We start from the raw sequence: 115343 nt of genomic DNA, 5'->3' as shown, positions 1-115343 counted from the left end.
TGCTGCTGGAGTCTATGTCCAGAACGCCGGTGTCAGTCAGGCTGTCGCCGAGCACCAGCGTGCCGGCCAGATTCAGCTGCGAGCCATTGCTCACATTGACCGTTTCCCAGTTGGCATAGCGACCCGGCTGTGATGATACGGTGTCGTCGAAGGTCAACGTGTCGTTGCCAGGGCCGCCGTCGAGCAGCGGGTTGGCACTCAGGTAGTATTCGCTCAGGTTGTACAGGCGTGCCGTATCGTTGCCGTCGGCCATCAATACGTTGCTGCGTGCATAACCGCCGTTCAGCCAGTTGAAAGTGTCATTGCCAACACTGGTGCGAACTTCGCCGCGGATCTCGCCGCCACTGAGGGTGATCTGGTCGTCGCCGCCACTGACGCTGACGTTGCCGCCAACAATGCCGCCCGACAAGGTGATCGTGTCCCGGCCAAAGCCGGTGACCAGGTTGTTGATGATAGTGCCACCAGACATTTCGAATACATTGTTGTCCAGCTTCATGTCCACGCGACCGATGCTCCCACCAGTCATCACCGCGACGTCGCCATCCTCGAACGCGCGGGTGATGGTGCCGCCCGTCATGAGAAAGGTATCGCGCCCGTCACCTTGGGCCAGAGAGCCCAGCGTGCCGCCGCCCATGACAAAATCGTCGGGATCATCGCCCTGGTTCAGATCGCCGCTGACCTCGCCCGTGGAGAGCGTGAAGCGGTCGATACCGGCCCCTTGAGTAACGTTGCCCAGAATGCGCCCCGACTGCATATCCACGCTGTCCCTTCCCGGACCGAACAGGATATTGCCGTACACCGTGCCCGTTCCGCCGACCGGAAATATCAGCACGTGGTCGCCGCTGAGCGCGCTAAACGGCCCGCTGCTGCCGCTGTCGCAGACCTGAACGCCAGCCGATGCCAGGGAGGAAAGGGTACAGGCGCCCTCGGCCCAGGACGGGATGATTGCCAGTATTACCACGGGCAGCACATTGCAGGTCTGGTGCAGATGAACGCAACGGATTTTCATGACAGCACTCCCGTCCAGGCAGGCAGCAGGGAGGCAATCGAGAGGGATCGAAGCGCCAGACTGCTACGCAAAGCGGCGTCACACCAAGGTGGGTGACGATCGCTTTGCAAGCCTGTTTCGAGGCTCGCAGTATCAAGTCAAGAAGTCGTTGCCGGATGCGTCAAGAAGTTGACCGACCGATGGCAGGATTTAAGCGTTATCTGCTAACTATTGGAACTACGGGAGAAAAGCTTATGCAGCAAAGCCACTGTTGAGGACCATTCACCCGAGTTGAGCGGCGCGCCGCGACAGCCAGACTGTCAGGGCCAGCGCGCAAACCGATAGCAGGGCTGCGTAGAAAAATATCCAGTCATAGCCCTGGCCCAAGGCAATTGCGCCCATCACCGGACCTGCGATTGCCAGTGCCAGATCGAAGAACACCGCATAGGCGCTCAGGCCTGCGCCGCGGCTAGGGGTGGGCACGCACTTGATGGCCTCTACGCCGAGCGCCGGGTAGACCAGCGACAGCCCCACGCCGGTCAGTCCGGCGCCTGCGAGGGCAACGCCGCTGCTCGGGGAAAGCCAGAGCATCAACAGCCCGCAGATTTCTACCGCCATGCACACAATGGCCGCGTTGTAGCCGCCCAGTCGATTGATGGTGCCGATAAACAGCAGGCGGGCGAGGATAAAGCACACACCAAACATGCTCAGGCAATAGGCCGCACCTTCCCAGCCCCGATTCAGATAGAACAGGGTGATGAAGGTGGTCAGTGTGCCGTAGCCGATCGACGATAGCGTCAGACCCAGACCGTAGGGTGCAATCCGGCCAAACACTGACCAATAGGGCAGGCGCTCACCGGCTACGACCGGCACCGATGGCTTGTTGCGTATCAGCCACAGCGCCAGTCCTGCCATCACCATCAAGGCGACCCCCAGGCTGTTGAAGTCCACGGTATCTATGACTACCACGCCCAGCGGTGCACCAATGGCTATCGCACCATAGGACGCGATGCCGTTCCACGAAATTGATCGGGCCGTGTGTTCCGATCCGAGCTTGCCGATGCACCAACTGATGGTGCCAACCCCGATAAGCCCTTGGGAAACGCCGAGAAACAGTCGCGCAACGATCAGAATCGACAGGCTCAGCGTGGCAAACTCCTGAAGCAGCGTTGCCAGTAACGTCATGCTGCCACTGATGACGATGCCCCACAGTCCGAACACGATAGAGCGCTTGCTGCCCAACGTGTCGGTCGCCCGGCCGGCAAAAGGTCGACTCAGCAGCGTTGCCAGATATTGCGAGGCGATGGTCAGGCCGGCAATCAACGGACTGAAACCCAACTGGTCGTGAACATAGCCGGGTAGCACCGCAATAGGCAGACCGATGCACAGGAAGGCGATGAAGGTGTAGAAAACGATGGAAACGATTTGCAGGGTAATCGTCATGGAACCGGAGTGTGCGGCAGGCATTGGGCTCTTCGCTGGCAGGCGGTGGGAGTGCCTCATCATGGCGTGCACTGTGACTAAAAGAAAGCAGGCTAACGGTTTTATGCGGGCGGGTTATCAGGCAGTTGCTGTTATGCAGATATGGTCATAGGATGACTGATCACGCCACAATAATAAAAAGGTTTGCCATGAGAAATTTTCTGTTGCTGGCCGCTGCAGTCGGTTGTTCGTTTGGCCTGCCTGCCCAGGCAGCCACGTTTGCTTACATATCCAGTCCTACCGACGGCCTGATATCCCAATACCGTCTGGATGAGCAGAGCGGCGCGCTCAGCCTGGTCGAGCAGACCAAGGCCGGAGATCAGGTCAATCCGATGGCCATCTCACCGGACGGCAAAGCGTTATTTGCGGCGCTGCGTTCCAAGCCTTATCAAGTGCTGAGTTTCAGCATCGAGCCTGCAACAGGGCATCTCAAACCGCTGAGTCAGGCACCGCTGGCCGAGAGTCTGGCCTACCTGTCTACCGATCGCAGCGGACGCTTCCTGTTCGGCGCGTCCTATGGTGCCGATTTGCTCAGCGTCCAGCCCATTGATGCGCAACACCGCCCAAGCGACAGTATCCAGACCTACAAGACCGGCATGCATGCGCATTCGGTGCGCACCGACCCGAGCAACCGTTTTGCATACGCCGGTAATCTTGGCGTTGATCGTGTTCTGCAATACCGGCTGGAGCCAAAGGACGGCAAGCTCGTCCCCATCGGCGAGGGCCATGTCGCCGTTCCCGACAATACCGGCCCACGCCACTTGGCATTTTCGTCCGATGGCAAATTTCTGTACGTGGTCGGCGAAATGAGCGGCACCGTCACTGCGTTCGCGATCAACCAGAAAACCGGTGCGTTGAAGCAGACAAGCAAGGCGGACGGTATCCCGAAGCGCTTGAACCTGGAGCCGGGGCAGGCCCGCGATGCGCGCAACAATGATCTCAAGGATGACCCCACCCCGCGTATCTGGGCAGCAGATATTCGCCTCGCATCGAATGGCAAGTGGCTGTTTATCAGCGAGCGCACCACCAGCAGCGTGTCGGTATTCAAGGTCGAGCCTGCCAGTGGCAAGGTGACATTTGTTGAAAACTATCCGGTGCAGGAAAAACAGCCACGCAATATCGCGGTGTCACCCAATGGTCGCTGGTTGCTGGTGAGCGGTGAGAAAAGCGACAAGGTCGGCAGTTACGCCATTGCAGCGAACGGTGCCTTGCAGCGGGTCAGCGAAGCACCCTCGGGCAAGGGGGCGCTGTGGATTGAAATGCTCAGCCAGCCTGGCCAGTAGCGGGTTTGAAAATAAAAAGCCCTGTCACAAGACAGGGCTTTTTGCTGTAGCAGCCTGACAGGCTTAGAACGAAACGCCCTGGCTGCGCAGGTAGTCGTCATAGGTGCCGCTGAAATCGATCACGCCGCTTGGGCTGAGTTCGATGATGCGGGTCGCCAGCGAGGACACGAACTCGCGGTCGTGACTGACGAAAATCAGTGTGCCTGGATAGTTTTCCAGCGCCAGGTTCAGCGACTCGATGGATTCCATGTCCAGGTGGTTGGTCGGTTCGTCCATCACCAGCACGTTGGGTTTTTGCAGGATCAGCTTGCCGAACAGCATGCGGCCCTGTTCACCACCGGAAATCACTTTGACCGACTTGAGGATCTCGTCATTGGAGAACAGCATGCGGCCCAGGGTGCCACGCACCATTTGCTCGCCGCCCTGGGTCCATTGACCCATCCAGTCGAACAGGGTGGAGTCATCCTCGAAATCGTGAGCATGATCCTGAGCGTAGTAGCCGATTTCCGCCGCATCGGTCCACTTGACCGTGCCTGCATCCGGTTGCAACTCGTTGACCAGGGTGCGCAGCAGGGTGGTCTTGCCGATGCCGTTCGGACCGATGATGGCAACACGTTCGCCGGCTTCGACCTGGAAGCTGAAGTCCTTGAACAGTGTCTTGCCGTCGAAGCCTTTGGCCATGCGATCGACAATAACTGCCTGACGGTGCAGCTTTTTGGTCTGTTCGAAACGAATGAACGGGCTGACACGGCTGGACGGCTTGACCTCGGCCAGCTGGATCTTGTCGATCGCCTTGGCTCGGGACGTGGCCTGCTTGGCTTTCGAGGCGTTGGCCGAGAAGCGGCTGACGAACGATTGCAGTTCGGAAATCTGTGCTTTCTTCTTGGCGTTGTCGGACAGCAACTGCTCGCGGGACTGAGTCGCCACGGTCATGTACTCGTCATAGTTGCCCGGGAACAGGCGCAACTCGCCGTAATCCAGGTCGGCCATGTGCGTGCACACGCTGTTCAGGAAGTGACGGTCGTGGGAGATGATGATCATCAGGCTGTTACGCTGGGTCAGTATGTTTTCCAGCCAGCGAATGGTGTTGATGTCCAGGTGGTTGGTTGGTTCGTCGAGCAGCAGCACTTCCGGATCGGAGAACAGGGCCTGCGCCAGCAGAACGCGCAGCTTCCAGCCGGGCGACACTTCGCTCATCGGGCCGTTGTGCTGCTCGATGCCGATACCCAGGCCCAGCAGCAGTTCGCCGGCACGGGACTCGGCAGTGTAGCCGTCCATTTCCGCAAACTCGGTTTCCAGCTCGGCCACGGCCATGCCGTCGTCTTCGCTCATTTCCGGCAGCGAGTAGATGCGGTCGCGCTCGGCCTTGACCTTCCACAGCTCTTCATGACCCATGATCACGGTGTCTAGCACCGTGAATTCTTCGTAGGCGAACTGATCCTGGCGCAGCTTACCCAGTCGTACGTTTGGCTCCAGCATCACCTGACCGCCCGAAGGCTCGAGGTCGCCACCGAGGATTTTCATGAAGGTGGACTTGCCGCAGCCGTTCGCGCCAATCAGGCCGTAACGGTTACCGGCGCCAAACTTGACCGAGACGTTCTCGAACAAGGGTTTGGGGCCGAACTGCATTGTGATGTTAGCTGTGGAGATCAATTACTTTACCTATCAATAACTTGGGCAATAACTGGGGAGCGCTGGTGTCAGCGGGTGTCGGGTTCGAGACCCGACCTGAGCTGTTCAGCCTGCTCCGCCTGAGCATGAGCTGATCCAACGGGCATACGTCTACAGCAACGGCAGCCTGCCATGGCCGCGTTGCCGGGATATGAATGTGGGGGTTCATGCCAGACATTGACGCGCATTGTCGCATAGGTCGGGCGGCAGGGACATGGTGGACAGTGCCGGATTGCCGAGTTGTCTGCGTTGCGGTTCGCTCAGGTGCCTGCCGGGTAGCATTGCTCAAAGCGCGTGCGCAGGGCAGAGGCAGGTGCGATTTCAAAGGAAGTCGCAGAAAAAAGAGACTGAGTCGTCAAGTTGCCTGATCGGGAGGTAGTTTACGTTCGGCTAGCGTTGTATCGGGCGACGCTTACTTTAAGCCGGGCTTCATCAATGCTCAACTTGGGAATGACTTCATCTGGAACTCGCGAGCTGTCGGACAAATTGAACACCTGAAAATCATTCCCGACCACCTGTTTCGACATAAGTTCCAGTGACGGGAGAATTCTTGATTCGTAGTGCTGATCCAGTCCACAAGGCGAGCACACATCTGTCGACGATTCATAAAACCGGCCTGCAGACTGATTCATATCAAAGCCTACGAGAAAGACGCTATCAAAACCAAGGTGATAGGACAATTGCAAGGCGAGATACATGACCGTGCGCGCGTCGAAAAAACCCAGTTCCAGGTTTTTGCTGAAGCCGATATCCCTGCTTCTATGACTCCATAAAGAAAGTTTTCTGACCAGCGCATCTTCTCGTGAACAGAGCGCTGCAACCGTCGACAGCCTCGGTGATTTCTTCAGCGCATAGGCGCGCCCGGAAGGCCTGGGAATGCCGGAGCTGAACTGGTCTTCCCACAGTCCGACATTCTCGCTCTCGCGCATTGCCGCGGCGAACAGCTCGGGCTGCTGGTTGGGAAAGTCCCTGTCAGTACACACGTAGAACAATGGCTTGATGTTCGTTCCTGCAAACATCGAGAACGCCCCGTTCATGGTAATCATGGGGGTGTCCGAAAAGTCTCGGATCGGAAAGTTTCTGGCAGATTGACCCGAGCCAATCAGAAGAACCGGGCCTTTTCTGGTGCTCCTGCATTTGCCGAAATCAAGTACGCGGGTCGGCTTCGGAATGTGATCTTCAGCTGACTTTCGAAGATAAACCGTCGCATTGATGGATTGACTAGTCATGACTACCCCATGAGCACTAGTGACAAATTAGTTAGGACATTTGGCGCGCAATGCTATCGGCTGGTGGCCATTAGTTCAATATCAAAGAGTCTCGACAGCGTATCAAACTGGAAGCATTAAGCCACAGGTTGGTAATTAATTTTTGAGAATTTTTTCTTGCGTTAGAGGATTTTTCGGATGTAATGCACGACCTGCGGTATTATTTAATACTGATTAGCCAGTATGGAGCTCGTGGTTAATGCACCTGCAGCTAGATGCGCTTAGTGCAATAAGACTGGGCATGCATACAGGCTTGTCGCTGTACGAGGGAAGGGAGGCGGGAGAGGGTGAGGCTGCAAGGCCCGGCTATCACCGGGCCTCCTTGTTGTGGCGAATTTATTGATAGCTAATCGGATTTCCGTTCCTGCCGCTTCCTCCTGAACCAGCTCCCCAGCGCGTGGAAAGGGTGAATGAACATCGCAATCGCTCCGAGCAGAAAGACGATGGAGACAAGGATCAGGCCCAGGCCCTCGTGTGCAAACATAGTGATTGACTCCTGTTGTTCACTTTGTCGGTCCGTTGAAGACTAGTAGCTGAAACGTTTCACCTCATGAAGAAATGTTAATGAACTTTCCTGAAGGGGGCTGCCAGGCGAGCTTTTTGCGGTGCCGGTGCTGTTGCGCCGACGCTATGAAGTACCTGCGTTTGCTGACTCAAATAGCCGAGGGGGAGCGGGTTTTCCATGCGTCTGTCTTGCGATGAGGCTTTTCAAAATTCAACCGTCGCGGAACTAGATGAGGTGATGGCGAGACTATAAGCACGCTCGCGTTCGTCAGGCCATGCCGATGACCGCGCATTCTCATCACCCGGAGGTTCCTGACATGAAGTCCCTTTTCCGTCCAGTTTTGCTGCTGGCTGTTGCTTTACCCCTGTTGCTGACTGGCTGCGGGGATAAGGAGCCCGAGCAACGCACTGCGTTCACTCAGTTCCTGCAAACCCGAATCATCGACAAGCCAGGTGTGCACGTTCCCAAGCTGACGGACGACGAAAAGAAAGCCTTTGGTGACTACAGCTCGCACTATGCCGTTATTTCCGACTTCGGCGCGGGCATGGACACTGCTGTGCAGCCTCTGGCCGGCTTGATGCAGAAAGGATCCTTTCGTTCGGTAAGCGATGTCATTCAACGTCGCGCAGACTTGGCTGCCGTGCAGACGGGCCTTGATGAAGTCGGCGAGAAGTTGACCATCGAGCAGGGCAAGGCAGATGCGGCACATGCCAAACTCAAGCAGCCCGATGACTTGAAAGTCGTTTACGACAAGGCGTATGACAGGACTGTGAGCGTACCCGCCAACACGTTCCGTGAAGTCCTGCCACAAATAAAGGGCACGTTTTCGAGTGGCCTAAAGGTTGCCGATTATGTGGACGCGCACAAATCGCAAATCGATATCTCGGGTCCGGCGATAACCGTCAAGGACCCGGTCGTACAGGCTGAACTCAACAAATTGCTGCAAGAGCTGAACGATCAGGGCAAAAACGCGCAGCAGGCTCAGGCTCGTCTGCAATCGCTCATGACCGGTCGCTGAGATTGAGCTGACGGCTTGCCCCGGCCTTGTTGCCGGGCCAGGCCGTGTGTCGGGTATTATTTGCGTGTCTTTTTGCCTTCCCCGGGGCCTGTCTGTTTGATAATCAAATCTCTCCCATCGACCATTGCCCTGCGTGAAGCAGTGCCCGCTGACGCTATCTGCCTGAGCGCGCTGGGCATGCAGGTGTTTCTCGACACCTACGCAACGCAGGGCATCCGTGAGTCCATCGCGCGCGAAGCCCTCGACGCATTTTCCCCGCAGGCGTTTGCGCATCTGCTTGGCGCATCGGAAACCTTCATTGTCGCGGCAGAATATCTCGGGCATCTGATCGGCTTCGCCCAGGTAACGCTGTGCGTCGATCACCCAATGCTCGGTGTATCGATGGCTGCCGAGTTGCAACGCCTCTATGTGCAGGAACGCTTCACTGGATGCGGAGCAGGGCGACTGTTACTCGAAGCCGCCGAGCAGCGCGCTACGGCCAGCAAGGCCGCGTTGATGTGGGCGACTGTCTGGGTTGGCAATCCGCGCGCGTTGGGGTTTTACCCGCGGCATGGTTATGAAGTAAAAGGTTCGCCACGCTATGAGTTTCAGGGCGAAACACATGAGAATCGGCTGTTCGCCAAACTGCTCGGCGGGTCAAATCTGACGCGGAATTCTGTTTGACTAACGATTTGTCTGCCTCCCTGTGAGCGCAGCGGAACTCCGTGACGCCTCACAAGACTCGCGTTTATCCTTGCGCATCCATTCTGAGCATTGTTGCCTTCAAGGAGTCGTTGCAGTGACCACCATCAAAATTACCGCGGGCGGATACGAGTTTCTGGCCGAAGCCAATCCGGATGCGCCGCAAACGGTGAAAGCGTTTCTCAAGCTGCTGCCTTATCGGCAGAAATTCATCCATGTACGCTGGAGTGGCGAGGGCTGCTGGGTGCCGCTGGATGATTATCAATTGAAGCTGGATGACACGTTGATAGGTTTCGAGAACGCGACCAGTCATCCTTCTGTGGGCGACATTCTGTTCTATCCGGGCGGTCACAGCGAAACCGAGATTATCCTGGCGTATGGTTCGTGCTGTTTCGCCAGCAAGATGGGCCAACTGGCTGGCAATCACTTTCTGACCATCACTCAAGGCAAGGAAAACCTGCGCAAACTGGGGGTCAAGACGCTTTGGGAAGGCGCTCAGGATGTGGTTTTCGAGCTGGCCTGAGCCTGTGGTTATCGCGCAGTAGTCATTTGCCAGCATTTCTCGGAACTGCTGATCTTCGCCAGGGGTCTAGTCCACAATGCTTCCAGCTCCCGGAAGCCGACCTGGAGACAAGACCTTGAATATCTTCGAAGCATTGCGCGAAAGCCATGATCGTCAGCGCGGTTACGCCGACGCACTGATCCAGACCAGCGGCGACAGTGTCGAACGAGAGAAAGCCTACAAACAGCTCAAGGACGAGCTTCAGGCACACGAGACAGCCGAAGAACGGTTTTTCTATATTCCCCTGATGGCCCACGACAATGGCGTGGACCTGAGCCGCCATGCCATTTCCGAGCATCATGAAATGGACGAGATGATGGAAGAACTCGATGAAACCGAGATGTCGAGCCCGGCCTGGCTGGCGACTGCGAAAAAGCTGTCGGAAAAAGTACATCACCACCTGAAGGAGGAAGAGCAGAAGTTCTTTCAGATGGCAGGCAAGTTACTTGATGAAAAGCAGAAAGAGAGCCTGGCTGGCGAATACGTGAAGGAATACGAAGAGCAATTGGCTGAGGGGTAACAGGCCCGTGCAGTGCTAGAATCGGCTTTTTTATCAGCGAAGGCACGACATGAAGTTTCTGTTTTTGACGAGCGCAACGGTGATTGCGGCAACGGTTCTGGCCGGGTGCGCAGCGCCTTCAAACTCAGCACGTGCGGCAGGGCCATTCAAGGTCCTGTCGAGTCCCAAGCAGGATGCCGCCGTTGCCCAGTGCATTCAGGTAACCTGGCAGAACGAAGCGATGTTTGGCACATCATCAGATGTGTTCCTGCATGATCTTTCCGGCGGCGGCTTCACCGTTTTCACTACTGAATCCAGGTATTTCGCAGACGTACACGCCAAAGGTCCTGCCACTGCTGTCGAGTTCTACGCTCCGCAGGGCGATACCCAGGCCGCCTTGCGATCTGCTGCGATTGCTACCTGCCTCTGAATGACGCTGTTCGTCATGCATCAACCGGACTGACTCTCCTGCCAATGCTTGCGCATTGGCAGGCTGTTCGTGCCGCTATTGCGCCTTGCACCAGTACTGCGTGCTCAATAGCGGCGCGCGCACAAGAGTGGGGCCTTACCACTCATATGTGACGAATGGTAGCGGTGCTCTCAAGCTGTAATATCACCCGGCCATCAACTCCTTCATCTCCAGTCTTTTGATTTGCCTCGGCATTTTTATGCGGTGTTTTCGCGGGCCTCGTATGGCACACTTTCTGCTGTCTATTCCGTTGTTACACACCATTGTCCGCTATAGCGGAATAAAAATACTTCGGCGGAGTCTATGTCATGCATCGCGGACCTTCTTTTGTGAAAGCTTGTGCATTTGTCCTTGCAGCCTCATTCACGCTGGCCAACGCAGCTCAGGCCGCCGAAGGCAGCAAGCTGGATGCAGTATTGAAACGTGGCAATCTGGTGGTGGGCACAGGCAGTACCAATGCCCCGTGGCATTTTCAGGGAGCGGACGGCAAGTTGCAGGGTTTCGATATCGACATCGGCAGAATCATCGCCAAGGGTCTGTTCAATGACCCGAGCAAAGTCGAGTTCGTGGTGCAGTCCTCGGATGCGCGAATTCCCAACCTGCTGACTGATAAGGTCGACATCAGTTGCCAGTTCATCACCGTTACTGCCAGTCGTGCACAGCAGGTGGCGTTCACCTTGCCGTACTACCGCGAAGGCGTAGCGTTGTTGCTGCCTGCCAATAGCAAATACAAGGAGATTGACGACCTTAAAGCCGCGGGCGACGAAGTGACGGTTGCCGTGCTGCAAAACGTATATGCCGAAGAGCTGGTGCATCAAGCGCTGCCTAAAGCCAAGGTCGATCAGTACGACAGCGTCGACCTGATGTACCAGGCGATCAACTCGGGTCGCGCCGACACGGCAGCCACTGATCAGTCTTCGGTGAAGTACCTGATGGTGCAGAACCCTGGGCGCTACCGTACGCCGGCTTTTGCCTGGAGCCCGCAAACCTACGCTTGTGCCGTCAAACGTGGCGACCAGGACTGGTTGAACTTCGTCAACACCGCTTTGCATGAAGCCATGACCGGTGTCGAGTTCCCGGCTTACGCCGCCTCGTTCAAGCAATGGTTTGGTGTCGATCTGCCTGTGCCTGCAATCGGTTTCCCGATGGAATACAAATAAGTCCATTCTGACCTTCAAGGGCAGGGCAGGCCATCGGGCTTTCCCTGCCAGGTACGGGCAAGCATGAATTATCAATTGAATTTTGATGCCGTATGGCGCGACTTCCCCAGCTTGCTGGCGGGGTTGGGCCTGGGGCTGGAACTGGCCCTGATCTCGATCGCCATCGGCTGTGTGATCGGGTTGGCAAATGCATTTGCGCTGCTGTCACGTTACAAGGCACTGCGAATTGTCGCGTCCATCTACGTCACTGTGGTGCGCAACACGCCCATTCTGGTGTTGATCCTGCTGATCTACTTCGCCTTGCCCGGGCTGGGCATTCGCCTGGACAAGCTGGCGTCGTTCATCGTCACGTTGTCGCTGTACGCCGGCGCCTATCTGACCGAAGTGTTCCGTGCCGGGCTGCTGAGCATCCACAAGGGGCAGCGCGAGGCGGGGCTGGCGATCGGTCTGGGCGAGTGGCAGGTGAGGGCATACATCATCGTGCCGGTCATGTTGCGCAACGTGTTGCCAGCGCTCTCCAACAACTTCATTTCGCTGTTCAAGGACACCTCGCTGGCAGCCGCCATTGCGGTGCCGGAGCTGACCTATTACGCGCGCAAGATCAACGTTGAAAGCTACCGGGTGATCGAAACCTGGCTGGTGACCACCGCTCTCTACGTGGTGGCCTGCTATGTGATCGCCATGCTGTTGCGCACCCTCGAACAACGTCTGGCGATTCGCCGCTAGGAGGCTGTCATGTATCAACCCCCTGGCTGGTTGCAGGAATTGTGGACCGCGCGTGAAGTGCTCTGGTCCGGCTTTTTGACCAGTATCCAGTGCTCGGCTCTGGCGATTGCTGCGGGCACGTTGATCGGCATGCTGGCCGGTCTGGTACTGACTTACGGCGGATTCTTCGCACGGTTGCCGATCCGGCTCTATGTGGATCTGATTCGCGGTACGCCGGTGTTCGTGCTGGTACTGGCAGTCTTTTACATGGTGCCGGCGCTGGGCTGGCAAATCAGCGCGTTTCAGGCTGGCGCAATAGGCCTGACGTTGTTCTGCGGCTCTCACGTATCGGAAATCGTGCGCGGTGCCCTGCAGGCCATTCCCGCTGGCCAGCTGGAGGCTGGCAAGGCGATCGGGCTGCGTTTCAATCAGTCACTGCGCTATGTGTTGTTGCCGCAGGCCATGCGCCAGATACTGCCGACGTGGGTCAATTCCTCGACCGAGATCGTCAAGGCTTCGACACTGCTTTCAGTCATCGGTGTGGCTGAACTGTTGTTGAGCACTCAGCAGGTGATCGCGCGCACGTTCATGACCCTGGAGTTCTACCTGTTTGCAGGTTTTCTGTTCTTTCTCATCAATTACGCCATTGAGCTTCTTGGGCGGCAAATCGAAAAACGGGTGGCATTGCCATGACACAGACTCATACCGCAACCCCCGGCCCGGCGCTGCTCAGCATCGAAGGCCTGCACAAGTCCTATGGCGCAGTGGAAGTGCTCAAGGGGGTCGATCTGCGTATGCAGAAAGGCAACGTTGTTACCCTGATCGGTTCCAGCGGCTCGGGCAAGACCACCTTGCTGCGCTGCGTCAATCTGCTTGAAGAGTTTCAGGGCGGTCATATCCGGCTCGAGGGGCAGGATATCGGTTACAGCGACGTAGACGGCAAGCGCACCCGTCATCCAGAGCGGGTTATTGCACAGCACCGGGCAATGACTGGAATGGCGTTTCAGCAATTCAACCTGTTTCCGCACCTCAGCGCCTTGCATAACGTGACCTTGGGCCTGCTCAAGGTCAAGAAGATGCCCAAGGATCAGGCCATTGCCCTGGCGGAAAAGTGGCTGGACCGGGTCGGGCTGCTGGAGCGCCGTAATCACTTTCCCGGCCAGTTGTCCGGTGGTCAGCAGCAGCGGGTCGCAATTGCCCGCGCCATTGCCATGAATCCCAGCCTGATGTTGTTCGATGAAGTCACATCTGCGCTCGATCCGGAGCTGGTCGGCGAAGTGCTGAGCGTTATCAAGGACCTGGCCGAGGACGGCATGACCATGCTGCTGGTGACTCACGAAATGCGTTTCGCCTATGAGGTTTCAGACCAGATCGTATTCATGAATCAAGGGCGCATCGCGGAGCAGGGGCCACCCAAGACACTGTTCGAGCAACCGGAATCGACGCGCTTGAGCGAATTCCTCAAGAACATCCGTTTTTAACGTTTCACGACGTCCAATGCTTCAAGACAAGGAAAAACTCATGACTATTACCCGTTATGGCGCAGGCAGCACTGCAGGGGGCGGCCAGCCACGTCCATTCGCACGAGCAGTCGAGGCCGACGGCTGGCTGCACGTTTCCGGACAGGTGCCTGCGCAGGATGGCGAGATTATCGTCGGCGGCATTGTCGAGCAAACGCACCAGACCATGCGCAACCTGATCGCGATCCTCGACGAAGCCGGTTATGCGCTCGAAGACGTAGTACGGGTCGGCGTGTGGCTGGAAGACCCACGAGACTTCTGGAGTTTCAACAAAGTGTTCGGTGAATACTTCAGCCCCGAGCATGCACCGGCGCGCGCTTGCGTGCAGGCCAGCATGATGGTCGACTGCAAGGTCGAAATCGACTGTATTGCTTACAGGCGCAAGTAGCAGCTTCAAGCCAGAAGCCTCGGGTTATCTGGCTTACAGCTCTACTTAAGGAATGAGCCATGACTGAAGACACAATCAAGCGCCGGGCACGTGGACTGGACCGGGCGTTCGATATTCTGGACTTCCTCAAGGAAAAGGCCAGGCCCATGCGTCCCAACGAAATTGCCAGCGGAATCGGCAGCCCCAAATCGACGGTTTACGAGCTGGTGGCGTCGCTGCTGGAGCGGCGTATTCTGGAGACGGTCGGCAAGGACGGGCATGTCTACCTTGGCCGTCAGTTGTACTTTCTCGGTCAGGCGCACTTGCGCCACTTCGATTTCACTCGCGAGGCGGAAGTCTGCCTGGGCGAGATCGTCAGCCAGACGCGGGAAACCGTGCAGATGTGCCTGCTCAATGGCCGAAAATACACCGTTGCGCTGATGAAAGAGGGTGAGCGGCATTTCAGGATTTCCTCGGACATCGGTGAAAACGCGCCCATCCCGTGGACCGCTTCCGGGCGTCTGCTGCTCAGCCACCTCAGCGATCAGCAGATCATCGACCTGATTGATCCCGACGATTTCATCCTCCCGGGTGGCGAGCGTCTGCCGCTGGAAACCTTTTTGCGGGAGATCCGCAAGGCGGGCGAAGAGGGTTTCTTCTCCTTCGATAGCGTGGCCGACACCTTCACGCACTGTTTCGCCGCGCCGGTGAAAAACGAGCATGGTCAGTGCATCGCAACCCTGTGCATTGTCGCGCCGCGTGCCGATGCCAAGACCCATTACGACGACTATCGACGGGTGCTGATCGACAGCGCCAACGGCCTGGCTCGTCGAATCAACGAATAACTGCAGGAGATTACTGATGAGCATCGCCGTCATGGACACCGCCGTAATGGACAAGGGTACTGCACAGCCGGGTGACAGCCTGGTCACTGATGTCAGCCTGCCTGCACTGGTCATCCACCGTCAGGCGCTGGATCACAATATTCGCTGGATGCAACGTTTTGTCAGCGACAGCGGCGCAGAACTGGCACCGCATGGCAAGACCAGCATGGTGCCGGCGCTGTTTCGGCGACAGCTGGACGCGGGCGCATGGGGTATGACCCTCGCCACGGCGGTCCAGACCCAGGCCGCTTATGCGCATGGCGTAGGACGGGTGTTGATGGCCAATCAGTTGGTCGGAGCGCCGAACATGGCGGTGATCGCCGATCTGTTGGCTGACCCGATGTTCGAGTTTCACTGCATGGTCGATCACCCGGACAATGTCGCTGCACTGGGCCGGTTTTTCGCGGCACGCGGCCTGCGCCTGAACGTGATGATCGAATATGGCGTACCCGGTGGACGCTGCGGCTGTCGTAGCGAAGCGCAGGTGCTGGCCCTGGCTGATGCTGTTCAGGCCCAGCCGGCACTGGCATTGACGGGTATCGAGGGTTACGAAGGCGTCATCCACGGCGACCATGCCATCGACGGCATCAAGGCTTTTGCTGCGTCGTTGGTGCGCCTGGCTGTCGACCTGCAGGACAAGGGTGCCTTCGCTTTGGATCGCCCGATTGTCACCGCATCCGGCTCGGCGTGGTACGACCTGATCGCTGAAGCGTTCGATGCCCGGGCCGTTCGCGAACGGTTCCTCAGCGTGCTGCGCCCTGGCAGTTATGTGGTGCATGACCACGGCATCTACAAGGACGCGCAATGCTGCGTGCTGGACCGACGTGCCGAGCTGAGCGAAGCGCTGCGCCCTGCGCTGGAGGTCTGGGCGCATGTGCAGTCCATGCCGGAGCCGGGTTTTGCAGTAGTCGCCATGGGCAAGCGCGACGTTGCCTACGATGCCGGCTTGCCCAACCCGCTGCTGCGTTACAAAGCGGGGGTGCAGCCTGCATCAGGCGACGACGTCAGTGCCTGCAAAGTGACCGCTGTGATGGATCAGCACGCTTTCATGACCGTCGCGCCCGGGTGCGAGTTGAAGGTTGGCGACATCATTTCCTTCGGTACCTCACACCCGTGTCTGACCTTCGACAAGTGGCGTTCAGGTTGTCTGGTTGATAATGATATGCGAGTGATCGAGCCTTTCAGCACGTATTTCTAGTTCCGGTATTGGCAGGAGTAATCGTCTCATGAGCCTTCCACGGGTCGCCCTTATCGGCGAATGCATGATCGAGTTACAGCAGCATGCCGACGGTAGCCTGCGTCAGAGCTTCGGCGGTGACACGCTCAATACGGCGGTTTACCTTGCCCGGCTGTTGGGTGAGCGGGCCAAGGTGGATTACGTCACCGCGCTGGGTGATGACAGCTTCAGCGATGCAATGTGTCGGATCTGGGCGGATGAGGGCATTGGTCTGGGCAAGGTGCAGCGCCTGCCGGGGCGTTTGCCCGGGCTCTACTGCATTCAGACCGATGCCAATGGCGAGCGCCGTTTTCTCTACTGGCGCAACGAAGCCGCCGTACGGGACTGTTTCATGACGCCCGCGGCCGAGCCGATTCTCGCGGCGCTGGCCAGCTACGACGTGCTGTATTTCAGCGGTATTACCCTGGCGGTACTTGGCGAGCAGGGCCGCGCCCGATTGCTGGAAGCGCTGGGTCGTGCTCGTCAACGTGGGGTCAGGGTTGCCTTCGACAATAACTATCGGCCTCGGTTGTGGGCCAGCGTGGAGCAGGCCCGCGAGGCCTATCAGGCATGTCTGCAGCATGTGGATCTGGCGTTGCTTACCGAAGACGATGAGCAGGCGCTCTATGGTTATGCCGACAGTGAGCAATTGCTGGCGGCCTACCGGGGTCGCGGCATCGGCGAGATCGTCGTCAAGCGCGGCGCGCAAAGTTGTCTTGTGGAAGCCGGCGGCGAGCGTTTCGACATTGCGTCGCAAAAGGTCGAGCGTGTCGTCGATACCACGGCAGCGGGGGACTCATTCAGCGCTGCCTATCTGGCCGCCCGGCTCATGGGGGAACACCCGCGACAGGCTGCCGAAGCCGGTCATCGTCTGGCCAGTGTGGTGATCCAACACCCGGGTGCGCTGGTGCCAAAATCGGTCATGCCAGTCTGATGGCACCTGCGACGGAACATGCAGTTGATCGGCTAACGCACTGACAGACAAGCATTTCGCTGGAACCTGCGCGCAAATCCGGCCACCATAGGCGACCTTTTTGCCTGCAAGCCATCCACCGGAGTCTGCGTGCCTGACGACCTTCCTTCTGCGCTTCCTCATGACCTGGATGTCGATCTCATGCCGCCTCGGCAACTGCCGTTTTTCAGGCGTCTGTTATCGCGCCTGATGGGCCGCGGCCTCACAGGGCTGGGTTCGCATCATCTGCCGTCGTGGTTCCAAGGCCATGCCGATGGCTATCTGAACGGGCACATAGAGGGCGTACGCGAGGGTTATGCCGACGGCTACCTGGATGGTGAAGAAGCGGGGCGTCAGGTGCTGGTCATCAACGATACCCGACCTGTCAGACATCGCGGCCCCAGGGTTGACGACCATCTGTTCGACGACTGGCGGCTGGCGCTCACGCCCGAACTGAAAAAGCGCATCAAGGCCGATGTCGCCGAAAAGCTCCCTGCGCATGCCCAGCCCAGCACGGCGCAGTGGAAGATGATTTTCAGCGATACGCCGTCTACCTACGTCATAGCCGGGGCGGGCGCAGGCAAATCCACATCGCTGGTGCTGCGTATTCTGCTGTTGCATCACTACCTGGGCTTTGAGCTGAGCGCGATGACAGTCGTGACCTTCACCCGCGAGTCGCGCAAGGACTTCATTGGCAAGCTGATCGATGTCATGGCCTTGTGGGGGCATGTAACGGGGCAGAAACAGGCGCGTGACCTGGTTCGCACCTTTCATTCGCGTATTCTGCCTCTGGTGCGCAGCCTGCCGGGTTTTGAGCAGCTCAGGGCGTTCGAGAACCTGAGCAGCCAGTCATCCGGACTGGAAGAGGCTGACAGCAATCCTTTCGACCTGCGGATCAACGACGCGCAGCGCCAGCAACTCAATATCTGCTACCGCGACCTGTACGCCGGCAATGAGCGTTTCCGCGAAGTCATAGCGCCGCTGTATCGCCATGCCTTGCAGCTCAAGGAACTGGATCGCGACCATCCTGACGTGCAGAAGCGTGTCGCGGTGACCGAACTGTCCTCGAAACGGGATGAAGAGTGGTGTGACACTGTCGAAGACTTGTGGATTCGCGCAGGGGCCTGGCCTATAAAGGGCATTGAGCCTATGCGCCAAGCTGTTGAAATAAATGGATTTCCCTTTTGTTTTCACGGCTATATCGCCGAGCTGGATGCGTGGGTTGTGCTGGGCCTGGACGCCGGTGAAGACCAGCAACTCAAGCGTCCGGGCGCCAAATTGCCAGTGTGGGCCGAGGGGGTCATAAAGCGCACTCTGTTTCAAGCTTTCTGCAGTAAGCCATTGATATGGCTGGATAACTACCAGTCTGCCAACAAACTACTGCAGTCATTGGCGGGTGACGCGGTTGCCGGGCCCGGGTTCGACTATCGGGTCAAGGGTGAGCTCGGTGCTGCGCCGCTACTGGACTGTTTTGTCACCGCCGCCAGCTTCATCGAGAACCTGGGGCTCGATGTACCCAATGCCGTCTCCGAGATGAGCTTTGCCAGCGACGACCCGGACCGTTTCTTCTTCGAAGCGCTGAGCCTGTTCTGGAAAGCTTTCGAAACGCACCTTCTGGCTCAGTCGCCTCCAATCATGACCTATAACCGGATGTTTGCGTTGTTCGGTGAAACATCGCCGGAAAACCTCAAACACGTCAGTGACCAGATGCTCAGACCGCTGTCGCATTTGATGATCGACGAGTTCCAGGATGTGTCGCCGCAGATCGTCTCATGGATACGCGCCAGTCTGCGCGAAATCCGGCGTCGTGGTCCCGCTCTGCATACAGGCCGGATCGCTCAGCATTCATCACTGCTGTGTGTCGGCGATGACTGGCAATCGATCTATGGCTGGCGCGGCAGCTCACCGAAGTATTTCATGGAATTCGCCAGGGAGTTTTCGTCTCCGGCGACTACCAGAGTCATGCTCAGTGACAACTTCCGCAGCCATCAGCACATTATCGATGCCGCCGAGCATGTCGTCCGGGCAGCTCCGGCGATTGCGGGCAAGAAGGCTCGTGCCAGCGGCATGCCGCAAGAGCTGCTGCCGGTCACGGTGCTGGATCGTGACGAAGACGAACTGGCCGGGCGTGTAGCCGAGCACTACAACGACGGTGACTCGATTCTGCTGCTGTACCGTAAAGGCAGCGAGAAAGCCCGGTTCCCGGAACGTTTGCAGGCATTGATCGATGCTGACGCGGCGACGGGCGCACAAGGTCGTCGCATCAGGACGCTGACTTACCACAGTTCCAAAGGCTTGCAGGCGGATGCTGTGTTTTTGTTGGGCGACTGCCAGCATCTGACCGTCTCGCCTTACAAGAATCAGGTTTACCGTTTGGCAGGGCTGGGTGATGCGAGCGATCTTCAGCCCTTTGATACCGCGCAGAAGGATGAAGTCTTGCGCCTGGCTTATGTCGCCATTACTCGTGCGGCGCGGCATTGCTATTGGTATATCGATCAAGGCACCGGCGGCGGGGAAAATGCCCAGATGCCTAAAGCTTCAGACAGAATTGCCCAGGACAAGCCTTTCTTCGAAGACTTGCGCAGTAAAGTCCGAACAGGCTGAGGCTGTCATCTCAGGAAAAACCGGCGACCTGTTGCGTATGAGTGCCGAATAATTCCAGCTCATCCTCGATGGCCTCAATGATGCGCTCTACATCAGCGGCATTCATCACCGTGGAACACGGCAGGCCGGCGATGGCGACGACTGTCTCACCGCTGGCGCGGTCGAAAAGTCGCGCAATCATGCTGCCTGGCGCATCCATCGAAGCTTCAAAGCCCACCGGATGAAAGTGCCAGCGCATCAGTTGGCATGCATTGGGGAATGTGACTTTGTTCATGACAATGGCCCACCTGAATCAATCGAGCATTTCCCTTGCTCCAATGGGTAGGCAGACAGCCAGAATTCATCCGGTAAAGCCATGATGACGAGGCGATAGATCCGTGCAAAAGACTATCGATCGATCGGGTTGCTTTCCAGCAGGATCGCTGAGCGGTCTGACGAATACTGAAAATAGCACTTGCCAGCACCGATCTGGAAAAATTTTTTATGACGCAGCACAAAAAAATCAATTATATGACCTGCGTCATCAGAAGGTATTGATGGGCAGGTTTCATGCATGGGCCAAGGCGCTGTCGCAAGCCCCTGCAATGAACTGAATCTGCTTTGACGAGGATGGTTTTCATGCCCGGTCTGGGGCAAGCTGTCGCTATTGACCCGAGGAACTGCACATGCTGAGAAAATCCCTTGCTGCACTCATGTTGCTGGCCTCGACCGGCCATGCGGCAGAGACGGTCAATATTTACAACTGGACGGACTACATTGCCCCGGACACCCTGAAAAATTTCGAATCCGCCACCGGTTTCAAGACCACTTACGACACCTATGAAACCAATGAGGCGCTGAATGCAAAACTGGTCGCTGGCCATTCCGGTTACGATCTGGTTTTTCCGTCCATTCATTTCATGGGACGACAGATCGAGAATGGTTTGCTGAAAACCCTCGACAAGCGCCAGTTGCCCAACTGGAAAAACCTCAATCCGGTCCTGCTCAAGGCGCTGGAGGGCAATGATCCCGGCAATCAGCATGGTTTCCCGTATCTGTGGGGCAGTACCGGAATCGGCTACGACGCTGCCAGGGTCAAGGCTGTGCTCGGCCAGGATGCGCCTCTTGACTCCTGGGATCTGATTCTCAAGCCGGAGAACATGAAAAAGCTTGCCCAGTGCGGTGTCGCCTTTCTGGACAGTGCACCGGCACTCATACCCATCGCCCTGAACTACCTCGGCTTGCCTGCGCACAGTGAGGCACCGGATGACTACAAGAAGGCCAAGGCATTGCTCGATGAGGTACGCCCATATGTGCGCAATTTCAGCTCTGCCGACTACATTGGCGATCTTGCTACAGGCAAAATCTGTGTGGCGGTGGGCTATTCCGGGGACATTTCCCAGGCGCAGGAGCAGGCCCAAAAAAGTGGCAACACCGTCACAGTCAGCTACGTCGTTCCAAAAGAGGGCGCGCCGATGTGGTTCGACATGATAGCCATTCCGGCTGATGCTCCGGACACCAAAGCTGCCTACGCGTTCATGAACTACCTGTTGCGCCCTGAAGTGATCGCCAACATCACCAATACCGTGCATTACGCCAACGGCAACGAAAAGGCAGACGCGCTGATCAGCCCTGGTCTGTGGACAGATACCACGGTGTACCCGGATGCCGACATGTTGAGCCGTTTGTTCGTGATGTCTCAGGTCCCGGTCAATATCGAAGCATTGCGTCAAGGACTCTGGAAGGAGTTCAAAGCTGGCCGGTAAATGAGCAGGGAGCCCGACTCGGGCGTCAGATGATATGAGCCTGATGCAGTTCGGTCAGTGCCTGAGCCTTCAGCCGGGCCAGTAGCGGATCACGGCGATCCCTGGGCGCTTGCAGTCCGACCGGCAGTTCGTGGGTAATCGTGCCAGGACGGCTGCCCATCACCAGTACACGATCGCTCAAGTACAGCGCCTCATCGACATCATGGGTCACCAGCAGCAGGGTGATAGCGTGACGCTCAGCCAAGTGCAGCAGCAGGTCCTGAAGCTTCATGCGGGTAAACGCGTCCACTGCGCTGAAAGGCTCATCCAGCAGCAATACGGTAGGATGCGAGTACAGACCGCGAGCGATGGCCACGCGTTGCGCCATGCCTCCGGACAAGGCTTTTGGCAGAGCATCGGCGAAACCGGACAGGCCCACTTCATCGATCAATTGACCGACCCATCGGCGGTCGTAGCCAGCATCGTCGCTGAAGCCGATATTCTGTTCTACGGTCAGCCAGGGCATCAGGCGCGGTTCTTGAAACACAAACGCGACTTCGCCCTCAATGTTTTCCACCGAGCCACTAAAGTCCTGTTCCAGCCCGGCGACAATTCTGAGCAGCGTGCTTTTACCGCAACCGCTTGGCCCCAGCAGGCTGACGATCTCACCTGACTGTAACGACAGATCGATGTCATGCAGCACGGTATTGCCAGCGAATGCCTTGCGGTCTACGCGTATGTTCATCAACGATTCCGGCATTTATCAACCCTCGCGGCTTTGACCGGTGAATGTGTCCCGCCAGGCCAGAAAGCGTTTTTCCAGGCCTGCCAACAGGCCGTCGCTCAACTTGCCCAGTGTTGCCAGAACGATGATGGCCGCCAGCACGATGTCCGGGCGTGAGGTTTCGCGTCCGTCACTGAGCAGATAGCCCAGGCCTTTGGTGGCAGCGATCAGCTCGGCGGCCACCAGAAACATCCATGACAGGCTCATGCCGCTACGCAAACCGGTAAACAGGCCGGGCAGGGCGGCGGGCAGAAGAATACGCCGGGTCAGGCGATAGCGGCTGAAGCCATACATCTGGCCGACTTCCACCAGCTTTCGGTCAATGCCCCGAATTGCGGCCACGCCGTTGAGGTAGACCGGAAAAAACGCACCGATGGCAATCAGCACAATCTTGGATGTCTCGCCAATGCCCAGCCACAGCAACAGAAGCGGCACCCATGCCAGGCTCGGGATGGAACGGAGCCCGGCGAACGTCGGCTCCAGATACGCCTCCGCCTCACGACTGAGCCCCACCCACGCGGCAAATACCAAGGCCAGGCTCGCGCCGATAACAAAGCCGCTGAGCACACGCAACAGACTGGCACTGATGTGTTTCCACAACGCACCATCGGCCAGATCGCGCAGTGTCAGCACGATCTCGCTGGGTGCTGGCATCTGGTAGGAAGGCAGCCAGCCGATGCGCACGATAATTTCCAGCAAAACAATGATTACAGCGGGGACTACCAGACCTTTGAGAGGCGTTTTGTAGCGCTGCCAAAACCTGCGCTGTGCCCTGTCGGGCAAGGTTGCTTGCGCACAGGAAGGCATGGACTTGTCTGGGCTGGTCATGGCGTTGCGATCACGGCTTTGGAAAACTCTGGTGTGATCAACTGATCGATCACCTGTTCGACGTTCACGCCTTTGCGCACCAGGTCCTCGGACACCAGAATCGGTGCTGCGGACTTGGATGCTTCTACATCTCTTTCGCTCAGTTGCGGGTTACTCAGGTCTGTGCGGGTCAATTGCAGCCTGGCGACTTCCAGCGGCAGGCCTGACTCGTCAGCCAGCAATCTGGCCAGTTCGTCGGGGTTCTTGAGCGCCCATTCGCGGGCTTTTTCATAAGCGCTCAATACCGTCCTGATCGCTTGTGGATGTTCATCGGCATAGGTTTGCGTCACACTCAGTACGCCATAGCTGTTGAAGTCCTTGTTGCGGTAAAGAAGACGCGAGCCCGACTGGATTTCACTGGCAGCCATGTGCGGGTCAAGTCCAGCCCAGGCGTCCACGTCACCTTTTTCAAGGGCTGTGCGACCATCGGGGTGTTGCAGATGCAATAGCTCGACATCATCCTTTTTCAGCCCGGCTTTCTGCAGGGCGCGCAAGGTGAACAGGTAAGGGTCGGTGCCCTTGGTGGCGGCGATTTTCTTGCCTTTGAGTTCGGCTACCGATTGCAGAGGCGAATCCTTGCGTACGACCAGTGCCGTCCATTCTGCCCGGCTATAGACATACACCGACTTGATCGGGCTGCCGTTGGCTCTGGCCAGCACGGCGGACAAACTGGCCGACGAGGCAAAATCGACGCTGCCGCTGTTCAGATATTCCAGCGAGCGATTACTGCCCTGACTCAACACCCAAGTGACTTTGGCCTCCGGCAGGGCTTTTTCCAGCCAGCCGAAATGCTTGAGCGCCAGGCTGACCGGCGAGTAATAGGCGTAATCCAGGCGGACTTCGGCAGGCGCGGTTTCAGCGGCCTGTGCTACCCCTTGCAGGCTCAGCGCCAATGCGCAGGTCGTTAGCATCCAGCGAATCATGGCTCGCGGCGTCTGCAACCGAAAAGAAATAGGGGGTTGTGGCATAGTGAGCGTCCAGATCAGGGAGACAAGGCTGCAAGACTGGTTTGCATATTTCAAAAACAGCAGTCCAGAGAGCATGAAATTCACAAATGGAATATTGCATGCTCTGTGCCAAGGGTCTGAGTGCTTGAACAGCAAGGTTTCAGGCAGTTTTCCGATGTGAGTAGTGTTGATCTGGCAGCAAGGTGTTGAACTGCTGTTGCTTGGGGGACAGTAAGGCTGGCGGCCTGTTTTTCGACGATTTTCTGACAGTTTTTCTGTTTGTCGGCTGATTTTTTTTCGCCAGGCTTGCAACAGAATCGTTTTTTGACACTCCTAATCGTCCACATTCTTAATTTCGAAACATGTGCGCACTAAGATTCGCGCGTGATCCATGAGTGTGCGCCATTGCGCCCTTGTTCGACTGATCCGCAGAAATTCTTGGGGCGAGCTGCATAAGCCTGCGTATTCGCACCAGCCAGATGGCTGATCCCTTTCAAATGCGCACCGGACTCAGAAAATAATGAATATGCCGAAAATGCCTTCGATCACCCGACTCCAGCGCCGCATCGCATGGTGCTTCTTCCCATCATTGCTGGTGGCTTCTGCCCTGGCCCTGTTCACCATGGGCAAGGGGGTTCATGCCGAGCCCAAGAACGGCACGCAGACACTGGTATTTCTTCGTCATGCCGAAAAACCGGCCATGGGGCTGGGGCAACTGAACTGCCAAGGGCTCAACCGGGCCATCGAACTGTCGGAGGTCCTGCCCAGGGAGTTCGGCAAGGCTGACTTCATCTTCGCCGCCAACCCCAGCCGGCACGTGGAAGAGGGTGAGGGCGACCTGTCCTACAGCTACGTTCGCCCTCTGATGACCGTCGGGCCCAGTGCAATCAAGCTGGGCCTGCCTGTCAATATCGACTTTGGCGCCAACGACACCAGTGACCTGGCTGACGAGTTGATGCGTGACAAGTATCACAACTCCGTCATCTACACTGCCTGGTCTCACGGCTACCTGCCGGAACTGATCAACAAGGTTGCTGAAGAGGCATCCGGCAAGGCTGTCAATCTGGTGGATGACTGGACAGGCGATGATTTCGACTCAGTGGTCGTCGTGACCCTGAAGTGGGTCGACGGCAAAGCCACGCTGGATTACAAGAATCACAAGCAAGGCCTCAACAACGGCACTGTGGCGTGCCCCAGGACAACCTGACCCTGGCACGCACAGTCTTCAGCCGTTGAGCGACTTCATCGACTCCGGGCTGTAACGCTCGCCCGATACGGCCCCTTGCGCCGGGAAGATCGCATCCAGTTGAGCCAGCTCATCGGTATTCAGCATCAATGAAGCCGCTGCCACATTGCTTTCCAGGTACTTGCGCTGTTTGGTGCCCGGGATCGGAATGATGTCGTTGCCTTGAGCAAGTACCCAGGCCAGCGCCAGTTGTGATGCGCTGATGCCTTTGGCCGCAGCCAGTGCCTTGACCTTTTCTACCAACGCCAGATTGCGGTTGAAGTTTTCGCCCTGAAAGCGCGGGCTGAAACGACGGTAGTCATCGGCAGCGAAATCGTCCGGGGTGCGCAATGCGCCGGTCAGAAAACCACGGCCCAGCGGGCTGTAAGCCACGAAAGCAATACCCAGGCGACGGCAAGTGGCGAGCACATTGTCGTGCTCCGGATCGCGTGACCATAACGAATATTCACTTTGCACAGCCGCCAGCGGATGCACGTTGTGGGCTCTTTCGATGGTCGCTGCACTGGCTTCGCAGATGCCTATATGGCGAACCTTGCCAGCCTTTACCAGCTCTGCCATAGCGCCAATGGTGTCCTCGATGGGCACATTGGGGTCGACACGGTGCTGATAGTAGAGATCAAGATAATCGGTATTCAGCCGTTTCAGGCTGGCATCAATGGATTGGTGAATGTACGCCGGGCTGCCATTCACGCCACGCGCATGCGGGTCATCGCCACGCACGATGCCGAACTTGCTGGCCAGATAAATACCTTCGCGCTTGCCTTCAAGGGCCCGGCCGAGCAACGTCTCGTTGGTGTGCGGGCCATACATGTCAGCGGTATCAAAAAAACTGACACCCAATTCCAGCGCGCGGTGCAAGGTAGCGATGGATTCCTTTTCGTCGATGCCGGTGGTGTAGAAGTCCGACATTCCCATGCAGCCCAGCCCGATGGCAGAAACCTGCGGACCGTGGTGACCCAGTTGGCGCGTGATCACAATGAGCTCTCCTGATCGTTGAAAGAGCCATCAAGTCTCTACGCTTTGGCTGGCACAATAAACCGGGTGTTTCTTATTTCACTGTTGTTAAAATCCGAATAATCAACGTTCACCAAGCGCAAGAGCGTGCGGCGTCAATCCGACAGACCGTACTAGCCACAAAATTACGGGTGGAGTACAAATGTACTCCATGAGCATATTATCTCCCCGTCGCAGCGCAATCCTTACCTTCATCCGCGATCGCATCGCGCAGCAGGGGCAATCACCGAGCCTGGCGGAAATTTCCGAGGCTTTCGGTTTTGCTTCGCGCAGCGTGGCGCGCAAACACATTGTGGCCCTCACCGAAGCCGGGCTGATCGAAGTCGTAGCGCATCAGGCCCGGGGCATTCGCCTGCTGAACAGTGAGCCACGCCCCGAATTGCTGGAAATTCCGGTACTGGGGCGCGTGGCGGCGGGCGCACCTATCGGGCCTGATCTCGATATACACAGCACGCTGCACCTGGACCGCAGCACTTTTACCCGTGTGCCGGACTACCTGCTGCGCGTGCAGGGCGACTCGATGATCGAGGACGGTATTCTCGATGGCGATCTGGTTGGCGTGCACCGTAACCTGCAGGCCAGTGACGGGCAGATCGTGGTTGCCCGGCTGGACGGCGAGGTGACCATCAAACGCCTGCAACGCCGCGCCGAGCAGGTGCGCCTGTTGCCGCGCAACCCGGCCTACGAGCCGATCATCGTCACGCCCGATCAGGACTTCGCCATCGAAGGTGTGTTCTGCGGGCTGGTGCGCCGCGAATGATGGGCGCGGTGGTCAGCCTGGATGCCTTGCTGGATGAGCGCAGGGTCTGGAAAGGGCGCCAGCAGAGCGCGCCACAGGTCAGCCCGCAGCCCAGTGGCCACGTGTTGCTGGATGCTTCATTACCCACCGGCGGCTGGCCTGCAGCGGCCCTGACTGAAATCCTCATTCCGGCCAATGGCAGCGGCGAACTGCGCCTGCTGTGGCCAAGCCTGGCACGGCTCTCCGCAATCGCTGAGCGCATTGTGCTGGTCGCACCGCCTTATATTCCGTACCCACAGGCCTGGCTGGCCGCCGGTGTCGATCTGCGCCAGTTGGTGGTGATCGAGGCGAGTCCCCGTGATGCCTTGTGGGCCGCCGAGCAATGCCTGCGTTCCGGCAGTTGTGGCGCGGTCGTGTGCTGGCCCGGCATGGTCGATGACCGTGCGCTGCGACGCTTGCAGGTGGCTGCCGAAACCGGGCAGACCCTGGCTTTTGCCTGTCGCCCGCAGCAGGCCGCCGCCAACCCTTCACCCGCAGCCCTGCGCATAGCTATAGATACCCGCCCGGCACAGTTGCGGGTGCTCAAATGCCGGGGCGGACTTGCGCCGCCTTTCCCCATTCCGTTCCCGACCGACGCTTGAGGTTCTTATGCTCTGGGCCTGTGTCTTGCTGCCGCAACTGGCGCTGGACGGCGTCATGCGTCGTCACGGCAACCCCGATGAACCGCTGGCGCTGATCAGCGGCAGCGCTCAACGTCGCGTGTTGCAGAGCGTCAATCCGGCTGCGCGTGCGTTGGGGCTGAAAGCCGGGCAGTCGCTGACCGCAGCACAGGCGCTGGTGCCGAACTTCACCACGATCGAGCATGACCCGGCCGATATCGAGCGTTTGCAGCAACTGCTCGCGGCCTGGGCCTACGGTTTCAGTTCCAATGTCAGCCTCAAGTACCCGCGGGTACTGCTGATGGAAATCGAATCCAGCCTCAAGCTGTTCGGCCCCTGGCCGGTGTTCGAAGCGCGTTTGCGTGAAGAGCTGACCACGCAGGGGTTCCGCCATCGCATCGTGGTCGCGCCCAACCCGATAGCCGCGCGAATGCTGGCCAACATGCATGACGGGCTGAGCATCGACTGTCCGCATGAACTGCGCCGCCGTCTGGAGCAGATGCCTTTGGAACGCATCGGCCTGAGCCGCGAAACCGCTACTGCCCTGACGCGCATGGGGCTGCGTAGCGTGCGGCAGGTGCTGGCGCTGCCCCGCGACACGCTGGCACGGCGGTTTCCGGCCAGCGTGCTGCAACACTTCGACACCTTGCTCGGCGAGCGCCCCGTGGCGCTGGAGTGCTACATGCCGCCTGACTTCTTCGATGTACGCATCGAGTTGAATTTCGATGTCGAATCCCATCAGGCCCTGTTGTTTCCTCTCAAGCGGCTGATCGCCGACCTGGCTTTGTTCCTGGCCGGACGCGACAGCGGTGTGCAGCGATTTTCCCTGCATCTGGAGCACGTTGAAGGTCCGGAGACTGTGGTGCCAGTCGGGCTGCTGAGTGCCGAGCGCGATGCTTCGATGCTGTTCGAACTGGCCCGCGGCAGGCTGGAACAAGTGCTGGTGGCGTCGCCGGTACGTGCCGTGCGCTTGCTGGCGCAGGATTTGCCGGATTTTGTTCCGGCGCACCGCCAGTTGTTCGATGAGCGCGTGCAACAGAGTCTGCCCTGGGAGCAACTGCGCGAACGCCTGCGTGCGCGACTGGGCGACGAGTCGGTTAATGGCTTGCGCGCCCAGGCCGATCACCGCCCTGAATGCGCCTGGCAACCGCACAGCACAAGCAAACCGGTCTTGCCGGCCAAAGGTTGTATGCGCCCGGGCTGGTTGCTGCGAGAACCCCAGCCGCTGCCGCTTCATGCCACGCGCATCGTGGCCGGGCCCGAGCGAATCGAATCAGGGTGGTGGGACGGCGGCGATGTACGTCGCGACTACTATCTGGTCGAAACTTCCAGCGGCCAACGCGCCTGGGCCTATCGCAGCGTGGGCGAGCAGGGTGAACTGCTGCTGCATGGCTGGTTCGCATGACAAGCGAGTACGCCGAGCTGCATTGCCTGTCCAACTTCAGTTTTCAGCGCGGCGCCTCAAGCGCCCGTGAGCTGTTCGAACGTGCCTCGCGCCACGGCTATCAGGCGCTGGCCATCACTGACGAGTGCACGCTGGCCGGTATCGTACGTGCCTGGCAGGCGTCCATCAGCACCGGCCTGCCGTTGATCATCGGCAGCGAAATGCACATCGAGAGCGGGCCGAAAGCCGTGCTGCTGGTAGAAAGCCAGACAGGCTATGAGGCGCTGTGCAAAATGATCACGGTGGCACGCCGCAGAGCCAGAAAAGGTGAATACCGGTTGTTGCGTGAAGATTTCGAGCCTGCGCCGGATGGGTTGCTGGCCCTCTGGCTGCCGGACCTCGAAAGCGATGCGCAAGCCTGTCTGGCGCATGGACGCTGGTTGCGTGAACGCTTTGCCGAGCGCCTCTGGCTCGGCGTGGAGTTACATCGCGGCGCGGATGACGAGCAGCGTCTGGCCGACTTGCTGGCGCTGGCGCAATCGTTGGGTATCCCGGCAGTTGCCAGCGGTGATGTGCACATGCACGCGCGTGGTCGGCGTGCCCTGCAGGACACCATGACTGCCATTCGCCATCACACGACCGTGGCCGAGGCAGGGCATCTGTTGTTTGCCAACGGCGAGCGCCATTTACGGCCACCGGATGCGCTTGCCGAGCATTACCCGGACTGGCTGATGGCCGAATCGGTGCGTATTGCCCGGCGCTGCACGTTCGATCTCAAACAATTGAAATATGAGTACCCGCACGAGTTGGTCCCCAAAGGCCAGACACCCACGTCGTGGCTGCGTGAACTGACCGAACGCGGTGCCCGCAAACGCTGGCCGAAGGGGCTGACGCCAGCCACCCGTGCGCAGGTCGAAAAGGAACTGGCCCTGATCACGGAAAAGAAGTTCGACAGCTACTTTCTGACCGTGCATGACATCGTCGAGTTTGCTCGCAGCCAGCATATCCTTTGCCAGGGGCGTGGCTCGGCGGCCAACTCGGCAGTGTGTTATGCGCTGGGGATCACCGAGCTGAACCCGGAAAAGAGCAACCTGCTGTTCGAGCGCTTCATCTCTAAAGAGCGCAACGAGCCACCGGACATCGACGTGGATTTCGAACATGACCGCCGCGAAGAAGTCATTCAGTACATATTCAGGCGTTATGGTCGGGGCAGGGCGGCGCTGACGGCGGTGGCCAGCACCTATCACGGCTCGGGCGCAGTGCGTGATGTGGCCAAGGTGCTGGGTCTGCCGCCTGACCAGATCAACGCCCTGGCCGATGCCTTCAGCCGTTGGAGCGATTCGCTGCCGTCGCCCGAACGCCTGCGCGAATACGGCTTCGATGCCGACATGCCAATCCTCAAGCGCGTGCTGGCACTGACCGGCGAGCTGATCGGCTTTCCTCGGCATTTGTCGCAACATCCGGGCGGCTTCGTGATTTCCGAACACCCGCTGGACACGCTGGTGCCGGTCGAGAACGCCGCGATGGCCGACCGCACCATCATCCAGTGGGACAAGGACGATCTGGACCTGGTCGGCCTGTTGAAAGTCGACATCCTTGCACTGGGCATGCTCAGCGCCTTGCGCCGCACGTTCGATCTGGTGCATCTGCACCGGGGCAAACGCTGGACCCTGGCAAGTCTGCCGGGCGACGACCGGAAAACCTACGAAATGATCAGCCGCGCCGACACCATCGGCGTGTTTCAGATCGAGTCCCGTGCGCAGATGGCCATGCTGCCGCGCCTGCGGCCGGAAAAATTCTATGACCTGGTCATCGAAGTCGCCATCGTCCGGCCGGGGCCGATCCAGGGCGACATGGTTCATCCGTATCTGCGGCGGCGCAATGGCGAAGAGGCGGTCACTTATCCGCCCATGCTTGAATCCGTGTTCAAGCGGACTCTGGGCGTGCCGCTGTTCCAGGAGCAGGTCATGGAAGTGGCGATCATTGCTGCCGACTACACCCCGGGCGAAGCGGACGAGTTGCGCCGCGCGATGGCCGCGTGGAAACGCCACGGCGGGCTGGAGCCGCATCGCGAACGGCTGCGTACGGGCATGCTGAGAAATGGTTACGAAGTGGATTTTGCCGACCGGATTTTCGAACAGATCAAGGGTTTTGGCAGTTATGGTTTCCCCGAGTCCCACGCCGCCAGTTTCGCCTTGCTGACCTATGCCAGTTGCTGGCTCAAATGCCACGAACCGGCAGCGTTCACCTGCGCGCTGATCAACAGCTGGCCGATGGGGTTTTACAGCCCGGATCAATTGTTACAGGACGCACGTCGCCACCACATTGAAATCCGCCCGGTGGATGTGCGTTACAGCGACTGGGATTGTTCGCTGGAGCCGCTCGATCATCCCGACAGCACGCACAATCTGGCGATTCGCCTCGGGCTGCGCATGGTGCGAGGCTTTCGCGAGGATGATGCCTGGCGCATCGAAACGGCGCGCTCGAAGCGGCCATTCGCCGATGCCACCGACCTGACTCAGCGCGCCGGTCTGGACTCACGCGCTGCCGAAGCGCTGGCGGATTCCGGTGCCTTGCGCGGCCTGATCGGCCACCGACACCGGGCGCGCTGGGAGGTCGCCGGGGTTGAGGCCCAGCGCCCGCTGTTCGACGACCTGCCCAGCGACGAAACCCAGGTGACGCTGCCGCTGCCGACGGTGGCCGAGGACCTGGCGGCCGACTACACAACGCTGGGCACTACCCTGGGCCCACACCCGCTGGCCTTGCTGCGCAGGCAACTGGCTGCCAAACGCTTTCGCAGCTCACAAGACTTGCTGAGCCTGGAAAACGACCGAACCCTCAGCGTGGCGGGGCTGGTCATCGGCCGTCAACGACCGGGCACCGCCAGTGGCGTGACCTTCGTGACGCTGGAAGACGAATTCGGCATGGTCAACGTCGTGGTCTGGCGCGACCTGGCCGAGCGTCAGCGCAAGGTGCTGGTGGGCTCGCAACTGCTGCAGGTGTTCGGGCGCCTGGAATCAAAAAGCGGCGTACGGCATCTGATCGCCCAGCGGCTGTATGACCTGACGCCGCTGTTGACTGGACTGGATGTGCGCAGTCGGGATTTTCAATAGACAGGCCCGCAATTTGCAGTGTTGGTTGAACACTTTCATCCTGCCAGCGAGAAGCCCTGTATGTACAAAGACTACCCAGCCGCTTACCAGGTCAGCAAAGGCGCGGCGCTGCAAGTGGATACGGCCTTTTACGAGCGTATCCGCACGAATGCGCAGCAGCGTACCCTCGTCGAGCAATTTGAAGTGCCGATCCGCACCGGACGGGCCTGGAAGGTCAAGGCCGGTCAGGTGTTTCGTGTTACCACACCGGTTGGCCCGCAGGTGGGCGATTTCAATGTGTGGAATGCCAACGACCCTCGCGAACGCCTGTGGGCGGCGCGTACGCGTCAGTTGCAGGGCGCGCATGTCAGCACCCATGACCGGCTGTGGTCGAACCTGCCGTTTTTACGGCCGCTGGTCACCATCACCGATGACAGCCTGGCCAGTTACGGGATCGACGAGCATGGTGGCCGCCTGCACGATTTGCTCGGCACGCGCTGTGATCCCTACGTCAACAAGATGCTGACCGGTGAAGACTTTCACCATCACTGCCACTCCAACTTGACCCGCGCAGTGCTGCCGCACGGGCTGACCGAGTTCGATGTGCATGATGTGCTGAACATCTTCCAGTGCACCGGCCTGAACCACGACGACCTGTATTTCATGAAAGCCTGCCCGGCGCAGAAGGGCGACTATCTGGAGTTTTTCGCGGAAATCGACCTGCTGTGTGCCTTGTCGACCTGTCCGGGTGGCGACCTGTCACTGCCGATGTGGGGGCCTGATGCGCAGGACCCGTTAAGCGTCTGCCGGCCGCTGGGTGTCGAGATCTATGAGCTCGACGCGTCGCTGCTGGACGGCTGGCAGTCCCCCGAGCGCGCGGCCTATAACGGCCTGCACGGTCTGCAGATCGCCAAGGCCGATTGGGAGCAATAACCGCTCAGGCTGCGCGCGCCATTCTGCGCAGCCCCCAGACCATCACCGCCCCCAGCCCGAGCATGGCCAGAAGCAGTGCCGGGTAAGCCACCCACCAGTGCAGCGGGGCGGTCATCATGCTGAATTCCGACATGCCGCCGATCCCGGCAATCAGGTTCAACGGCAAAAACACCACATTGATCAGCGTCAGTTTGCGCAGCAGGGTGTTGGTGCTGTTGTTGACCAGATTGCCGCGCGCATCCATCAACCCGGCGAACACCGTGGAATAGATCTCGGCCTGTTTGTAGCACTGGTCGTTCTCGATGATCATGTCATCGATCAGCGCCAGGCTGGCAGCCCCGTATCGCTTGCCTTGGGCGTGATTGCGCAGGCGCGTCAGGACCGCGCCGTTGCTGTGGATGGCGTTAATGTAATACACCAGACTTTCGCTGAGGTTGAACATCTGCAGCAAATGGCGGTTTTCCAGTGACGAGTTGAATTTCTGCTGCAATTCCCGGGCGACCATCTTGATGACTTTCAAGTGGCCCAGATAGTGGTGGATGTTGTTGAACAGCAATTCCAGAAGGATATCCAGCGGCTGGTTCAACGGCCGATGAAGCCCCAGCGCGCTCAAGGGTTGATCGTCATCACAGATCAGCACCAACTGGTCTTGACTCAGCAGCACGCCAAAGGATGAAACGTCGAACGAGAAGCTGTCTTTGCCCGAGTAATTCTCGGGACGTTTCCAGATCAGGAACAACGCATGAGGATGAAACTCGATGCGTGAAATTTCGTCGGGGTCCAGTGCCGAGGCGACGGCATGCTCATCAAGGTGGAAACGCTCCAGTAATAACCGGCGTTCACCTGCATCAGGTTTGCTGAACCACAGCACCTGAGCTTTTTGCGGATCACACACAAGCAACCGGCTGTCATCGAGTTTCAGGCCCTGGATCATCGTCTCACCATGCCTGGCCGAGGCGTTTGAGCTCCAGACGGCGGACGAACTCTTCCAGCACCAGGCTGTACAGGTCATCCTGCAGATAAGCGTCTTCGATGCCTGCATCCAGGTTCGGGTTGTCGTTGACCTCAATCACCACCACTTGATCGCCTGACTGTTTCAAGTCCACGCCATACAACCCGTCACCAATCAGATTGGCAGTCTTGAGTGCCAGTTCGACCACGGCACGCGGCGCTTCGTGCACCGCCAGCGTGCGGCATTCGCCAATGACCTCGGCACCGATTGCCTTGTGGTTGTAGATCTGCCAATGCCCCTTGGACATGAAGTACTGGCAGGCGAATATCGGTTTGCGGTTGAGAATGCCAATGCGCCAGTCGTACTCGGTGTAGAAAAACTCCTGAGCCAGCAACAAGACCGAATGCTCGAACAATTGGGCCGTCGCCGTATGCATTTCCTCGGGCGTAGTGACTTTGATCACGCCTCTGGAAAAACAGCCGTCGGGAATCTTCAATACCAGCGGAAAACCCAGGCGTGTGGCCACGTGTTGCAGTTCTTCCGGGCGGTCCTTGTAGAGGATTTCCGTTCGCGGCATGCCCAGATCATGGCTTTTGAGCAGGTCGGTCAGGTAAACCTTGTTGGTGCAGCGCAGGATCGAGGTGGAGTCATCCATGACCACCAGCCCCTCGCTTTCGGCTTTCTTGGCAAAGCGGTAGGTGTGGTTGTCGACGCTGGTGGTTTCGCGAATCAGCAGCGCGTCGTACTCGGCCAGCCGGGCGTAGTCTTTCTTTTCGATCAGCTCGACATCGATGCCCAGACGCTGGCCGACGCGGATGAAATTGGCCAGCGCCTGAGCGTTGGAAGGCGGCAGCTGTTCCTGCGGGTCATGCAGAATTGCCAGGTCGTAGCGGGCCATGCGTCGGGAACTGGGCTGGCGCCAGACGTTGCGGCTGAAGCCTTCCAGCGCCATGGCAAACTCATCCTGCTGATCATCGCGCAGACGCGGCAGAGCACCGGCCTTGATACCGGCAATGTGCCAATTGTCGCGCTTGCGAAACTCCACCATGAGGATCGGGCAGGGGAAGACTTCAAACAATTGACGGGCGAGATCCTTCAACGGCTCAAGTGTGGTCTGGCCGAAGTAAAGTGTCAGGGTAAACCCTTCGGTGTGGTCATAGGGATGATCCTGAAGTGCGGTGTCCAGCAACTTGTCCAGGTCATCGAGGGCCAGGCCGTAGAGTGACTTGCGGGTCAACTCGCTGATGGTCTTTACCGAGGGAATGACATTGTGCTGGCGCGCTTCGGCCAGCAGGGAACAGTAATAACCGTGGCCCAGGTATTTGTAGCTGCGGCACAGGTTGATGACTTGCACACGCCTGCCTGCCGTGGCTTTCAGCGGTTTTTCCAGATAGTCCTGGGCGCTGATCAGGTCTTCGCTGGGGAAGTACGATGCCCAGTCTTCGAGCCGTTCGACAATAATCACCAGTTGCCTCTGCGCTGCAAAGAGTGTTGTGGGGTCTGCACGTCGGGCTGTTGCTGAAAGCGCAAGTTGCGCAGATACTTCGTTCATCTTCACCTGTGCCGCTGACATGTGTAATCGATCCGATGGGAAACAAGTCCTTTCTATTAAGCATGTGCTTTTTGAAATGTCCCGTTTCGTTACACAACTTTTACGGCGGTGCAGATGGACTTTATATTTCGCGGTGCAGTTGAAACCGATGTCGACGACTTGCTGCTTCTGGAGAGCCAGTGTTTCGGCGGCGACCGTCTGACCGCGCGCAGCTTTTACTGGATGATTCGCCGCGCCAATGCCAGCCTGATCGTCGCCGAGCAGGCCGGACAGCTCACCGGCTATGCGCTGGTGCTGTTTCATCGGGGCACTTCGCTGGGGCGTTTGTATTCGCTGGCGATTGTCGATGCGGCGCGGGGCAAGGGGCTGGGCAAGCAGTTGTTGCAACGTGCCGAGCAGCAGGCCGTAGGCCGCGACTGCGCTTACCTGCGCCTTGAGGTGCGCCCTGCTAACCACGCGGCTATCGGGCTGTACGAACGCAATGGTTACCGGCGTTTCGCTCAGGTCGACGACTATTACCAGGACCATGCGCCGGCGCTGCGTTACGAGAAGCGCATCGTCGAGCATGCCCGGCTGGACAGTCGTTCAGTGCCTTACTACCAGCAGACCCTGGAATTCACCTGTGGCCCGGCCTGCCTGTTGATGGCGATGAAGGCTCTGCAACCTGCGCGTTTGATGGATCGCGCCGAAGAACTGCAGATCTGGCGCGAGGCGACCACGGTGTTCATGACCTCCGGCCACGGTGGATGCAGCCCTCAAGGGCTGGCGCTGGCTGCCCGGCGACGGGGCTTTGCCGTGAAGTTGCTGGTGTCGGTAGCAGGCCCGCTGTTTCTGGGCGGCGTGCGCAGCGACAACAAGAAACAGGTGATTCGCCTGGTTCATGAGCAGTTCTGTCATGAGCTGCGAACCTGCGGTGTAGAGACGCTGCCCAACTGCTCATTGAACCTGCCGCGCTTACTGGCCGAGGGTGGCAAGCCGCTGGTGCTGATCAGCAGCTATCGCCTTACACGCTCCAAGGCACCGCACTGGGTGATGGTCACCGGTTGCGACAGCGATTTCGTCTACCTGCACGATCCTGATATTGATCACAGCCTGCATCGCCAGGCCATCGACTGCCAGCATATGCCGGTAAGCCATGCCGACTTCAACCGCATGAGTTGTTTCGGCACCGATAAACTGCGCGCCGCAGTGATTGTGTTTGCCGCGTCTGTGGATGATCATGCGTGCGCTTCCCAAGCGGCTTCAGCAGCCCGGCCACAGGATCCCGTACATTGATGAAGTCAGCCCTCAAGGCCCTTTGCGCATTAGCTATCGCCGCGAGCCTGTCGGCCTGCATCAGCGCGCCAGTCCCTCTGACGCCAAAAACTGCCGAACAGTTGCGGCAACAGCCACCGGTGCGTTTTCTGCTGAGCTTTGATGACGGCCCCAGTGCGTCGACTTTTTACAACCCCAGTATCACCGTACTCGACAGCCTGGCCGACAATCCGTTGCAGCCGAACATCAAGGCCGTGTTCTTCGTGCAGACCGGCGCCACAGGCGCAGGCAACAGTGATCAGGGGCGGGCGATCATGCATCGTCAGCATGCAGAGGGGCATCTGCTCGGCTTTCATACCGCCACGCCGCACCACACCAATCATCGTTCGTTGACCGATGAGGAACTGGAGCAGTCCCTGACCCAGGGCTGCGCCATCATCGCCTCGATTACCGGCGTGCCGACCACGTTGTTGCGCCCGCCGTTCTGGAATTACGACAAGCGCACGTTCAGCGCCTACCAGCGTCATGACCTGCATGTATTGCTGACGGACCTGAGCGCCAATGACGGCAAGATCTGGGGCTATAACTTCAGCCTGCGACGCCGTTCCAACATGGTTAGCCAGCTCTCGCAGGTGCGCGAGCGCATTGCCGCAGGAGAGCTGCCTGCGGTGGACGGGGTGATTCCGGTGGTGGTGACCTTTCACGACCTGAACCGCTACACCGCGCGGCATGCGCGGGAGTACCTGCAGATTCTCGTTGACAGCGCCCATCAGACCGGCGTGCAACTTGCCGACAAGCCGTTCTATGACGACAGCGCGCAGTTACAGCGCGCTGCTCTGGCGCGCACGGTCAAGGACGCGAGTCAGCCTGTCAGGCTGCCCGGTGCATGGAACTGGATCTGGGACCATAACGCTCACTGACGCCCGGTCAGACCAGGGTGTTCTTGCGCACATGGCCACCTTGAACAATCATCGCCAGATGTTCGCCCTGACCGACCAGGCAACTGATATCGCTCAGCGGGTCGCCATTCACCACCAGCAGATCGGCTATCGCACCGGCGCTGATGCAACCCAGTTCACCCTCGCGTTGGAGTATCTGCGCCGCAACACTTGTTGCACTGCGTAACGCCGCCAGATTACCGAGCAGTTCGGCGCGAATCTTCAGTTCGTGGGTCTGGTACTCGTGCATTTCCCCCAGTAGATCCGAGCCATAGCCCATGGGTACGCCCGCTTCGGCGAACAGCAGCAGCGCGTTGCGCCCGGCTTGGCGCACATCCTCGATTTTGGCCACCGAGTCCGCTGGCAGGCCGAAGCGCTCGCCGTACTCGGCTAGCATTTCATAGGTGACCTGAGTCGGCACCGCAAATGCGCCTTTTTCGGCCATCAGTCGGGCGGTGTCGGCATCCACCAGATTGCCGTGCTCGATGGTTCTTACGCCGCATTCGATGGCGCGCCGAATCGCTCGTGCGGTATAGGCATGGGCCATCACGTAGGTGTTCGCAGCAGCGGCTTCGTCAACGATGGCGCGGATCTCTGCCTCGCTGTATTGGGTGTTGGCAATCGGATCGGTCGGCGAAGAGACGCCGCCCGAAGCCATGATCTTGATCTGGTTGGCGCCCTGTTGCAGCTCTTCGCGCACTGCCAGACGCACGTTATCGACGCCGTCTACTACGCGGGCAATGGCCCCGGCCCGAAAGCAGCACGAGCAAGGCTCGTTGAGCAGCAATTCGCCCCGTGCGCGCATGTCGCCATGGCCGCCGGTCTGCGATAGCGCCTTGCCCGAAGCGAAGATCCGCGGCCCGGGAATCAGCCCCATCTGGATCGAACGCGCCAGCGCCCAGTCGGCGCCCCCGGCATCGCGCACAGTGGTAAAACCGCGGTTGAGCATCGCAGCCAGAATCGGCAACGCGCGGTACATGATGATTGCGTTGGGTTGCAGGGCATTCATGCCCAGGTTGGCATTGGAAGCCAGCACATGCACATGGCAGTCGATCAGGCCGGGCATCAGTGTCCTGCCGCCCAGATCGACAATCCGCGCGCCAAGCGGGGCAGGCTCGCCTTCGACACGCACGTCGACAATGCGCTCACCCTCGATAACGACTTCCTGGCCGGAAATCAATTGCCCTTGTTGCAGGTCCAGCAGGCGGCCGTTGCGCAGGATCAGGCGTGTAGGATCAGCAATACTCATTGGAAAGCTCCAGACAAGGGACAATGGGCAGCAGGCGCACGGTCGCGATACAGCAGCGCACCAATGCCGCTGACGAGGGCCGCAAACATGATGTAGAAAGCGGGTGCCAGGTTGCTGCCGGTCGAGGCAATCAGCCAGGTGATGGTGAAGGTGGCAAAGCCGCCGAAAATGGTGACGGCAAAGTTGTAGGCCACCGAAAGCCCGGTGGACAGCACGTGGGTGGGCAGCAATTCACCGAAGGCTGCGAGGATCGAGCCGATGTAAGCGGAAATCAGCAGGCCGAGCACCAGCTCGAAGATCAACAGTGAAAACAGCCCTGGCATCTGGTTGATGAACAGAAACATCGGGTAGGCGCTGAGGAAGATGGCAATGGCCGAGCCCAGCAGCCAGGGGCGATGCCCGCTGCGGTCGGCCAGGGCGCCGACAATCGGTGTGGCGACGATCAGTACTGCACCACCCATCATTCCCGCACTGAAGCCCATCCATGACGGCAGGCCAAGCACGCGTTGGGCGTAGGACGGAATGTAGAACAGAATCGCGTAGGTGCAGACCGTCCACAGTACCACCAGCGAAAAGCTGATCAGGGTCTGTCGCGGGTAGGTCTTTATGACTTCGCGCAGCGGCGATTCGACCGGTTTGGCAGCCTTGTAGGCAGGTGTCTCGTCAACCCGGCTGCGAATATAAAAGCCGACCGGCCCGATCAGCGTGCCGATCAGAAACGGCACCCTCCAGCCCCAGCTTTCGAGCTGTGCCTGGGTCAGGTAACTGGACAGCACCGCGCCCAGCGCGGAACCCAGCAGCACCGCGACGCCGATGCTGGCCTGAATCCAGCTGGAGTAGAAGGCTTTCCTGCCCTCAGGCGCATGCTCGGTCAGAAACGCTGTGGCGCTGCCCATCTCGCCACCGGCAGAGAAGCCTTGCAGCAGGCGCGCCAGGACAATCAGCAGCGGTGCCAGATAGCCGATCTGCGCGAATCCGGGTGTAACCCCGATGATCAGCGTACCCAGCGCCATCAGCAGGATGGTCAGCGACAATGCCGCCTTGCGTCCGCGCTTGTCGCTATAGATGCCCAGCACAATGCCGCCCACCGGACGCATGAAAAAGCCGACCCCGAAGGTCGCCAGCGCCAGCAGGTAAGACGTCAGTTCGCTGCCGGTGGGGAAGAACACCTTGGCGATGATCACCGAGAAGAAGCTGTAGACCGTGAAGTCAAACCATTCAAGGCCATTGCCGATAACAGTGGCGACTACCGCGCGGCGTGCCTTTTGTTCATGGGTGCGTGAATCAGAGGATCGTAATGTGCTCACTGGATAGGCTCCTGCATGCGATACACGCAGGGAGGCCCCCTGCAGTGGCTGCATTGATTAAGGGGCAGGGTTGATGTAAGTGCGGCTGAGTCAGGTCTTTTTGCCCGTTTCAGTCGAGAGTAGGTGCTGGGCCGATTTTAAGAAAACGCTCATTGCGCAGGTTTGCATGCGCAAGATGCATGCAAGCGTCAGGGGCGAGGTGTCAGCGTGGCTATTTCATCTGTCAGCCATTTCTCGAACGCTCGCGCAGCGCGGCGGGGCGTCTTGCCGCTGGGGGTCAGCAGGTAATAGCCGCCTATTGCACCGACGCTTTTCTGGCACGCCGGCACCAGCGCACCGGACTGCACGTGACGGTCAATCATCGGTTGCCAGCCAAGTACGATGCCGTGCCCGGCGACAGCCAGGTCGACCAGCACGGGGTACAGGTTGACGGTCATGCGCTTGCGGATCAGCGACGCATCAACGCCCTGACGGCCGAACCAGTCTCCCCAGGACAGCCACTGACGTTGCCCGTCTTCCAGCATTAGCAGGCAGTGGTCCAGCAACTGTGCAGGTTCCAGCAACTGGCCGTTCAGGTAGTCTGGCGAGCAGTAGGCATTTACCGATTCGGCGAACAGCAAACGACTGTCGAGGCCCGTCGGTGATGTTTCGCGCAAAAAATACAGCGCCAAATCGAATTCTGCGCGAATCAGAGAATCCAGCCCGTCAACCACTCGCAGGCGGATATCCACGGTGGGGAAGGCATCGCGATAGCGCCCCAGCAACGGGCCCAGCCACAGTGCGGCCACGCCGCTGGAACAAGCCAGCGTCAGTTGTTGTTCGCCGCTGTGGGTAATGACTTGTGCCGTGGCCTCTGCACACAGGGTCAGCACGCGCTGGATCTGCTCGGCGTAAACCTGCCCGGCCACGGTCAGATGAATACGCTTGTGCTCGCGACGAAACAGCGCGCGGCCGAGAAATTCCTCCAGTTGCGCGACCTGACGGCTGATCGCGCTCTGGGTGAGGTTCAGTTCGCTGGCGGCACGGGTAAAACTAGCGTGCCGAACGGCGGCTTCGAAGGCGATCAGGTTCTGCAAGGGTGGAAGGGGCTCGATACGCACGGCGGCTCCTGTTGCGGGCAGGTTTTACAAAGGGTCGGGAAACGGTGTCGATAGCAGCCAGTCCCTGAACACGCACAGCGATGGCAGGTTCTGAAAGCGCGTCGCGTACGCCAGGTAGTAGTTGCGCCCGCTGTCCAGCGGCTCGAACAGGGTGACCAGTTCGCCGCTGTTGATTTCGTCCTGCACCAGAATGCGCGGTACCAGTGCGATACCGATGCCCGCCGCCACAGCCTGGATCAGGTGCGAGGTCAGTTCGAAACTCGGGCCGGGGCGCATGATGTGGTGGTCCAGCCGATTACTGTCGAACCAGTCCGACCAGGCATTGGGCCGCGATACCACGCTCAGCAACGAATGCTGGGCAACCTGCGCCGGGGTCATCGTCTGGTAGCCGACAAGCGCAGCAGGGCTGGCAATGACCACCAGTTTTTCGCTGACCAGCGGGTGGGCGATGTAACCGGGCCAGTTGCCGCTGCCCGCACAGATGATCGCGTTCATTTCGCTGGCAGCAGGCGTCAGGTCGGCATGCACGATGCGTGAGTGGATATGCACCACATAGCCCGGATGCCGGGTGTAAAAGTCATTCATCCGCGGCAGCAGCCATTTGGAGCCGAAGGTGGGCAGCACGGCCAGATGCAGCGTGCCGCCCTCGGCCTTGTGCGCGATGGTTTGCAGGGTTGCACTGCGAATACGGCCCAGCGCGGCGGCCAGCTCATGCTGGTACAACGCACCGGCAGTGGTCAGTTCAATACGCCTGCCATCACGCTTGAACAGCTCGACTTCCAGCTGGGCCTCCAGCGCCTGCACCTGGCGGCTGACGGCGCTCTGGGTCAAGGCCAGTTCGTCTGCGGCTTTGGTGAAGCTGCCGTGCCGCGCGGCCGCCTCGAAAGCGAGCAACAAGGACATGGAGGGCGTTAGTCTTCTGGTGTTCATTCATAAAACTCATGGAAAAACGGCATCTTTTACGTTTGCACTGAAGCATGACACGCCGGAGAATCACGATAACCGTTGATAACGCCATGCATACGAGCGTTTCGAAGCATACGTGCTTTGCATATAAAACGCCTAGCCAGCCAGGAAGACCACCATGATTGCGCTGTTGAAACCGACCTCCGAGCAGGTCGGTCACTATGACCGTTTCCTCAATGCCCTGGTGGAGGGCGGCTTTCGCGGCGAAATAGCCAGGGACCTCGGCTCGCGTACTGTGCTGGCCACTGATAACTCCATCTATCAGCGCCTGCCGCAGGCTGCGGTGTTCCCGATGGACAGCCACGATGTGGCAATTGTCGCCCGCCTGGCAGCGCGCCCCGAGTACAAGCAGGTGGTGCTGACCCCGCGTGGTGGTGGCACAGGGACCAATGGGCAGTCGTTGACCGACGGCGTGGTGGTCGACCTGTCGCGGCACATGAACAATATCCTTGAAATCAACGTCGAGGAACGTTGGGTGCGAGTCCAGACCGGCGTGGTCAAGGACCAGCTCAACGCAGCGCTGAAGCCGCACGGGCTGTTTTTCGCGCCGGAACTGTCGACCTCCAACCGCGCCACGGTTGGCGGCATGATCAACACCGACGCCAGCGGGCAGGGCAGTTGCACCTACGGCAAGACCCGTGACCATGTGCTGGAACTGACGACCGTGTTACTCGGTGGTTCGTACGTCAACAGTCAGGCATTTAGCGCTGAGCAGCTGGCCAGCGGGCAGGCGCGTGTTGACCGTGCTGGCGATGTGTATCGCTGTGCGCAGCAGATCGCCGATACGCAGGCGCAATTGATCAAGGACGTTTTTCCGCCGCTCAACCGTTGCCTGACCGGTTACGATCTGGCGCACTTGCGTGAGGAAGACGGCCGTTTTAACCTCAACAGCGTACTCTGCGGTTCCGAAGGATCGCTGGGGTTTATCGTCGAAGCCAGGCTTAACGTACTGCCAATCCCCAAACATTCGATTCTGGTCAACGTTCGTTATGCCGGTTTCATGGACGCTCTGCGGGATGCCAAGGCGTTGATGGCGCACAAGCCGCTGTCCATCGAGACCGTGGACTCCAAAGTGCTGATGCTGGCCATGCAGGATATCGTCTGGCACGGCGTGGCCGAGTATTTCCCGCAGGACCCGGCGACGCCGACTCTGGGCATCAACCTGATCGAGTTCAGTGGCGATGAACTGGACGAAGTCGAACAGCGTGTCCATGCATTCGTCGCTCACCTGCAAAAAGACACCTCGGTGGTGCGCCTCGGTCATACCCTGGCAACCGGCAGCGCTGCGGTAAACCGCGTCTACGCCATGCGCAAGCGCTCGGTGGGGCTGCTCGGCAACGTCAAGGGTGAAGCGCGGCCGCAGCCGTTTGTCGAAGACACGGCTGTGCCACCGGAAAACCTCGCCGATTACATTCAGGAGTTTCGTGCGCTGCTTGACAGCTACGGCCTGCAGTACGGCATGTTTGGCCACGTTGATGCAGGCGTGCTGCATGTTCGGCCGATACTGGACATGAAAGACCCTGCGCAGGCGGCATTGATTCGCCCGATTTCTGACGCCGTCGCCGCGCTGACCAAGCGCTACGGCGGGCTGCTGTGGGGCGAACATGGCAAGGGCCTGCGTTCGCAATACGTGCCTGAGTATTTCGGCGAGTTGTACCCTGCGTTGCAGGCGCTCAAGGCCGCGTGCGACCCGTTCAACCAGCTCAACCCCGGCAAGATCGCCACACCGGCGACGGCGCCCGATGCGCGCCTGACCCTGGTAGACGAGGTGAAGCTGCGTGGCGACCTGGACCGCACGATCGACGAACGGGTCTGGCAGAGCTATGACAGCGCGCTGCACTGTAATGGCAACGGTGCCTGTTACAACTACGACACCGACGATGCCATGTGTCCGTCATGGAAAGCCACGCGTGACCGCATTCACTCACCCAAGGGCCGCGCTTCGCTGGTCAGGGAATGGCTGCGTCTGCAAGGCGAGCAGGATGTCAACGTCCTGACCGCCAGCGCCAGGGCGCGGAACGCCAACGTGCTGAAAAGCCTTACCGAGCGAACCGTCAACAGTGTGGCCAGAGTAGCGGGGCAGAAGGATTTCTCTCATGAAGTCTACGATGCCATGGCCGGTTGTCTGGCCTGCAAGTCCTGCGCGGGGCAGTGCCCGGTCAAGGTCAACGTACCTGAATTCCGCTCGCGTTTTCTGGAGCTGTACCACAGCCGTTACCTGCGCCCGATCAAGGATTACCTGATTGGCTCGCTGGAGTTCAGCATTCCGCATCTGGCGCGGTTTCCCCGGTTGTACAACGCGATCATGGGCGCAAAACCGGTGCGTTACCTGCTTGAGCACGTCGCCGGTATGGTCGACAGCCCAGTGCTCAGCCTGATGGACTTTCGCGCGGCCTGCGCGCGCTGGAATGTCGGCATTGCCACGCCGCAGCGTCTGGCCGCGTTGAGCGAGCAGGAGCGCAAGCGTACAGTGGTGCTGGTTCAGGACGCGTTCACCCGATACTTTGAAACCCCGCTGGCGGCAGATTGGCTGGAACTGATCTCGCGCATGGGTTATCAGGTTTATCTCGCACCGTTCGCACCTAATGGCAAGCCACTGCACGTGCAGGGTTTTCTGGCCGCGTTCGAAAAGGCTGCCAGTTTCAACAGCCAGTCGCTTGGCAAGCTGGCCGGGTACGGCATTCCGCTCATCGGTCTGGACCCGGCCATGACCCTGGTGTATCGCCAGGAGTACAGCAAGACGCTGGGCAGCGAGAGCGTGCCGACCGTCATGCTGCCGCAGGAATGGCTCGCGTCTGCACTTGAGGAGCAGTGCGACGCTCCGTCAGGTGAGACGTATTACTTCCTGCCGCATTGCACTGAAAAGACCAACGAGCCTGCCAGTGTCGGCCTTTGGCAGAAAGCCTTCGCTCGCGCCGGGCTCAGGCTTGATGTACTGGCCAGCGGCTGCTGTGGCATGTCCGGCACTTATGGACATGAAGCCCGAAACGCAAAAACCAGCGACACGATCTATAGCCAGTCCTGGCAGCCACTGGTTGCGCGCCATGGTGGTGAAGGCCGACTGGTCGCCGATGGGTATTCATGTCGCAGCCAGGTCAAGCGCCAGGATGGCAAGACAATGCAGCATCCGTTGCAGATTCTGTTGGAGCGGGTGCGGGCGCTGTGATAGTGGCATTTTCCAGCGTGGGAATGCCGCTCTGGACGCTCTGCGTCACAGATCTACGCCGCGCCGTTCGATTGGAACTTAAACCAGATACTTGTTGAACCACCCCAGCGTCCGCTCCCAGGCTAGTTTGGCGGCTGCCTCGTCATAACGCGGTGTGGAGTCATTGTGGAAGCCGTGGTTGGCGCCCGGATAGATGTACGTTTCGTACGTCGTGCCAGCCGCTTTCAGGGCTTTCTGGTACGCGGGCCAGCCTTCGTTGATGCGGGTGTCCAGTTCGCCGTAGTGAATCATTACCGGCGCCTTGATCTTCACCACGTCTTCGGCGTTGGGCTGGCGGCCATAGAACGATACGGCAGCGCCCAGTTCCGGGTACGCCACGGCTGCAGCATTGGCCACGCCGCCGCCATAACAGAAACCGGTGATACCGACCTTGCCGGTGCTCGCTTCATGCTTCATCAGCCACTCGATGGCAGCGAAGAAATCGTTCATGAGCTTTTCCGGGTTAACGGTCTGCTGTAGCTCCCGACCCTTGTCGTCATTGCCCGGATAGCCTCCGACCGAGGACAGGCCGTCAGGTGCCAGCGCGATGAAACCGGCCTTGGCCACACGGCGGGCAACGTCTTCGATATAGGGGTTCAAGCCGCGGTTTTCATGCACCACGACCACTGCCGGTACTTTGCCGGTGGCTTTTGCCGGGCGTACCAGATAGCCGCGAACCTGACCGTGGCCCTTGGGGGAGGGGTAGGACACATACTCGGCAACGATATCCGGGTCAGTGAATTCCACCTGTTCGGCCAGCGCGTAATTAGGGCTCAGCGAGGCAAGCAACGCGCTGGCGGTCAGGCCGCCGAAGGTGAACAGCGCAGCACGATCGAGAAACTCGCGTCGATTGATCTTGCCGTGCGCGTAATAGTCATAAAGCTCAAGCAATTCAGGGGCAAAGTCTTTTGCAGTGAGATGTTCCATCAGTACGTTTCCTTCTGAATCATTCAGGGCTGCCTGGGTGTTGGCGGGCTGATGGGCAAAGCGCGATCAACACAATGTCCGGTCCCGATAGTATTTCCAGAACATCGGGATCGCTACTGCAAATTGAAGAAAAACCGTCATCCATTCCCGATCCGCGCCAGCGAGCCTGATGTGCAGGCCTGTGCCTGCTGCCAGCCGATCAGGAAAATCAGGTATCTGATTGCACTACTTGCCATCAGTGATGTCCATTTGACTCCTTCGACGCATGCCACGGCATTTGTGCTGCACAAACAAACATATTATCGAGTCGCCGTATCAAGCGGCTTCGGTTCAGGCCGACAACACATCATGATCTTCACACAGCGCTCATGGTCATATTCCACCTGCATTTCGAGATAACGTGATGATGACCCTCCCGATGGAAGACCGCACCCAGCTGTTCAAGGACACGGCTATCCAGTTCTGGAAACACATCACTCCGATCGTTTATGTCGCGCTGGGCATTCACTGTGTCTTGCTGGTGGTGTTTCTGGGGCTGGGCATCAAGGTCATGTGGGTGGCGAACATCGTCAGCACGCTGCTCTATATCAACTGCCTCTACCTGATCCGCAGGCAGCGCTATCGACAGGCCGGACAACTGATGTGCCTGGAGATCATCGGCCATACACTGCTCGCGACATGGGAGTTGGGCTGGGAAAGCAACTTCAGCTTTTACCTGTTCTGCGTGATCCCGATCATTGCCTTTACCTTTCAACTGGTCGCTATCAGACGCATTGCCTACAGCCTGGCGATACTCCTGTCGCTGGTTGGATGTTTCGCCTTTCGCCGCCACATGGGGCAGGGATCCGGCCTTAGCCAGAACGTGCTTGATGCGTTCGGTATCGTCAACGTGCTGACGGCTACCGTCCTGTCGATTTATGCCACCGCACTCTCGGTACGTTTCACGTCGTCGATGCAACTGAGCCTGTTTCATATTGCCAACCGCGACAGCTTGACCAACCTTTATACGCGCAGGAGAGTGCTGCATCGCATACGGGAGCTGGAGGCAAGGCGTCAGGGGTTCTCGGCTTCACTGATCCTGCTCGACATCGACCATTTCAAACAGATCAATGATCTCCACGGACATGAGACCGGTGACGCGGTGTTGCAGCGGGTGGCCGAAGTCATCAGTTCAAGCGTGCGCAACAGCGATATGGCTGCCCGTTGGGGCGGTGAGGAGTTTCTGGTGCTCATGCCGGACACCGCGCCCGATGATGCACTGCGGGTGGCGGAGCGCATCTGGCGGCGTATCGCTGAAGAGGCCGGTCAGATCGATGAGCGCAGCATTGCGGTCACCGCAACCCTTGCCATGGCAACCCTTGCCGCGGGCGAGACCTTTCAGATAACCCTCAATCGTGCCGACACGTCGCTTTATCTGGGCAAACAACAAGGCCGAAACCGGGTAATGATCGCCGGGTGAGAGGGGTCAAGTTGCGACCTTTGATTGCGGCTTGATACTTCAGCAGGTCTGGAGCTGGTTCTACCTGGATCGGGTTGTGGTGGGGTACGGCTACTGGCAAAATGCTTCTAATTTTGACTGAGTGAATGAAATGGATTTCGCTATCCTTGCCTTGTTACTAATGATTCCTGCCGTTTTTGTAGTTGCGTTGTTCTGGTCACAACATTATGAAATTGACGAGTCCGGAAACAAACGACTCAAGCCTTTCTTGACGCTTTTCGAACTGGATGCCACGACAGGTGCGTCGAATCAAAAGCTTTTATGGATGTCGATTATCATCCCGTTTTTTTACTTTCTTGAGTTTGGCTTTCTGGCATGGTGGGGCTCCACGCCGGACTATTCCGCTAAGGGGTTTGTAGAGTTTTTGAGAATAAGTAGCCTTCCCCTGGGTTTGTTATCGCTCTGCCTTCCCTTGTCATTGCTGGTGCTCAGGCTGCACTCGACAAAGCAGACAGCAGAGCAGATCAAAATCACACGGGTCAAAAATAATGCAGATGCATTTTACGCACACAGGAAGGCAATGATCGAATACTTTGCCTTGTTTCCTGAAAAGAAGTACACCAGCGAGTTGGTCGGTCGCTTCGATGCGCATCCCAGTCTGCATATGCATTTTTTCGGCACGTCCAATATTCAAAAGGGGGTTGAGTCCCTCGATAACAAAAAAAAGAAACAGTGCATTCAGCTTCTGAACGAAATCAAAGAAAATATAATGGCTTTTATGAGTATCGACAATGATATCTCTGCTCGTCAAGACGCGCTGACTAAAGCGTGCAGGTATGTTTATGTACTGGGTGATATGCTCTTTCTGAGCGCTGTTTCGGAACAAATCAAAGGCGGGAGCTCTTCATTTTTAGTGCTGGGGTTGCCAGACAATAGCACTAACAAAACGATTACCTTTGTCGGCAAGACCCGATTGACGTTGATTGCTGCTTTTCTTTATGAAATTGATTATGTTGAAATTCTCTTTAATTTTTCGGGGGTTTCTCATGATTTTTCCGGAGTAAGGAACGTGCCGTTTCATATAAAAAATGATTATGTACATGCGGTAAGTCCGTACCATGGAGATTATAAGGGCGTCATTGAACATATGAACAACGAGAACCATTTGACGATCAAGATTCGTGAAGAGGAAGAGCGGCGCGCTCCGAGTGCTGTCTGACTGCTTGGTGTCTCATGCACTGGGTTTCTGAATGAGCCGTATTGTCCGCTGCAAGTTTTGCGGGGTGCCTGCACTTTTGGGGCGGAAGAAAAATGATAGTATGAGGGTGTCATAATCAAGGTATGTGGGCCGCCACTGTGTACACTTTAGCGCCTTGAACTCGCCGGGGGGCTCGCGTCGTTCTGCTCGCCCAAAAAGACTATGTATCGATCAAGGCATGCTTATGGATTTGCGTCAGCTCGAAGCCTTCGCGGCGGTGATGTCGGCAGGCAGTGTCACTGCTGCCGGGAAAATGCTCGGCCGTTCTCAGCCATCGGTCACACGGGCCATTCAGGAGCTAGAGCAGGAGTTGGGTTTTGCCTTGTTCGAGCGCAGCGGGCCGAAGGTCACGCCTACCCACAAGGCGTTCATGATGTATGGCGAAGTGGAGAGCGCGCTGCTGGGCGTGCGGAATATCCGCCAACGTGCGCAGCATATTGCCCAGGAAGAAAATCACCAGATCAAGCTGGTAGCGATTTCGGCCCTGGCGGCTGGTTTGCTGCCCACGGCCTTGTCGCGCTTGCCTGAGCATCTGCGTCCGCAGCAGATCCAGTTGCAGAGCATGTCCCCGGAGAATGTGGTTCAGGCTGTGTTGTCGAAAACCATGGACCTGGGCGCGGTAAGCCTGCCGCTGGAGCATCGCGGCCTGGAAATCCACTGGATTGGCGAAGCGCCTTGCGTGGCGGTATTGCCTGCCGATTCTGCGCTGGCCACCCATGAAGTGCTGTCGATGGAGCTGCTGCGTCAGCAAACGCTGATCACCATGGCCAACCCGTATCGCTTTCGTCGACGCATCGACAAGGCGTTTCAGGACGCGGGCGGTCAGCCGCCGCGCATGCTTGACACCAATACGTCCCTGATCGCCATGCAAATGGCCAGAGTCGGGCTGGGCATTGCGCTGGTCGATCCTTTTACCGCTATCGGCGTGCCGTTGCAAGGTGTAGTGGTCCGGCCGATCGCCTGCAATATCCCGTTTTTCTTCGGTCTGATTTCAGCCTTCGCCAGCCCGTTGTCCGATGTGGCAAGCGCGCTGATCGATGAGATTGCCGAAAGCGCAAAAACCCTGTTGCCGGGAATGATCATGCACGAAGCCAGCGCGCACGATGCCCTGTTGCAGAGCATTTATGCCGAGTGAGCGGAAGGTGCAATGCGTGTCGTGACGCCCCACGGCGCAGCACGCGAAGTTCGTTGAAATTCCATTAAGGAATATCAATATGCTTTTTTGCGCATTGCGAGAATAAAAAGCGCCTTTTACTATTCGAATTAAGCATTCAAAGGCTTAAAGAATTCATTTAATGCGGCATTGGAATGATTCTTGAAGTGTTTGAGTCAAGGCTTGGGCTTGTGGCCCGAACATTTTTTCGAGTATCGATCAATGTCCGATGTAAATGCACCCGCCGGTCTGGCGGCCCTGGAAGCCCGTTTGCAGCAGGATCTGGCCTGGCTGGATCTGCCCGCCAGGCCCTGGGTCAAAGCCAGGATGAGCGCCGGGCAGGCAGTGCTTGATGTGGCGATCATCGGCGGCGGCATGGCCGGTCTTGCTCTGGCCGCAGAACTGCGCAACCTCGGCGTGGCGGCGGTGATTTTCGATCAGTCCCCGGCCGGTTTCGAAGGCCCTTGGGCAACCACCGCGCGGATGGAAACCCTGCGTTCGCCAAAGCAACTGACCGGACCGGCGCTGGGGCTACCGGCGCTGACGTTCCGCGCCTGGTACGAAGCGCAATTCGGTATCGAAGGCTGGGCTTTACTGGACAAGATTCCACGCCTGCAATGGGCCGAATACTTGCGCTGGTATCGCAAGGTGCTGGCGCTGGACGTACGCAACGAACACTGGGTGAGCCGGGTCGCACCCAGAGCAGACGGGCTGATCGAACTGGATATCGTGACGCCTGTACAAACGCAATTCCTGCTGGCCCGGCATGTGGTGCTCGCCACGGGTCGTGACGGTCTGGGCGGCCCCTGGGTGCCGGATTTCGCCCGGCAGTTGCCGGAGCATTTGTGGGCGCATTCGGCGGCGGGCCTGCAGGATGGCTGGTTCACCGGCAAACGTGTGGCGGTCATCGGCGGTGGCGCATCGGCCATGGACAGCGCTGCCACTGCGCTTGAGGCGGGCGCAACGCGGGTTGACCTGCTCATCCGGCGCGCCGAGCTGCCTCGCATCAACAAAGGCAAGGGGGTCGGTAACCCGGGCATGGTTCACGGTTATTGGCGCCTGCCGGATATCTGGAAATGGCGCATTCGCCATTACCTGAACACCCAGCAAGTGCCACCGCCACGCGGCAGTACGCTCAGAGTGTCTGGTTCGGGTAAAGCCCGCTTCATGCTCGACAGCCCGGTGCTTGCAGTTGAACAGAACCCGTCTGGCGGCGTGTGGCTGAAGACGCCCACAGCGCGTATCGAGGCCGATTTTGTGGTGTTTGCCACCGGGTTTCGTACCGACTTCCGGCAGCGCCCTGAATTTGCCCCGTTTTCTTCGCAGATTCGCGTCTGGCAGGATCGTTTCGAAGCGCCGCAAGGCGAAACCGACAGCGAACTGGCGTTGCTGCCGGACCTGGGCATTTGTTTCGAGTTTCAGGAAAAGACCCCTGGCGGCTGTCCAGGGCTGAACCATATCCACTGCTTCAGTTACCCGGCAGCGCTGAGCTATGGCGCGGTATCCGGGGATATTCCTGCCATCAGCGAAGGCTCCAAGCGTCTGGCTCATGCCTTGGTAGGGCAGCTGTTCAATGAGGACATCGCGCTGCATTTCGACACCATGCTCGATTACGCCGAGCCAGAGCTGCTGGGCGATGAGTGGGTGGCCAGCCAGCCGACCGCCGAAGAGCTGCGCCAATGATCGGCTGGGCGCTGCGCAGGCTCACTCAGTCGTTGCTGGTCATTATGTTGATGACCGTAGTGGTGTTCGTCGGCCTCAATGCCATTGGTAATCCGATGGATATTCTGGTCGGTGAAGACCTCAATCAGGCCGAACGTCTACAGGCCATCGCGCATCTGGGGCTGGACCAGCCGCTGTGGGAGCAGTACCTGATTTTTCTCAAGGGCGCGGTTCACGGCAATCTGGGGCAAAGCTTTGTGTACCACGAAGATGCCATGCGCCTGATTCTGCAGCGCTTGCCCGCGACCTTTGAGCTGGCGTTCAGCGCCCTGTTTCTGGCTGTGGTCATCGGTGTGCCGCTGGGCATGTTCGCCGGTATGTACCCCGAGCACCCGCTTTCCCGGCTGATGATGGCCGCCAGCATAGTCGGCTTTTCTCTTCCGGCGTTCTGGGTGGCATTGATGATGATCATGCTGTTCTCGATCACGCTGGGTTGGTTGCCAGCCAGTGGCCGGGGCGAAACCCGTGAATGGCTGGGCGTGCAATGGTCATGGCTGACGCTGGACGGTTTGCAACATCTGTTACTGCCTGCGCTGAACCTGGCGCTGTTCAAGATTTCGCTGGTGCTGCGCCTGACCCGTGCCGGCGTGCGCGAGGTGCTGCCTCAGGAGTTCGTCAAATTCGCCCGGGCCAAGGGCCTGTCGCCGATGCGTGTGATGTGCATGCACGTCATGCGCAACACCATGATCCCGGTGGTGACGGTGCTGGCCATGGAACTGGGCTCGACCATCGCCTACGCCGTGGTAACCGAGAGCATTTTTGCCTGGCCCGGTGCGGGCAAGTTGATCCTCGACAGCATCAACATGCTTGATCGCCCTGTGGTGGTCGCTTACCTGATGGTGGTCGTGGTGATTTTCGTAGTGCTCAACCTGATCGTTGACGGCCTGTATTACCTGCTGGACCCACGCGTACGCATCGAGGCATCCCGATGAATATCATTGAAAAAGCCCCGATCGGCAGCACGCTGTTGCAGGCCCAGTCGCCATGGCGGCGTGTGCTGACCGAGTTCTTCAGCTCACCGACTGCGGTGACAGGTTTGGTGGTCCTGCTGGTCATCGTGTTGGTGGCTGTCCTGGCACCCTGGATCGTGGTGCAAAACCCCTACGACCTGATGCAGCTTAACGTCATGGACGCGCGAATGCCGCCTGGCAGCCTGAATATGGACAGCGGCTACACCTATTGGCTCGGTACCGACGGACAAGGTCGCGATCTGGTCTCGGCGATAATCTATGGCCTGCGCATCAGCCTGTGGGTCGGCATTGGCTCGGCGCTGATTGCGGCAGTGATCGGCACGTTGTTGGGGCTTGTATCTGCGTATGTCGGCGGCTGGGTCGATGCCTTGCTGATGCGCCTGGTCGACTTGCTACTGTCATTCCCGGTCATTCTCATGGCGCTGATGATTCTCGCCTGGCTGGGCAAGGGCGTCGGCAACGTGATGCTCACCCTGATAGTGCTCGAATGGGCTTATTACGCCCGCACAGCGCGCGGTCAGGCGCTGACCGAGAGCCGCCGTGAATACGTTGATGCAGCGCGCGGGCAGGGCGTTGGTCCGCTGCGCATTGTGATCGGCCACATTCTGCCCAACTGCCTGCCACCGCTGATCGTGATCGGCGCGTTGCAGATCGCCCGCGCCATTACCCTGGAAGCGACTCTGTCGTTTCTCGGTCTGGGTGTGCCGGTGACCGAGCCCTCGCTGGGCCTGCTGATTGCCAACGGCTTTCAGTACATGCTCAGCAATGAATACTGGATCAGCCTGTTTCCGGGGCTGGCGCTGTTGATCACCATTGTGGCGATCAATCTGGTCGGTGACCGTCTGCGTGATGTTCTCAACCCGAGGTTGCAGCGATGAGCCTGCCTGAAGTGTCATTCGTGCCAACCCCGGTTACACAGCCAACCCTTGATGTGCGTGGCCTGTGCACCTCGTTCCATACTCGCGCAGGCGTGCTGCCGGCGGTGCGTGATGTGTCCTTGAGCGTGCAGCCGGGGCGTATTCTCGGCCTGGTCGGTGAGTCGGGTTCGGGTAAATCGGTCACCGGGTTTTCGATTCTCGGCTTGGTTGATGAGCCGGGGCGCATCAGTGGCGGGCAGGTGCTGTTCAAAGGGCGTGATCTGACCAAACTGTCTGCCTCGCAACTGCGCGGTATTCAGGGCAACCGGGTGGCGATGATTTTTCAGGACCCGATGATGACCCTCAACCCGGTGCTGCGGGTCGACACGCAAATGATCGAAGCGGTGCGCGCGCATAGCCCGCTTGGCAGGCGCGAGGCCCGCGAGCATGCCAGTCGTACCTTGGTGCTGATGGGCATCGCCAGTCCTGAAGAGCGCCTGCGCGCCTATCCGCATCAACTGTCTGGCGGCATGCGCCAGCGAGTGGCGATTGCCATCGCGCTGCTGCATGCCCCGGACCTGATCATTGCCGATGAGCCAACCACTGCGCTGGACGTCACCATTCAGGCGCAAATCCTCAGCGAGGTGCAGAAGCTGGTACGTGAACAGGGCACCTCACTGATCTGGATCACCCATGATCTTTCCGTGATCGCCGGGCTGGCTGATGACGTGGCAGTGATGTACGCCGGACGTATTGTCGAACAAGGCCCGGTCGCCGAGGTGCTGGATCGCCCGCAACATCCTTATACACAGGGGCTGATCGACAGCCTGCCAAGTCGCAACAAGCGTGGCCAGCGCCTGCGTCAGATACCCGGCATGGCGCCGGACCTGCTGTCGATGCCTGCCGGCTGCGCCTTTGCGGCGCGCTGCTCCAGAGCGTCGCTGATATGTGTACAGAGCGACCCCGAACCCCACGAGGCGGGACCGGGCCAGACGGTTCGCTGCTTTCATCCGGGAGCTGCCGATGCCCAGTGACCTGATTCCCCTTATCGAGCTGCACCAGGTCAGCAAGACCTTCGGCAAGCCAGTGGCTGAATACTCTCTTCAAGGGCTACTGCAGCGACTGCACCTGACCCGTCCGAAACCGGTGACCCATGCGGTGGACCGAGTCGACCTGCGGATCATGCGTGGCGAGGTGGTCGGGCTGGTGGGCGAGTCGGGCTGTGGCAAATCGACCCTTGGGCGCATGGTCGCCGGGCTGCTACCGGTCTCGTCAGGTATCGCATCGGTGGACGGCAAGCCGCTCGACAGCCTGACGACGCAGGAGCGCAAGGCACTGCGCCTGAAAGTGCAGATGATCTTTCAGGACCCGTCTTCAAGCCTCAACCCGCGCCTGCGGGTCGACCGTATCGTCGGGGAGGGCGCGCTGCTGCACGGCCTGACCAACCGCAAAGGCGCTGATGATTACGTCAGCAACCAGTTGCAACGTGCCGGGCTAAGCCCGCAGTTGCGCCAGCGCTACCCCCATCAATTCAGCGGCGGTCAGCGCCAGCGCATCGGCATTGCCCGTGCACTGGCGGTGCAGCCGGAACTGTTGGTATGCGACGAGTCGGTAGCAGCGCTGGACGTGTCGATTCAGGCGCAGATTCTCAACCTGTTCATGGACCTGCGTGACGAGCTGGGGCTGACCTATCTGTTTATCAGCCATGACCTGGGCGTGGTCGAGCACCTGTGCGACCGCGTGGTCGTGATGTACCTGGGCCGTGTGGTCGAGACCGCACCGGTCGATGACCTGTTTGCGCGTGCCAATCACCCGTATACCCAGGCCCTGCTGGCGCAGATCCCGCGCTTTGATATTCGCAGTACCCGTTATGACGCGATCCAAGGGGAAATCCCCAGCCCGCTGAACCCGCCAACCGGGTGTCATTTCCACCCTCGCTGTCCGCACGCCATGGCGCGCTGTCGCGAGGAAGTTCCAGCGCTGAGGGAGGTTTCGCCGAACCACCAGAGCGCGTGCCATCTGAATGATCAACGCTGAACGAGCACCTGAAGCTCGTCACCCTCTGCCATTGCGTACAAGGAATCACCCATGAAACCACTCGTTCGTTCGTTGTTAGCGTCGGCCCTCGTTCTGGCCGCTGGCAGTGTCTCGGCGCAGGACTTGCGTATCGGTTATGCCGACCCGGTATCGTCGCTCGATCCTCAGCTCAACAACTATGCCGGCGACCGCTCGGTGGCGCTGCATGCCTTTGAATCGCTGGTCAGCCGCCGCGATGACAAGACCCTGCCGGGCCTCGCCAAGAGCTGGAAGGTTGTCGACGACACCACCTGGGAATTTGCCCTGCGCGATGACGTGAAATGGCAGGACGGCACGCCGCTGACCGCCGACGATCTGGTGTTCTCCTTCGAGCGCGCCCGCAGCGTGCCCGGCAGCGTCGCGTCTTACGCAGGTGCCATGCGCACCGTTGAATCGGTCAAGGCCGAGGATGAGCACACGCTGATCATCAAGACCCGTCTTCCCAATGCCAACCTGCTGCCGGACGTCGATTCGATCTACATTGTCAGCCGCCATGCAGGTGCGACCGCCAGCAGCGCCGATTACAACTCGGGTAAGGCCATGATCGGCACCGGTCCTTACCGGTTTGTCTCATTCGTGCCCGGTGATCGCACGATCTTTGCCCGCAACGACAGTTACTGGGGCGCGAAACCAACCTGGGACAAGGTTGATTTTCGTTTCATTGCCAACGCTGCCAACCGTACTGCTGCATTGCTGGCGGGTGATGTAGACGTGATCGACAAGGTGTCGCCCACCGATGTAGAGCGCCTGCGCAAAACGCCGAGCGTCAATGTTTTCGCCTATCAGGGCTTGCGTGCGCTGATCATTCAACCGAGCTTCCGAGCCGGGCCGAACGAGTTCATTCGTGACAACGCAGGCAAACCGCTGGCCGAAAACCCGCTGCTGGATGTGCGGGTGCGCAAGGCGCTGTCCCTGGCGATCAACCGCCCCGCCATCAACGAACGCATCATGCAAGGCACCGTCACCGAGGCCAACCAATGGATGCCGGCTAACACCTTCGGTTACAACCCGCAGATCAAGAACATCCCTTACGACGTCAAGCAAGCCAAGGACCTGTTGGCGCAGGCAGGCTTTCCCGAGGGCTTTCAAATGACCGTTCACGTACCGGGCGACCGTTACCCGCAAGCGCCGGAAGTCATGCAGGCAGTGGCGCAGTTCTGGACGCGGATCGGCGTCAAGGTCCAGCTGGAGGTATTGCCGTGGGCGGTGTACGCGGGCAAGGCCAACAAGAATGAACTGGCGATCAGTGTAATTGCCTGGGGCAACGGGACCGGCGAAGCGGCATATGCCCTGACCAACATTCTGACCACGGTCGACAGCAGCAAGGGGCAGGGCGCGTCCAACTGGGGGCATTACAGTAATCCGCTGGTAGACAAGGCACTGGCTGATTCGACCGCCGAATTCGACGAGGCCAAACGGCGCAAGATTCTTCAGGACTCGGTCCAGGTGGTCAGCGACGACGTCGGCATCATCCCGCTGTTCCACTACCAGAACATCTGGGCGGCGCGCAAAGGCCTGAAGGTCGAGCCGCTGGTCAGTGACCGCACGGCGGCAACCATGGTTACCGAACAGCCTTGATCCTCTTTCATTCCCGCGCAGCTTCTTGAAGCGGCTGCGCGCATGCAACCACAGCATTGCAGGACCTGTCATGACATCGACCACTGAACATTCAACGCCTCCGGACACGCTCGATAGCCTGTTGGGCATCGCGCAAGGCAGCCCTTTGCATGCAATTCGGCATGCGCGGGACAAGGTCGCACTGGCCACCCAGGGTAGCCAGGATTTGTTTTTTGCTCCGACGCTGGAGCACAACCTGTCGTTGAGTGAGCGCCTCTGGGTTGCTTATTACGCGACCCTGCTGAGCCTGCAACCGACCCTCAGCGAGCATTATCTTTCGCAATTACAGGCGACTGGTGCGCAGGCAAGCGTACTGGCCGATGTGAGCGCCAGCCGAATCGACCTGCTGGAGGACCCGCGTCTGGCTGCGATCCTGCGTTTTACCCGCACCCTGATCGAGTCTCCGGTACACGGCGATCAAAGCGCCCTGCAGGCCCTGCAACATCAGGGCCTGAGCACCGCTGAAATTGTGGTGCTGGCGCAATTGATCGCATTCCTGTCCTACCAAGTGCGTCTGGCCGCAGGGCTGGGCGCGTTAAGTCTGCTGGAGCAGCCTGATGAGCGAACTCATTGAAATTGAAGGTTTCACCAATCAGGTACTGGGCTGGAAAGCCTGGCTGCCGACCGTGGACCTGAACAGCGCAACCGCCGGGCAGGTTGCGGTGCTTGAAGAAAGCCATCCGCAGGCCAAGACCTCGGATTACTACCTGACCCTGGCGCATCACCCAGACATCCTTCGCCAGCGTTCACAGGCGTTCAACGCGATCATGTACGCACCGGGTGGCTTGTCGCGCGCCGAACGGGAACTGGCGAGCACCGTCGTGTCACGAATCAACCGCTGCGTCTATTGCGCGTCAGTGCATGCGCAACGCTTCGAACAACTGGCCAAGCGCAATGATGTTATCGCCCAGGTATTTGCCGACCCCCATACGGCAGGTACGACCGCGCGTGAAAAAGCCATCGTGCAGTTCGCCATCGACCTGACGCTCGAACCGGCCTCGCTCAACGCCGGCGACATCAATGCACTGCGCGAGCAAGGGCTGGACGATGCGCAGGTGCTGGACCTGATTCACGCCATCTCGATATTCGCCTGGGCCAACCGGCTCATGCTCAATCTGGGGGAGCCGGTGTTTCCCAAGGTTTAAAGACTACGGTGTTGTCGACCGCTGTCGCGCTTCAATAATGGCCGGGCGAAGTCTGGCCCGGTCGTTGCAGGTTCGCTGCACAAGTGGATAAGCGACCTGGTCACGATTGAGGTAATGGAATGCTGATAGCGCACATTTCTGACACGCATGTACGACCCAGAGGGCTGCTCTATCAAGGCGTTGTCGATTCGAATGCAATGCTGGCGGCTGCCGTCGACACGATAAACGCACTCGATCCGCCGCCTGATCTGATTCTGTTCAGCGGTGATCTGGTGGACGGGGGGCACCCCGAGGAGTACGCAATGGCCCGAGAGCTACTGCAGCCGCTGCGCCAGAGGCTTTTGATGATACCGGGCAACCATGATCATCGGCAGAACCTGCGTAATGCTTTCCCGGAGCACGACTACTTCATCAATGATGAAAACTGTAGCTTCGTCGACTCGGGCTCCGCCCCGATGCGCATCATCGGGCTGGATATCAGCGTGCCCGATCAGCACCACGGTGACATGACCGATACTGCCACCCAATGGCTGGATCGCACACTGGCGCTGGAGGCTGACAAACCGACGCTGATCATGATGCATCAGCCGCCGTTTTCGAGTGGCATCCACTATATCGACGCCTATCGCTGTGAAAGGGGCGAGCGGCTGGCCGAGGTGGTCTTCAGATACCCGGCCGTCGAGCGAATCGTTTGCGGCCATATTCATCGCTTCATGCAGCTGCGCTTTGGCGGCACGCTACTGTGTACAGCACCGAGCACGACGACGGCCATTGCCTTGCAACTGCACCCGGATGCTGCCGACGCTTCCTATGTCGAGCCTCCGGGGCTGTTGCTGCACCACTGGAAGGCCGACACCGGTCTTATTACCCACTGGGTGCCGATAGGCCGTTTCGAAGGGCCTTTTGACTTCGCCTGAACCGACGTATCAGCCTGGCAGCCAGACGCTGTCAGGCCACTTGCTCCTTGGCCAGATTGACCAGAATGATGCCCGCAATGATCAGCCCGATACCGCTCACGGCCATTAATGTGGGCACCTGTTGATAGCGAAACGCGGCAATGACAGTGATCAGCGTAATGCCCAACCCTGACCACATGGAGGTGATCAGGGACATGGGCAAGTCCCGTTGTGCATACCCCAGGCAGACGATTCCGAGCCCGTAGCCCGCGATAGAGGCAATAACCGGGACCCAACGGGTGAAGCCGTTACTTTCTTTCAGTGCGATGGTCGCCACTGTTTCAGCGACAATTCCTGCAAGCAGGAACAAATAGGCTTTTATGAGCATGGCGGCAGATCGCTTTTCAGGCATTCAGGAAGGGAGAGAAATGATGCGGTCGGCGTAAAACCCGTTGAACGGGGTGCGCAAGGACACCGAGTAAGCGCCGGTCGATTGGAATTCCAGCCAGTCGCCTTCTCTGATGTCTCTGGCAAGTGTGTAGGGGAAGGCCAGGCGATCCATGCTGTCGCAGGTGGGGCCGAAGATATTGAACGTGTTTTCTGCTGCACCGGTGTAAGGCGCCGCGTCCCGCCAGGCGCGGGCGGGAAATTGCAACCATTGCTGGGCTGATAGCAAGCCGCCAAAAATGCCGGCACCACAAAAAACACTGTGTTCGCGTCTTGAAAGCACCCGTGCGAACAGCGACATGCCGCCGTAGACCAGGCTACGACCCGCTTCGCAGATCAGGTTCAGATCCTTCAGTGTCGGGCTGGTCTGGATATGCTCGCAGACTCTGCCAACCAGGTCTGACGTGTTGCCCATGGAGTTCAGGTAATTGCCCGGAAACCCACCCCCGATATCCAGGTGCCTGACGTGTTCGGCGGTGTCGCGCACAATGGAGTCGGCGTCATTGAGGGCAGCGAGCCACGGGCCGTCTTCAATGGCTTGCGAACCGACATGGAAGGACAGCCCGAGTGACCAGTCAGTGCTGGACGCCACTTGCTGTACCAGTTGCGTCGCTAACGCCGGACTTGCCCCGAACTTTCCTCGGAGATCATAAACCGCCGTCGACTCGGAGGGCGCATAGCGCACGAACAGGCTGATCGTGCTGTCGCGCTCGGGCAACACGTCCCGCAACTTCGAGAGTTCCTCCTCACTGTCGAGCACAAATGAACGTACGCCATATCGATAGTAGGCCTCGTGCAGGCAATGGCGCGATTTCACTGGATTCATCAGGTATTGAACTGCGTTGGGCAACGTGTTGTGTACCGTCTGCACCTCTGCAAGCGACGCCACGTCAAAATGATTGATACCGCCCAGGCTCAAGGCTTCAAGCACCTGCACAAGTGGATTGGCCTTCATTGCATACAGCACGGTACCTGGAAAACAGCCACTGAATTGCTGCGCATTCCGGGTGATCCAGTGCGGGTCAACGGTATAGAAGGTGTCGTTGGTGTCGTCGGCTAATTGTGCAAGAAGTGTGTCCACGTTGAACTTCCCTGGCTTCGAAGTGTGAGCAGAGTTTGAGCAAGCTTCGTGCCACTGCTTTATCAGGCGGCTGAACAAACTTAACGGCAGTGATCCAATAAACATGTATACAAGACGGTCAGCCAAAACAGTGCGATTTCGACGCTATCGAGTCGGCGTGGTGCAGTTGCCTACGCGGCCTAAATAATAAATATGGATAGCACTTTGCTACTTTTAAAAGTGGTTTATACATAATTCGATACATATATTAAAATTGTCGTATTTCGAAAGTTTACGTAAAAACATCAATGAATTTAAAGGTTTGCCGATCTTTCGGTCACGCTTCAGGCCGGCCTTGGCGATCTGGTACCTTGCCAATACACCATGATCAATAACGGTGGCACGCCACTTGCTGGGTACAACATCGTGAAGTAATGGGGCTTGTTCCATTGCGTCAGCGCTCGCGTTAACGACGACAAAGTAATTCATGGTCATGGATCAGGCAGGGGGGTGCTCGGCAAGCCGAATAGCAGCCCCAATGAAGTCACCGTTATCGAGTGGAAGGTGTACATGGATTTTCGTGCTTTTTATTCAGGCAACGCCCTGAAGTTTCTGGCCTCGCGCCAACTTGCTTTTTCTGAACTGGAAGAGGTTGTAAAACGCCAGTATGCCGATGCACAACTGGCGCTGATCAGCAGCTCTCCCGTACATGGCATCGCTAATGCGGCCAGTGATATAGACCTGATATGTGTGACCGATGATCGGCAGTCCGATCAATCGATGGCCTCGCAGATTTACCACAATGAACACCATATGGAAGTGGTGGCATTTGCCCGCGAAGAAGTTCACAGCGCGTTCTCCCAACTGGCGACGGACGCACACAAAACCACCGCACAGAAACTCGTTGCGTTCAAGCAGTGGGACAAGCAGCAGGCGGTATCGAGAAAGTACCTGGAGCGTCTGGTCTGCGCGGTGTCGACCGATCAGTCGCTTCCTTATCTGGACAGTCAGAAGGACTTGAGCTCGATCTGGTCGGTGGCAGCGTTCGACGACTTCCGGCAGAGCGCCTGCTTTTCAGTGCTGGCCTGGCGCAGCGGCGAATACCGCGCGGCTGCCGCCTATGCCTGCAACGCCGCGCTGTTTCTGATGAACGCGACGCTGGCCAGCCACGGTTGGGTCAACTCCAATCGCAAGTGGACGCTGTTGCGCTGGGACCGCGCGCTCAACAGGCACGACATGTTGACTGACGACGGCCTTGCCCGTGCCATCGGGCAGCTGTGGCAACGCGCCTATCCGGCCTGCCGCAATGGATTGCAGGGGGCAGGCCTCATGCAATTGTGTGAGTTGACCCAGCTCGCCGAGCAAACCTTCGACTGCGAAGCGGACTATGCCGCGTTAAAACCAGGTATCGAGCGTTCCGCCGCCAGTGCGTTTTTGCCGGGAGTCGATTTTGTGCTCACCGATGATCAACAGGCGACGCTATTGGCGCGTCTGGATGTGCCAGAGCTGCCCAGCACCCGCCCGATCGATCTTGCCGAGCAATCCCCCGAGACTGCTGCCTGTCTTCTGCGCGCTGCGCGTGCCGGACTCGTCAGTTTCTCACTCAAGGATCACAACCCGATGCAGGGAGCACACGCATGACTGCAATTTCAGCACAGGCCGCCGGTCGCCAGTGGTTTCCCCGGCTGAGTGGCGGCTATGTATACCCGGCAGGGCCTTACGCGCAAAAGCTGATATCGGTGGCCTGGTTGCTGATGACCGAGCTTGAAGCCTATCTGGAAGACCTCGAAGGCGCGGCGAACGAGCCTCAAGTGGTGGATGCGTTGAGAATCAAGCTGGCTGAATTGATGGTCGACATTGACTGTCGCCTGGCGGGTGCCGACACCCCGAACGAGTTACACCAGTTCGCCTTGTTCAGCGAGTACGGGCTCACGGACGTCATTGCTCACTCCGGGCCAGTCGCCGTCGAATGGCTGGGCGTCCCCACGAATACCGATGCCGACCGCAGTGATGAGGCAAGCCGGTTGATCGAGCTGTTCAAGGAGGTTCTGCAGGCTTTTCCCGGAAAACTGTTCAACCCGTTGCTGCCGGGCACCCAGGGCCAGGTCCTGCGGACTCTGCGTGACTGGGACCGCTCCTGCCGCCTGGCAGGACGCGATGCTGCCTTTCTGGCTCCTTTGATGAGGTCTCTATGAACAGTCATGTCATGACCGCGCCTGCAAGTGTGCCAGCGCGCAAATCATCGTTTGTCGAGCGTTACGGGGCGGTATTCGGCCGTGAGCAAGGCCTGATGTTGCGCATGGCGGGGCTTACCGCAGCCGAGCACTCAGCCCAGGGGTCGTGGATAACCGACGACACCGGCCGCCGCTGGCTGGACTTTGGTTCATTCGGCCTGCACCTGCTGGGCCATCGGCACCCCGAGGTGGTCGCCGCACTGACGCGGCAGGTGACGTCGCTGGGCCTTTCCAGCCGGATATTGGCCAACGAACCCAGCCTCCGCGCGGCCGAGCGCCTGGTGGCCTGTGTCGGTCGTCCGGGTAATGGCGTGCTGTACGGCAACAGCGGTTCGGAGGTCATCGAAGCGGCGCTCAAGCTGGTGCGCATGCAGACCGGCAAGCGGCGAATCATCGCCTTGACTCATGCTTATCACGGGCGTACCAGCGGCGCGCTGGCGATCAGCTATGGCTACAGGGGCCACGCCTCGCTGATGCATGCCGAAGATGTAGTGTTCATCGATGCCGGTGATCTTGACGCTGCACGCAAGACACTGGCAGAAGGCGATATTGCTGCGGTCATCGCCGAGCCTGTCCAGGGAGAGGGCGGAATCAGGCCGGTGGACCTGAGTTTCCTGGGAGAACTTGCCGGGCTATGTCGCGAGCATGACGCGTTCATGATTCATGACGAGATTCAATCAGGACTGGGGCGCAGTGGGTCGCTGGTCTGCGGCGCGCCAGCCGACATCATCGTGTTCGGCAAAACCCTGGGCGGCGGTGTGTTCCCGGTGGCCGCCGCCATTTACAACAGCAGCCGGTTCGGCGCGCCCGCGCGTGATCCGGTTGTGCATGCCTCGTCCTATGCGGGCAGCGCCCTGGCCGGGGCAGTGGTCAACGCGGTGCTCGACCTGGTCAGCGACCCCGCATTCTGCGAACGCGTCAATGAACTGGGGCAAGTGGCCATGGAAATTCTGCGCAAACGTCTGCAGGACTGCCCGGCGGTGGCTGAAGTACGCGGTAGCGGCCTGATGATCGGTGTGGAGTTCACCTCCAGCAACTATGTGGCGCAGACCCTGATCGAGGCCGCACACCGCAACGTGCTGCTGGCTTTCTGTCTGAGCGCAACACGGGTACTGCGGGTTTATCCCGACGCGACCATCACCCGGGACGACCTCGAACAGGGCATCAACAGTTTCTGTGATGCCGTCGACGCGGCCTATCGTTCCATCCAATGACGGAGAGTTCCTATGCCTGATGTATCAACCAGTGTGCTTCTTGGTGACTTCGAACCTGGCGAAGTGTGGCCGATCCTCTCGGACTTCGCCCGCTATCCCGACTTCATGAGTGATGTACTGGAGGTGATCGCTCACCCCCGGCAGAGTGAATATGTCTCCAGTACCTGGCGCGTGCTGATCAATGGCAGCGAGCTGACCTGGACCGAGCAGGACTGGCTGGTGACGAACGAGCGCATCGAGTTCAAACAGACCGATGGCGACCTTGAGGTCTGGTACGGCGAGTGGCTGCTGATACAACGCGCCGATGGCTTGCATGTGGACCTGAATGTCACCTTCGACCTTGGCATCCCGTCGCTGGCCGAGGTTTTGCACCCCATAGGCGAACGCGCGATTCGCGCCAATAACATCCAGATGCTGGACGGTATACGCAATCAATTGCTCGCCCGCCGTCATCAGCGGGTTGCGGCAGGGGGCTGTTGATATGCGTTCGACACTGATCATCACCGGTGCCAGCGGCGCACTGGGCTCCTGGTTCGTACGCGACTGGCTCAGTCAGCATCCGGAGTCGCATGTCATAGCTTTGTGTCGTTCCGGGCAAGCTGCCAGTCGCTGCCTGCAAGACCTGCCAGCGGACAGCCGCTCGCGGCTTGAGTGCCGGATCGCAGACCTTACAGATGCCGCTTCCCTGAATGCGCTGGCGGACGCCATGCCAGCCATCGAGCGCGCCACGGCGGTCCACCTCGCTGCCGATGTGGCCTGGGACAAGACGTTCGAAGAGATGCATGAGCTGAATGTCGAGGGTGCGCAGCTGTTCTGCGGTTTTGTCCAGAAACTGGTGCGCAAGCCTCACTTCATCTACGTGTCCACGGCTTTCACGCAGTGTGAGGGATGGACCTATCGCAACGGTTATGAGGAAAGCAAGGCCGCTGCAGAGCGGGGGTTACGCGAAACCTTCGGCAGGCAAATGCCGATTTCCGTGTTCAGTTGCAGCCTGGTCATCGGCGCTACGAGCGACGGCGCAATCAGCCGTTTTCATGGGCTGTATCCGTTGATCCGCTTCATCAATTCCTTTTCACCGCCGTTTCTGGTCGGCAATCGCCAGGGGCTGTTTGACCTGGTGCCTATCGACTGGGTGGTCGACGAGTTGATCCACCTGGTCAGTCATTGCGTTGCAGGTGGCGACGCGCGCGAGGTTGTGGCGTCGGCAGGGGATGCGCGGCTGCCTTATGAGCAGGTTATCCGCATCATCGAATCACGTGTCGACCATGCGCGACAGGAAGCGGGCGTTGCACCGTTGACGCCGGCACCGATCCTGCGCAGCCGTCAGTGGGCCTTCCTCAAACGATCGCTGGTTGCATGGCGGCCCGAGGGTATTTCAACGCGGGATTTCCGCTATTTCGAGCGCTTGTTACAGATCTATGGCGTGTACGCCGAAAGCGATCTGGTCAGGCCGCCGTTGAATGTCCGGCACCCGGCACCCAGCGCAGAAATATTTTTACCCAAAGCAGTGGATTACTGGCTGGCTCATGCGCCCGATGCGCGGCTCAGCCTCGACAGGCTTGTCGCGAAATCAGCGGCAATGCACGGTTAGCAGGCCCTTTCAACGATTGAACGGGAGATGGAAGATGGAAGACACAATCGAACTCGACACGATGGACAGTGGCGCTTACGACCGACGCTCCGAGCGCGCTACGCTGTCACGCGACAACCTGTCACTGACCTCGGATCTCAAGCAACTCAGCAACTGGCGGCAGGCATTGCAGATAGGCGTGCAGTGGGCGGTGATCGTCGCCGCAGTCACGCTGGCTGAAGTCAGCGATTCGACGCTGGTTTGTATTATCGCCGTAGTCGTCATTGCGACGCGACAGCACGCGTTGCTGGTACTTATGCACGACGCGGCGCATTTGCTGATCAGCTGTGACAAGCGGCGTAACGACCTGATCTCCAACGTCTTTCTGACGTTCCCTCTGACATTGAGCACGTCACGTTATCGGGCTCACCATATTGCCCATCACAAGCACCTTAATACACCTGCCGACCCGGACTACGCCGATGCGTTCGCACCACCGAATTCGATGTTGTTCTGGCAGGCCTTGGTGCGCGACATCAGCGGGTTGTCGACCCTGCAATCGTTACGCACGATGGACAGTTTCAGCGTGATGGGGCTTTTCACCAGCCCTTCGCCCGCGACGCGCACCGAGCGCTATCAGGCTTTGGCTTTTTATGCCTGCGCAGTGCTGCTCATCAGCGCTTTCAGTGCCTGGCCGGGCGTGCTGTTGTACTGGCTGGCACCGCTGGTTTTCTTTCTTCCGCCGATTCTGCGCATTCGCAGCCTGTCGGAGCATGCCGGGCTCTCGACCCGGAGCGTGAAGCGCGATGCACGCAGCGTCAGCCCGGGCTGGCTGGAACGAGGGTTGTTTGCACCGTGCAATATCAACAGGCACTGGGAGCACCACCTTTTTCAACAGGTGCCCAGCTATCACCTGGGCACCTTGTCGCGACGCCTTGCTCAGCGCCTGCCAGGCTCGGCCGCCGCCTGCAACACCGAAGGCTATCTTTGGGGCGCGCGCAGCATGCGGGCCGAATTGTACGGTGCGAACGGACAGGCACGCGCCGTGGCGTCTCTGGATCAGGAGGCTTGAACCCATGATGCTGACCGGTTCTGAAATAGTGAAAATGCGCGAGGTCGGCAGTGTCGTCATCGAGCCTTTCGACCCCATTCATGTCGAGGTCAATTCCTACGGTTGTCACTTGGCGGATCTGCTTCTGGAGTACCGCAGCGACCGCATCGATCCTCACGGGGAGCTGGATGTGGTCGAGCATCATATTCCGCCCGAAGGCTTTGTGTTGTACCCCAACCGCTTTTACCTCGGCGCCACCGCCGAGCAGATCGGCGGTATCGATTTTGCCAGTGAGCTTTACGCCAACGTTTCCACGGCGTCCTGTGGCGTTTTCATTCAGACCAGTGCGCCGCTGGGCCACACCGGCGCGGCCATCAGCTGGACCCTGGAGATCGTCGTTACCCAGCCGGTGCGGGTCTATGCCGGCACCAAAGTGGCCAAGGTCTGCTTCTGGGCAAACTTCGGCCTGACCACCTGTTATGCGGGACGCTACTTGGGCTCCAAGAGCACCGTGCCCTCGAAAATCATTCTGGATTGACCATGATACTGACCGGTAGTGAAATCGAAAATCGTGTGCGTTCGGGTGAAATCGTCATCAGTCCGTTTTCCCATGAGAACGTCAATCCCAACAGTTACAACTTCCGCCTGCACGACCAGATGAAGGTCTACGAAGACGACGTGATCGATGTGCGCACCGAGGCGTCCACCCGAACCATCGAAATCGGCCCTGAAGGCTATGAATTGCAGCCCATGAAGCTGTATCTGGCCTCGACCATAGAAACCATGGGCAGCACCCATTTCGTGCCCACTTATGCGGCGCGTTCCTCGATTGCAAGACTGGGAATGTTCATCAACCTGTCGGCGCCGCTGGGCGACATCGGTTTCGTCGGGCGCTGGACCTTGCAGCTGTATGCGTTGAACCGCATCCGCGTTTACCCCGGCATGAACATCGGTCAAATGATGTTCTGGAACGTCAAAGGCGATATCGAGCTGTATTCCGGGAAGTACCAGGGCGCGACCGAAGCCTTTGCGTCACGCATATTCATGGATTTCGAAAAGACGCCACGCCCACAGCCGCTGGTGCTGCCCAATCTTGCGCCGTTTCCGGTTCTGGCAGCCCAGGAGGAGGTTGATGCAGTCCCGGATGCACTGGCCAGTGGGCCTGTTAGAAGGGCCACTGACCTTCCACTGATAGCAGGAGGCCGTCGTGTCCAGTAAATACTCAACCCTGCAACAGCTTGCCGGTACATTGCCGGTGCCGCCCCTGAGCGCTCTGGACGATGCAGATTACCGCGTGCTCTGGCACGACTTCGCAGACCGCAAAAAGGCCATTGAAGACACGCTGAAAACCGTGCGGATCACCGCGGGTGCCTTCCTTGACGAACACATGGACAGAATCGCCCGGCTGGCCGAGTTTGAATGGAGTGAGGCTGCCGACAGCCATCTCCAGGCGCTGCTTGAGCAAGCGGGCTTTGACGCCGGTAGCGAACTTGCCGTGCGTTCTTCGGCGAATATCGAAGATGGTAATCAGCACAGTTTTGCCGGAATTTTCAGCACACACCTTTCGGTGCAGGGTTTGCCAGCGCTCAAGACGGCGGTGCTCGATGTATGGCGCTCCGGGGTTTCACGTCAGGCCATTCTGGAACGCTTGCGAGCGTCGATGCTGGAAACGCCGGTAGAGATGACGGTGATCGTGCAGCGCATGGTCAAGGCACGCTTCGCAGGCGTTGCCTTCAGCCATGATCCGTTGAGTGGGGAGGCAGTAACGCTGATTGAAACCGTCGCATCGCTGGGCGAAGCGATGGTCTCCGGGGTAGAGAAGGGCATGTCGGCGCGGGTCAGCGACCAGCAGTTGCTGGGTTGTGACCCCGCGCTGGAGCCGCACAAGGCGTTGCTGCTGGAGGTGGCGACACTGGCTGCCAATGCAGCTACGGCGTTGGGGCTGCCCGCCGATATCGAGTGGGCGGCGGATGAACACAAGCTCTGGCTGCTCCAGGCAAGACCCGTCACCAGTCTGCGCGAAGCACGCAGCCTGGAGCCAGTCCTGGAATGGGCCGAACTGTACATTGCCAGTGATGATGCGCTGATGGATTTCCGGCCATTGCCTGCCTTTGCGCAGTATTTTCGAAGCAAGCGCCGCCCGCTGGCCTTGTTCGCGCAAACCCACGACGTTTCGGCAGGCCAGGCGCTGTTGGTCAAGGCAAACCGTCAGGGGCTGGTCGGGCCAGCGATGAGCCAGCTGCTTTTGGACCGACTCAACACCGATCAGGTCGTGCTGGACTTCTCCGATCAGGTACGCCAGCAGATCCTCCAGCGCGGTGCATTGCGTGAACGCCTGCTTGAGCTCAGTGATGAGCGGGTTGTGTGTTTTGTGGTCCGCGAGTTTCTGAAAGGTGAAACAGGGCTCATCACCCAGGCGTGCGATGACGGCTCGACGACCTGCGAATGGTCATCGGAAGGCTTGCTGGCGATCAATCGCGGCATCGCCGGGACCCAGCGCGCCCGGCTGGTAGCGCACGACCCGACTGGCCCGGCAGATGCCCTGCAATTGCACAGCATTACTCACGCAGCCGGCGAACTGTTGGGCTCGGTGCAACTGGAATGGGTGAGAGCAGGGCAGCAGTTGCACCTGATTGATTTCTCGCCGTTGTCGACGTTCGTGCAGGTAGAGGACTCAACGGAAATCCGCCTCATTTCTCCGGGTTATGCCGACGGGCCGGTGGTTGTAGTAACTGCCGGGCGGCAACTGGAAGAACTGAGTATCTCGGCCACCGTGTCGATCAACTCGATCCCCACGTCCAGCTCTCTGGGGGCTGACCTGGAGGAGCTTGAGCGACAACTGCGTGCTCATGACGGACAAGCCATTGTGGTCTCGCCACGCCCCTACGCGGCACTGGCGGCGTTGCTGCCGTTCGCGCGCGGTTTTGTCTTCGAGCAGGCGTCCATGCTTTGTCATCTTTCGATCCTCTTGCGTGAACACGGCATACCTGCGGTGGAGTCCGAGGCGCTGTATCAACAGGGGCTGGCCGGACAACGGATCACTTTCAGTCAGAGCCCGAAGGCGCTGCCTCACGCTGTCAACGAAGTACGGGAGCTACAATGACTACGGATATTTCACTGTTGTTTTTCGATCCGCACACCCTCAACGGCAGCCTCGATTCTGCGCTGGTTGCCATTATCGACACAGAGGCTGCGCGAGCCCGTCACTCGGACAACGGTCTATTCATCCCCAGCGGTACGTTGCATGCGCAGTGGCTTTCCAATGCCCATCACACGCATGTACCAATGCCGATGAAAGACTTCGACTTTCAAGTCTTCAATGCCGGGCAGCGCAAGCGCACGCAAGACAGTCGTTCACGCATGCATGTGCTGGACCCGACGCTTCACCGTCGGCCGTCCGATCAGGCGCTGATGGCCACCCTGGCGGTGACGCATCACCTCGGTAAATGCAGCGTTTATCACTACATCCATGAAGGCGAAGCCGGTGCCTTGTTTCTGCACCTGATGGATGTCGAACCGGTAGAACGTGCCTCCTGGAGGGCCTGGCAACGTTTGGCCAGATCCGCTGCTGCGCGCGTGGCCGCTTCGCAACCGATGCTCAGCGATGACTGCTGGTACGTGCGCTGGCGTCCGGAAATGGAGCTGGAACGTAAATTCACCTCGTTTCAGATACCTGACATGTGGCAGTTGTCTACGGCCATGCACAAAGCGTTCGGAGAGGGCGCTTTCAAGGACCTGGTGCTGGAAATCGACCGTGATTTTCAGACCTACGACTATGAATCGCACATTTTCGAAGTGACGGGTGACCCGCTCGAAACCGGTTACATCTCGTTTATTCCTCAGGCTGACGGGCTGATGGCGGTCAAGCGCAAATGGTTTCTCGAAAACGCCGAATTGCGCCGTGAGGACTTCAACACCGATCAGCCGGTAGCGTTTGCCGATATCGAAAATCACGCCCGCTCGATGACCTCGGCAAATCTGCGTCGGCTCAAGCCGTTCAGGCGTACTCGGATCGACATCAATTTCGAATCGCTGAGGACCGGCAATGGTTTTGGCGCGTATTTCGATGTCTGCCGCATGGTTGACGGCAGCGCAGAATTTGCTCAGGTCGAGGTCGAGTATTGCCGCAGCAGGACATTGCACACGCTACGTGAAGTTGAAGAAGACTTTGAAACCGTATCCAACGTGATACGCGATTTTCTGGCGGAGCGAAACCTGCCGTTTCAGCAGGATCTCTATTCGAAACTCGACTTTGCCCGTGAGGCGAGTCGGCTCTGAATTCACTTTGCCGGGGAGATAATCATGTCGCAATCCACGACCACGCAGACGGCTATTGTGTTTGGTAGCTGGAAGATCCGCCATCAGGAGCCTTTCGGCAGCGATGACCACACGTTGTATGCCATTGCTGCGGGCACGGCATTGCTCGGCGAGTTGACCGCGGTCGCTGACCTGCGAGGCAGCCACCGGGTTCTGGCCCGCTGGGACTCCGATGGGACAATGCTTCTTGATCATGAAAACGGTGATCTGGGCGACGAAACTTGCCACAACCTGTCCGGGGCAGCCATCCCGCTTGCGATCATCACGTTACAGGCGGACCACGTGTATATCAGTCACCTGCTGAATCGCATTGATGTGCATCGCTCGCTTTTCGTACAGCCTCCGCTTGAGATCGAGCAGCCCGCAGTTCCGCAGAACCTGTTGATGGCGCTGCGCGACGCGTTCGAACGTAACCACCTGGCGATCAACAATTGGGAATGTCGCTACGCCACCACCGAGCAGACGTATGTCGAGTCCTTCGAACTGCCCCCCGACTGCCATGCGCGGATGCTCGGCGAGGCCTGGTTCGATGCCAGTTTCAGCCCGGAAATGGCGCCGTTCACCAGCCAGTGCGGTGACGAATTTCAGGTCTGGGATCATCAGGTGACCGCCGCCCGTGATGAAGACGGGGGCTATGTGTGGGTCGAGCATTGCAGCCGCAAACGCAAGCTGGCGGTCAATGAACCCATCGTGCAGTTGTTTCGCAGTGCGTCGAGAAGCCTGTCGGGCACGGTGAAGAACCTGGCGCTGGGCTCACCGACGCTGGAGGCAATGGCCATGAGCGTTGACAGCACATTGCAGGCACTTGGCGAGTATCGACGTTATGCATTCAGTGCGCCGTGCGAATCGGTGCAAAGCGGCAATCTATTCGTGATCACGTTCGAGACCTGCACGTCGCTCGCTGCGCATTCGGTAAGTACGACACGCGGTGAAGTGCGCTTTCTCAAGTCCCGAGGCGTAATAGACCCTCAGGCAATTAACGCCGATCTGCGCGAGCTGATGAAGCGTCTGCACGCGTTTCTGGACGAGCGTCGTCAGGAATACTGGCCGCTGGCCGACCGTTTCGCATTCCTGCACTCGCCATCGCCCTTCATCACCACCCGGGAGAGCCTACACTCATGAGCCGCTATCTTTGCAATGGACGCTATCGATTTGAACTGGATGATCAGACCTCGGGCTCCGCACTGGCCCAGCGGCTGCGAGTGTTCCTGGCACCTTACTTTGCCGAAGTCGCGGACGACGGCCAGACCACGGTCGATTTAAGGGTCCGGCTGCACGACAGCACCGCTTTCAAACCGGAATGGATTGGCGTCTGCGTCACCCCCGACATCATCCGCGAAACCTATGCCCCTGGTTTTACCCTGCGTGTTCTGCGTGGCCACGACCCGCAGACCGGTCTGGACTACGCCTGGGATGCCGATACGCAGGTCGGCTACCGGATTGACCGGGCACGTCACACTGTTGATTTTCACGGCGACGAAAACGCATTCATTCACTTGATCGAGCTGGTGCGCTACTACGGCCTGCTGGTCGAGCAGGCCAAAGGCAGTGTGATCATGCATGCGTCGGCAGTGGTCGGGGCGGACGGTGGAATCGTTGCCATCGGCGGTGCAAAGGGGGCCGGCAAGACCACTACCATGCTCGACCTGGTGCTGTCCGATGAGTACCTGTACTTTTCCGGGGACAAGCTGCTGCTGGACAGCGTCGACGGTCGAATTCGCGCCCGCGGCTGGCCGGATTACCCGCATGTCGGCGTAGGCACATTACGTACACACCCAGAACTGGCAAAGCGACTCGATCTGGCTGCGGTGGCCGATGATCTGTCGATTGCGCATACCGAAAAACGCCTATGCAAACCCGAAGCCATGCGTGCCGCACTCAAGGCCAGCCCGGAAGGCTGTGGCTGGCTGGAGACTGTGATCCTGCCCAATGTTGCGGCGCGGGGCAAATTGCGGGTCCATGCAATGGGCCGCGATGCGATTCTGGAACAGATTCACTCACCCACGCTCTTCGAGTGGCCGCACCGTTTCGTGACCTCAACCTGGCACGGCCTGCTTGACGCCACTTCGCTGACCGATACCGTGCCAGCGCAGATCGTCCGGGGGCTGCTCGGCGTGCAATGGCAAAGTCGTGTCGGCGTGGCGCGTGAGCTCATCAGCGCTTGAGACAAGGAGATTCCATGAACCACGCTACCCAATTGCGTCTGGCCCTGGTGGCCCCCAGCGGCTCAGGGAAGAGCACAACCGCTCAGTTGCTGCGTGAGCATTTCGAAGAGGCCGGGCTGTCGGTAGAGGTCATCAAGCTGGCCCAGCCACTGTATGAGTTGCAAGGCCTGTTCTACGAACAGGCCGGGGTGGAGCTGGCAAGCGGCAGTCAGAACCAGCGCCTGCTGGAGTGCATCGCGCGCGAACTGCGGGTTCTGGACGGTCAGTCACTGGTCAAGAACTTCGCACGGCGGTTGCTGCAGTCGCGTGCGCAGGTTGTCATCAATGACGACCTGCGCGATGACACCGTCGACTGGCCGTATTTGTATGAGCAAGGCTTTCAGGTGATCAAAGTGCTGGCCGATTCATCCTTGAGGCAATCGCGTCTGGGCCAGCGCGGCGATATCAGTGTGGTGGAAAACAGCGCGCTTGATCTACAGATGCGCCGAATCGACGCGGATTACGTACTACCCAATAGCGGTTCGCTGGCGCAACTGAAGCAGCGTGTTGCAGTGGTGGCCCGATGGGCAATGCACGGTGCTCAACGGCGGATAGCTTCATGAACGGTGTCGATCCGTTGATATGGCTATTGATCGACGGACTGTCGTGGGAGCTGGTCAACCGTTATCGGGCAAGAAAACCTGAACAGCCCTCGGCGGACTGGCCGTTCTACCCGCTGTTACCGTTGTCGCCCAATTGTCAGACCCCGCCATCATTGCTGTCGATTTTCAGCGGCACACAGGTCAGTGAGCACGGTTTGACCGGCTATCTCGTCCCTGCGCCGACACCTCGTAACTGTCTGGCCGTGGCGGATGCCTTTCAGGCCTGGCCGCCTGATATCGACATGGTCTGGGACGAATGGGCTCGCCAGGGCATCACCTTTCGCCTGTGCGCGGTGCCCTTTGTCCAGCCGGACAGGCTGGGCAGCACATTGCTCGGGCAAAGCTGTGTCTATGAGGGCTTTTCCGTACCTCCCCAGTTGATCGAAAACGGTGGGCACCTGCGCATCGAGAAGCTGGGCATGGTTGCCAGGGTCAGCTCGTGCGAGGGCGGTGCAATGCTCGACTGGCCAGAGGAGGATGGCCGTGCCCCCTGCTGGTTGCCGCTGGGCAGTACGATGCACTTGCCGCTGCCGGAGAAAGGGCCTGGCAACGTTTGCAAGGCGATTGCGCTGCGTGCCGTATGTGTCGAGGACCGGATAAGTGTGGTCAGTTTCGGCTACCAGGAGGTTCAGGCGCTGGATTTGCAGAGCGACAAAGGCAAGGCTTATGTGGCCAGGGACCTGACCGCGCTGTATCGCAGCGGACAACTGGGCAAGCGGCTGGATGAAGACGGGCAGGGCACAGCGGAGTGGCTGTTGCTGGAACTGATGCGGGAGATGCATGAAAGCTTTTGCAGCGACATCGTCGGCGCAGTCCGGGCGGGTGATGCACAGCGAGTCATCGGTTATTACCCGGTGGTCGATCTGCTTTCGCATCATTTGCTCAAATACCTTACGCCAGACTGGGCCAGTGAGCGCATGCGCGAGGTCGGGCAACAGTTGTTCGATGAAGTATCGGGCTGGGTCGACGAGCTGATTCAGCGCTGCATGGATGCGGCGGGTGGCGAGGTACGCTGCGTCGCTCATTCGGATCACGGCATGGCCCCGGTCCATCACGACCTATACCCCAATGCATTTTTCGAGCGTCAGGGCTGGCTGGTCTATGACTCGGCGGGCGTGCCGGATATGCAAAAAAGCGCGGTAGTCTTTCATCCGGCAGACAACGGTCTGCTGCTGTTCAATGAGGCGCGGCTCGCGATGTCGGGGCATGACCCCCGTTCAGTCACCGAAGCCTGGCGGCAAAGCCTTGCGCAGCCTTTTCAACATGAATGGACGATGTTCGAGTACCCGGGCGAGCAGCGTTTCCCTGAAGGCTGGGCGGGCTCCTGCTATTGGCAGGCTCCAAGAGGGGCTCGACTGGTTGCGGCACGTTCAGAGCACTGTGTCCGCCTTAGCCGTAAAGGTGGCGACCACACGGTATGTGCCTCTGACCCGTGGTTGCGTGGTGTGGTGCTGGATGCCAGCAGCACGCCATTGCCACGTCCTGCCAACCCTGAACTGACATTGCCCGAGATTCGCCAATGGCTGACAGCCACATTGTGAAACCTGCCCCGATCATTTCAGCCACAGGGAGCTTATCCATGCATTTTGACAGCCTGCTGTTGGACATCGACGGCACACTCATGCTCAAGGGACAGCCTTTACCCGGTGCAGCCGAGGCACTGAGTTTCGCCAGGGCTCAGGGGCTGCGCCTGCAACTGCTGACCAACACCACGGCAAAGATGCCGGAGGACCTGGCGCAGGAGTTGTGTCAGGCCGGAATCGAGGTGGCCCCCGACGAAATTCAAACCGCTACAACGGCCTGTGTGGGCTACTTGCAGCAGCATGCGCAACTCAAGTGCCATCTACTGGTGCCCGACTCGATCAGAGCGGCCTTCAACGGCGTTCTCACAGACGATACAAACCCTGACGTGGTGGTCATCAGTGATATTGGCGAGGCATTCGATTACGCCACGCTGAATCGCTGTTTCCGCATGCTGCGGGGCGGCGCTCGTCTTATTGCGTTGCAAAAAAACCTGTTCTGGTTTGATCACGACGGCGAACGCCTTGATTGCGGAGCTTTCATCGTCGGGCTTGAGGCCGCAGCGCAGGTTCAGGCGCTGGTCATGGGCAAGCCGTCACCCATGTTCTTCAACGCCGCCTTGCGCAAGCTGGATACCTGCGCCAGCCGCACCCTGGTGGTGGGCGATGATGTTCTGACGGACTGCGCCGGGGCGAAAGCTGTTGGTGCCAGCAGCCTGCTGGTGCGTACCGGAAAATATGATCTCGCACTTTTTGATGCCCATAGGCAAAACGTGGATGCGGTGGTTGACGGCATTGCAGATTTTCCGCGCTGGTGGGCCTCCGGCAATGCCGCAGATCGTCATGACCAACGTTAAGTAACCGGATTACAAGGACGAATCATCAATGCAGACAGCATGTGCCAAAAAGTCGAAAGAACGCCCGGAAAACATATCGGAGCGGATTTACGCCCGGATCAAAGAAGACATTTCCGAATTTCGTCTATTACCCGGCGAACGATTTACCGAAGGTGAGGTGGCCGAACGCGTTCAGGCCAGTCGTACACCGGTCAGGCAGGCATTGTTCCGGCTGGAGCAGGAAGGGTACGTGGAGGTTTATTACCGAAGCGGCTGGCAAGTACGTCCCTTTGACCCCCGACATTTCGAAGAGCTGTATGACGTGCGTGTGGTGCTTGAACTGGAGGCGCTTGCCAGGCTGGGCTTGATGGACCTGAGCGTCGAGCCGCTGATCGACGAACTCATACGCACCTGGCTGGTGCCGAAACACGAGCGATTGAGGGACACCGATATCCTGGCCAGACTGGGCGAGCGGTTTCATTGTGCGTTGGTAGAGGCGGTGGGTAACCGGGAAATGGCGAGGCTGCATTACGAGATCACCGAGAAGACCCGGACTATCCGGCGTCTTGAGTTCAGCGCTTCCAGGGTCGATGCAACGTACGAAGAGCATGGCAGCATTCTTCAGGCCCTCCTGCAACATCAACCTCAACAGGCTCAGCAGTTGCTGGAAGCGCATGTCGAATTCAATAAGGAGGAAGCGCACAGAGCCACCCAGCATGTTTTACGTCGCGCGCGTCATTACGCCGAGAAAAGCCGCGAGCCCGCCAGGCTGCGCGTGCAAGCACAATGACCGATGGCTGCGGGGCTGCGCGTTTCGGTCGTTTGATGAATCACCGGTAGCGCAATGCCTCCAGCAACAGGGCAAACGCGGGCGATGCCTGGCGTCTGCTCGGGTAGTAGAGGTGGAAGCCGGCAAACGTCGGCGACCAGTCTTCCAGCACCTGAATCAGGCGTCCGGCTTCGATGTGTTCGGCGACAAGGTCATGCGGGATGTAACTCAGGCCGAAGCCATCGAGTGCAGCATCCAGCAATGGATAGACCCCGTTGAACGTGACCTGACCGGTTACACGCACGTTCAGGCTCTCGTCAGCCTTGGCGAATTCCCAGGCGTACAGCCCGCCACTGGTAGGCAGTCGCAGATTATTGCAACGATGGGCGGTCAGGTCTCTGGGCGTCTCGGGTTTGGTACGGCCATCGAAGTAGGCTGGAGAACCGACCACCGACAGACGCATGTCCGGGCCTATACGGGTGGCGATCATTCCGTCCGCCACGGCTTCACCCAGCCGCACGCCTGCATCGAACCCTTCGGCGGCGATGTCGACGAAGCTGTAGTCGCAACACACTTCAACACTGATGTCCGGGTACTTGGGCAGGAAGGTGTTGAGCACTGGCCGGATAATGAGGTCCAGGGAGTGATCCATTGCATTGATGCGGATCTTGCCGGCAGGTGTATCGCGCAGGTCGCTCAGGCCTGCCAGTTCGATTTCGATTTCATCGAAGTGCGGCCCGACTTTCTGGATCAGACGTTCACCGGCCTCGGTAGGCGATACGCTGCGCGTGGTACGCGTCAACAGACGCAGGCCGAGGCGGGCTTCCAGGCTACGAACCGTATGGCTCAGTGCCGACTGTGACACGCCCAGTCTGGCAGCGGCCTTGGTAAAGCTTCGCTCTTTGGCGACTGCGAGGAAGGCAAGCAGGTCGGCGGCGTTTTCCCGAAGCATTGATGAGCCCTGTCGATAAGTATTTTCGAATTGTAGCGGATAGTCGCATTAGTTGGTGATGGGTAGATTGGAGTGCCATCCATCGATGCTCAAGGACTCTCATGATCGTCATCACTACCTGCGGCTCACAGCCATCGGCCAGCGGACCGGCCGATTACTTCACCGGCACCGTGCGTATCGACGCGCCATTCAAGGGCTCGCAAGACGCCAGAATCAGCGGTGCTACCGTCACCTTCGAACCTGGCGCACGCACGGCCTGGCACACCCATCCGTTGGGTCAGACCCTGATCGTCACGGCAGGCGCCGGGCTGGTGCAGGAAAAAGGCCACCCGGTTCGCATGATCAAGCCCGGCGATACCGTGTGGATTGCGCCTGGCGTCAAGCATTGGCACGGCGCAACCGCAACGACTGCCATGACCCACATTGCCATTGCTGAAGTGCTGGATGACAAGGTGGTTGACTGGATGGAGCAGGTCTCGGACAGCGAATACCACGCAGCAGATAACCGCGAATAACTATTCCGGGGCAAGGTCGCCATACCAGTAGGAGGCCGTCACTCCGCCGTCCATCAAGAAGTCGCTGCCGGTGATGAACGTGCCTTCCTGGCCCATCAGCAGGGCGGCCAGTGCGCCCACTTCATCGGGCGTACCACCGCGTCCGGCAGGGCTGAGTTCGATCATTCGGCGATAACCTTTGCCGCGAGGGCCGCTCAGTTCGTCTCTGGCCAATGGTGTAAAGATGACGCCGGGGCTGATGGTATTCACCCGTGCACCGCGCTTGCCCCAGCGCACCGCTTCGGCCATCACTCGCAACGCATTGCCACGCTTGGATATCTGGTAGGCGTGCAAGGGATCGCTGATCTGTGTTTCCTGCAGCATAGGCAGCTCAAGCAAGGCCTCCACGGGTGTGGTGGCCAGCGCCTTGTTCTGTTCCGGGCTCAACGCTGGCAGGCGATGACCGGACTGCGATGCGATGACAATGCCCGAACCGCCTTCGGCGATCACTTCGCCAAAGGCTTCAAGGACCAGTGCGGTGCCGTACAGATCAACGCGCAGGATGTTGGAAATAGGGGCCTGGGAGGGTGAGACCCCGGCAGCATGAATTACTCCTGTCACCGCTCCCAACGCGGTTGCCGTATGCACCAGGGCTTCTACGGATTGACGAGACGAAACATCGACAATAGCTGTCGTAAACTCGAAGCCGGCGTCTCTCAATACCCTGGCTGCCGCCTCGGCGTTGTCCTGACGCAAATCGGCGAGCAATACGTGTCTGCCCGCGCTGACACGGCGGGCAATGGCTTGCCCTATAGAGCCTGCACCGATGACTACGGTGACATTTCTCGGGTCTTTCATGAACAGTTCCTCGGTGAAACGCGAGCGCATCCGCGTGTGCAGATTCGCTGCGTGATGTCCGGATCACCTTATAGAGCTGTCATTTGGTCAACAATGGGGTGTTATCGGGATAGGCTCATGAGCCTGCTTCATGAATGAAGGTGTCTATTTACACTGGACTGTCATATAGCCGCTTACACCAGCCTCGGCTGCACTGAATCCGCCAATTGCGTCAGGATCAGGCAGCACGACACCGCGCCGGCATCCAGCACGCCAAGCGATCGTTCGCCCAGGCGACTCGCTCGGCCTATCTTCGCTACCAGATCACGGGTTGAATCGCGCCCTTGTGATGCGGCGCTTTTCATCGCGTCAAGGGCTGCGCTGAATGATTCACCCCCGGCGTGGGCCTGCTCGAAAGCTTCGACGGCCGGAATCAGGGTGTCCATCAGGCATTTGTCGCCGACGCTGGCTTCGGTGATGTCCTGCAGTGAAGTGAGGCCGCCGCGCAGCAGTCTGGCGAAGGCAGCGGCGTCGATCTGCTCGCTGGAGCGCACCTGATCGGCCATGCCGATAAACAGACTGCCGTACAGTGGCCCCATGGAGCCGCCGATGCCTTCCATCAGGCTGAGGGTGAGTTCATCCAGTGCTTCGGCAAGGCTCAGTTGTCGGTCTTCAATGGTCCGGCCGCAATGGGCAAAGCCTTTGGCCATGTTAATACCGTGGTCGCCGTCACCAATCGCGCCATCAACCTCGCTGAGGTATTCGCGATTGGCGACGATCACGCTGACCAGATCAGTGACGATTGCAGTGCCGTCATGGGTGGAGAAATGCTGGCTCATGGTTCACTCCGTCTGGGTCATGCCGATGGAGCGGCAAGGGTGGTCGATCAGGGTTTTCAGTTCGGCGTCCAGGCCCAGTACGGTGAGGGTTACGCCCATCATTTCCAGCGATGTGAAGTAATTGCCGACGTAGCAGCGATGAATATGCAACCCCTTGGCCTTGAGCTGGCTTTCGACTTCGGCGTAGAAAATATACAGCTCCATGACAGGTGTTGCGCCGAGACCGGATACCAGCACGACAACGCTGTCGTCAGCGCTGAAGTCGCGGTCGGCGAGGATAGGTGCCAGCATGCGCTCGGCCATCGCAGCTGCCGACTCGATGGCAATGACCTCGATGCCCGGTTCGCCGTGGTGGCCAATACCCAGCTCCATCTTGCCGTCCGGAATCTGAAAATTGGGTTTGCCGACCGCCGCAATGGTGCAGGGCGTCAAGCCGATACCTATTGAACGGCACTGATCCACGGCTTTCTGCGCGACTCTAATTACGCCATTCAGGTCATAACCTTGTGCGGCGGCAGCGCCACCGACCTTCCACATGAAAATTTCCCCGGCCACGCCACGACGTTTGGCGATATCGGATTTTGGTGCCGAGGCTACGTCGTCGTTGGCGACCACGGTGCGGACTTGCAGATCCTTGCTGGCGGCCATTTTCATCGCCAGCTTCACGTTCATGTTGTCGCCCGCATAATTGCCGTAAAGGCAGGCTATTCCAGCCCCATGATCGGCGGCACGGAAGGCGTCGAAAAAGCTTTTCGCAGTGGCCGATGAGAAAATCTCGCCGACCGCTACGGCGTCCACCAGACCGGGGCCGACGTAGCCGAGAAAGGCTGGCTCGTGGCCCGATCCGCCACCCGTCACAATGCCAACGGAGCCTTGCACGGAAGGCCGCGCTTTGCTGATAACCCGAGGGTTATTGTCACTCTGTGTCAGTTCGGGGTGCGCGACCAGAATGCCGCGCAGCATGTCCTCGACCACCTGGTCCGGATCGTTTATCACTCGGTTCATAACGCGATTTCCTGTGTTCTTTTTATAAGGATCGGGTGAGTCAAGGTTGCAGAACGACCTTCAATGATTTGTCGCCACGCTCCATGACCGCGAACGCCTCCTTGAATTCTGCGAGGGGGAATTTGTGCGTGACGACATCGCGCATGTCGATCTTGCGATTGCCGATGAAGTCGATGGCACGCGGGTACATGTAGGGCCCCAGATGGGAGCCGAGTACGTCCAGTTCCTTGCGGTCGCCAATGATCGACCAGTCCACCGTGGCCTCGTCGTTGAACACGCTGAACTCCACAAAACGCCCGAGTTTACGCAGCATCGCCAGGCCCTGATTGACCGCCTTGTGATGCCCTGTAGCTTCTATATAGATGTCGCAGCCGTAGCCGCCGGTGATCTCACGGATCTTCGCCAGTACATCGACCTCGGCCGGGTTCCACACCTCGTCAGCGCCCATGCGCAAAGCGAGGGCGGCGCGCTCGGGTTTCATGTCCAGTACGATGAGTTTTTTCGGGTTGCGCATACGCACTGCGCCAATGATCCCGAGGCCCAGCGTGCCCGCACCGGCGACCACCACGATGTCGTCGAAATCTACATTGGCTCGTTCTGCCGCGTGCAACGAGCAGGCCAGCGGTTCGATCAGGATCGCTTCGTCCGGGGCAATCGAATCCGGCACTTTATGGATGATGCCTTCTTTGGTGAAGATCATGTACTGGGCCATCGCGCCCTGCACGTTGTTCTGAAAGCCGTACAGGTCGTGTTTCTGACACATCCAGTATTGCCCGTGGTTGCAGAAGCGGCAGCCCCAGCAGGGGACGATCTGCTCGGAAATCACCCGGTCGCCGATCTGCACGCCACGCTTTTCTGCGCCTGGGCCGAGTGCGACCACCCGGCAGACAAATTCATGGCCCGGAATCATCGGTGGTTTGACGTAGCGGGGCTGCTCGGCATCGCCCCAGAATGACGGAGCGCCACGGTAGGTCTTGATGTCGCCCATGCAAATTCCGCACAGCTCTACCTTGGTGAGGATTTCGTCTAAGCCTGGCGTCGGCACATCGACGGTCTCCAGCCGGTAGTCTTCCGGGCCATAGCAAACCACCGCTTGCATGGTGGACGGAATCACGGGAGAGAGTTGTTCGGCAGTGCGTTCAATGACGGTGGACATGACGATAAACCTCGCAACAGAAAAGTGAATTACTGGATGCTGTAGCCGCCGTCGATCACCACGTTTTCGCCGGTGATCATGCTGGCGGCATCGCTGAGCAGGTACAGGGCCAGCCCGGCTATTTCCTCCGGCTGGGCGAAGCGGCCTGCCGGGATCTGTGATTTGGCCCGTTCTCCGAGTTCGCCCGCCCAGGCTTTTTTGCCCAGCGCGGTCTCGACGATGGTGGGCGAGATGGCATTGACGTTGATGTGCGGTGCCCACTCCATGGCCAGTACTTTGGTCATGCCGACCACGGCGGCCTTGCTTGCGCAGTAGGCGACGTGCCGGTCCAGGCCGATTACGGCGGCCTGCGAGGCGAGGTTGACGATGCGCCCGCTGCCTTGGGTGAGCATGTGTCGGGCGCAGGCCTGCGCCACGAAGAAGCTGGCTTTCAGATTGATATCCAGAGTGGTGTCCCAAGCGTCTTCGCTGACATCGACAGCCTTGTCCAGCACGGCAACACCGGCGCTGTTGACCAGATAGTCGATGCGCTTGAAGTGCTCGAACACGGTGTCGATGGTGCTGTTGACCTGATCGATCCTGCGCAGATCGACTGTGATGCCGATGTTCCCGCTGCCAAGGCTGGCAGCCACATCGACCACTGCCAGGTCCCGGTCCAGAAGTGCGACCCGCGCGCCTCGCTCGACCAGCAGGCGGGCACAGGCAAGACCAATCCCTGCGGCCCCGCCAGTGATGACCGCGCAACGGCCATTGAGATCGAAGGCCTTGTTCCAGAATTCAGACATGAAAATGACTCCTGTAGCGCTGTTTTTTTAAAGACTCAAACACGTCAGCTTTTGATTCTGGCCGAAGGCCGTGGGAGCGAACTTGTTCACGAAGAGGCCGGTATGAACGCCGAAAATGCGTCGTTTGAAATACTGTCTTCGCGAACAAGCGAAGCGTCGCCCGGTTCGCTCCCACGCCCTTCGGGCAGAAGCGGGAATCTCAGACCGGTTACTTGCCGCCGCTGACCTGTTGATAAAGCGCATCGGCGTTGGCGTCGGTGACCGGCACCCAGGGAAGGATGTAGTTCTTGTCCGTGCCGTCGCCCCATTTGATGTCCTTGGCGTAGCGCTGCCAGATCACCGACTGCGGCTTGTAGTCTTTCCCGGCCAGGGCGCGCAGGGCGACATCGAGTGCGCCCTGGGATTGCGCCTGGGCGTCTTGCAGGAAGGTGGTGATTTCATTTTTCTTCGCTGCCTGAATGGCATCAGGCATGCCGTCGATGGAGGTAATCGGCACGTCCGTAGGTTTCAGGTTGCGGGATTTCACCGCTTGCAGGGCCCCGAGGGCCATGTCGTCGTTCTGCGAGATGATCCCGGAGATACCTCCGTTCTGATGCGCGTTGAGCCAGTCTTCGGTAAGCGTCTGGGCTTCGGCACGTGACCAGTTGGCGGTTTTCTTCTCAATGATCCTCATGTCCGGGTGTGTGCTCAGGACTTCCAGCTCGCCCTTTTCCCGATCAATCTGTGCCGACTGGCCAATCGGCCCCTGAATGATCACCACATTGCCTTTGCCTTTGAGCTTGTCGACCATGGCCTGCGCCTGGAGGCGACCGCCCTCGACATCGTCGTTGCCGACGTAAGGCACTTTGTTGCCGGCAACCCGGGTGTTGGAAGCGATCACCGGAATGTCGTTCTCCATCGCCCTTGCCACGGTGCCGACGCCTGCCTTGGTGTCGATGGGCACAAAAATGATCGCATCGTAGTGCTGGGTGATCATGGTTTCGATCTGGTTGTTCTGGGTCAGTGCGTCGTAGTTGCCGTCGAATACGGTGATCTTCACGGTGCCGTCCTTGACCGCCGGATGCTCCTTGAGCTCACGCACCCAGTTCTGCATGAACTGCCCCTTGAGGCCGTATACCGCCGCGCCGATTTTGTAGGTTTTACCATCGGCGGCCAGGGTGATGCTGCTGGCGAGCAGGGAGAGCGCCGCAACAGCGGCCAGGGATGTACCGAATTTCATGATGAGAACCTCTTTATTGTTGTAGTCAGTCGTTCATACAGAGGAAAAGGCCTAGCGTTTTTTCTTGCGCCACACGTCAATCAACACCGCGAACACGATAATCAGGCCCTTGGCGACCTGCTGGTAATAGGAGGACACGCCGAGCAGGTTCAGGCCGTTGTTGATCACCCCGATCAGTAATGCGCCGAACAGTGTGCCGACGATGCTGCCGGTGCCTCCCGACAGGCTGGTGCCGCCGATGACCACCGCGGCGATGGCGTCCAGCTCATAAGACATACCGGCCTGGGGCAGGGCGGAGGTGGTTCTGGCGGATAGCACCACGCCAGCCAGTCCCGCCAGCAGCCCGGAAACCACGTACACCGAAAACATCACCTTGCGCACACCGATCCCGGAGGTACGCGCGCTCTTTTCGTTGCCGCCGACGGCGTACACATAGCGGCCATAAGTGGTGTAGCGCAGGACCATCCAGAAAATCAGCGCGACTACGGCAAAGATGATGATGGGCACGCCAATCGGTCCGACCCTGCCGATGCCCAGCGCCAGATACTCTTCGGGCAGGTCCGTCACCGGGCTGCCGTCATTGAGGATGAAGGTCATGCCACGGGCGATACTGAGCATGCCAAGGGTGGCCACAAACGGCGGGATTGAAAGGTTGGCAACCATGAAGCCGTTGACCACGCCGAGCATGGCCCCGGCGAACATACCCGCGCTGACCGCAGCCAGAAGGCCGTAACCCTGCGTCGCCACCAGTGCGCTGCACAGCCCGGCGAACGCCAGAATAGAGCCGACGGAAAGGTCGATTCCCTTGGTCAGGATGACGTAGGTCATGCCGACCGCGAGAATGCCGTTGATCGAGGTCTGGCGCAGGATGTCCATCCAGTTGCGCCAAGTCATGAAATATTCGCTGGCAAAGGCCATCAACAGGCACAGCAGAATGAACACCAGCGGCAGGCCAAAGCGATCAACGGACAAACGCAGGCGGCTGCGTGGCGCAGTGGTGGCAGGGGCAATAATGGTTTTGGCATTCATGAGGCAAGACTCAGCAGGACTTCCTGGGAAAGATCGGCATCGCTGCTGATGGTCACCAGCCTGCCACCCTTGAACACAGCGATTCGGTCACTCAGGCGCAACAGTTCCGGTGCTTCCGACGAAACCACGATGGCCGCCCCGCCAGCGCGTACGAACTGATCCAGCAGGTGATAGATTTCCTGTTTGGCGCCCTCGTCAATGCCTCGGGTCGGCTCGTCGCAGAGCAGGCAGACCGGCTCGGTCGAAAGGCATTTGGCGAGGACCACTTTCTGCTGGTTGCCGCCGCTCATCGACGCAACGGGCAGGTCCAGTGATGCGGTCTTGATCTGCAGGCGTCTGACCATGTCTTCGGCCAGCTTGTGCTCTTTGCGCGCATTGATCAGCGACCAGTTCGACAGCTGTCTGTAAGCCGACAAGGCGATGTTGGAAAGGATGCTGCCACTGAGTACCAGGCCGCTGTCCTTACGGTCTTCGGTGACCAGTGAAACGCCTGCGCGGATGGTTGCCTTGGGCAGGCCGACCGGCATGGGTTTGCCTTGCAGGGTGACGCTGCCCGAGTCGGGAATGGTCAGGCCGTACAGGCAGTTGAGAAACTCACTGCGACCCGAGCCCATCAGCCCGTAGATGCCGAGAATTTCACCGTGACGCACGTGCAGGCTGATGTCTTCGAATTCGCCGTTGCGGCTCAGGCTCTCGACATTCAGGCAGCACTCGGCGGCGCATTCACGACCGACCTTGTGGTCGATGCGCTGCAACTCCTGGCCCACGATACCGCGCACCAGGTGTGCCCGGTCGATATCAGCCATGCGTCCGCTTTCGACGAAAGCGCCATCGCGAAAGATGCTGTAGTCGTCGGCAATCTGCGCCAGCTCGCTGAGGCGGTGAGAGACATAGATGATGCCTGCGCCTCGGGCAGCCAGTCGGCGAATGGCCTTGAACAGGGTTTGCGCTTCGCGCTCGCCAATCGCCGAGGTGGGCTCGTCCATGATCATCACTTCACAGTCGTGACTGAATGCCTTGGCAATCTCCACCAGCTGTATCTGCGCCACACTCAGCAAGTGCATGGGGCTGGTGGCGTCGACATCGAACTCAAGTTCTTCCAGCAGCTCGCGGGTGCGCCGATTCAGTTCCTTGCTGTCGACGATGCACCCGGCCCGGCGTGGTTCGCGGCCCAGCCAGATGTTCTCGGCGACGGTCATGAAGGGGATCGGCTCCAGTTCCTGGGTGATCATTGCGATTCCGGCTGCGAGGGCGTCGCCAGGACGGCTGAACTGCACCGGTTCGCCGTTGAGCAGAATGGTCCCGGCATCGCGCTGGGTGATGCCCATCAAAATACTCAGGAAGGTGGACTTGCCCGCGCCATTGCCGCCACACAGGGCATGCACGCTACCGGCTCGCAATGACAGACGCCCGTCACGCAGGGCGGGGATACCGGCGTAAGCCTTGGTGACATTTTCAGCCTGGAGCAGTAATGGCGTAGCCATTGGCGTGTCCTCGTGCTGTGAATTCTTATTAGATGCACTGATGCGTTGCTCAGTGAGCATATGTGTATCAAATGAAATTCTGATCAGTCAATCTCTTTCATATAAAAGTTTTGGAGCATCGATTTTTGGCGCCTCCTATCGTAAATTAGAGCTTTTTCTCAGTATTCATGCAAAAAAGCCGCTTGACAGTACGTCGTTAATGCCTGAGAAATGACTGATCGGAATTTCATCGATTGAACATTTGGTCAGACAATAAGAACTCGGCAGCGGAGCCTGATGCCATGAACACACCTTTCCCGGTGGCTATCGGATGTGATGAAGCGGGTTATGAACTCAAGGAACTGTTGAAGCGCCATATCGAGTCACTGGGTTATCCGGTGACTGACTTCGGTACTCATTCCACTGCGCCAGTGCTCTATCCGGACATTGCTCTGGCGGTCGCCACGGCGATCAATGCTGGCCAGCAGCGGCTTGGCGTGCTGGTCTGTGGTACTGGAATAGGTATGGCCATCTCTGCCAACAAGGTCCTTGGCATTCGTGCAGCTCAGGCTCACGACACTTACTCGGCAGAGCGCGCACGCAAGAGCAACGATGCGCAAATTCTTTCCGTGGGTGCACGAGTGATCGGTGCGGAACTGGCGAAAAGCATCGTTAAATCGTTTCTGGAGTCGGAGTTCGAGGCGGCTCGCTCCGGCGCCAAGGTCGAGCGTATTAACGCGATAGAGCGTGACGGGCATCAATAGTGAGTAGACGGCACAGGGCGGGAGTAGGGAGAATGCGCCTTTGACGTCGAAACGGAAGCTCGTCCACATGAGTGACAGTACCCAGCGCATGGCCAGCGACATCGATCTGATGACTGAAGTCGCGATGCTCTATTACCTTGAGAACGTCACTCAGGAAGCCATCGCCAAACGCTTTGACCTGTCGCGCGCAAAAGTCAGCCGACTGCTCAAGCGCGCACGCGATGAAGGTATTGTCGAAGTGCGCGTGCTGCAGCACCCGGCAATGAACAACGAGCTGGAGCTGGCGCTGGTAGAGCGCTTTCAGCTGGACAGGGCGCTGATTGCAGTCGACCACAGCGACCCCGACACCCAACGCTCGGCGGTCGCCAGCCTGGTTGCCAACTACCTGAACAAAACCCTGAGCGATGGAATGATCGTAGCCGTGGGCATGGGCCGCAATGTCGGCGCAGTGGCGGATAACGTGTTTTTGCCGGTCACGCGCAACTGCACATTTGTCTGCGCCATTGGCGGTTCGCTCAAGGCTGGCGAATACATGAATCCCGATCATATCTGCCGCCGTCTGGCGCTGCGCTTCGGTGGCGAAAGTGAAAGCCTGTACGCGCCTGCCCTGGTGGCCAACCCCGAGCTGCGCAGCATTCTGATCAGCAATGACACTGTGCGCTCCACACTGGACCGTGCCCGCCGCGCAGACATGGCGCTGATTGGTATCGGTGACATGAGCGAAAACAGCAACATGGTGCGTATGGGCTGGTTTTCCCCGCAGGAGATTGCCCAGGCCAGATTGTCCGGTACTGTGGGCGACATGATGGGCTATGATTTCATCGATATTCACGGCCAGCCGGCAGTCAATGCCATTCAGGGCAGGGTTATCGGCCTGACCGTGCAAGAGCTGTTTCGTATCCCGGATGTAGTGGCCATCGCCAGCGAAAATACCAAAGCAGCCGCCACGCTGGGTGCATTGCGCTCAGGTGTGATCAATACCCTGGCGACCACTGTCACTAACGCCCATACCATCCTTGCGCTGGATGACGCGACGCGCAAAAACTAAACCGACACGCAGGATGGCATGGCGTCGAAAAACCTGTACAGCGCAAGGTCATAACAAGAAAGGGCAAGGACGATGATTCTGAAATTGACAGGTATCGTGATCGCGATACTGAGTTTTATTCTGCTGTTCATGGGGGCGCAACTGGTCGTTGCCGGGGGCTCTCCCGCCTACTCGATCATTGCTCTGGTCTTGCTGGCCACGGCAACCCTGATCTTTCTGAAAAAGAAATCGGCGCTAACCCTGTACGCATTGCTCATGTGGGGGATTCTGATCTGGATCATCTACGAAGTCGGCTTTGACAAGTGGCAATGGATCCCGCGCGGTGACCTGTTTGCGCTGATCGGCCTCTGGCTGGCGCTGCCCTGGGTGGTGCGGCCGCTTTATCAGGCTGGTTCGAGCTTCGATAACCACCGTTTTCATCCCTTCCTTGGCAGCACGCTGGGGTTGATGCTGGTGATCGTGGTTGCGCTGATGTTTCATGATCCGTACCCGCTTCAAGAGCTGATCAGTAATGCAACGCCCACCCGTAGCGCCGAGTCGGCAGGCAAGGACTGGGCGGCGTATGGCGGGACCACTGCCGGTCAGCGTTTTTCCAGCCTTGATCAGATCACCCCGAAGAACGTCGGCAATCTGTCGGTAGCCTGGGAGTACCACACCGGCGACCTGCGTGACGCAGGCAAGGATGCGGGCGAGTACACCTTTGAAGCGACGCCGCTGAAGATCAACGACCGGGTGTATATATGTACGCCGCATAACGAAGTGCACGCGTTGAACCCACAGACCGGGGAACTGGCCTGGAAATACACGCCTGAGAAAAAACGCTCTTACCTGCAGCAACATCAGACCTGCCGGGGCGTCAGCTATTATTCCGCTGCATCCAGCTCGACTGGCCAGGTGCCACAGCCCGCTCAATGCGCAAAACGCATTATTACCGCCACCGCAGATGCCAGGCTGCTCGCGCTTGATGCAGGCACCGGTAAATTGTGCGGCGATTTCGGCAACGGTGGCGGGATCGACTTGAGCGTCAACATGGGCGAGATTCGTCCACACGCGCTGATGCAGACCTCTGCGCCACTGATTGCAGGCGAATTGATCGTGATTGGCAGTTCGGTGATGGATAACGGCTACGACGACGGCAACCCGTCCGGCGTCATCCGCGCCTATAACGTCATGACTGGCCAGTTGGTGTGGAACTTCGATCCGCAAAACCCGGACACTACCCAGCCAATAGCGGCCGACCAGAACTATCCGCAAGACACACCTGTTGCCTGGGCAACCCTGAGCGCCGATGTTGAAAACGGTCTCGTGTACGTTCCCTTCGGCAATGCCTCGCCCGACGAAACCGGCACCCGACGTGACCCCGGAAGCAATACCGAGAAGTTTCGCGATGCACTGGTGGCGCTGGACTTGAAAACAGGTGCGCTACGCTGGAAGTTTCAGTCGTCGAACAATGACCTGTGGGATCGCGACAACCCTTCACAGCCGTCACTGCTTGCCGTGGGAAAAGAAGGCAACAGGCAGCCTGCGTTGCTGCTGCCGACCAAAGTCGGGAATATCTTCGTGCTCAACCGCCTGACCGGCAAGCCGATAGTGCCTGTTGACCAGGTCAGCGTTCGCACCGAAGGCGGGGTTGCGGGCGAGCGTTTCGCGGCGACCCAGCCGGTCTCAAGGCTTAACTTCATCCCCCCGGCGTTGACCGAGAAGTCCATGTGGGGCATTACGCCTTTCGATCAGATGGCCTGCCGGATTACCTACAACTCACTTCGTTATGACGGCAATCCCTGGACACCTGCCACGGAGGCGGGCTCGCTGATCTATCCCGGCAACATCGGTGTGTTCAACTGGGGCTCGGTGGCGGTTGATCCTGACCGCCAATTGTTGATTGCAACACCGGTGCGCCTTGCTTACATCTACAACCTGATCAAGCGACCTGATCAGGCTGCGCAGAAGCGTCTGTTCACTCAGGAAGGCAAGCCGTACTGGAACGAAAACTTCCACGGTGACTACGCCATCCGCATCTCAAGGTTCGCCTCCAGCCTTGGCATTCCCTGCACCGCGCCACCATGGGGAACCCTGGCAGAGGTTGATCTGGCCACCGGAAAAACCGAATGGACACGCCGGGTTGGCACCACCAAAAACCTCAAGACCGGCTTCATGCAGGAGCGTTTTCCAGTCGGTTTTCCGATGGGCATGGTTGCCCATGGTGGTCCGCTGGTTACCGCAGGCGGTCTGGTATTCCATGGGGCGACAGCGGATAACTTCTTTCGCGCTTACGATGTGAATAACGGAGACGTGCTCTGGGAGCATGAGTTGCCGGCTGGAGGGCAAGCGACGCCTTCGACCTATACCGGCAGTGATGGCAAACAATACGTGATCATTGCGGCTGGCGGCCACGGATCGCTTGGTACGACACTGGGTGACAGTGTGATTGCCTTCCGACTTGATTGAGATCGGGTCAGCGCAGGGGAAAGGGCCGGAAAAGGCCCTTTTCCGCATTCGTATGATGCCTCTGTATTGCGTCAGGCAGTATCAGCCGCCTGCCATCCAGCGTGCCAGACCGTGCCGGCCGCTGACGCCGAGTTTGGCGGTGGCGCGCTTGAGGTAGGTTTCCACCGAGCTGTTTTTCACCTTCAGGCGCTGCGCCATTTCAGCCACAGTGCCACCGGTCAGCAAGCCCAGACACACTTCCTGCTCGCGTGCCGACAGCGTGACCGAATCCTGCGCCAGCCTGCCACTGAATGCTTGATCCAGAGAACCGGGTTCCTGCTCGATACGGGGCTTGCGATGACCTGCCTGGGCAATAATTTGCGCATGATGCTCGACCAGCGGCAACAGTGTGTCGGAGAGGCTCTTGAGTAATGAAAGCTCGGTCAGGGAAAACGCGCGCAGGGAAGTCAACCGATAAACGCAGATGATCCGTCGACGGTCACCGCTGCTGGAAACGAGATTGCACTGGTGAGTGTTTTGCTGCGGGCGTTGCGCGTCAAGCGGGGTTTTGAGCTGGACCAGCAACGGTGCCTGCATGTCCAGAATGCTTGATAGCAGAGGATGGTCAGTTGTTTCGGGGCTCGGAGGATCGCGCTGCAGGCCGGCGCTGCCGAGCAGATTGATGCGACTGATACTGCTCTGACGCATGTCCAGTGTCCATTCACTGAGGTCAAGCCCGTGAATAGGCACCAGCGCATCCACCAATTGCCACATCTGCTCGGAAAATGTGGCGGCACCGGTACTGGAAACCAGTTGAGCCAATTGCAGATAGAAGCGTGGATCATCGCTGTATTCGAAATGTTGCGCCGTGTTCATCTTGAGCTTTCCTGATTCCGACCGCGCAAAAAGGACCTTGGTCGACTGCTGCGCGGTAACTACTGATTGCAATAACTGACAAGCCTGATGACTGGACTGGGTCTTTGGTATTCAGCCAAAGCTTTTGTCGTGCGTCTGTAACGGAAAACGGGGACAGATTTTCAACCTGCCAAACATGTATGAGCGATGAAGAGTGGCTATAAGCCAGTCGCCGGGGTCTGTCCGGGTTTAAGGGGCCATACATAGGCAAGTCGGCAGTGCTTAATCCGCGGCCTATCTGTCAAGAAGGACCTTGAGCCATGTTTGCCCCAGCCGCTGAAACTTTCCCTCTGACCGCTGCTCAGCGTGATATCTGGCTTGACCAGATCAGCCGTGGCGATTCTCCGCTTTACAACATCGGCGGCTACCTGCAACTGACCGGGCCGGTTGACCCGCCGAATCTGCATCGAGCGCTGGAGCAGCTGGTTGCCGCTCACGAAAGCCTGCGAACAGTGCTGATGCCGGGAGCAGGGGCGGATGGCTTGCCGCTTCAGTCATACGCTGCTGTCATGCCGTTGACCCTTCCGTTACATGACTTCAGTGATCACCCCGAGCCGACCCGTGCAGCACGAGCGCTGGTCAATGACCACATGCGGCGTCCATACGCACTGGATGGCAGCCCGTTGCTCGATTTCCGCCTGATCCGTCTTGCCCACGATCAGCACTGGCTGGTGGGCCAGGCCCACCATCTGATTCTTGACGGTTGGGGCTTCGGCCAGTTGTTCAAGTCCCTTGGCGAGCTTTACAGCGCATTGATAGCAGGTGAACGCCTTGAACTCAGTGCGCCGGGCTACCGCGCCTTCATTGCTGACGATGCGCAGTACCATGCGTCGAAGCGCTATTCGCTGGACAAGGCCTATTGGCTGGAAAAATACCGTAACCTGCCGGAACCGTTGCTGGTATCGCGCTATCACAACCGCCGAGCGACAGATCCGGCGCCGTCCCATGCCTGGGTGCAGGCACTTCCCCAGGCGTTGCATGCGCGTATGAGGCAATTTGCCGAGCGCCACAATGCTTCGGCGTTTCATGTGTTGCTGGCGGTTCTGCATGTCTATTTCACGCGTACGGCGCAACGCGAAGAATGGATTGTGGGCTTGCCGTTACTCAACCGCAACGGCGCGCGCTTCAAGGCCACCCTTGGCCACTTCGCCCAGGTCAGTGCGGTGCGCATGGCCTTCACCGACGGGCTGGACTTCGGTGCTCTGGTGGTCGAGGTACGTGATGCGCTGAAACGTGACTTCCGTCATCAACGTTTTCCCCTGAGCGAGCTCAATCGTAGCCTGGAGTTATCCCGCGAGGAGCGCGCGCAGTTGTTCGAAGTCTCGGTGTCCTACGAGCTGGAAGACCACGGTTACTGCTACGGCGAGGCTGAGGCACACACGGTAAAAGTCTCCAATGGCTATGAGGCGACGCCGCTGGCCATCCACTTGCGCACCAACAGCTACAACGACGATGCGGCGCTGCATCTGGTCCACCATCGTGCCTGGATCGAAGATACCGAGGCCCAGGCCATCGCCGGACGTCTGCTGCACATACTGAAGCAGGGCCTTGAAAGCCCGACGCTCAAGCTTCAAGACTTCCACATTTCAGCGCCAGCCGAGCAATTGCAGATACAGGCCTGGAACCAGACTGAAAAAACTGCTGCCGACGAGCAATTGATTCATCGACGCATCGAGCAACAGGCACGGACCCGCCCGTATGCGGTGGCAGCGGTTTATCAGGGGCAACACCTGACCTACGCGCAACTCAACCGGCAGGCCAATGTGCTGGCCCAGCGCCTCATCTACCAGGGCGTGCGGCCTGACGACCGCGTTGCCATCGTTTCCCGCCGTAGCCTGGAGACCCTGGTCGGGCTGTTGGCGGTCCTCAAGGCGGGCGCTGCCTATGTGCCCATCGACCCGTCACACCCACGCGAACGTCTGCATTACTTGCTCAGCGACAGTGCGCCGGTGGTGGTGTTGACGCTATCAACGCTGATCGACCGTCTGCCACCGATGGCAATGCCGCTGATCGAGCTGGACCAATGCGCAGACAGCCAGGGGGCTGACAACAATCCGCAGGTAGCGGGGCTGAGCAGTGACAATCTGGTTTACGTGATCTACACGTCGGGCTCCACCGGTCAGCCGAAGGGCGTGATGGTGGAGCATCGTACGCTGGCCAATCTGGTTGACTGGCATTGCGATGCGTTCGACGTGAAGGCGGGCAGTCATACGTCCAGCCTCGCTGGCTTCGGCTTCGATGCAATGGCCTGGGAGGTCTGGCCGACCCTGTGCGCTGGCGCAACCCTGCACCTGGCCCCGGTTCAGGACAGCGGGGAGGACATTCAAGCGATGTTGAACTGGTGGCGTGCCCAGCCGCTGGACGTCAGCTTCCTTCCGACTCCAGTGGCTGAGTACGCCTTCAGCCAGGACGAAGAACACCCGACCCTGCGCACTCTGCTGATCGGCGGTGACCGCCTTCGTCAATTCGTTCATAACCGCCGTTATGCCGTGGTCAACAATTATGGTCCGACCGAAACAACGGTAGTCGCCACCTCGGGCCAGGTACTGGCCAATGGCTCGCTGCACATCGGCGGTCCCATCGCCAACACGCGGGTTTACGTGCTCGATGAGCAGTTGCAAGCGATGCCCGTGGGCGTTCCCGGTGAGCTATACATCGGTGGTGCAGGCGTTGCGCGCGGCTACCTGAACCAGCCGCAATTGACCGAAGAGCGGTTTGTCGCCGACCCGTTCAGCAATGTCGAACAAGCGCGTATGTACCGCAGCGGTGATCTGGTGCGCTGGAACGCCAACGGGACCCTGGATTACCTGGGGCGCAACGATGATCAGGTGAAGATTCGTGGCATGCGCATCGAGCTGGGAGAAATCGAGGCGATGCTGGCCAGCCTGGAGGGTGTCAAGGATGCGGTGGTACTGGTTCGCGACTTGCACCTGCTGGCCTGGTTCACTGAAACGTCTGCCGTCGACACCGACGCACTGACCCCCGCAATGCGAGCACGACTGCCGGGTTACATGGTGCCGCGCGCGTTCACGCGTCTGGCCTCACTGCCGTTGACGGCAAACGGCAAGCTTGACCGTCGCGCGCTGCCTGACCCGGACCCGGCGTACCTGCTGGGTCAAGCTTACGAGGCCCCTCAGAGCGAGGTGGAAATCGCCATGGCGGCCATCTGGGCGCAAGTCCTGGGTGTGGAGCGGGTAGGGCGGCACGATAACTTTTTCGAATTGGGCGGTCACTCCTTGCTCGCCGTGAACCTGGTCGAGCAATTGCGCAAGGCGGAGCTGACGGCAGATGTGCATGCGCTGCTCAGCCAGCCGACACTGGCTGCTCTGGCCGCTTGGCAAAACGATGCTCAGGCATTCAAGGCACCGGCAAACCTTATCCCGCCAGGGTGTACCCGGATCACACCGCAAATGTTGAGCCTGGTCTCGCTTGAACAATCGGCCATTGATCGGATTGTCGCCAGCGTGCCGGGCGGCGCTGCCAACGTGCAGGAAATCTACCCGCTGGCACCGTTGCAGGAAGGCATTCTTTATCACCATCTGACCGCCGAGCAGGGCGATCCGTACCTGTTGCAATGGCGTCTGGCGTTCGACACGCCGCAGCGTCTGTGCGCGTGGGCCGATGCGTTGCAGCACGTTATCGACCGGCACGACATTCTGCGCACCTCAGTGGCCTGGGAGGGGCAGGAAAGTCCGCAACAAGTGGTCTGGCGCAACGCTGAACTGACCGTGCAGGCTATCGAGTTCGATGCCGAAGAGACAGAAATGGCGATCATCGACCGCCTGCAAAGGCGCTTTGACGCCCGGCACCATCGACTGGACCTGTCACAGGCACCGTTGATGCGTCTGGTGCATGCCCATGAGCCGGCAAGCGGAGAAACAGTCGCCATTTTGCTGTTTCATCATCTGGTTCTTGATAACACCGCGATGGAAATTGTCAGCCGCGAGATGCAGGCGCTGCTGTTCGGCCAGCGCTCTGACCTCAGGACGCCGGTGCCTTATCGCAACTATGTAGCGCAAGTACGGTTGGCCAGCGATGAGGCCGGTCACAGCGCGTTTTTCAGTGAAATGCTTGGTGATGTCGAAGAGCCGACCTTGCCGTTTGGCATACAGGACGTGCGTGCCGACGGCAGTGGTATCGAGGAGGATCGACGGTCACTTGACCACGCCCTTGCCCTGCGACTGCGCGAACAGGCGCGGCAACTCGGTGTGAGCGCTGCAAGCCTGATGCATCTTGCATGGGCGCGGGTCCTCGGGGTGCTTGCCAACCGTCGGGACGTGGTGTTCGGCACAGTATTGTTGGGGCGCATGAGTGGCGAGGGAGCTGATCAGGCGCTCGGCGTATTCATCAATACCCTGCCACTGCGGGTCGATACGGCGCTGACCACTCGGGCGGCCGTCAAAGCCGTCCATTCGAAGCTGTCTGCACTGATCGCTCATGAACAGGCTTCGCTGGTGCTCGCTCAAGGCTGCAGTGCCGTTGCATCAGGTTCGCCGCTGTTCAGCGCACTGCTCAATTACCGCCACAGTGCTGACGTAAAGCCACAGGACGGTGAAGGTCTCTGGCAAGGCGTGCGGGTGCTCGGCGGCGATGTGCGCAGCAACTACCCATTGACGCTCAGCGTGGACGATCTGGGCGAAGGTTTCGACCTGCATGTGCTGGCGCTGCAAGGCATGGGTGCCGAGCGCATCGCTGGCTGGGTGCTCAACACGCTGGCGCATTTGCTGGAGACGCTGGAAGAGGCGCAGCCACTGAAGCTGGAAAACGTTTCGATTCTCGACGCCGCAGAGCGCAGCCATTTGCTCCTCGATTTCAACGACAGCGATCAGGGCTTTGCGCAGCATTGCACAGTGAATGAGCTGATCGAAGCGCAGGCAGCCAGCCGCCCCGACAGTCCTGCGGTGATTCAGGGCGGCAACGTCCTGACCTACGCAGAGCTGAACGAGCGAGCCAATCGCCTGGCTCACCATCTGATCGGCCTGGGTGTCACAGCAGATGAGCGGGTCGCGTTGTGCCTGCACCGTGGCCCGCAGCGGCTGGTCGCCATGCTGGCGGTACTCAAGGCCGGTGCTGCGTACGTGCCGGTAGATCCGGTCTACCCGGCGGAGCGAATTGCTTACCTGCTGGAGGACAGCGCACCTCGCGTGGTCCTGACCGAAGACTCGACGCGCGATCTGGCGGGCGATGCAACGCAGTTGAACATCGAGCAGATTAACTGGCTTGAGGCGTGCGCCAGCAACCCGTCGGTAGCGGGCTTTGATGAGCATAATCTGGCTTACGTCATCTACACCTCCGGTTCAACCGGCCAGCCCAAAGGCGTTATGGTTGAACATTGCACGCTGGTCAACCTGGTGCACTGGCATTGCCAGGCGTTTGATCTGCAGGCTGGCAGTCATACGGTGAGCGTGGCAGGTTTCGGGTTTGACGCGATGGCCTGGGAAGTGTGGCCCGCATTGTGTGCCGGTGCCGTGCTGCATTTGCCACCGGCACAGGTCGGCAACGAACACGTGGATGAGTTGCTCGACTGGTGGTTGGAGCAGCCACTTCATGTCAGTTTCCTGCCGACTCCGGTGGCTGAACAGGCATTCAGACGCCCTCGTCAGCATCCGACGCTGCGCACGCTGCTGATAGGCGGCGACCGTTTGCGTCAGTTTGACTGCGACCCGGGGTTCACCGTGATCAACAACTATGGCCCGACCGAAACCACCGTGGTGGCCACTTCTGGCGTGGTAAAACCGGGCGGTGCGCTGCACATCGGCGGTCCGATTGCCAATACCCGTGTTTACGTACTGGACGGGCAGTTACAGCCCGTACCGGTGGGTGTGATCGGTGAGCTGTATATCGGCGGAGCAGGTGTAGCACGGGGCTATCTGAACCGGCCGCAGATGACCGAAGAGCGTTTTATTGCCGACCCGTTCAGCGACAAGGCGCAGGCACGTATGTATCGCAGCGGCGACCTGGTGCGCTGGAACGCCGATGGCAGTCTGGATTACCTGGGGCGCAACGATGATCAGGTGAAAATTCGCGGCATGCGTATCGAACTCGGCGAAATCGAGGCGACCCTGGCCAGTCAGGCGCAGGTCCAGGATGCCGTGGTGCTGGTGCGCGGCGAACGTTTGCTGGCCTGGTTTAACGAAAACTCATCCGTCACTCCCGATGTCCTGCGTGAAGCGCTGCGCGCGCGCCTTCCCGCGCACATGGTGCCGCTGGCCTTTACACGCCTGGATACGCTGCCCTTGACCAGTCATGGCAAGCTGGATCGCCGTGCCTTGCCGGACCCTGAACTGGAAGAACTGAGCGGGCAGGCCTACGAGGCACCGCAAGGCGAAACAGAGACCATCATGGCCAGTCTCTGGGCGCAGGTGCTGGGTCTGGAGAAAGTCGGACGGCACGACAACTTCTTTGAACTGGGCGGTCATTCGCTGTTGGCGGTCAGCCTGGTCGAGCGCCTGCGCAATGCGGGCCTCAGCGTCGATGTACGGGTGTTGATCGGCCAGCCGACCGTTGCCGCTCTGGCCGCATCGGTAGGCAAAGGTCGTGAAATTTCTGCGCCTGCCAACCGCGTTCCAGCCGGTTGCACACACATCACGCCGGATCTGCTCAGCCTGACACAGCTCGATCAGACGACCATCGAGCGTATAGTCGCCACGGTGCCTGGCGGCGCGGCCAACGTGCAGGAGATCTACCCGCTGGCACCGTTGCAGGAAGGCATTCTTTATCACCACCTGACCGCCGGGCAGGGCGACCCGTACTTGCTGCAATTGCGCATCAACGTCGACAGCCCGGAGCGCCTGGCGGCGGTGGCCGACGCGCTGCGCAAGGTCATTGCCCGGCATGACAGCCTGCGCACTGCAATCGTCTGGGAAGGACTCGACACGCCGCTACAGGTCGTCTGGCGTCAGGCTGATCTGCTTGTCGAGCGTGTATCGCCAGCGCAAATCGATGCGCCCGCAGGCTCGGCACGCTTGAGCCTGAGCTGCGCGCCGCTGATTCGCCTGGCCTATTGCCCGGACGAGACGGGCTCTGGCCTTTCAGCAACGCTGATGTTCCATCACATCGTGGTGGACGCCACTGCGCTTGAGGTCATGCGTGAGGAAATGCTCGCCCATCTGCGCGGCGAGCCCGGTCCAATGCAGCCCGCCGTGCCTTATCGCAACTATGTGGCGCAGGCGCGTCTGGGCGTCAGCGAAGCGGAGCACGAAGCTTACTTCCGCGAGCAACTGGGCGATATCGACGCGCCGACGCTGCCATTCGATCTGCGCGACGTGCAGGGTGACGGCCGCTCCTTCGAACAAGCGCAGCAGGTGCTGCCTGACGCGCTGTTACAACGTCTGCGCGGTCAGGCGCGGCAACTCGGTGTCAGTGTCGCCAGCCTGCTTCACCTGGCATGGGCGCGCGTTCTGGCTGCGGCCACCGGCACTGACCGGGTGGTATTCGGCACTGTCCTGCTGGGTCGTTTGCAGGGCGGTGCGGGTGCCGACCGCGGCATGGGCATGTTCATCAACACACTGCCGCTGCGAATTGATCTGGGTAACGTCGGTATACGTGAATGTGCACGCGCTACTCACGCCCGGCTTGCGGCGCTGCTGGGTCACGAACATGCGTCTCTGGCTCAGGCCCAGCGCTGGAGCGGGGTGGCCGCGCCCTTGCCGTTGTTCAGTGCGATTCTCAACTATAGACACGCCGCAGGCCAGGCCCGTCAGGATGCGCAGCTCGACGCGTGGCGTGGTCTGGAGATTCTGGCCAGCGAGAAGCACACCAACTATCCGTTGAGCCTCAACGTCGATGACCTGGGCGATAGCCTGCGCCTGAGTGTCACCGTGCCACCTCAGGTGGGTGCGCAACGTATCTGTGGTTATGTGCAACAGGCGTTGACAGGCATCGTTGATGCGCTTGAATGCCAGCCGGATCTGCCTGTGCAGCATCTTTCTGTGCTGAACGCCGACGAGCGCCAGCGCTCGCTGGTCGACTTCAACGCTACGACGGTTCATCACGATCTTCAACAAACCCTGCAAGGTTTGTTCGAGGCGCAGGCAGTGCGCACGCCGCAGGCTGTTGCCCTGCGCGCCGGGCGTTCGCAACTGACCTATCGACAGCTCAACGAACAGGCCAACTGTCTGGCCCATCACCTGATCGATCTGGGCGTACGGCCCGATGATCGCGTAGCGATCTGTGTCGAGCGCGGCCTGTCGATGGTCGTTGGCCTGTTGGCTATTCTCAAGGCCGGTGGCGCGTATGTGCCGCTTGACCCGGGCTACCCGCGCGAGCGCCTGCAATACATGGTCAAGGACAGTGCGCCGGTGGCTTTGCTGGTGCATGCAGGCACGCGCAATCTGCTCGACGATGAACACACCCTGCGGGTCGACCTGGACAGCTCGACCTGGGACATGCAGCGCGGTGATAACCCGCGTGTCCCCGGCCTGATGCCCAATCATCTGGCGTATGTGATTTACACCTCGGGCTCCACCGGCACGCCCAAAGGGGTGATGGTCGAGCATCGTAACGTCGGCAATCTGGTGCAGTGGAGTTCGCGATTGTGCCCACCCACAGCGGCCAGCGCATTGTTGCAAAAGACGCCGATCAGCTTTGACGCCTCGGTCTGGGAGATTTTCTGGCCGCTGAGCAGCGGCATCCCGCTGGTGCTGGCCCGCCCTGACGGTCAGCGCGATCCTGCGTATCTGGCGCAGTTGATTCAGGAACGTCAGGTCAGCGTGGTGCAGTTTGTTCCGGTGCTGTTGCAGCAGTTTCTCGATCTGCCGCAAAGCAGCCAGTGCGTCAGCCTGACCGACATCGTCTGCGGCGGTGGCGAGCTGACCATCGCCCTGTCCGAGCAGTTACGCAAGCGACTGCCGCAGGCACGCCTGCACAACGTTTATGGCCCGACCGAAACCACGGTGGATTGCAGTGTCTGGACACTGGAACCTGACCAGGCCGTGCCGGAAAGTGCTTTGCCTATCGGTCGCCCGATCAGTAACACGCGATTGTATGTACTGGATGCCTATGACCAGCCCGTGCCCTTGGGTGTTATCGGTCAGTTGCATATCGGTGGTGCAGGGGTAACCCGTGGTTATCTGAACCTGCCGCAAGCTGACGCCGAACGCTTTATCGACAGCCCATTCGTGGCGGGCGACCGGCTGTATCGCAGTGGCGATCTGGTGCGTCAGCGAGCGGATGGCAACCTCGAGTTTCTCGGCCGCAATGACGATCAGGTGAAAATCCACGGGCTGCGTATCGAGCCTGGCGATATTCAAGCCTGCCTGACCCGTCATCCAGGGATTGATCAGGCCGTCGTGCTGGTTCGCGACGAGCAGCCGGGCGGCCAGCGGCTGGTGGCCTATTACACCGGCACGCCACTGGCGGTCGAGACACTGCGTGAGGTGCTGCGTGCGCAGTTGCCGGATTACATGGTGCCAGCACTGTTCGTGCAGCTGGACGCCATGCCGCTGAGCCCCAATGGCAAGCTGGACCGCAAGGCTCTGCCTGCGCCGGGCGGCGATGCGCTACTGACCCGCCCTTATGAAGCACCGCAAGGCGAAACCGAAGCCTTGCTCGCCAGGCTCTGGAGCGAGCTGCTCGGAGTCGGGCAAGTCGGACGACACGACAACTTTTTCGAACTGGGCGGCCACTCGCTGCTGGCGGTGAACCTGACTGCGCGCCTGCGCCAGGAAGGCATCGAGGCCGATGTCCGGGCGCTGTTCGAACAACCTACGCTGGCAGGCTATGCAGCCATCACAGAGAGCATGGAGATAATACTGTGAGCATCAACGAACTATTGGCGGCACTTAAAGCTCACGATATTCACCTGACGGTCAAGGACGGACAACTGGTGGTGCAGGGTAACCGCCGTGCATTGACCGAAAACGGTCTGCTGGAGCACCTGCGTGAGCACAAGCCGGCGCTGATAGAACTCATCGAACAAGGCGACTACCAGAACAGCAAACGCGGCGCACTGACGTTGCCCGCCAATGGCATCCCTCAGGGCTGTGAGCAAATCACTGCGCAGATGCTGACGCTGGTGGAGCTTGATCAGGCAACCATCGACCAACTGCTGGACGCAATACCGGGAGGTGCCGCCAATGTGCAGGACATCTACCCGCTGGCTCCGCTGCAGCAAGGCATTTTGTACCATCACGTTACCGCCACTCAGGGCGACCCGTATGTGATGCAGGTGCAATTCGCCTTTTCTGATCAGGCGCGTCTGAAGGCATTCGCCCAGGCGCTGCAAACCGTCATCAACCGGCATGACATTCTGCGCACCTCAGTGCACTGGAACGGTCTGGAAACCCCGGTGCAAGTGGTCTGGCGTCACGCTGAACTCAAGGTCGATACCTTGCCGACCGCCGCAGGCATGACCATGGTGCTGGGCCAGGCACCGCTGATGCGTCTGGTCTGCCATGAGCCGGCGCAAGGTCAGGGCGTGCAGGCGACGCTGCTGTTCCACCATATCGCCATGGACCACAGTGCGCTTGAAGTGGTGCGTCATGAAATACAGGCGTGCCTGTCGGGGCAGGCCGGGCTGCTGGGTGTACCGGTACCGTTCCGTAACTACGTCGGGCAGGCGTTGCTGGGCGTTAGCGAAGAACAGCATGAAGCGTTCTTCCGCGACATGCTCGGCGACCTCGACGAACCAACCCTGGCGTACAGCCTGCAGGATTTGAGCGGTGACGGCGATGAGCTCGAAGAGCACAGTGTCACGCTTGATCTGCTGCTGTGCCAGCGCTTGCGCGCTCAGGCGCGGACCATGGGAGTAAGCGTCGCCAGCCTGTTTCACCTGGGCTGGGCACGGGTGCTGGCAGGCCTTGCCGGACAATCGCGGGTTGTCTTCGGCACTGTGCTGATGGGGCGCTTGCTGGGTGCCGAGGCCACGGAGCGAGCGCTGGGTATCTTCATCAACACCTTGCCGCTGCGTCTCGATCTGGACGATCAAGGCGTGCAAGCCGCAGTACGGGCAACTCACCAGCGTCTGACCGCACTGATGCGCCATGAACACGCACCACTGGCACTGGCTCAGCGCTGCAGCGGGGTGCAAGCGCCGACGCCGTTGTTCAACGCCTTGCTCAACTATCGCCACAGTTCACCAGCGCAGGCTTCCGGTGAAACATGGCAGGGCATTGAGGTGCTGCATGCTCAGGAGCGCAGCAACTACCCGCTGGTACTGAGCGTCGATGATCTGGGCGAAGCGTTTGGCTTTACTGCACAAACCACCGCAGGTATCAGTGCGCAAAGCATTTGCGCTTACATGCAATGGACCATGGAAAGTGTGCTCGATGCGCTGGAGCAGACGCCGCAGATGCCCGTCGATCAGCTTGATATCGTGCCCGCCAGCGAGCGAGCGCAGCTTCTGCTCGGCTTCAACGACAGACATGCCGACTATGAACGCCGGCTGACGATTCACCAGCGCATCGAACACCTGGCAGAGCAACAGCCTGACGCGATCGCCGCGCAAGTGGGCGAGCAATGCCTCAGTTACAGCGAACTGAACGCGCACGCCAATGCGCTCGCCCAGCACTTGATCGGCATCGGCGTACAGCCCGACGATCGCGTTGCCGTGGTTGCACGACGCAGTCTGGAGACGCTGGTCGGCTTACTGGCCGTGCTCAAGGCCGGGGCGGGCTACGTACCGGTTGACCCGGCGCATCCGGATGAGCGTATCGCTTATTTGCTGACTGACAGCGCACCGGTTGCGGTGTTGACGCAACAGGCGTTTGTGGAACGCCTCAAAGGGGTTTCAGGGTTGCAAGGGCTGGAAGCACCGCTGATCGACCTTGACCTGGCGAACTGGCCGCAACAGCCAGGCAACCCGCACATCGACGGGCTCAATTCGACTCATCTCGCCTACGTGATCTACACCTCGGGCTCGACCGGTCAGCCCAAAGGCGTGATGGTCGAGCACCGGACGCTGAATAATCTAGTCGACTGGCACCGCGCCGCCTTCGATCTGCGCGCGGGCAGTCACACCGCCAGTGTGGCGGGTTTTGGTTTCGACGCCATGGCCTGGGAAGTCTGGCCAGCCTTGTGCGCCGGGGCGACATTGCGCCTGCCGCCTGCCGAGATCGGCAATGAACAGCTCGATGCGCTGCTTGACTGGTGGTTGAACCAACCGTTGCAGGTCGCATTTCTACCCACGCCTGTTGCCGAGTACGCCTTCAGTCGCAACCTGCGTCACCCGACCCTGCGCACGCTGCTGATCGGCGGCGACCGTCTGCGCCAGTTCCATCGCGATCCGGGCTTCGCAGTGATCAACAACTACGGCCCGACCGAGACCACTGTGGTCGCCACCTCAGGCCGCCTGTTCCCCAATGGCAGCCTGGACATCGGCAAGCCCATCGCCAATACCTCGGTTTATTTGCTGGATAACCACCAGCAACTGGTCCCGCTGGGTGTGGCAGGCGAGCTGTACATTGGCGGCGACAGTGTCGCTCGCGGTTACCTGAATCAGCCGCAACTGACTGCTGAGCGCTTTCTGCACGACCCTTTCTCCGGACAACCACAGGCGCGCATGTACCGTACCGGCGACCTGGCGCGCTGGAACGCAGATGGCACGCTGGAGTACCTGGGCCGTAACGACGACCAGGTGAAAATTCGTGGCGTGCGCATTGAACTGGGTGAAATAGAAAGCCAGCTCGGCCAATTGCCAGGCATCGAGGAAGCGCTGGTACTGGCTCGCGAAGATGAGCCGGGGCAACCACGGCTGGTGGGTTACTTCACTGAACGTGCAGACGCTCCCGCCACCACAGTAGAGCAATTGCGTACCGCACTGCTGGCCCGCCTTCCGGGGTATATGGTGCCCGGCGCATTGGTACGGCTTGAAAGCTGGCCACTGACGGCCAACGGCAAGGTCGACCGTCGTGCATTACCGATACCCGACCGAGCCGCGCTGTCGACCGGTGAATACCAGGCACCGCAAGGTGATCTGGAGAACGCACTGGCCCTCATCTGGAGCGAATTGCTGCAGGTCGAGCGGGTAGGGCGTCATGACCGGTTCTTTGATCTGGGTGGCCATTCGCTGTTGGCCATGCGCATGGTTTCTCAGGTGCGCCAGCGTCTGTCACTTGAGCTCGCCCTTGGCGACCTGTTTGCCGATAGCTCGCTGATCGCGGTGGCGCAATGCCTGACGGCTGCCGCGCGCAGCCAGTTGCCTGCCATTGACGTGCAGCCACGCACCGGCCCGGTTCCGCTGTCTTCTGCTCAGCAGCGCATCTGGTTCATGGCGCAAATGGAAGATGCCAACAGCGCCTACAACATCTCATTGGGCCTGAAACTGAGCGGCCCGCTGGACAGCCGTGCCTTGAAGCGTGCGCTTGAGCGCATTGTGGCCCGACACGACAGCCTGCGCAGCCAATTCAGCCAGGAAGACGACAAGGCCTGGGTGCAGGCGGCGTCCGCCACGGTAGTGCCCGATATTGGCTGGCAGGATTTGCGTCGCCAGGACGCGGCGGCCTTACAGGCGGTAGCAAAGGAAGAGGCAGCACAGCCCTTCGATCTGCACCGCGATCTGCCGATTCGCGGTCGCTTGCTGTGCCTGGCTGAAGACCGTCACGTTTTGCTGCTGACCGTACACCACATCGTTGCCGATGGCTGGTCGCTGGGTGTTCTGACCCGTGAACTCACCGCGCTTTATCAGGCGTTCAGTCATGGCCAGGATGATCCGCTGCCTGCGCTGACGCTGCAATATGGCGATTACGCAGTGTGGCAACGTAACTGGCTGGACGCCGAACGGTTGAGCCATCAGGGCGATTACTGGCAGCAGGCACTGGCGGGTGCGCCGGTATTGCTGACCTTGCCCACTGACCGTCCACGGCCTGCGCATCAGGATTATACGGGTGCCAGTGTCACGCTGGATCTCGATCCGCGCCTGAGCAGCGACCTCAGAGCTTTCTGCCAGAAGCAGTCGGTGACACCGTTCATGCTGTTCATGGGTGCCTGGGCCGCATTGCTGGCGCGCTTGTCCGGACAGGAGGAAGTCGTCGTCGGCATGCCGGTTGCCAACCGCCGCCATGCCGAAATCGAAGGCCTGATCGGTCTGTTCGTCAATACCCTGGCCGTGCGTGTCGATACCTCGGGCGAGCCGGATGCTGTGATGCTGCTGGCCCGCATCAAGGCCCGCGTTGTGGCAGCGCAGGACCATCAGGACCTGCCTTTCGAGCAGGTGGTGGAGCGCTTGCGACCGCCTCGCAGTCTTTCGCATAGCCCTTTGTTCCAGGCATCACTGACCTGGGACGGCAGCCAGGGTCTGGATTTGCAACTGGGCGACATGCACCTGGAACCGCTGGAAGAGCAGGCCGCTTTCGCAAAATTCGACCTGGCGCTGAGCGTCGGCGACAGCGCCGATGGTTTCCGCTGCATCGTGGAATATGCGACAGCGCTGTTTGACCGCAGCACCATCGAACGCTATCTGGGTTATCTGGAGGCGATAGTGCGCGGCATGGTCGCCGACAGGCAGACGGTCGTGAACCACATTCCGCTCTTGTCGCGTAGCGAGCGTCGGCAGTTGACCGAAGGTTTCAATGCACCCGCTGCGGTTTACCCGCAGGGGCTGACCCTGCACAGCCAGTTTGAAGCACAAGTGCAGCGCACGCCGGATGCGATTGCCGTGACGTTCGAAGATACATCCTGGAGCTACGCGACACTCAACGCCCAGGCCAATAAAATTGCACATCGCCTGATCGGCATGGGCATCAGTGTGGATGACCGTGTTGCCATCTGCACGCAGCGCAGCCTGCAAATGATCGCGGGCCTGCTGGGCATTCTCAAGGCCGGTGGCGCCTATGTGCCGCTGGACCCGGCTTACCCACTTGAACGTCTGGCCTACACCCTCGGCGACAGCGCGCCAGTGGCGTTGTTGAGTCAGCGGTCAGTGCAGCACGCCTTGCCGGTGTCAGACGTGCCGGTAATCAGTCTCGACGATACCGATTTGCAGGAGGAGTCCGCCTCTAATCCGCAGGTGCCGGTAAAGCCCACAAGCCTGGCTTATATCATCTACACGTCGGGCTCAACCGGTCAGCCCAAGGGTGTGATGATCGAGCACCGCAACGTTGCACGACTGTTTTCGGCAACCGAAGACTGGTTCGGTTTCAACGAACAGGATGTCTGGGCGCTTTTCCACTCGTTCGCCTTCGACTTCTCGGTCTGGGAAATCTGGGGCGCATTGCTGCACGGCGGACGTTTGTTGATCGTGCCGCAACTGGTCAGCCGCTCGCCGGAAGACTTCTACAACCTGCTGTGCAGTGCCGGGGTAACGGTGCTCAACCAGACGCCGAGCGCGTTCCGGCAATTGATTGCTGCCCAGGGCGAGCAGGCGCAGGTGCACTCGCTACGTCGGGTGATTTTCGGAGGTGAAGCACTGGAAACAGCGATGCTCAAGCCGTGGTATGCCCGCAACGTGAACGCCGCAACACAGCTGGTGAACATGTACGGCATCACCGAAACCACGGTGCATGTGACCTATTACCCGTTGCAGCCCGAAGACGCCATGCGTGTCGGTGCCAGTCCTATCGGCAAGCGTATTCCCGATTTGCAGATGTATGTCCTCGACGCCCGCGGCGAGCCGGTGCCGGTAGGTGTGGTCGGCGAACTGTATGTTGGCGGCGCCGGTGTGGCGCGGGGTTATCTGAAACGTGAAGCGCTAACGGCCGAACGTTTCCTCGACAACCCGTTCAGCCATGCACCGGATGCGCGCATGTACCGTACCGGCGACCTTGGACGGTGGATGGCCGACGGTAGCCTGGAATACATGGGCCGTAACGACGAACAGGTCAAGATTCGCGGTTTCCGTATTGAGCTGGGTGAGATCGCGTCTCGCCTGAACGATCATCCGGATGTCATCGACGCTGTGGTAGTGGCACGCGAGGATGTGCCGGGCGACAAACGACTGGTTGGCTATTACACCTGCGGTGAAGATAAAACCGGGCTGGATATCGAGCAGTTGCGTGCATGGCTGTCGGGGCTACTGCCCGAATACATGGTGCCTGCGGCTTTTGTAAGGCTGGCCAGCCTGCCAGTGACGGCGAACGGCAAACTGGACCGCAAAAGTTTGCCGGCACCGGATCGCGACAGTATCGCCAGTCGTGCCTATGAAGCGCCGCAGGGTACGATCGAAATCGCCCTGGCCAGCCTCTGGGCCGAATTGCTGCATGTGGAGCAGGTTGGGCGTCAGGATAACTTCTTTGAACTGGGCGGCCACTCATTGCTCGCCGTGACCCTGATTGCGCGTATGCGTCGTCTGGACATGCGTGCTGACATTCGTGTTCTGTTTGTTCAGCCAACACTGGCAGCGCTGGCTGACGCCGTCGGTCGCGACACTGAAGTCAAAGTGCCGGCCAACCTGATCGATGCGCACTGCCAGCGCATTACACCGGAACTGCTGCCATTGGTAGCGCTGGATCAGCCAGCCATCGACCGTATCGTTGCGAAGGTGCCGGGCGGTGCTGCCAATGTGCAGGATATTTATCCGCTGGGCCCCTTGCAGACAGGCATTCTTTACCACCACCTGACCGCCGGAGACAGCGATCCCTACCTGTTGCAGCCGCAGTTCGCGTTCGCCGATGTATCGCGGCTGGACGCTTTCTGCGATGCATTGCAGCGGGTGATCGAACGCAACGATATGCTGCGCACCGCGTTGTTCTGGGAAGGTTTGCAAACCCCGGTGCAGGTGGTCTGGCGTCAGGCTCCCATGCACGTTCAAGAGACAGCGTTGCACGACCTTTTCAATGCCCCACGCATGGACCTTACTCAGGCTCCGCTGCTGCATCTGGTCTATGCCCATGACCCCGCCAACCACAGGATTGCGGCGGTTCTGCGTTACCACCATGTGATCATGGACCATATTGCCCTTGATGTACTGAGCCATGAATTGCAGGCCGTACTGCTGGGCAACGAAGCTTCGCTCGCAGCGCCCGTGCCGTACCGAAATTACATCGCCCACGTCCTGCAAGGGCCTGGCGACGAGGCTCATGAAGCGTTCTTCCGCGAGCAGTTGGGCGATGTCGATGAGCCGACCCTGCCTTATGGTCTGGCAATGGCATCGGCAGATCAGATTCCTGGCGAGGCCCGACTCACACTGGACATCGACCTGTGCCATCAGGTTCGTGATCAGGCAAGGCAACTGAGTGTCAGCGCCGCTACTTTGATGCACCTGGCCTGGGCTCAGGTCCTGGGGCAGTTGTCCGGGCGCGACAGCGTGGTATTCGGCACCGTACTGCTTGGACGGTTGCGCGGTGGCGAAGGCGGCGAGCGGGCCTTGGGTGTGTTCATCAACACCTTGCCGCTGTGCATGGACCTTGGCGGGCATTGCGCGCGCAGTGCGGTGCTCGACCTGCACGCTCGTCTGGTCGGCATGCTGACCCACGAGCATGCTCAGTTGGCACTGGCCCAGCGATGCAGCGCCTTGCCGGCAGGCGCGCCGCTGTTCAATACGCTTCTCAACTACCGCCACAGCGCTGTGCCTGAGGTCGATGACCACGCAAGCAACGCTGCATGGCAAGGGATTGAGGTCGTGCATGCAGAAGAGCGCAGCAACTACCCGCTGACCCTGTGTATCGATGACTTCGGCGATGCTTTCAGCCTGACTGCCCAGACTGCGCCGGGTATTGATCCGCAACGGATTTGCGCTTATGTGCAACAAGCCCTTGTCCATTTGGTGCAGGCACTGGAGCAGCAATCGGAAACGGCTTTGATCGAATCATCGGTGCTGCCGGAGGCTGAGCACGCGCTGTTGTCGGCCTCGTTCAACAACACCCGTCGTGAATACCCCCGCGAGCAGCTCGTGCATCGCCTGTTTGAGCGCCGTGCTGCGCTGCATCCGCATGCAGTGGCTGCCGTGCATGGCCGCCGTTCGCTGACTTATGGGGAGCTGAACGAACGTGCCAACCACTTGGCCCATTACCTGCTGGGGCAAGGTGTGAAGCCCAATGAGCATGTGGCGATTCTGCTGCCTCGCTCGCTGGAACTGGTGATCAGCCAGTTGGCGATCGGTAAATGTGCAGCGACCTACGTACCACTGGACGTCAACGCGCCTGCCGAGCGGCAGAATTACATGCTCGATGACTGCCTGGCGAAATACGTGTTGACGCAGAGCGCCATGTCGACTGCCTCATCCGTGCGGCGTATCGATCTGGACCGCCTGACTCTCGACGATCAGCCTGCGCATGATCCGGGCCTGCCACAGGCCTCTGACACAGCGGCTTACGTCATGTATACCTCCGGTTCGACGGGTGCGCCAAAAGGCGTACGTGTCGCCCATCGCGGTATCACCCGACTGGTGTTGAACAACGGTTATGCCGATTTCAATGAGCAGGACAGCATCGCTTTTGCCTCCAACCCGGCGTTCGATGCAAGCACCATGGAAGTCTGGGGTGCGTTGCTCAACGGCGGGCAGTTGTTGGTGATCGAGCACACCACGCTGATTGACCCGATGCGTTTCAGCTCGGCCCTGCGTCAGGGCAATGTCAGCGTGCTGTTTTTGACCACCGCGCTGTTCAACCAATACGTGCAACTGATTCCAGAGGCACTTGGGGGCCTGCGCCTGCTGCTTTCAGGCGGAGAGCGCGCAGACCCGGCCAGCTTCCGCAAACTGCTTGCCCAGGCCCCGGGTCTGCACCTGCTGAACGCTTACGGTCCCACCGAGACAACCACCTTCGCCACTGCCTGCCAAGTACGAACGCTGGCCGATGAGGCCGAGTACGTGCCCATCGGCCGACCCATCGGCAACACCAGTGTTTACGTGCTCGACGCTCATCAGCGCCTGACACCGCTGGGAGCTATCGGCGAGCTTTACATCGGTGGCGACGGTGTGGCGCTGGGGTATCTGAACCGCCAGGATCTGACTGACGAGAAGTTTATTGCCGACCCGTTCAGCGATCAGCCTGGTGCCATGCTGTACCGCACCGGCGATCTGGGTCGCTGGCTGGATGACGGCCAACTGGAATGCCTGGGACGCAACGACGATCAAGTGAAAATCCGTGGCTTCCGTATTGAGCTGGGCGAAATTGTCAATTGTCTGCACCAGTTGCCGGGGGTCAGAGATGCCGTTGTTCTGGCTCGTGAGGACGAGCCGGGCAATGTACGTCTGGTTGCCTATTTCACCAGCCAACAGGGGGCCGATGCCCCTGGGCCGGAGCAAATGCGTGCTCATCTGCAGGCCAGCCTGCCTGAATACATGGTTCCGGGAGCCTATATAGAGCTGACCGCGCTGCCGCTGACTGCCAACGGCAAGCTCGACAGCCGTGCACTGCCCAAACCGGATCACTCTGCGCTGCTGGGGCTGGCATACGAGCCACCGCAGGGTGAGATTGAAGTGGCTCTGGCGCAGATCTGGGCTGAAGTTCTACAGATTGAACAGGTAGGCCGCCACGATCACTTTTTCGATCTGGGCGGGCATTCCTTGCTGGCCATGCGCATGGTGTCGCAGGTGCGTCAACAGATGGGCATGGAGTTGCCACTGGGCGAACTCTTCGCGCTGGGCGAGCTGGCCGCCGTCGCCAGTGCGCTGGCCGGTGCCGGGCGCAGTGAACTGTCGTTGATCCTGCCTGCACCGCGTGATCAGTCGTTACCGCTGTCGTTCGCCCAGCAGCGCTTGTGGTTCCTGGCGCAGATGGAGGGTGGCAATGAGGCGTACAACATCCCGCTGGCCCTGCGCATACGGGGCTTGCTGGATGTTGCTGCGCTGACCGCTGCGGTATCGCGGATTGTCGAGCGCCACGAAACCCTGCGCAGCCGGTTCATCGCCTGCGAAGAGGGCGCAGAGGTGGTGTTTACTGCGCCTGCGGCCATGCCGGTCCTGCATGTTGAAGATCTGCGTCAAACGCCGGAAACACTGGCCGAACGTGTTGCTGTAGAGGCCACCTCAGCGTTCGATCTGACGCATGGGCCGCTGATTCGTAGCTGCCTGATACAGGTGGAAGACGAACAGCATGTATTGTTGCTGACGGTGCACCACATCGTCGCCGACGGTTGGTCGCTGGGCGTGCTGACTCGCGAACTGCTCGCGTTGTATCCGGCATTGCATCAAGGCAAGGACGACCCCCTGCCAGCTTTGGCTATTCAATACGCCGACTATGCGGTATGGCAGCAGGGCTGGATGAGCGGCGAGCGCCTGCAACATCAGGCAGCCTATTGGCGACAAACGCTGGAAGGCGCACCGACGCTACTGACGCTGCCTGCCGACCGGCCCCGCCCGGCGCAGCAGGACTTCGCCGGCGCCAGCCTGAACGTGCGGCTGGAGGGGCCACTGACGGCAGGCTTGCGAGCGCTGGCGCAAAGGCAAGGCGTCACGCTGTACATGACCTTGCTGACCGCATGGGGCGCATTGCTGGCGCGTCTTTCCGGTCAGGCCGAAGTGGTGGTCGGCAGCCCGATTGCAGGACGCGGTCGTGCGGAGCTGGAAGGGCTGATCGGGCTGTTCGTCAACACCCTGGCCGTACGCATCGATACAGCCTCGGCGCTGACCGGTAATGCATTGCTGGCAAAGGTCAGGGAGCGGGTACTGGAGGCTCAGGATCATCAGGACCTGCCATTCGAGCAAGTGGTGGAAATTGTCCGACCGACCCGCAGCCTGGCTCACTCCCCGTTGTTCCAGACCACGCTCAACTGGCTGGCCGGTGAAACCTCATTACCGGACATGGACGGCCTGTCGCTGAGCGTGGTCGAGCAGGGGAGTCAGGTCTGCAAGTTTGATCTGTCGTTGAACCTCGGTGAGCAGGGTGACGCGCTGTTTGGCACGCTTGAATACGCAACGGCGCTGTTCGATGAACCCACGGTGCAGCGCTATTACGGTTATTTCGAACAGGTGCTGCGCGCGCTGGTGAATAACGAAAACGCGGTGCTGGGTGATATCCCGCTGGTGGGTCCCCAGGAACGTGAGTATCTGCTTGAAAGCCTCAATGCCAGCGCGGTGAGTTTCCCGCAAGGCCAGGCCGTTCATGGCCTGATCGAAGCTCAGGCCGCACGTCTGCCTGAAGCAGTCGCTGCCCGGGTTGGCGAACAGTCACTGAGCTACGCAGAGTTGAACCGCCAGGCCAACAGCCTTGCCCACTATCTGATCAGCCTTGGCGTGCGCCCGGATGATCGGGTGGCGGTGGTTGCGCGCCGCGGGCTGGACACGCTGGTGAGCCTGCTGGCAGTGCTCAAGGCCGGTGCCTGCTATGTGCCGGTGGATCCGGCGCATCCCGATGAGCGCCTTGGCTACCTGCTGACCGACAGCGCACCGGTGGTGATACTTGCTCAACAGACCTTCATCGCGCGTCTGCCAGCGTTGGCGGTGCCGGTGATTGCGCTTGATCGACCCGAGTGGTCGGCGCAGGCGGATAATCCGCTGGTGGCGGGGCTGACGTCCCGCGAACTGGCTTATGTCATCTACACCTCGGGCTCGACCGGGCAACCGAAAGGCGTGATGGTCGAGCATGGCACCCTGGCCAACCTGGTGCATTGGCATTGCCAGGCATTCGATCTGCACGCAGGCAGCCACACTGCCAGCGTTGCCGGTTTCGGCTTTGACGCAATGGCCTGGGAAATCTGGCCGGCATTGTGTGCCGGTGCAACGTTGCACCTTCCGCCTGCAAATATCGGTAACGAGCAGCTCGACGCGCTGCTTGACTGGTGGCTGGCCCAACCGCTGCAAGTGGCGTTTCTGCCGACCCCGGTGGCCGAATATGCATTCAGTCGCGAACTGCATCATCCGACCCTGCGCACGCTGTTGATCGGCGGCGACCGTCTGCGTCAGTTCCACCGTGATCCGGGCTTTGCCGTCATCAATAACTACGGTCCGACCGAGGCTACGGTGGTAGCCACCTCGGGTCGCCTGCTGCCGGATGGCCGCCTGGATATCGGCACACCGATCGCCAATACCCGCGTGTACCTGCTCGACGACCAGCAGCAACTGGTGCCATTGGGCGTTGCCGGCGAGTTGTACATAGGCGGCGAAGGCGTGGCGCGTGGTTATCTGAACCAGCCGCAACTGACTGCCGAGCGCTTCCTGAGCGACCCGTTCAGTGGGCAGCCGCAAGCGCGCATGTACCGCACTGGCGATCTGGCGCGCTGGAATGCCGATGGCACGCTGGATTATCTGGGCCGTAACGATGATCAGGTGAAGATTCGTGGCGTGCGTATCGAGCTGGGCGAAATCGAGGCGCAGTTGGCGGCCTTGCCGGGTATCGAAGAATCGCTGGTTCTGGCCCGCGAAGACGAGCCTGGGCAACCACGTCTGGTGGCGTACTTCATCGAACACGCCGCTGCCTCCGCCATTGAGGTCGCCGGACTGCGTGCCGAGATGCTGGCCCGTCTGCCAGGCTATATGGTGCCGAGCGCCTTTGTGCGCCTTGATGCCTGGCCGTTGACCGCCAATGGCAAGGTGGATCGCCGAGCCTTGCCCGTGCCGGACCGCGACGCTCTGCCGGGGCGTGAATACGAGCCGCCGCAAGGTGAACTGGAAATAGCCGTTGCCGAGATCTGGAGCGATTTGCTGTAGGTCGAGCAGGTAGGGCGCAACGATCACTTCTTCGAACTAGGCGGCCATTCGCTACTCGCTGTCACCCTGATCGCTCGCATGCGTCGTCGCGGCATGGACGCAGATATTCGCGTGTTGTTTGCCCAGCCAACCCTGGCGGCCCTGGCTCGCGCCATCGGTAACGGCAGTCAGGTGAAGGTTCCGGCCAATCTGATCGGTACGGATTGCACGTCGATCACCCCGGACCTGTTGCCCTTGATGAAGCTGGATCAGGCAGGCATTGATCGCGTCGTTGCCAGCGTTACCGGTGGTGCACCCAATGTTCAGGACATTTACCCG

General features: G+C 59.4%; 87 protein-coding genes and 1 pseudogene (2 of these 88 only partly in view). 60 read left to right on the top strand and 28 right to left on the bottom strand.

The window, feature by feature from the left end:
- Together RGM3321_RS25150 and RGM3321_RS25145 are read right to left on the bottom strand one after the other, a co-directional pair.
- Positions 1-1009 carry the 5' end (the start) of an autotransporter outer membrane beta-barrel domain-containing protein gene (locus RGM3321_RS25150; RefSeq protein ID WP_244395295.1) on the bottom strand. The gene continues 1700 nt to the left of window position 1, outside the view, so the window shows 1009 of its 2709 coding nt (coding positions 1-1009); the start codon lies at positions 1007-1009; its stop codon lies off the left edge, out of view.
- A 261-nt stretch (positions 1010-1270) separates the two neighbouring features.
- The gene (locus tag RGM3321_RS25145) at positions 1271-2455 is read right to left on the bottom strand and encodes an MFS transporter (protein WP_244395294.1); all 1185 of its coding nucleotides are present in this window, start codon (positions 2453-2455) and stop codon (positions 1271-1273) included.
- A 164-nt stretch (positions 2456-2619) separates the two neighbouring features.
- On the opposite strand from RGM3321_RS25145, the gene RGM3321_RS25140 reads away from it, so the two are divergent.
- A complete protein-coding gene (locus RGM3321_RS25140; protein WP_244395293.1) occupies positions 2620-3753 on the top strand; it encodes a lactonase family protein in 1134 nt (377 codons plus the stop codon).
- A gap of 63 nt (positions 3754-3816) precedes the next feature.
- On the opposite strand, the gene RGM3321_RS25135 is transcribed toward RGM3321_RS25140, so the two are convergent.
- Complete coding sequence (locus tag RGM3321_RS25135) at positions 3817-5406, bottom strand: ABC-F family ATPase (protein WP_244395292.1); 1590 nt, start codon at positions 5404-5406, stop codon at positions 3817-3819.
- 398 nt (positions 5407-5804) lie between these two features.
- The gene (locus RGM3321_RS25130; protein ID WP_244395291.1) at positions 5805-6653 is read right to left on the bottom strand and encodes a lipopolysaccharide biosynthesis protein; all 849 of its coding nucleotides are present in this window, start codon (positions 6651-6653) and stop codon (positions 5805-5807) included.
- Positions 6654-7513: 860 nt separating this feature from the next.
- On the opposite strand from RGM3321_RS25130, the gene RGM3321_RS25125 reads away from it, so the two are divergent.
- From RGM3321_RS25125 to RGM3321_RS25060, 14 genes are all read left to right on the top strand, one after another.
- Positions 7514-8215 (top strand): DUF3053 domain-containing protein, encoded by a 702-nt coding sequence (locus RGM3321_RS25125; protein WP_244395290.1) that lies wholly within the window; start codon positions 7514-7516, stop codon positions 8213-8215.
- Between the two features lie 177 nt (positions 8216-8392).
- Positions 8393-8878 (top strand): GNAT family N-acetyltransferase, encoded by a 486-nt coding sequence (locus RGM3321_RS25120; protein WP_244395362.1) that lies wholly within the window; start codon positions 8393-8395, stop codon positions 8876-8878.
- 115 nt (positions 8879-8993) lie between these two features.
- Entirely contained in the window at positions 8994-9419 is a 426-nt protein-coding gene (locus RGM3321_RS25115) for a DUF3830 family protein (RefSeq protein WP_244395289.1), read from the top strand.
- Positions 9420-9534: 115 nt separating this feature from the next.
- Positions 9535-9978, top strand: coding sequence for a hemerythrin domain-containing protein (locus RGM3321_RS25110; RefSeq protein WP_005743629.1), 444 nt, complete (start codon positions 9535-9537; stop codon positions 9976-9978).
- A 49-nt stretch (positions 9979-10027) separates the two neighbouring features.
- Positions 10028-10387, top strand: coding sequence for a 2-oxoacid ferredoxin oxidoreductase (locus RGM3321_RS25105; RefSeq protein WP_244395288.1), 360 nt, complete (start codon positions 10028-10030; stop codon positions 10385-10387).
- A 347-nt stretch (positions 10388-10734) separates the two neighbouring features.
- Complete coding sequence (locus RGM3321_RS25100) at positions 10735-11586, top strand: transporter substrate-binding domain-containing protein (protein ID WP_244395287.1); 852 nt, start codon at positions 10735-10737, stop codon at positions 11584-11586.
- A 63-nt stretch (positions 11587-11649) separates the two neighbouring features.
- Positions 11650-12312, top strand: a complete 663-nt coding sequence (locus tag RGM3321_RS25095) for an amino acid ABC transporter permease (RefSeq protein ID WP_002553700.1) — start codon at positions 11650-11652, stop codon at positions 12310-12312.
- Between the two features lie 9 nt (positions 12313-12321).
- A complete protein-coding gene (locus tag RGM3321_RS25090) occupies positions 12322-12984 on the top strand; it encodes an amino acid ABC transporter permease (protein WP_004665521.1) in 663 nt (220 codons plus the stop codon).
- Positions 12981-13772, top strand: a complete 792-nt coding sequence (locus RGM3321_RS25085; RefSeq protein WP_244395286.1) for an amino acid ABC transporter ATP-binding protein — start codon at positions 12981-12983, stop codon at positions 13770-13772. Before RGM3321_RS25090 ends, RGM3321_RS25085 begins: the two co-directional genes overlap by 4 nt.
- Positions 13773-13812: 40 nt before the next feature.
- Complete coding sequence (locus tag RGM3321_RS25080; protein WP_002553703.1) at positions 13813-14199, top strand: RidA family protein; 387 nt, start codon at positions 13813-13815, stop codon at positions 14197-14199.
- 59 nt (positions 14200-14258) lie between these two features.
- Positions 14259-15023, top strand: coding sequence for an IclR family transcriptional regulator (locus RGM3321_RS25075; RefSeq protein ID WP_244395285.1), 765 nt, complete (start codon positions 14259-14261; stop codon positions 15021-15023).
- Positions 15024-15054: 31 nt separating this feature from the next.
- Positions 15055-16260, top strand: a complete 1206-nt coding sequence (locus RGM3321_RS25070) for an amino acid deaminase (RefSeq protein ID WP_244395361.1) — start codon at positions 15055-15057, stop codon at positions 16258-16260.
- A gap of 28 nt (positions 16261-16288) precedes the next feature.
- Positions 16289-17212: a sugar kinase gene (locus RGM3321_RS25065; RefSeq protein ID WP_058401506.1), complete on the top strand. Its 924-nt coding sequence runs from the start codon at positions 16289-16291 to the stop codon at positions 17210-17212.
- 129 nt (positions 17213-17341) lie between these two features.
- Positions 17342-19834 carry a UvrD-helicase domain-containing protein gene (locus tag RGM3321_RS25060; RefSeq protein ID WP_244395284.1) on the top strand — a complete coding sequence of 831 codons (2493 nt, stop codon included), beginning with the start codon at positions 17342-17344 and terminating at the stop codon, positions 19832-19834.
- Positions 19835-19844: 10 nt separating this feature from the next.
- On the opposite strand, the gene RGM3321_RS25055 is transcribed toward RGM3321_RS25060, so the two are convergent.
- Positions 19845-20108: a DUF1652 domain-containing protein gene (locus tag RGM3321_RS25055; protein ID WP_244395283.1), complete on the bottom strand. Its 264-nt coding sequence runs from the start codon at positions 20106-20108 to the stop codon at positions 19845-19847.
- 103 nt (positions 20109-20211) lie between these two features.
- Here RGM3321_RS25055 and RGM3321_RS25050 point away from each other — a divergent pair, with 103 nt between their 5' ends.
- Together RGM3321_RS25050 and RGM3321_RS25045 are read left to right on the top strand one after the other, a co-directional pair.
- The gene (locus RGM3321_RS25050; RefSeq protein ID WP_244395282.1) at positions 20212-20427 is read left to right on the top strand and encodes a hypothetical protein; all 216 of its coding nucleotides are present in this window, start codon (positions 20212-20214) and stop codon (positions 20425-20427) included.
- Positions 20428-20499: 72 nt separating this feature from the next.
- On the top strand, positions 20500-21579 hold the full coding sequence (locus RGM3321_RS25045) for a polyamine ABC transporter substrate-binding protein (RefSeq protein ID WP_244395281.1): 1080 nt from the start codon (positions 20500-20502) through the stop codon (positions 21577-21579).
- Positions 21580-21604: 25 nt separating this feature from the next.
- Here the strand turns inward: RGM3321_RS25045 and RGM3321_RS25040 are convergent, their stop codons facing one another.
- From RGM3321_RS25040 to RGM3321_RS25030, 3 genes are read right to left on the bottom strand one after another with little or no spacing between them, the layout of a single operon-like run.
- On the bottom strand, positions 21605-22318 hold the full coding sequence (locus RGM3321_RS25040; protein ID WP_244395280.1) for an ABC transporter ATP-binding protein: 714 nt from the start codon (positions 22316-22318) through the stop codon (positions 21605-21607).
- A gap of 3 nt (positions 22319-22321) precedes the next feature.
- The gene (locus RGM3321_RS25035) at positions 22322-23170 is read right to left on the bottom strand and encodes an ABC transporter permease (protein WP_244395279.1); all 849 of its coding nucleotides are present in this window, start codon (positions 23168-23170) and stop codon (positions 22322-22324) included.
- On the bottom strand, positions 23167-24177 hold the full coding sequence (locus RGM3321_RS25030; RefSeq protein ID WP_244395278.1) for an aliphatic sulfonate ABC transporter substrate-binding protein: 1011 nt from the start codon (positions 24175-24177) through the stop codon (positions 23167-23169). Before RGM3321_RS25030 ends, RGM3321_RS25035 begins: the two co-directional genes overlap by 4 nt.
- A gap of 499 nt (positions 24178-24676) precedes the next feature.
- On the opposite strand from RGM3321_RS25030, the gene RGM3321_RS25025 reads away from it, so the two are divergent.
- Positions 24677-25363, top strand: a complete 687-nt coding sequence (locus tag RGM3321_RS25025) for a hypothetical protein (protein WP_244395277.1) — start codon at positions 24677-24679, stop codon at positions 25361-25363.
- 18 nt (positions 25364-25381) lie between these two features.
- Here the strand turns inward: RGM3321_RS25025 and RGM3321_RS25020 are convergent, their stop codons facing one another.
- Positions 25382-26377 (bottom strand): aldo/keto reductase, encoded by a 996-nt coding sequence (locus RGM3321_RS25020; protein WP_244395276.1) that lies wholly within the window; start codon positions 26375-26377, stop codon positions 25382-25384.
- A gap of 181 nt (positions 26378-26558) precedes the next feature.
- Between RGM3321_RS25020 and lexA the strand changes: the two genes are divergently transcribed.
- The 5 genes from lexA to RGM3321_RS24995 are packed head-to-tail and all read left to right on the top strand — an operon-like array spanning position 26559 to position 33223.
- A complete protein-coding gene (gene lexA, locus RGM3321_RS25015) occupies positions 26559-27176 on the top strand; it encodes a transcriptional repressor LexA (protein ID WP_244395275.1) in 618 nt (205 codons plus the stop codon).
- Positions 27176-27796, top strand: a complete 621-nt coding sequence (gene imuA, locus RGM3321_RS25010) for a translesion DNA synthesis-associated protein ImuA (protein ID WP_244395360.1) — start codon at positions 27176-27178, stop codon at positions 27794-27796. Before lexA ends, imuA begins: the two co-directional genes overlap by 1 nt.
- A gap of 7 nt (positions 27797-27803) precedes the next feature.
- On the top strand, positions 27804-29219 hold the full coding sequence (locus RGM3321_RS25005) for a DNA polymerase Y family protein (RefSeq protein WP_244395274.1): 1416 nt from the start codon (positions 27804-27806) through the stop codon (positions 29217-29219).
- The gene (locus RGM3321_RS25000; RefSeq protein ID WP_244395273.1) at positions 29216-32311 is read left to right on the top strand and encodes an error-prone DNA polymerase; all 3096 of its coding nucleotides are present in this window, start codon (positions 29216-29218) and stop codon (positions 32309-32311) included. Before RGM3321_RS25005 ends, RGM3321_RS25000 begins: the two co-directional genes overlap by 4 nt.
- Before the next feature lie 60 nt (positions 32312-32371).
- Positions 32372-33223, top strand: coding sequence for a DUF1989 domain-containing protein (locus tag RGM3321_RS24995; protein WP_244395272.1), 852 nt, complete (start codon positions 32372-32374; stop codon positions 33221-33223).
- 4 nt (positions 33224-33227) lie between these two features.
- Here RGM3321_RS24995 and RGM3321_RS24990 read toward each other — a convergent pair whose 3' ends face one another.
- Entirely contained in the window at positions 33228-34157 is a 930-nt protein-coding gene (locus RGM3321_RS24990; protein WP_244395271.1) for a magnesium transporter CorA family protein, read from the bottom strand.
- A 4-nt stretch (positions 34158-34161) separates the two neighbouring features.
- Positions 34162-35748, bottom strand: a complete 1587-nt coding sequence (locus RGM3321_RS24985) for a RimK family protein (RefSeq protein WP_244395270.1) — start codon at positions 35746-35748, stop codon at positions 34162-34164.
- A 93-nt stretch (positions 35749-35841) separates the two neighbouring features.
- Between RGM3321_RS24985 and RGM3321_RS24980 the strand changes: the two genes are divergently transcribed.
- Together RGM3321_RS24980 and RGM3321_RS24975 are read left to right on the top strand one after the other, a co-directional pair.
- The gene (locus RGM3321_RS24980; RefSeq protein ID WP_244395269.1) at positions 35842-37002 is read left to right on the top strand and encodes a GNAT family N-acetyltransferase/peptidase C39 family protein; all 1161 of its coding nucleotides are present in this window, start codon (positions 35842-35844) and stop codon (positions 37000-37002) included.
- Positions 37002-37901: a polysaccharide deacetylase family protein gene (locus tag RGM3321_RS24975; protein ID WP_244395359.1), complete on the top strand. Its 900-nt coding sequence runs from the start codon at positions 37002-37004 to the stop codon at positions 37899-37901. Before RGM3321_RS24980 ends, RGM3321_RS24975 begins: the two co-directional genes overlap by 1 nt.
- A 7-nt stretch (positions 37902-37908) precedes the next feature.
- Here the strand turns inward: RGM3321_RS24975 and RGM3321_RS24970 are convergent, their stop codons facing one another.
- The 4 genes from RGM3321_RS24970 to RGM3321_RS24955 form a co-directional block, all read right to left on the bottom strand.
- On the bottom strand, positions 37909-39168 hold the full coding sequence (locus tag RGM3321_RS24970) for an amidohydrolase family protein (RefSeq protein WP_244395268.1): 1260 nt from the start codon (positions 39166-39168) through the stop codon (positions 37909-37911).
- Entirely contained in the window at positions 39165-40475 is a 1311-nt protein-coding gene (locus tag RGM3321_RS24965; RefSeq protein ID WP_244395267.1) for an MFS transporter, read from the bottom strand. Before RGM3321_RS24965 ends, RGM3321_RS24970 begins: the two co-directional genes overlap by 4 nt.
- A gap of 188 nt (positions 40476-40663) precedes the next feature.
- A complete protein-coding gene (locus tag RGM3321_RS24960) occupies positions 40664-41575 on the bottom strand; it encodes a LysR substrate-binding domain-containing protein (protein WP_244395266.1) in 912 nt (303 codons plus the stop codon).
- Positions 41576-41599: 24 nt separating this feature from the next.
- A complete protein-coding gene (locus RGM3321_RS24955; RefSeq protein WP_244395265.1) occupies positions 41600-42505 on the bottom strand; it encodes a LysR substrate-binding domain-containing protein in 906 nt (301 codons plus the stop codon).
- Between the two features lie 154 nt (positions 42506-42659).
- Here RGM3321_RS24955 and RGM3321_RS24950 point away from each other — a divergent pair, with 154 nt between their 5' ends.
- On the top strand, positions 42660-45707 hold the full coding sequence (locus tag RGM3321_RS24950) for an FAD-binding and (Fe-S)-binding domain-containing protein (protein WP_244395264.1): 3048 nt from the start codon (positions 42660-42662) through the stop codon (positions 45705-45707).
- A gap of 78 nt (positions 45708-45785) precedes the next feature.
- Here RGM3321_RS24950 and yghX read toward each other — a convergent pair whose 3' ends face one another.
- Positions 45786-46673, bottom strand: coding sequence for a YghX family hydrolase (gene yghX / locus RGM3321_RS24945; RefSeq protein ID WP_244395263.1), 888 nt, complete (start codon positions 46671-46673; stop codon positions 45786-45788).
- 403 nt (positions 46674-47076) lie between these two features.
- Between yghX and RGM3321_RS24940 the strand changes: the two genes are divergently transcribed.
- The 12 genes from RGM3321_RS24940 (at position 47077) to RGM3321_RS24885 (ending at position 59827) form a co-directional block, all read left to right on the top strand.
- On the top strand, positions 47077-48132 hold the full coding sequence (locus tag RGM3321_RS24940; protein WP_244395262.1) for a GGDEF domain-containing protein: 1056 nt from the start codon (positions 47077-47079) through the stop codon (positions 48130-48132).
- 130 nt (positions 48133-48262) lie between these two features.
- The gene (locus tag RGM3321_RS24935) at positions 48263-49330 is read left to right on the top strand and encodes a hypothetical protein (RefSeq protein WP_244395261.1); all 1068 of its coding nucleotides are present in this window, start codon (positions 48263-48265) and stop codon (positions 49328-49330) included.
- Between the two features lie 223 nt (positions 49331-49553).
- Positions 49554-50504: a LysR family transcriptional regulator gene (locus RGM3321_RS24930; protein ID WP_244395260.1), complete on the top strand. Its 951-nt coding sequence runs from the start codon at positions 49554-49556 to the stop codon at positions 50502-50504.
- Positions 50505-50744: 240 nt separating this feature from the next.
- The gene (locus RGM3321_RS24925) at positions 50745-52205 is read left to right on the top strand and encodes an NAD(P)/FAD-dependent oxidoreductase (protein WP_244395259.1); all 1461 of its coding nucleotides are present in this window, start codon (positions 50745-50747) and stop codon (positions 52203-52205) included.
- Complete coding sequence (locus tag RGM3321_RS24920; RefSeq protein ID WP_244395258.1) at positions 52202-53176, top strand: ABC transporter permease; 975 nt, start codon at positions 52202-52204, stop codon at positions 53174-53176. The genes RGM3321_RS24925 and RGM3321_RS24920 overlap by 4 nt, the downstream gene beginning before the upstream one ends.
- Positions 53173-54093 carry an ABC transporter permease gene (locus RGM3321_RS24915; protein ID WP_244395257.1) on the top strand — a complete coding sequence of 307 codons (921 nt, stop codon included), beginning with the start codon at positions 53173-53175 and terminating at the stop codon, positions 54091-54093. The genes RGM3321_RS24920 and RGM3321_RS24915 overlap by 4 nt, the downstream gene beginning before the upstream one ends.
- The gene (locus RGM3321_RS24910) at positions 54090-55106 is read left to right on the top strand and encodes an ABC transporter ATP-binding protein (RefSeq protein ID WP_244395256.1); all 1017 of its coding nucleotides are present in this window, start codon (positions 54090-54092) and stop codon (positions 55104-55106) included. Before RGM3321_RS24915 ends, RGM3321_RS24910 begins: the two co-directional genes overlap by 4 nt.
- Positions 55096-56109, top strand: coding sequence for an ABC transporter ATP-binding protein (locus RGM3321_RS24905; protein ID WP_244395255.1), 1014 nt, complete (start codon positions 55096-55098; stop codon positions 56107-56109). Before RGM3321_RS24910 ends, RGM3321_RS24905 begins: the two co-directional genes overlap by 11 nt.
- 51 nt (positions 56110-56160) lie before the next feature.
- Entirely contained in the window at positions 56161-57726 is a 1566-nt protein-coding gene (locus RGM3321_RS24900) for an ABC transporter substrate-binding protein (protein WP_244395254.1), read from the top strand.
- Positions 57727-57796: 70 nt separating this feature from the next.
- Positions 57797-58339: a CMD domain protein gene (locus RGM3321_RS24895; RefSeq protein ID WP_244395253.1), complete on the top strand. Its 543-nt coding sequence runs from the start codon at positions 57797-57799 to the stop codon at positions 58337-58339.
- A complete protein-coding gene (locus RGM3321_RS24890) occupies positions 58323-58910 on the top strand; it encodes a peroxidase-related enzyme (RefSeq protein WP_244395252.1) in 588 nt (195 codons plus the stop codon). The genes RGM3321_RS24895 and RGM3321_RS24890 overlap by 17 nt, the downstream gene beginning before the upstream one ends.
- A 119-nt stretch (positions 58911-59029) precedes the next feature.
- Positions 59030-59827 (top strand): phosphodiesterase, encoded by a 798-nt coding sequence (locus tag RGM3321_RS24885; protein ID WP_244395251.1) that lies wholly within the window; start codon positions 59030-59032, stop codon positions 59825-59827.
- Positions 59828-59858: 31 nt separating this feature from the next.
- Here RGM3321_RS24885 and RGM3321_RS24880 read toward each other — a convergent pair whose 3' ends face one another.
- Both RGM3321_RS24880 and RGM3321_RS24875 read right to left on the bottom strand, forming a co-directional pair.
- Positions 59859-60194 carry an SMR family transporter gene (locus RGM3321_RS24880; RefSeq protein WP_004662130.1) on the bottom strand — a complete coding sequence of 112 codons (336 nt, stop codon included), beginning with the start codon at positions 60192-60194 and terminating at the stop codon, positions 59859-59861.
- A gap of 24 nt (positions 60195-60218) precedes the next feature.
- Positions 60219-61334: a type III PLP-dependent enzyme gene (locus RGM3321_RS24875; protein WP_347880984.1), complete on the bottom strand. Its 1116-nt coding sequence runs from the start codon at positions 61332-61334 to the stop codon at positions 60219-60221.
- Between the two features lie 549 nt (positions 61335-61883).
- Here RGM3321_RS24875 and RGM3321_RS24870 point away from each other — a divergent pair.
- Genes RGM3321_RS24870 through RGM3321_RS24795 form a run of 16 tightly spaced genes read left to right on the top strand, consistent with a single transcriptional unit; the run spans position 61884 to position 77651 of the window.
- A complete protein-coding gene (locus tag RGM3321_RS24870) occupies positions 61884-62954 on the top strand; it encodes a DUF6001 family protein (RefSeq protein ID WP_244395249.1) in 1071 nt (356 codons plus the stop codon).
- A complete protein-coding gene (locus RGM3321_RS24865; RefSeq protein ID WP_244395248.1) occupies positions 62951-63508 on the top strand; it encodes a DUF6031 family protein in 558 nt (185 codons plus the stop codon). Before RGM3321_RS24870 ends, RGM3321_RS24865 begins: the two co-directional genes overlap by 4 nt.
- Positions 63505-64761 carry an aminotransferase class III-fold pyridoxal phosphate-dependent enzyme gene (locus RGM3321_RS24860; protein ID WP_244395247.1) on the top strand — a complete coding sequence of 419 codons (1257 nt, stop codon included), beginning with the start codon at positions 63505-63507 and terminating at the stop codon, positions 64759-64761. The genes RGM3321_RS24865 and RGM3321_RS24860 overlap by 4 nt, the downstream gene beginning before the upstream one ends.
- 12 nt (positions 64762-64773) lie before the next feature.
- Positions 64774-65241 carry an SRPBCC family protein gene (locus RGM3321_RS24855; RefSeq protein WP_244395246.1) on the top strand — a complete coding sequence of 156 codons (468 nt, stop codon included), beginning with the start codon at positions 64774-64776 and terminating at the stop codon, positions 65239-65241.
- Position 65242: 1 nt separating this feature from the next.
- On the top strand, positions 65243-66352 hold the full coding sequence (locus tag RGM3321_RS24850; RefSeq protein WP_244395245.1) for an SDR family oxidoreductase: 1110 nt from the start codon (positions 65243-65245) through the stop codon (positions 66350-66352).
- 34 nt (positions 66353-66386) lie between these two features.
- The gene (locus tag RGM3321_RS24845) at positions 66387-67403 is read left to right on the top strand and encodes a fatty acid desaturase family protein (protein ID WP_244395244.1); all 1017 of its coding nucleotides are present in this window, start codon (positions 66387-66389) and stop codon (positions 67401-67403) included.
- A 4-nt stretch (positions 67404-67407) separates the two neighbouring features.
- On the top strand, positions 67408-67920 hold the full coding sequence (locus RGM3321_RS24840) for a hypothetical protein (RefSeq protein WP_244395243.1): 513 nt from the start codon (positions 67408-67410) through the stop codon (positions 67918-67920).
- A 2-nt stretch (positions 67921-67922) separates the two neighbouring features.
- Entirely contained in the window at positions 67923-68600 is a 678-nt protein-coding gene (gene dcd / locus RGM3321_RS24835; protein ID WP_244395242.1) for a dCTP deaminase, read from the top strand.
- Entirely contained in the window at positions 68590-70485 is a 1896-nt protein-coding gene (locus RGM3321_RS24830) for a PEP/pyruvate-binding domain-containing protein (protein ID WP_244395241.1), read from the top strand. The genes dcd and RGM3321_RS24830 overlap by 11 nt, the downstream gene beginning before the upstream one ends.
- Positions 70482-71660: a hypothetical protein gene (locus RGM3321_RS24825; protein ID WP_244395240.1), complete on the top strand. Its 1179-nt coding sequence runs from the start codon at positions 70482-70484 to the stop codon at positions 71658-71660. Before RGM3321_RS24830 ends, RGM3321_RS24825 begins: the two co-directional genes overlap by 4 nt.
- A gap of 24 nt (positions 71661-71684) precedes the next feature.
- The gene (locus RGM3321_RS24820; protein WP_244395239.1) at positions 71685-72821 is read left to right on the top strand and encodes a hypothetical protein; all 1137 of its coding nucleotides are present in this window, start codon (positions 71685-71687) and stop codon (positions 72819-72821) included.
- Positions 72818-73864 carry a hypothetical protein gene (locus RGM3321_RS24815; protein WP_244395238.1) on the top strand — a complete coding sequence of 349 codons (1047 nt, stop codon included), beginning with the start codon at positions 72818-72820 and terminating at the stop codon, positions 73862-73864. Before RGM3321_RS24820 ends, RGM3321_RS24815 begins: the two co-directional genes overlap by 4 nt.
- A 14-nt stretch (positions 73865-73878) precedes the next feature.
- Complete coding sequence (locus tag RGM3321_RS24810) at positions 73879-74466, top strand: dephospho-CoA kinase (protein WP_044321502.1); 588 nt, start codon at positions 73879-73881, stop codon at positions 74464-74466.
- Positions 74463-76046, top strand: coding sequence for an alkaline phosphatase family protein (locus RGM3321_RS24805; RefSeq protein WP_244395237.1), 1584 nt, complete (start codon positions 74463-74465; stop codon positions 76044-76046). The genes RGM3321_RS24810 and RGM3321_RS24805 overlap by 4 nt, the downstream gene beginning before the upstream one ends.
- A gap of 38 nt (positions 76047-76084) precedes the next feature.
- Entirely contained in the window at positions 76085-76882 is a 798-nt protein-coding gene (locus RGM3321_RS24800) for a TIGR01458 family HAD-type hydrolase (RefSeq protein ID WP_244395236.1), read from the top strand.
- A 28-nt stretch (positions 76883-76910) separates the two neighbouring features.
- Positions 76911-77651 carry a GntR family transcriptional regulator gene (locus RGM3321_RS24795; RefSeq protein ID WP_244395235.1) on the top strand — a complete coding sequence of 247 codons (741 nt, stop codon included), beginning with the start codon at positions 76911-76913 and terminating at the stop codon, positions 77649-77651.
- Positions 77652-77691: 40 nt separating this feature from the next.
- On the opposite strand, the gene RGM3321_RS24790 is transcribed toward RGM3321_RS24795, so the two are convergent.
- The gene (locus tag RGM3321_RS24790; RefSeq protein ID WP_244395234.1) at positions 77692-78582 is read right to left on the bottom strand and encodes a LysR family transcriptional regulator; all 891 of its coding nucleotides are present in this window, start codon (positions 78580-78582) and stop codon (positions 77692-77694) included.
- A 101-nt stretch (positions 78583-78683) separates the two neighbouring features.
- Between RGM3321_RS24790 and RGM3321_RS24785 the strand changes: the two genes are divergently transcribed.
- Entirely contained in the window at positions 78684-79097 is a 414-nt protein-coding gene (locus tag RGM3321_RS24785) for a cupin domain-containing protein (protein WP_244395233.1), read from the top strand.
- Here RGM3321_RS24785 and RGM3321_RS24780 read toward each other — a convergent pair whose 3' ends face one another.
- From RGM3321_RS24780 to RGM3321_RS24745, 8 genes are all read right to left on the bottom strand, one after another.
- On the bottom strand, positions 79098-79934 hold the full coding sequence (locus RGM3321_RS24780; RefSeq protein WP_244395232.1) for an SDR family oxidoreductase: 837 nt from the start codon (positions 79932-79934) through the stop codon (positions 79098-79100). It lies immediately after the preceding gene.
- A gap of 173 nt (positions 79935-80107) precedes the next feature.
- On the bottom strand, positions 80108-80752 hold the full coding sequence (dhaL, locus tag RGM3321_RS24775) for a dihydroxyacetone kinase subunit DhaL (protein ID WP_244395231.1): 645 nt from the start codon (positions 80750-80752) through the stop codon (positions 80108-80110).
- A 3-nt stretch (positions 80753-80755) separates the two neighbouring features.
- A complete protein-coding gene (locus tag RGM3321_RS24770) occupies positions 80756-81757 on the bottom strand; it encodes a dihydroxyacetone kinase subunit DhaK (protein WP_244395230.1) in 1002 nt (333 codons plus the stop codon).
- Positions 81758-81797: 40 nt separating this feature from the next.
- Positions 81798-82913 (bottom strand): alcohol dehydrogenase catalytic domain-containing protein, encoded by a 1116-nt coding sequence (locus RGM3321_RS24765; RefSeq protein WP_244395229.1) that lies wholly within the window; start codon positions 82911-82913, stop codon positions 81798-81800.
- 29 nt (positions 82914-82942) lie between these two features.
- On the bottom strand, positions 82943-83698 hold the full coding sequence (locus RGM3321_RS24760) for an SDR family oxidoreductase (protein WP_244395228.1): 756 nt from the start codon (positions 83696-83698) through the stop codon (positions 82943-82945).
- 208 nt (positions 83699-83906) lie between these two features.
- On the bottom strand, positions 83907-84917 hold the full coding sequence (locus RGM3321_RS24755) for a substrate-binding domain-containing protein (RefSeq protein ID WP_244395227.1): 1011 nt from the start codon (positions 84915-84917) through the stop codon (positions 83907-83909).
- Positions 84918-84968: 51 nt separating this feature from the next.
- Positions 84969-85946, bottom strand: a complete 978-nt coding sequence (locus RGM3321_RS24750; protein ID WP_244395226.1) for an ABC transporter permease — start codon at positions 85944-85946, stop codon at positions 84969-84971.
- Positions 85943-87430, bottom strand: a complete 1488-nt coding sequence (locus tag RGM3321_RS24745; RefSeq protein ID WP_244395225.1) for a sugar ABC transporter ATP-binding protein — start codon at positions 87428-87430, stop codon at positions 85943-85945. The genes RGM3321_RS24750 and RGM3321_RS24745 overlap by 4 nt, the downstream gene beginning before the upstream one ends.
- 281 nt (positions 87431-87711) lie before the next feature.
- On the opposite strand from RGM3321_RS24745, the gene rpiB reads away from it, so the two are divergent.
- The 3 genes from rpiB to RGM3321_RS24730 all read left to right on the top strand — a co-directional run bounded on the left by rpiB (position 87712) and on the right by RGM3321_RS24730 (position 91669).
- Complete coding sequence (gene rpiB, locus RGM3321_RS24740) at positions 87712-88173, top strand: ribose 5-phosphate isomerase B (protein ID WP_004667607.1); 462 nt, start codon at positions 87712-87714, stop codon at positions 88171-88173.
- 67 nt (positions 88174-88240) lie between these two features.
- Positions 88241-89221: a sugar-binding transcriptional regulator gene (locus RGM3321_RS24735; RefSeq protein WP_004662175.1), complete on the top strand. Its 981-nt coding sequence runs from the start codon at positions 88241-88243 to the stop codon at positions 89219-89221.
- Between the two features lie 72 nt (positions 89222-89293).
- Positions 89294-91669, top strand: coding sequence for a membrane-bound PQQ-dependent dehydrogenase, glucose/quinate/shikimate family (locus tag RGM3321_RS24730; protein ID WP_244395224.1), 2376 nt, complete (start codon positions 89294-89296; stop codon positions 91667-91669).
- Between the two features lie 81 nt (positions 91670-91750).
- Here RGM3321_RS24730 and RGM3321_RS24725 read toward each other — a convergent pair whose 3' ends face one another.
- Complete coding sequence (locus RGM3321_RS24725; protein ID WP_244395223.1) at positions 91751-92524, bottom strand: helix-turn-helix transcriptional regulator; 774 nt, start codon at positions 92522-92524, stop codon at positions 91751-91753.
- 299 nt (positions 92525-92823) lie between these two features.
- Here RGM3321_RS24725 and RGM3321_RS24720 point away from each other — a divergent pair, with 299 nt between their 5' ends.
- Both RGM3321_RS24720 and RGM3321_RS24715 read left to right on the top strand, forming a co-directional pair.
- Positions 92824-102321, top strand: a complete 9498-nt coding sequence (locus tag RGM3321_RS24720; RefSeq protein ID WP_244395222.1) for a non-ribosomal peptide synthetase — start codon at positions 92824-92826, stop codon at positions 102319-102321.
- Positions 102318-115343: pseudogene (locus RGM3321_RS24715) on the top strand (amino acid adenylation domain-containing protein) (it continues 4761 nt past the right edge of the window). The gene RGM3321_RS24720 and the pseudogene RGM3321_RS24715 overlap by 4 nt, the downstream one beginning before the upstream one ends.

It is taken from the genome of Pseudomonas sp. RGM 3321 (assembly GCF_022836805.1).
Lineage (GTDB): Bacteria > Pseudomonadota > Gammaproteobacteria > Pseudomonadales > Pseudomonadaceae > Aquipseudomonas.
This window is presented reverse-complemented; position numbering and strand designations above follow the sequence as displayed.

Bases quoted from the DNA above. Each gene is read 5' to 3' on its own strand.
- RGM3321_RS25145 (WP_244395294.1), bottom strand. From the start codon at position 2,455: ATGCCTGCCGCACACTCCGGTTCCATGACGATTACCCTGCAAATCGTT.
- RGM3321_RS25140 (WP_244395293.1), top strand. From the start codon at position 2,620: ATGAGAAATTTTCTGTTGCTGGCCGCTGCAGTCGGTTGTTCGTTTGGC.
- RGM3321_RS25130 (WP_244395291.1), bottom strand. From the start codon at position 6,653: ATGACTAGTCAATCCATCAATGCGACGGTTTATCTTCGAAAGTCAGCT.
- RGM3321_RS25125 (WP_244395290.1), top strand. From the start codon at position 7,514: ATGAAGTCCCTTTTCCGTCCAGTTTTGCTGCTGGCTGTTGCTTTACCC.
- RGM3321_RS25120 (WP_244395362.1), top strand. From the start codon at position 8,393: ATGCAGGTGTTTCTCGACACCTACGCAACGCAGGGCATCCGTGAGTCC.
- RGM3321_RS25105 (WP_244395288.1), top strand. From the start codon at position 10,028: ATGAAGTTTCTGTTTTTGACGAGCGCAACGGTGATTGCGGCAACGGTT.
- RGM3321_RS25100 (WP_244395287.1), top strand. From the start codon at position 10,735: ATGCATCGCGGACCTTCTTTTGTGAAAGCTTGTGCATTTGTCCTTGCA.
- RGM3321_RS25095 (WP_002553700.1), top strand. From the start codon at position 11,650: ATGAATTATCAATTGAATTTTGATGCCGTATGGCGCGACTTCCCCAGC.
- RGM3321_RS25090 (WP_004665521.1), top strand. From the start codon at position 12,322: ATGTATCAACCCCCTGGCTGGTTGCAGGAATTGTGGACCGCGCGTGAA.
- RGM3321_RS25085 (WP_244395286.1), top strand. From the start codon at position 12,981: ATGACACAGACTCATACCGCAACCCCCGGCCCGGCGCTGCTCAGCATC.
- RGM3321_RS25080 (WP_002553703.1), top strand. From the start codon at position 13,813: ATGACTATTACCCGTTATGGCGCAGGCAGCACTGCAGGGGGCGGCCAG.
- RGM3321_RS25075 (WP_244395285.1), top strand. From the start codon at position 14,259: ATGACTGAAGACACAATCAAGCGCCGGGCACGTGGACTGGACCGGGCG.
- RGM3321_RS25070 (WP_244395361.1), top strand. From the start codon at position 15,055: ATGGACACCGCCGTAATGGACAAGGGTACTGCACAGCCGGGTGACAGC.
- RGM3321_RS25065 (WP_058401506.1), top strand. From the start codon at position 16,289: ATGAGCCTTCCACGGGTCGCCCTTATCGGCGAATGCATGATCGAGTTA.
- RGM3321_RS25055 (WP_244395283.1), bottom strand. From the start codon at position 20,108: ATGAACAAAGTCACATTCCCCAATGCATGCCAACTGATGCGCTGGCAC.
- RGM3321_RS25045 (WP_244395281.1), top strand. From the start codon at position 20,500: ATGCTGAGAAAATCCCTTGCTGCACTCATGTTGCTGGCCTCGACCGGC.
- RGM3321_RS25040 (WP_244395280.1), bottom strand. From the start codon at position 22,318: ATGCCGGAATCGTTGATGAACATACGCGTAGACCGCAAGGCATTCGCT.
- RGM3321_RS25035 (WP_244395279.1), bottom strand. From the start codon at position 23,170: ATGACCAGCCCAGACAAGTCCATGCCTTCCTGTGCGCAAGCAACCTTG.
- RGM3321_RS25030 (WP_244395278.1), bottom strand. From the start codon at position 24,177: ATGCCACAACCCCCTATTTCTTTTCGGTTGCAGACGCCGCGAGCCATG.
- RGM3321_RS25025 (WP_244395277.1), top strand. From the start codon at position 24,677: ATGAATATGCCGAAAATGCCTTCGATCACCCGACTCCAGCGCCGCATC.
- lexA (WP_244395275.1), top strand. From the start codon at position 26,559: ATGTACTCCATGAGCATATTATCTCCCCGTCGCAGCGCAATCCTTACC.
- imuA (WP_244395360.1), top strand. From the start codon at position 27,176: ATGGGCGCGGTGGTCAGCCTGGATGCCTTGCTGGATGAGCGCAGGGTC.
- RGM3321_RS25005 (WP_244395274.1), top strand. From the start codon at position 27,804: ATGCTCTGGGCCTGTGTCTTGCTGCCGCAACTGGCGCTGGACGGCGTC.
- RGM3321_RS25000 (WP_244395273.1), top strand. From the start codon at position 29,216: ATGACAAGCGAGTACGCCGAGCTGCATTGCCTGTCCAACTTCAGTTTT.
- RGM3321_RS24995 (WP_244395272.1), top strand. From the start codon at position 32,372: ATGTACAAAGACTACCCAGCCGCTTACCAGGTCAGCAAAGGCGCGGCG.
- RGM3321_RS24990 (WP_244395271.1), bottom strand. From the start codon at position 34,157: ATGATCCAGGGCCTGAAACTCGATGACAGCCGGTTGCTTGTGTGTGAT.
- RGM3321_RS24985 (WP_244395270.1), bottom strand. From the start codon at position 35,748: ATGTCAGCGGCACAGGTGAAGATGAACGAAGTATCTGCGCAACTTGCG.
- RGM3321_RS24980 (WP_244395269.1), top strand. From the start codon at position 35,842: ATGGACTTTATATTTCGCGGTGCAGTTGAAACCGATGTCGACGACTTG.
- RGM3321_RS24975 (WP_244395359.1), top strand. From the start codon at position 37,002: ATGAAGTCAGCCCTCAAGGCCCTTTGCGCATTAGCTATCGCCGCGAGC.
- RGM3321_RS24970 (WP_244395268.1), bottom strand. From the start codon at position 39,168: ATGAGTATTGCTGATCCTACACGCCTGATCCTGCGCAACGGCCGCCTG.
- RGM3321_RS24955 (WP_244395265.1), bottom strand. From the start codon at position 42,505: ATGAACACCAGAAGACTAACGCCCTCCATGTCCTTGTTGCTCGCTTTC.
- RGM3321_RS24950 (WP_244395264.1), top strand. From the start codon at position 42,660: ATGATTGCGCTGTTGAAACCGACCTCCGAGCAGGTCGGTCACTATGAC.
- yghX (WP_244395263.1), bottom strand. From the start codon at position 46,673: ATGGAACATCTCACTGCAAAAGACTTTGCCCCTGAATTGCTTGAGCTT.
- RGM3321_RS24940 (WP_244395262.1), top strand. From the start codon at position 47,077: ATGATGACCCTCCCGATGGAAGACCGCACCCAGCTGTTCAAGGACACG.
- RGM3321_RS24935 (WP_244395261.1), top strand. From the start codon at position 48,263: ATGGATTTCGCTATCCTTGCCTTGTTACTAATGATTCCTGCCGTTTTT.
- RGM3321_RS24930 (WP_244395260.1), top strand. From the start codon at position 49,554: ATGGATTTGCGTCAGCTCGAAGCCTTCGCGGCGGTGATGTCGGCAGGC.
- RGM3321_RS24925 (WP_244395259.1), top strand. From the start codon at position 50,745: ATGTCCGATGTAAATGCACCCGCCGGTCTGGCGGCCCTGGAAGCCCGT.
- RGM3321_RS24920 (WP_244395258.1), top strand. From the start codon at position 52,202: ATGATCGGCTGGGCGCTGCGCAGGCTCACTCAGTCGTTGCTGGTCATT.
- RGM3321_RS24915 (WP_244395257.1), top strand. From the start codon at position 53,173: ATGAATATCATTGAAAAAGCCCCGATCGGCAGCACGCTGTTGCAGGCC.
- RGM3321_RS24910 (WP_244395256.1), top strand. From the start codon at position 54,090: ATGAGCCTGCCTGAAGTGTCATTCGTGCCAACCCCGGTTACACAGCCA.
- RGM3321_RS24905 (WP_244395255.1), top strand. From the start codon at position 55,096: ATGCCCAGTGACCTGATTCCCCTTATCGAGCTGCACCAGGTCAGCAAG.
- RGM3321_RS24900 (WP_244395254.1), top strand. From the start codon at position 56,161: ATGAAACCACTCGTTCGTTCGTTGTTAGCGTCGGCCCTCGTTCTGGCC.
- RGM3321_RS24895 (WP_244395253.1), top strand. From the start codon at position 57,797: ATGACATCGACCACTGAACATTCAACGCCTCCGGACACGCTCGATAGC.
- RGM3321_RS24890 (WP_244395252.1), top strand. From the start codon at position 58,323: ATGAGCGAACTCATTGAAATTGAAGGTTTCACCAATCAGGTACTGGGC.
- RGM3321_RS24885 (WP_244395251.1), top strand. From the start codon at position 59,030: ATGCTGATAGCGCACATTTCTGACACGCATGTACGACCCAGAGGGCTG.
- RGM3321_RS24880 (WP_004662130.1), bottom strand. From the start codon at position 60,194: ATGCTCATAAAAGCCTATTTGTTCCTGCTTGCAGGAATTGTCGCTGAA.
- RGM3321_RS24870 (WP_244395249.1), top strand. From the start codon at position 61,884: ATGGATTTTCGTGCTTTTTATTCAGGCAACGCCCTGAAGTTTCTGGCC.
- RGM3321_RS24865 (WP_244395248.1), top strand. From the start codon at position 62,951: ATGACTGCAATTTCAGCACAGGCCGCCGGTCGCCAGTGGTTTCCCCGG.
- RGM3321_RS24860 (WP_244395247.1), top strand. From the start codon at position 63,505: ATGAACAGTCATGTCATGACCGCGCCTGCAAGTGTGCCAGCGCGCAAA.
- RGM3321_RS24855 (WP_244395246.1), top strand. From the start codon at position 64,774: ATGCCTGATGTATCAACCAGTGTGCTTCTTGGTGACTTCGAACCTGGC.
- RGM3321_RS24850 (WP_244395245.1), top strand. From the start codon at position 65,243: ATGCGTTCGACACTGATCATCACCGGTGCCAGCGGCGCACTGGGCTCC.
- RGM3321_RS24845 (WP_244395244.1), top strand. From the start codon at position 66,387: ATGGAAGACACAATCGAACTCGACACGATGGACAGTGGCGCTTACGAC.
- RGM3321_RS24840 (WP_244395243.1), top strand. From the start codon at position 67,408: ATGATGCTGACCGGTTCTGAAATAGTGAAAATGCGCGAGGTCGGCAGT.
- dcd (WP_244395242.1), top strand. From the start codon at position 67,923: ATGATACTGACCGGTAGTGAAATCGAAAATCGTGTGCGTTCGGGTGAA.
- RGM3321_RS24825 (WP_244395240.1), top strand. From the start codon at position 70,482: ATGACTACGGATATTTCACTGTTGTTTTTCGATCCGCACACCCTCAAC.
- RGM3321_RS24820 (WP_244395239.1), top strand. From the start codon at position 71,685: ATGTCGCAATCCACGACCACGCAGACGGCTATTGTGTTTGGTAGCTGG.
- RGM3321_RS24815 (WP_244395238.1), top strand. From the start codon at position 72,818: ATGAGCCGCTATCTTTGCAATGGACGCTATCGATTTGAACTGGATGAT.
- RGM3321_RS24810 (WP_044321502.1), top strand. From the start codon at position 73,879: ATGAACCACGCTACCCAATTGCGTCTGGCCCTGGTGGCCCCCAGCGGC.
- RGM3321_RS24805 (WP_244395237.1), top strand. From the start codon at position 74,463: ATGAACGGTGTCGATCCGTTGATATGGCTATTGATCGACGGACTGTCG.
- RGM3321_RS24800 (WP_244395236.1), top strand. From the start codon at position 76,085: ATGCATTTTGACAGCCTGCTGTTGGACATCGACGGCACACTCATGCTC.
- RGM3321_RS24795 (WP_244395235.1), top strand. From the start codon at position 76,911: ATGCAGACAGCATGTGCCAAAAAGTCGAAAGAACGCCCGGAAAACATA.
- RGM3321_RS24790 (WP_244395234.1), bottom strand. From the start codon at position 78,582: ATGCTTCGGGAAAACGCCGCCGACCTGCTTGCCTTCCTCGCAGTCGCC.
- RGM3321_RS24785 (WP_244395233.1), top strand. From the start codon at position 78,684: ATGATCGTCATCACTACCTGCGGCTCACAGCCATCGGCCAGCGGACCG.
- RGM3321_RS24780 (WP_244395232.1), bottom strand. From the start codon at position 79,934: ATGAAAGACCCGAGAAATGTCACCGTAGTCATCGGTGCAGGCTCTATA.
- dhaL (WP_244395231.1), bottom strand. From the start codon at position 80,752: ATGAGCCAGCATTTCTCCACCCATGACGGCACTGCAATCGTCACTGAT.
- RGM3321_RS24770 (WP_244395230.1), bottom strand. From the start codon at position 81,757: ATGAACCGAGTGATAAACGATCCGGACCAGGTGGTCGAGGACATGCTG.
- RGM3321_RS24765 (WP_244395229.1), bottom strand. From the start codon at position 82,913: ATGTCCACCGTCATTGAACGCACTGCCGAACAACTCTCTCCCGTGATT.
- RGM3321_RS24760 (WP_244395228.1), bottom strand. From the start codon at position 83,698: ATGTCTGAATTCTGGAACAAGGCCTTCGATCTCAATGGCCGTTGCGCG.
- RGM3321_RS24755 (WP_244395227.1), bottom strand. From the start codon at position 84,917: ATGAAATTCGGTACATCCCTGGCCGCTGTTGCGGCGCTCTCCCTGCTC.
- RGM3321_RS24750 (WP_244395226.1), bottom strand. From the start codon at position 85,946: ATGAATGCCAAAACCATTATTGCCCCTGCCACCACTGCGCCACGCAGC.
- RGM3321_RS24745 (WP_244395225.1), bottom strand. From the start codon at position 87,430: ATGGCTACGCCATTACTGCTCCAGGCTGAAAATGTCACCAAGGCTTAC.
- rpiB (WP_004667607.1), top strand. From the start codon at position 87,712: ATGAACACACCTTTCCCGGTGGCTATCGGATGTGATGAAGCGGGTTAT.
- RGM3321_RS24735 (WP_004662175.1), top strand. From the start codon at position 88,241: ATGAGTGACAGTACCCAGCGCATGGCCAGCGACATCGATCTGATGACT.
- RGM3321_RS24730 (WP_244395224.1), top strand. From the start codon at position 89,294: ATGATTCTGAAATTGACAGGTATCGTGATCGCGATACTGAGTTTTATT.
- RGM3321_RS24725 (WP_244395223.1), bottom strand. From the start codon at position 92,524: ATGAACACGGCGCAACATTTCGAATACAGCGATGATCCACGCTTCTAT.
- RGM3321_RS24720 (WP_244395222.1), top strand. From the start codon at position 92,824: ATGTTTGCCCCAGCCGCTGAAACTTTCCCTCTGACCGCTGCTCAGCGT.